General features: G+C 31.2%; 74 protein-coding genes and 1 pseudogene. 35 read left to right on the forward strand and 40 right to left on the reverse strand.

The window, feature by feature from the left end:
- The first annotated feature begins 153 nt into the window (after nucleotides 1–153).
- The gene (locus tag LCI24_RS15345) at nucleotides 154–1,209 is read left to right on the forward strand and encodes an AraC family transcriptional regulator (protein ID WP_274641164.1); all 1,056 of its coding nucleotides are present in this window, start codon (nucleotides 154–156) and stop codon (nucleotides 1,207–1,209) included.
- A 101-nt stretch (nucleotides 1,210–1,310) separates the two neighbouring features.
- Entirely contained in the window at nucleotides 1,311–2,564 is a 1,254-nt protein-coding gene (locus LCI24_RS15350) for a nuclear transport factor 2 family protein (protein WP_274641165.1), read from the forward strand.
- A 73-nt stretch (nucleotides 2,565–2,637) separates the two neighbouring features.
- Here the strand turns inward: LCI24_RS15350 and LCI24_RS15355 are convergent, their stop codons facing one another.
- The 6 genes from LCI24_RS15355 to tsaD form a co-directional block, all read right to left on the reverse strand.
- A complete protein-coding gene (locus LCI24_RS15355) occupies nucleotides 2,638–4,266 on the reverse strand; it encodes a pyruvate dehydrogenase complex dihydrolipoamide acetyltransferase (protein WP_274641166.1) in 1,629 nt (542 codons plus the stop codon).
- Between the two features lie 3 nt (nucleotides 4,267–4,269).
- Nucleotides 4,270–5,265 carry a pyruvate dehydrogenase (acetyl-transferring) E1 component subunit alpha gene (gene pdhA, locus LCI24_RS15360; RefSeq protein ID WP_099216561.1) on the reverse strand — a complete coding sequence of 332 codons (996 nt, stop codon included), beginning with the start codon at nucleotides 5,263–5,265 and terminating at the stop codon, nucleotides 4,270–4,272.
- Nucleotides 5,266–5,407: 142 nt separating this feature from the next.
- A complete protein-coding gene (locus LCI24_RS15365) occupies nucleotides 5,408–6,082 on the reverse strand; it encodes a hypothetical protein (RefSeq protein WP_274641167.1) in 675 nt (224 codons plus the stop codon).
- Between the two features lie 67 nt (nucleotides 6,083–6,149).
- A complete protein-coding gene (locus LCI24_RS15370; protein WP_274641168.1) occupies nucleotides 6,150–6,815 on the reverse strand; it encodes a M15 family metallopeptidase in 666 nt (221 codons plus the stop codon).
- Nucleotides 6,816–6,872: 57 nt separating this feature from the next.
- Nucleotides 6,873–8,678, reverse strand: a complete 1,806-nt coding sequence (locus tag LCI24_RS15375) for an LTA synthase family protein (RefSeq protein ID WP_274641169.1) — start codon at nucleotides 8,676–8,678, stop codon at nucleotides 6,873–6,875.
- A 66-nt stretch (nucleotides 8,679–8,744) separates the two neighbouring features.
- Nucleotides 8,745–9,773 carry a tRNA (adenosine(37)-N6)-threonylcarbamoyltransferase complex transferase subunit TsaD gene (gene tsaD / locus LCI24_RS15380; protein ID WP_274641170.1) on the reverse strand — a complete coding sequence of 343 codons (1,029 nt, stop codon included), beginning with the start codon at nucleotides 9,771–9,773 and terminating at the stop codon, nucleotides 8,745–8,747.
- A gap of 217 nt (nucleotides 9,774–9,990) precedes the next feature.
- On the opposite strand from tsaD, the gene LCI24_RS15385 reads away from it, so the two are divergent.
- The 5 genes from LCI24_RS15385 (at nucleotide 9,991) to LCI24_RS15405 (ending at nucleotide 19,008) form a co-directional block, all read left to right on the forward strand.
- Nucleotides 9,991–14,358: a translocation/assembly module TamB domain-containing protein gene (locus tag LCI24_RS15385; protein ID WP_274641171.1), complete on the forward strand. Its 4,368-nt coding sequence runs from the start codon at nucleotides 9,991–9,993 to the stop codon at nucleotides 14,356–14,358.
- A gap of 12 nt (nucleotides 14,359–14,370) precedes the next feature.
- Nucleotides 14,371–15,294, forward strand: coding sequence for a polyprenyl-phosphate transporter (locus LCI24_RS15390; protein ID WP_274641172.1), 924 nt, complete (start codon nucleotides 14,371–14,373; stop codon nucleotides 15,292–15,294).
- A gap of 33 nt (nucleotides 15,295–15,327) precedes the next feature.
- Nucleotides 15,328–16,335 (forward strand): DUF368 domain-containing protein, encoded by a 1,008-nt coding sequence (locus LCI24_RS15395; protein WP_274641173.1) that lies wholly within the window; start codon nucleotides 15,328–15,330, stop codon nucleotides 16,333–16,335.
- Nucleotides 16,316–17,077, forward strand: a complete 762-nt coding sequence (locus LCI24_RS15400) for a shikimate dehydrogenase family protein (RefSeq protein WP_274641174.1) — start codon at nucleotides 16,316–16,318, stop codon at nucleotides 17,075–17,077. Before LCI24_RS15395 ends, LCI24_RS15400 begins: the two co-directional genes overlap by 20 nt.
- 86 nt (nucleotides 17,078–17,163) lie before the next feature.
- A complete protein-coding gene (locus tag LCI24_RS15405) occupies nucleotides 17,164–19,008 on the forward strand; it encodes a DUF349 domain-containing protein (RefSeq protein WP_274641175.1) in 1,845 nt (614 codons plus the stop codon).
- A 54-nt stretch (nucleotides 19,009–19,062) separates the two neighbouring features.
- Here the strand turns inward: LCI24_RS15405 and LCI24_RS15410 are convergent, their stop codons facing one another.
- Nucleotides 19,063–19,470, reverse strand: a complete 408-nt coding sequence (locus LCI24_RS15410; RefSeq protein ID WP_274641176.1) for a hypothetical protein — start codon at nucleotides 19,468–19,470, stop codon at nucleotides 19,063–19,065.
- Nucleotides 19,471–19,490: 20 nt separating this feature from the next.
- A complete protein-coding gene (locus tag LCI24_RS15415; protein ID WP_274641177.1) occupies nucleotides 19,491–21,161 on the reverse strand; it encodes a M1 family metallopeptidase in 1,671 nt (556 codons plus the stop codon).
- Nucleotides 21,162–21,252: 91 nt separating this feature from the next.
- Here LCI24_RS15415 and LCI24_RS15420 point away from each other — a divergent pair, with 91 nt between their 5' ends.
- The 4 genes from LCI24_RS15420 (at nucleotide 21,253) to LCI24_RS15435 (ending at nucleotide 25,006) form a co-directional block, all read left to right on the forward strand.
- Nucleotides 21,253–22,053, forward strand: a complete 801-nt coding sequence (locus LCI24_RS15420; protein ID WP_274641178.1) for an SDR family oxidoreductase — start codon at nucleotides 21,253–21,255, stop codon at nucleotides 22,051–22,053.
- A 125-nt stretch (nucleotides 22,054–22,178) separates the two neighbouring features.
- Nucleotides 22,179–22,832 carry a fructose-6-phosphate aldolase gene (fsa, locus tag LCI24_RS15425; protein ID WP_274641179.1) on the forward strand — a complete coding sequence of 218 codons (654 nt, stop codon included), beginning with the start codon at nucleotides 22,179–22,181 and terminating at the stop codon, nucleotides 22,830–22,832.
- Between the two features lie 109 nt (nucleotides 22,833–22,941).
- The gene (menD, locus tag LCI24_RS15430) at nucleotides 22,942–24,594 is read left to right on the forward strand and encodes a 2-succinyl-5-enolpyruvyl-6-hydroxy-3-cyclohexene-1-carboxylic-acid synthase (RefSeq protein ID WP_274641180.1); all 1,653 of its coding nucleotides are present in this window, start codon (nucleotides 22,942–22,944) and stop codon (nucleotides 24,592–24,594) included.
- A 1-nt stretch (nucleotide 24,595) separates the two neighbouring features.
- The gene (locus tag LCI24_RS15435) at nucleotides 24,596–25,006 is read left to right on the forward strand and encodes a S1 RNA-binding domain-containing protein (protein WP_274641181.1); all 411 of its coding nucleotides are present in this window, start codon (nucleotides 24,596–24,598) and stop codon (nucleotides 25,004–25,006) included.
- A 1-nt stretch (nucleotide 25,007) separates the two neighbouring features.
- On the opposite strand, the gene LCI24_RS15440 is transcribed toward LCI24_RS15435, so the two are convergent.
- Nucleotides 25,008–26,246 carry an alpha/beta hydrolase-fold protein gene (locus tag LCI24_RS15440; protein WP_274641182.1) on the reverse strand — a complete coding sequence of 413 codons (1,239 nt, stop codon included), beginning with the start codon at nucleotides 26,244–26,246 and terminating at the stop codon, nucleotides 25,008–25,010.
- Between the two features lie 94 nt (nucleotides 26,247–26,340).
- On the opposite strand from LCI24_RS15440, the gene LCI24_RS15445 reads away from it, so the two are divergent.
- The 7 genes from LCI24_RS15445 (at nucleotide 26,341) to ftsY (ending at nucleotide 31,178) form a co-directional block, all read left to right on the forward strand.
- Nucleotides 26,341–27,180, forward strand: coding sequence for a 1,4-dihydroxy-2-naphthoyl-CoA synthase (locus tag LCI24_RS15445; protein ID WP_047790629.1), 840 nt, complete (start codon nucleotides 26,341–26,343; stop codon nucleotides 27,178–27,180).
- A gap of 100 nt (nucleotides 27,181–27,280) precedes the next feature.
- Nucleotides 27,281–27,889, forward strand: a complete 609-nt coding sequence (locus tag LCI24_RS15450; RefSeq protein ID WP_274641183.1) for a fumarylacetoacetate hydrolase family protein — start codon at nucleotides 27,281–27,283, stop codon at nucleotides 27,887–27,889.
- A gap of 41 nt (nucleotides 27,890–27,930) precedes the next feature.
- Nucleotides 27,931–29,175, forward strand: a complete 1,245-nt coding sequence (locus LCI24_RS15455) for a competence/damage-inducible protein A (protein WP_274641184.1) — start codon at nucleotides 27,931–27,933, stop codon at nucleotides 29,173–29,175.
- Between the two features lie 166 nt (nucleotides 29,176–29,341).
- On the forward strand, nucleotides 29,342–29,581 hold the full coding sequence (gene rpmB / locus LCI24_RS15460; RefSeq protein ID WP_047790661.1) for a 50S ribosomal protein L28: 240 nt from the start codon (nucleotides 29,342–29,344) through the stop codon (nucleotides 29,579–29,581).
- A gap of 27 nt (nucleotides 29,582–29,608) precedes the next feature.
- Nucleotides 29,609–29,791, forward strand: a complete 183-nt coding sequence (rpmG, locus tag LCI24_RS15465; protein ID WP_013070733.1) for a 50S ribosomal protein L33 — start codon at nucleotides 29,609–29,611, stop codon at nucleotides 29,789–29,791.
- Nucleotides 29,792–29,819: 28 nt separating this feature from the next.
- Entirely contained in the window at nucleotides 29,820–29,972 is a 153-nt protein-coding gene (locus LCI24_RS15470) for a DUF4295 domain-containing protein (protein ID WP_274641185.1), read from the forward strand.
- A 252-nt stretch (nucleotides 29,973–30,224) separates the two neighbouring features.
- Nucleotides 30,225–31,178 carry a signal recognition particle-docking protein FtsY gene (ftsY, locus tag LCI24_RS15475; RefSeq protein WP_274641186.1) on the forward strand — a complete coding sequence of 318 codons (954 nt, stop codon included), beginning with the start codon at nucleotides 30,225–30,227 and terminating at the stop codon, nucleotides 31,176–31,178.
- 67 nt (nucleotides 31,179–31,245) lie between these two features.
- Here the strand turns inward: ftsY and LCI24_RS15480 are convergent, their stop codons facing one another.
- On the reverse strand, nucleotides 31,246–31,845 hold the full coding sequence (locus tag LCI24_RS15480; RefSeq protein ID WP_274641187.1) for a nitroreductase family protein: 600 nt from the start codon (nucleotides 31,843–31,845) through the stop codon (nucleotides 31,246–31,248).
- 96 nt (nucleotides 31,846–31,941) lie between these two features.
- Between LCI24_RS15480 and LCI24_RS15485 the strand changes: the two genes are divergently transcribed.
- Nucleotides 31,942–32,298, forward strand: coding sequence for a winged helix-turn-helix transcriptional regulator (locus LCI24_RS15485; RefSeq protein WP_274641188.1), 357 nt, complete (start codon nucleotides 31,942–31,944; stop codon nucleotides 32,296–32,298).
- A 111-nt stretch (nucleotides 32,299–32,409) separates the two neighbouring features.
- Nucleotides 32,410–34,056, forward strand: coding sequence for an amidase family protein (locus tag LCI24_RS15490; RefSeq protein ID WP_274641189.1), 1,647 nt, complete (start codon nucleotides 32,410–32,412; stop codon nucleotides 34,054–34,056).
- Nucleotides 34,057–34,101: 45 nt separating this feature from the next.
- Here LCI24_RS15490 and LCI24_RS15495 read toward each other — a convergent pair whose 3' ends face one another.
- Together LCI24_RS15495 and LCI24_RS15500 are read right to left on the reverse strand one after the other, a co-directional pair.
- Nucleotides 34,102–35,205: an SMP-30/gluconolactonase/LRE family protein gene (locus LCI24_RS15495; RefSeq protein WP_274641190.1), complete on the reverse strand. Its 1,104-nt coding sequence runs from the start codon at nucleotides 35,203–35,205 to the stop codon at nucleotides 34,102–34,104.
- A gap of 66 nt (nucleotides 35,206–35,271) precedes the next feature.
- Nucleotides 35,272–35,847, reverse strand: coding sequence for a Crp/Fnr family transcriptional regulator (locus LCI24_RS15500; protein ID WP_274641191.1), 576 nt, complete (start codon nucleotides 35,845–35,847; stop codon nucleotides 35,272–35,274).
- A 128-nt stretch (nucleotides 35,848–35,975) separates the two neighbouring features.
- Here LCI24_RS15500 and rimO point away from each other — a divergent pair, with 128 nt between their 5' ends.
- Together rimO and LCI24_RS15510 are read left to right on the forward strand one after the other, a co-directional pair.
- The gene (gene rimO, locus LCI24_RS15505) at nucleotides 35,976–37,328 is read left to right on the forward strand and encodes a 30S ribosomal protein S12 methylthiotransferase RimO (protein WP_274641192.1); all 1,353 of its coding nucleotides are present in this window, start codon (nucleotides 35,976–35,978) and stop codon (nucleotides 37,326–37,328) included.
- Nucleotides 37,329–37,372: 44 nt separating this feature from the next.
- Nucleotides 37,373–38,131 (forward strand): Dph6-related ATP pyrophosphatase, encoded by a 759-nt coding sequence (locus LCI24_RS15510; RefSeq protein ID WP_274641193.1) that lies wholly within the window; start codon nucleotides 37,373–37,375, stop codon nucleotides 38,129–38,131.
- Here LCI24_RS15510 and LCI24_RS15515 read toward each other — a convergent pair.
- From LCI24_RS15515 to LCI24_RS15540, 6 genes are all read right to left on the reverse strand, one after another.
- Nucleotides 38,120–38,503, reverse strand: a complete 384-nt coding sequence (locus tag LCI24_RS15515; RefSeq protein ID WP_274641194.1) for a DUF6122 family protein — start codon at nucleotides 38,501–38,503, stop codon at nucleotides 38,120–38,122. The genes LCI24_RS15510 and LCI24_RS15515 overlap by 12 nt on opposite strands.
- An 11-nt stretch (nucleotides 38,504–38,514) precedes the next feature.
- Nucleotides 38,515–39,075, reverse strand: a complete 561-nt coding sequence (locus tag LCI24_RS15520; protein WP_274641195.1) for a PAS domain-containing protein — start codon at nucleotides 39,073–39,075, stop codon at nucleotides 38,515–38,517.
- A gap of 31 nt (nucleotides 39,076–39,106) precedes the next feature.
- A complete protein-coding gene (locus LCI24_RS15525; RefSeq protein ID WP_274641196.1) occupies nucleotides 39,107–39,871 on the reverse strand; it encodes a TIGR02757 family protein in 765 nt (254 codons plus the stop codon).
- Between the two features lies 1 nt (nucleotide 39,872).
- Complete coding sequence (locus LCI24_RS15530) at nucleotides 39,873–40,424, reverse strand: CPBP family intramembrane glutamic endopeptidase (RefSeq protein WP_274641197.1); 552 nt, start codon at nucleotides 40,422–40,424, stop codon at nucleotides 39,873–39,875.
- 45 nt (nucleotides 40,425–40,469) lie between these two features.
- Nucleotides 40,470–41,132, reverse strand: coding sequence for an ABC transporter ATP-binding protein (locus LCI24_RS15535; RefSeq protein WP_274641198.1), 663 nt, complete (start codon nucleotides 41,130–41,132; stop codon nucleotides 40,470–40,472).
- Nucleotides 41,133–41,221: 89 nt separating this feature from the next.
- Nucleotides 41,222–43,756: a DUF5916 domain-containing protein gene (locus tag LCI24_RS15540; RefSeq protein ID WP_274641199.1), complete on the reverse strand. Its 2,535-nt coding sequence runs from the start codon at nucleotides 43,754–43,756 to the stop codon at nucleotides 41,222–41,224.
- Between the two features lie 243 nt (nucleotides 43,757–43,999).
- On the opposite strand from LCI24_RS15540, the gene sucC reads away from it, so the two are divergent.
- Nucleotides 44,000–45,196 carry an ADP-forming succinate--CoA ligase subunit beta gene (gene sucC, locus LCI24_RS15545; RefSeq protein ID WP_099216529.1) on the forward strand — a complete coding sequence of 399 codons (1,197 nt, stop codon included), beginning with the start codon at nucleotides 44,000–44,002 and terminating at the stop codon, nucleotides 45,194–45,196.
- Nucleotides 45,197–45,409: 213 nt separating this feature from the next.
- On the opposite strand, the gene LCI24_RS15550 is transcribed toward sucC, so the two are convergent.
- The 15 genes from LCI24_RS15550 to LCI24_RS15620 all read right to left on the reverse strand — a co-directional run bounded on the left by LCI24_RS15550 (nucleotide 45,410) and on the right by LCI24_RS15620 (nucleotide 65,416).
- Nucleotides 45,410–46,054: a histidine kinase gene (locus LCI24_RS15550; protein ID WP_274641200.1), complete on the reverse strand. Its 645-nt coding sequence runs from the start codon at nucleotides 46,052–46,054 to the stop codon at nucleotides 45,410–45,412.
- A 208-nt stretch (nucleotides 46,055–46,262) separates the two neighbouring features.
- Complete coding sequence (gene uvrB / locus LCI24_RS15555) at nucleotides 46,263–48,251, reverse strand: excinuclease ABC subunit UvrB (protein ID WP_274641201.1); 1,989 nt, start codon at nucleotides 48,249–48,251, stop codon at nucleotides 46,263–46,265.
- A gap of 37 nt (nucleotides 48,252–48,288) precedes the next feature.
- Nucleotides 48,289–51,021, reverse strand: a complete 2,733-nt coding sequence (locus LCI24_RS15560) for a T9SS type B sorting domain-containing protein (protein ID WP_274641202.1) — start codon at nucleotides 51,019–51,021, stop codon at nucleotides 48,289–48,291.
- A gap of 58 nt (nucleotides 51,022–51,079) precedes the next feature.
- Entirely contained in the window at nucleotides 51,080–53,692 is a 2,613-nt protein-coding gene (locus LCI24_RS15565; protein ID WP_274641203.1) for a T9SS type B sorting domain-containing protein, read from the reverse strand.
- 10 nt (nucleotides 53,693–53,702) lie between these two features.
- Entirely contained in the window at nucleotides 53,703–56,552 is a 2,850-nt protein-coding gene (locus LCI24_RS15570; RefSeq protein WP_274641204.1) for a T9SS type B sorting domain-containing protein, read from the reverse strand.
- A 50-nt stretch (nucleotides 56,553–56,602) separates the two neighbouring features.
- Nucleotides 56,603–57,451, reverse strand: a complete 849-nt coding sequence (locus LCI24_RS15575) for an ABC transporter permease (RefSeq protein ID WP_274641205.1) — start codon at nucleotides 57,449–57,451, stop codon at nucleotides 56,603–56,605.
- 9 nt (nucleotides 57,452–57,460) lie between these two features.
- Nucleotides 57,461–58,357 carry an ABC transporter ATP-binding protein gene (locus LCI24_RS15580; RefSeq protein WP_274641206.1) on the reverse strand — a complete coding sequence of 299 codons (897 nt, stop codon included), beginning with the start codon at nucleotides 58,355–58,357 and terminating at the stop codon, nucleotides 57,461–57,463.
- Nucleotides 58,358–58,485: 128 nt separating this feature from the next.
- On the reverse strand, nucleotides 58,486–59,184 hold the full coding sequence (locus LCI24_RS15585; RefSeq protein ID WP_125068104.1) for a response regulator transcription factor: 699 nt from the start codon (nucleotides 59,182–59,184) through the stop codon (nucleotides 58,486–58,488).
- An 11-nt stretch (nucleotides 59,185–59,195) separates the two neighbouring features.
- Nucleotides 59,196–60,761: a sensor histidine kinase gene (locus LCI24_RS15590; RefSeq protein WP_274641207.1), complete on the reverse strand. Its 1,566-nt coding sequence runs from the start codon at nucleotides 60,759–60,761 to the stop codon at nucleotides 59,196–59,198.
- A 109-nt stretch (nucleotides 60,762–60,870) separates the two neighbouring features.
- On the reverse strand, nucleotides 60,871–61,461 hold the full coding sequence (coaE, locus tag LCI24_RS15595; protein WP_274641208.1) for a dephospho-CoA kinase: 591 nt from the start codon (nucleotides 61,459–61,461) through the stop codon (nucleotides 60,871–60,873).
- A gap of 1 nt (nucleotide 61,462) precedes the next feature.
- The gene (locus tag LCI24_RS15600; RefSeq protein ID WP_274641209.1) at nucleotides 61,463–62,392 is read right to left on the reverse strand and encodes a YbbR-like domain-containing protein; all 930 of its coding nucleotides are present in this window, start codon (nucleotides 62,390–62,392) and stop codon (nucleotides 61,463–61,465) included.
- 80 nt (nucleotides 62,393–62,472) lie between these two features.
- Entirely contained in the window at nucleotides 62,473–62,793 is a 321-nt protein-coding gene (yajC, locus tag LCI24_RS15605; protein ID WP_099216516.1) for a preprotein translocase subunit YajC, read from the reverse strand.
- Entirely contained in the window at nucleotides 62,793–63,260 is a 468-nt protein-coding gene (locus LCI24_RS15610) for a DUF1573 domain-containing protein (RefSeq protein ID WP_124590302.1), read from the reverse strand. The genes yajC and LCI24_RS15610 overlap by 1 nt, the downstream gene beginning before the upstream one ends.
- A gap of 39 nt (nucleotides 63,261–63,299) precedes the next feature.
- Nucleotides 63,300–64,238, reverse strand: coding sequence for a transcription antitermination factor NusB (gene nusB, locus LCI24_RS15615; protein WP_274641210.1), 939 nt, complete (start codon nucleotides 64,236–64,238; stop codon nucleotides 63,300–63,302).
- Between the two features lie 77 nt (nucleotides 64,239–64,315).
- The gene (locus tag LCI24_RS15620) at nucleotides 64,316–65,416 is read right to left on the reverse strand and encodes a Glu/Leu/Phe/Val family dehydrogenase (protein WP_274641211.1); all 1,101 of its coding nucleotides are present in this window, start codon (nucleotides 65,414–65,416) and stop codon (nucleotides 64,316–64,318) included.
- 154 nt (nucleotides 65,417–65,570) lie between these two features.
- On the opposite strand from LCI24_RS15620, the gene LCI24_RS15625 reads away from it, so the two are divergent.
- A complete protein-coding gene (locus LCI24_RS15625) occupies nucleotides 65,571–67,325 on the forward strand; it encodes an ABC transporter ATP-binding protein (RefSeq protein WP_274641212.1) in 1,755 nt (584 codons plus the stop codon).
- Nucleotides 67,326–67,407: 82 nt separating this feature from the next.
- A complete protein-coding gene (locus LCI24_RS15630) occupies nucleotides 67,408–67,770 on the forward strand; it encodes a PUR family DNA/RNA-binding protein (protein ID WP_274641213.1) in 363 nt (120 codons plus the stop codon).
- A 382-nt stretch (nucleotides 67,771–68,152) separates the two neighbouring features.
- On the opposite strand, the gene LCI24_RS15635 is transcribed toward LCI24_RS15630, so the two are convergent.
- Genes LCI24_RS15635 through LCI24_RS15645 form a run of 3 tightly spaced genes read right to left on the reverse strand, consistent with a single transcriptional unit; the run spans nucleotide 68,153 to nucleotide 70,456 of the window.
- Nucleotides 68,153–69,190 (reverse strand): isochorismate synthase, encoded by a 1,038-nt coding sequence (locus LCI24_RS15635; RefSeq protein WP_274641214.1) that lies wholly within the window; start codon nucleotides 69,188–69,190, stop codon nucleotides 68,153–68,155.
- Nucleotides 69,187–70,038 (reverse strand): alpha/beta fold hydrolase, encoded by an 852-nt coding sequence (locus tag LCI24_RS15640; protein ID WP_274641215.1) that lies wholly within the window; start codon nucleotides 70,036–70,038, stop codon nucleotides 69,187–69,189. The genes LCI24_RS15635 and LCI24_RS15640 overlap by 4 nt, the downstream gene beginning before the upstream one ends.
- Nucleotide 70,039: 1 nt before the next feature.
- Entirely contained in the window at nucleotides 70,040–70,456 is a 417-nt protein-coding gene (locus tag LCI24_RS15645) for a PaaI family thioesterase (protein WP_274641216.1), read from the reverse strand.
- Between the two features lie 58 nt (nucleotides 70,457–70,514).
- Between LCI24_RS15645 and LCI24_RS15650 the strand changes: the two genes are divergently transcribed.
- The 3 genes from LCI24_RS15650 to LCI24_RS15660 all read left to right on the forward strand — a co-directional run bounded on the left by LCI24_RS15650 (nucleotide 70,515) and on the right by LCI24_RS15660 (nucleotide 72,393).
- Complete coding sequence (locus LCI24_RS15650) at nucleotides 70,515–71,015, forward strand: IS1096 element passenger TnpR family protein (protein ID WP_274641217.1); 501 nt, start codon at nucleotides 70,515–70,517, stop codon at nucleotides 71,013–71,015.
- Nucleotides 71,016–71,018: 3 nt separating this feature from the next.
- On the forward strand, nucleotides 71,019–71,639 hold the full coding sequence (locus LCI24_RS15655; protein WP_274641218.1) for an L-threonylcarbamoyladenylate synthase: 621 nt from the start codon (nucleotides 71,019–71,021) through the stop codon (nucleotides 71,637–71,639).
- Nucleotides 71,640–71,724: 85 nt separating this feature from the next.
- Complete coding sequence (locus tag LCI24_RS15660) at nucleotides 71,725–72,393, forward strand: hypothetical protein (protein ID WP_274641219.1); 669 nt, start codon at nucleotides 71,725–71,727, stop codon at nucleotides 72,391–72,393.
- On the opposite strand, the gene LCI24_RS15665 is transcribed toward LCI24_RS15660, so the two are convergent.
- The 4 genes from LCI24_RS15665 to LCI24_RS15680 form a co-directional block, all read right to left on the reverse strand.
- On the reverse strand, nucleotides 72,385–73,383 hold the full coding sequence (locus tag LCI24_RS15665) for a glycosyltransferase family 2 protein (protein WP_274641220.1): 999 nt from the start codon (nucleotides 73,381–73,383) through the stop codon (nucleotides 72,385–72,387). The genes LCI24_RS15660 and LCI24_RS15665 overlap by 9 nt on opposite strands.
- A gap of 422 nt (nucleotides 73,384–73,805) precedes the next feature.
- Nucleotides 73,806–74,435, reverse strand: coding sequence for a hypothetical protein (locus LCI24_RS15670; protein WP_274641221.1), 630 nt, complete (start codon nucleotides 74,433–74,435; stop codon nucleotides 73,806–73,808).
- Between the two features lie 392 nt (nucleotides 74,436–74,827).
- On the reverse strand, nucleotides 74,828–75,376 hold the full coding sequence (locus tag LCI24_RS15675) for a nucleotidyltransferase family protein (protein ID WP_274641222.1): 549 nt from the start codon (nucleotides 75,374–75,376) through the stop codon (nucleotides 74,828–74,830).
- A 5-nt stretch (nucleotides 75,377–75,381) separates the two neighbouring features.
- Nucleotides 75,382–75,825: a type I restriction enzyme HsdR N-terminal domain-containing protein gene (locus LCI24_RS15680; protein ID WP_274641223.1), complete on the reverse strand. Its 444-nt coding sequence runs from the start codon at nucleotides 75,823–75,825 to the stop codon at nucleotides 75,382–75,384.
- Nucleotides 75,826–76,180: 355 nt separating this feature from the next.
- Here LCI24_RS15680 and holA point away from each other — a divergent pair, with 355 nt between their 5' ends.
- The 7 genes and pseudogenes from holA to LCI24_RS15715 all read left to right on the forward strand — a co-directional run.
- The gene (holA, locus tag LCI24_RS15685) at nucleotides 76,181–77,182 is read left to right on the forward strand and encodes a DNA polymerase III subunit delta (protein ID WP_099216503.1); all 1,002 of its coding nucleotides are present in this window, start codon (nucleotides 76,181–76,183) and stop codon (nucleotides 77,180–77,182) included.
- 374 nt (nucleotides 77,183–77,556) lie between these two features.
- On the forward strand, nucleotides 77,557–79,440 hold the full coding sequence (tssD, locus tag LCI24_RS15690) for a type VI secretion system tube protein TssD (RefSeq protein ID WP_274641224.1): 1,884 nt from the start codon (nucleotides 77,557–77,559) through the stop codon (nucleotides 79,438–79,440).
- Complete coding sequence (locus LCI24_RS15695; protein WP_274641225.1) at nucleotides 79,382–79,996, forward strand: hypothetical protein; 615 nt, start codon at nucleotides 79,382–79,384, stop codon at nucleotides 79,994–79,996. The genes tssD and LCI24_RS15695 overlap by 59 nt, the downstream gene beginning before the upstream one ends.
- Before the next feature lie 86 nt (nucleotides 79,997–80,082).
- A complete protein-coding gene (locus LCI24_RS15700; protein WP_274641226.1) occupies nucleotides 80,083–80,727 on the forward strand; it encodes a hypothetical protein in 645 nt (214 codons plus the stop codon).
- 138 nt (nucleotides 80,728–80,865) lie between these two features.
- The gene (locus LCI24_RS15705) at nucleotides 80,866–81,198 is read left to right on the forward strand and encodes a hypothetical protein (RefSeq protein ID WP_274641227.1); all 333 of its coding nucleotides are present in this window, start codon (nucleotides 80,866–80,868) and stop codon (nucleotides 81,196–81,198) included.
- 96 nt (nucleotides 81,199–81,294) lie between these two features.
- A complete protein-coding gene (locus LCI24_RS15710) occupies nucleotides 81,295–81,897 on the forward strand; it encodes a hypothetical protein (RefSeq protein ID WP_274641228.1) in 603 nt (200 codons plus the stop codon).
- Nucleotides 81,898–81,903: 6 nt separating this feature from the next.
- Nucleotides 81,904–82,089, forward strand: a pseudogene (locus LCI24_RS15715) (DNA polymerase III subunit delta); the annotation flags it as partial.
- Between the last annotated feature and the right edge of the window lie 26 nt (nucleotides 82,090–82,115).

Here is an 82,115-nt window from a genome sequence, read left to right on the forward strand (position 1 = left end):
ATGTTATAGAAACTATACTACCTAGTAAATAGTTCTTGGTTTTTGTTGTCTTAAAAAGGCTTATAATATGTTACTAGGTAATACTATTTTTACTGTAAATAAGATTTGTACATTGAAATTTGTTTTTTAATATTTACGTTTTATAAATACTAAATGAGTTTGGATAACGCAGTTTTATTTTTTATTTGTTCTTTAGGTGTTTTTAATGGGTTTTTAGTCAGTATTTATTTTTTACTGATTGATAAGTCCAAAAGAGTACCTAATTTTATATTTGGGTTGTTAGTTTTCTTTTTAACTGTTAGAATAGGTAAATCAGTTTACACAATATTTACTCGAAGGGAAGAAAGAAATTTGTTAATCATACAAATTGGCTTATCAGCGTGTTTTTTAATTGGTGTCTCTTTATTTTTTTATTTAAAAGCTTCTGTTACTAAAACGAAGAATATTCCATTAAAGTGGAAACTTCATTTTCTTTTATTATCTATAATAATAGTTATAGTTGGTGTTATAAAGCCTTATTCTACTGATGCTCTTTTTTGGAACACATATTTTGTAAAGTTTATTTATTTTGTCTGGGGTGTTTATATAGTATTATCAGCCTTTACTTTAAAAGATACTTTTAGAAAGTTGTTTTCCAATAATGTAAGTAGCACTACTTCAGAGATATGGCTATTAGCTGTTTATATGAGTAGCCTATTAATTTATTTAGCTTATATCGTTGGTTACTTCTATTTTTATTTTGTAGGAACTGTTACTTTCTCAATAGTTTTTTATGGTTTAGTATTACTTTTCCTTTCAAAGAAAAATCGGGAGTCAATTTTTAGAGATTTACCTGAAAAATATTCAGCAAAAAAGATTGAAAGTGACGAAGCCTCTTCATTAAAATTACAATTAGATACTTTAATGGGAGAGCAAGAGTTGTTTAAGAATTCCGGTGTGAAGTTACATGATATTTCAGCTAAAATAGGCATATCTTCTCATAAATTATCTCAATTTTTAAATGATAATTTAGGGAAAAGCTTTGCTATGTTTTTAAATGAATATAGAATTGAAGAAGCAAAGAAAATCATAAGTAAAAACCATAAAATAACATTAGAGAGTATAGGTTTTGAAGCTGGTTTTTCTTCAAAATCAAACTTTTATGCCACTTTTAAAAAAGTAGTTGGACAAACACCTGCTCAGTATCAAAAGCAGTTTTTGGAAGACTAAGTTAGTGCAGAATTATAATTTAGTACACCTAAATTATAACATATCATCGAAATAGAATATTGTTTTAAGAGGTTTGAAGTAAAATTTAAATCTTTTAAAAAATGAAAATTATATCTACGTTAATTTCAGCTTTCTTTTTTATTTCTAGTTTTTCACAAGATAAAGAAGATATTAAAGAAAAACTTCTTGTTAATATCTATGGAAGTAAACAACAAAAAGTAATTAATTATGACAAGAGTTTTGTGTCAGATGATAAGTTGCTTTATGAAAGTATAGATCGTCCAGAAGTAAATTTAACACTTTCAGATAAAGAGTTAATAGAGCAAACACTTAATAATTATATTGAAGGAAGTTCTTATAATAAACTTAATATTTTAAAAGAATCTTTTTCAAAAGATGCAACTCTTTATTTAACAGGAAAAAATGGTTTTAAACAATACAGTCCTGATGAGTATACAAACTTTTTTTCTCCTGATAAAAAAGGAAAATTTAATGGTAGAATAGGAGAAATAATATCTATCGATATCACTAAAGATATTGCCACTGCTAAAGTTGAAATTTTAATACCTAACCGTAAATGGAGATTTATTGATCTTTTTTTATTGAAGAAATTTACTAATCAATGGAAGATTATAAGTAAAACAGCCACAAGAGAGTCGTCAAATGAAACTGGAAATAAAATTTTATTTGTAGTTTCTAACACAGATTATTATTTAGGAACCGCTATTCCCACAGGTAATAGTTTTGATGAAATAATATTAGCTTATGAAATGTTTAAAGATGCTGGCTTTAACATAGATGTTATAAGCCCTAAAGGAGGAGCAATTCCTTTAAAATACTTGAATACGTCAGAAAACAAGAAGAAGGAATATTTATACGATAGTGATTTTATGTATGCTTTAAAAAACACAAAAAAGCCAACACACGTTCATTCGACAGATTATAAAGCGATTTATTATGTAGGAGGAGGAAGTGCTATGTTTAATGTACCTAAGAATAAAGAAATTCAAAAGATAGCAATAGATATTTATGAAAAGCAAAAAGGTGTTATAAGCGCTGTTTGTCATGGTACAGCAGGAATTGTTTATTTAAAGAAAAGTAATGGAGAATATTTAGTAAAAAATAAACGTGTAAATGGGTTTCCAGAAGATTATGAAAAGAAAGACAGAGCATACTTTAAAAGTTTCCCATTTTTAATTAGAAACACGATAGAAAAACATGGTGGGAAATTCTTTTATTCAAGTTCTCCTCTTGAAGCGCATGTAGAGGTTGATGGAAGATTAGTAACAGGACAAAATCCTGCGTCAGTTCCTAAATTGGTAAATGAAGTAATCAAAATTGTTAACTCAAAATAATGCTGATGTCTGATTCAGTAAATAAAAAAGCTCGCAAACTGCGAGCTTTTTTTATTTATGATTTGATTAAAAACTAAGCTAACATAGTAACTGGGTTTTCAATATAGGTTTTTAATGTTTGTAAAAACTGAGCACCAACAGCACCGTCAACAGTTCTGTGATCACATGCTAAAGTTAACTTCATAGTGTTTCCAACTACTATTTCTCCGTTTTTAACTACTGGTTTTTGTACAATTGCACCTACCGATAAAATTGCAGAATTAGGTTGATTGATAATTGAAGTAAAGCTTTCAATACCAAACATCCCTAAGTTAGAAACCGTAAATGTACTTCCTTGCATTTCAGCTGGAGTGATTTTTTTGTTTCTAGCTTTACCCGCTAAATCACGTACAGCAGCGCCAATTTGTGTTAAACTTAATGCATCAGTATGTTTTACAACAGGAACGACTAAACCTTCATCTACAGCTACAGCAACACCTACGTTAATATGACTATGGAATAAAGTATTATCATCGGTCCAGGTAGTGTTTACTTGTGGATGCTTTTTTAATGCCATTGCACATGCTTTTACTACCATATCGTTAAATGATATTTTAGTATCAGGAATTGCATTGATAGTTTTACGAGAAGCCATTGCATTGTCCATATCTACTTCAATATTTAAGTAGAAGTGAGGTGCAGAGAATTTAGAATTACCCAATGCCTTAGCAATAGCTTTACGCATTTGAGAGTTTTTAACTTCAGATGTGTTTTCTTCTCCAGCAATCGCAAAATTAGTTACTGCTGATGGAGCAGCACTACTAGTAGCTACTGGAGCTTCAACTTTAGCAGTTGGAGTATAGTTTTCAACATCTTTTTTGATGATACGACCATTTTCACCAGAACCTTTAATGTCTGCTAAATTGATTCCTTTGTCTTTAGCAATTTTTTTTGCTAAAGGAGATGCAAAAATTCGTCCACCTTTATTATTTGATACAGTCTCTACTGGGGTAGCAACTGTTTCTGTTTTGTTTTCTACTGCTTTAGGAGCTTCTTCTTGTTTTTCTGAAGTTTCTCCACTAGTTAAAGTACCAGCTTTGTGAGCTTCTACTAGGGAAGAAACATCAGTTCCAGCTTCACCAATAATAGCTAACAAACTATCTACAGGAGCACTTTCACCTTCTTGAACACCAATATGTAATAAGGTTCCTTCGTTAAAAGATTCGAATTCCATTGTAGCTTTATCGGTTTCAATTTCAGCTAAAATATCACCTTCCTCAACATTGTCACCTACTTTTTTTAACCAAGAAGCAACAGTACCTTCAGTCATAGTATCACTTAAACGAGGCATTGTTACTACTTTTACTCCTTCAGGTATAGCAGTGTTAGTAGATTCTGTTTTTGGCTCTTCAGTTTTAGGAGCTTCTGGTTCTGTTTTAGCAGGCTCAGAAGTATTTCCATTTAATAATGCAGAAAAATCTTCTCCTTCTTCACCAATAATAGCTAATAAGCTGTCAACAGGGGCTGTTTCACCTTCTTGAACACCAATATGTAATAAAGTTCCTTCGTGAAAAGACTCAAACTCCATTGTAGCTTTATCAGTTTCAATTTCAGCTAAAATATCTCCTTCTTCAACTTTATCTCCTACTTTTTTTAACCAAGAAGCTACCACTCCTTCTTCCATCGTATCGCTTAAGCGAGGCATGTTTATAATTGTAGCCATAGTTTACTTAGATTTTATAAATGGATAATCTTCTTGTTCGTATACCATATCATATAATTGATTTAGCTCTGGATATGGAGATTCTTCTGCGAATTTCTCACATTCTTTAACCATATCTTTTACTTCTTTATCAATTGTTTTGATTTCATCTTCTGTAGCATATTCCTTTTCTTTGATGACCTCTAAAACTTGAGTAATTGGATCTATTTTTTTGTACTCTTCAACCTCGTCTTTAGTACGATAGTGTTGAGCATCAGACATAGAATGACCTCTATATCGGTAAGTTTTCATTTCTAAGAAAGTAGGACCATCACCGCGACGAGCTCTTTGAATAGCTTCATCTACAGCTTCAGCAACTTTGATAGGATTCATACCATCAACTGGTCCACAAGGCATTTCATAGCCTAATCCTAACTTCCAAATATCAGTATGGTTTGCAGTTCTTTCAACAGAAGTTCCCATTGCGTATCCGTTGTTTTCAACAATAAACACTACTGGTAACTTCCAGTTCATTGCCATGTTAAAAGTTTCATGTAAAGAACCTTGACGTGCAGCTCCATCACCAAAATAACATAAAGTAACAGCATCGCTACCTTTGTATTTATCTCCAAAAGCGATACCAGCACCTAAAGGAATTTGTCCTCCTACAATTCCGTGACCACCATAGAAACGGTATTCTTTAGAAAAGATATGCATTGAACCTCCCATACCATGAGAAGTACCTGTAGCTTTACCATATAACTCTGCCATTACACGTTTTGGGTCTTCACCCATACCAATTGGTTGAACGTGATTACGATAAGCAGTAATCATTTTATCTTTAGTCAAATCCATTGCATGTAATGAACCTGCTAAAACAGCCTCTTGACCGTTATATAAGTGTAAAAAACCTCTAACTTTTTGTTGAATGTAAACTGCTGCTAGCTTGTCTTCAAACTTTCTCCAAAATAGCATATCTCTATACCAGTTGATATAGGTTTCTTTGGTGATTTTCTTCATTATATACTTTAGTTGTTTATTTAAATGTTTGTTTGTTTTACCTATAGTAAAACGTAGCTACAAAAATAAGTAGTTTTTAGTAATTTAAAAAAACTTATTACTAAAAGTTGAAGAAAGGTTTTAGACAAAAAAAAGGCGGTAATTACTGCTCCTTAGCTACAATAATTGTGGCTTTTGCACCTGTAGCCAAATTCCATTCATTAGATGAAATTAACATACCAGCGTCATTATATATTTTAAAAGCAGCTGTATTAGGACCTGAGGTTCCTTGATTTAAAGCAACAATCTTTATAGTATTTATTCCTTCATCTAAGGGAAGGTTAAAAGATTGATAACGTTGTTTTAGTGTAAGATTACTAACAACTGGAACATCATTTATATAGATAGTGACTTTGTCTCCATCTGGATATTGATAATCTCTACAAATAATATTAACACTTTTTGACTTAGTACTAAAACTTCCTAAATCTTGATCAATAACAGGGTATTGATACATACCATTAATTTGTTTGAAGGCTTTTAAGTATTGTTCTTCTGCAATTTTAGCTTTGGTTAAAATCCCTTTATTTTCTAAATCTTTTTGAGCTTGCTTTTTTTGAAGTTCTTTTTGTTGTTTTTGATGAGCGGTTTTAAACCCGTTATTATTATCAAAATCTAGCGTTTTAGGCTTTTTTACTTCTTTAGCAGGCGCAGTAATAACACCAAAAGAAGAATTTTCCTTTTTTTTACCACCAATTGTACCATCCATCTGTGCAAAAACATTGGATGTTACGCTACATAAAAAAACGATTACAAGTGTTGGTACTATTTTTATCATTGCAAATAAGTCAAAGCAAATATAATGCCGATTTTTAAGTGTTTTTAAAATTTAGAGTTAAAACTAATTATTTTACAGGAAAATCAAAAAAGGTTTTAGGAAATGGTTCTCCTCTTAAGGTAAAATGCCACCATTCTTTACTATAAGATCTAAAACCATATTTACGCATTACTTTTTGTAGTAATTGCCTGTTCTTTTTTTGTTGTTTAGTAAGATTATGATAAGTAATGTGAGAAGAAACTCCAAAAAAGTCATATGGACTCCCCATGTCTAGTTCTTTACCTGTTTCTAGATGTATAATTGTTAAATCGACAGTACTTCCTCTAGAATGTCCAGATTTTGAAGAAATATACCCTTTTTTAAATAAATGACGTTTATTAATCTCAGGATAGTATTGTTGCTTCATTAATGTATCGTTCATTACTCGAGCCCATTTTACAAAATGGTTTACTGCTGTTTGTGGACGATAAGCATCATAAACTTTTAAGCCTAATTTTTGACTTGCTAACTCATCTTGAACTTTTTTTAAAGCTTTAGCAGTAGGAGTGGTAGCTATAAGAGTATTTTCTTCATATCCATTAACTGGAACTCCCATAAAGTTGTTGTTATGACAGTATCTTAATTCGCCTTGAATGGTAGGAGATATATCTTTTATATATGAAAATCCTTTTGGTAATTTCTGAGATTGAACTGCTAGTGAGGTAAGTAAAAATAACGATAAAATCCATTTCATAGGGTAAAAGTAATGAAATGGATTTTAACAGTTTCTCTCTTAATGAAAGATTAACTTTTATTTATCTAAAAAATCTTGATAGGCTTCCTGACTGATAGCTCTTCCTAAAGAATCTAAAGGCTGATAATTGCCTTCTTGTATTACAGGTTTATTACTTACATAATCATAAACAAAAGTTCCGTTTTTAGATACAGTACCAAATCCTTTATTAAAGACATAATGTACATATTGATTTTCAGAAGTGTTAAAAATGTTTTTTCCAAACTTAAATTGTTCTGGTTTACCCCCCAACATGTCTGTTAAAGTATATGCTAAATCACTTTGAGCGCTAAAATTATCAATAGTAATTCCTGTTTTGTTAAGAGCTCCACCCAACCAAACCATTGGGATTTGAAATCTTTTAGGAGAATTAAAATATCCTTTATGTTTAGGTAATGGATGTCCGTGATCAGATAAAATAACAATTAATGTATTGTCCCACCAAGGTTGCTTTTTGGCTCCGTCAATAAACTTACCTATAGCTTTGTCTGTATAAGCTTGAGCACTTCTGTATAAATTTTCTACAGAATTTTTACCGAATTTATATTCTCCAGGAAATTCATAAGGTTCATGACTAGTTAATGTAAGAGCTACTTCAAAAAAAGGTTCTTTAAGGGTAGGTGAAGATAAATCTTTCATAAATCGATCTAAAAAGATATGATCATGTGCTCCCCATTTTGAGTTCCAGTTTTCTTTGTCAAACTCAGTTCCATCTACAATTTTATCAATTCTACCATTACGTAAATAAGTAATCATGTTTCCAAAATTACTATCACCACCATAATAGAAACTAGTATTGTATCCTAATTTTTTCATTTCCTTGGTAAGCATTGGTAGTTTTCTTGCTTTATATGGGATTTTCATGATGCTTTTTGTTGGCTGAGGGTAATAACCACTTAAAATAGCAGGAACCCCTTTGTCTGTTCTGTCCCCATTTCCATAGAAATTAGTAAACGAAATACCTTCTTTAGCTAGTTTATTTAGGTTTACAGTAACATCAGGCTCACCACCTAGAGCACCCACAGCTTTTGCTGAAAGGCTTTCCCAAATAAGGATAATAACATTAGGTTTTTTAGTATTTAAAATAGAGTCTGTACTTGCTGTTAAAAGTTGATTCTTAGTTTTATTGATGATGTCTTTAGTAATATTATTCTTATAGTGCACATAAGGATTTTTACCATCAGTTTTATGACTAATCGTATTAGCAAAGTTCCAGATGAAATTTACCGCAGCGTGATTAGCAAACATGTTTTTGGAGAAGTATACATTACTTTGGTTAATAGGAATATTGGCAAAACCACCTCGCATAGGGATTATTAAACTTCCTATTAGTAATAAAAACACCGGGGCTTCTAAAAAATGTTTCTTATTTAATTTATCTAGTGCTTTATTTAAAACTTTATTAAATAAGTAAATAGCAATCGCAGAAAGTAAAATCCAAGCAAATAAACCGCTAATCAATTGTAAAGTGCTTACTGAAGCGAGCATTGCTTTAGGAGTGTTAATGTAATTTAAGACAGTTACGTCTATTCGAACTCCCCAGAACTTATACAAAGAAATATCCGTTAACATAAACAAGTTAATTACTGAAAGAATAGGAAAAGTGTATCCTTTAATAATGTAACCGATAACTTTTTTAGGAATCCATATTGAGAGTAAAATAACTAAAAAAGGAATAGCAGCTAAGTAAGCCGCAAAAGAAAAGTCTAATTGAATACCATATACAAACGTTTTTAACGTAGTAAAAAAACTTAATTCAGAAGTTTTATCGAAGTAATACAATAAGAACAAAAAGCGAGCGAGTAAAAAATATACTACCCACAAAAAATAATATGTAATACTAAAAAGAAATCTGTTTTTAAAGTTAGTCATTGTAGTATATAAAGAGATTTATTCAGTAACTTTTAAACGAGCTTTAGCAGTTACAGAAATATCAGAATAATCATTGTTTAAATATTTTAAATATCCAGCTATAGCAATCATTGCAGCATTATCAGTAGTGTATTCAAACTTTGGAATGTAAGTTGTCCACCCCCAGTTTTTTTCTGCTAAAGTTAAACGTTTTCTTATTTCTGAATTGGCAGAAACACCACCAGCAATTGCTATATGTTTAATACCAGTTTGTTTTACAGTGTTTTTAAGCTTATCCATCAAAATTTCAATAATAGTATATTGAATGGAAGCACAGATGTCATTAAGATTTTCTTTAATAAAATTAGGATTCTCTTTTACGTTTTTTTGAATAAAATATAAGATTCCAGTTTTTAAGCCACTAAAACTAAACTCCAAATCACCAACCTTAGGTTTCGTAAATTTAAAAGCTTTGGGATTTCCTAATTGAGCATATTTATCAATTAGAGGTCCTCCTGGATAAGGCAAACCTAAAATTTTAGCAGATTTATCAAATGCTTCACCAACTGCATCATCAATTGTTTCACCTAAAACTTCCATTTCAAAATAATTAGTGATTTTTACAATTTGTGTGTGCCCACCACTAATAGTTAAGCAAACAAAAGGAAATGGAGGTATTTTACTTTCTTCTTCTTTAATAAAATGAGCTAAAATATGTGCTTGCATGTGGTTAACATCTATCAAAGGTATGTTTAGTCCTAACGCTAAAGACTTAGCAAAAGAAGTACCAACCAATAAAGAGCCCATTAACCCTGGACCACGAGTAAAAGCTATAGCATTTAAATCGTTTTTTGTTATGCCCGCCTGTTCAATAGCTTGTTGTACAACAGGAACAATGTTTTGTTGATGTGCCCTTGAAGCTAGTTCAGGAACCACACCGCCATATTTGGCATGAACTTCTTGGTTTGCCACAACATTGCTTAACACTTTACCATTACAAATTACCGAAGCGCTTGTGTCGTCACAAGAACTTTCAATACCTAAAATATAGATGTTTTCTGTACTCAAATCTTTCCGGATTTAGGTTACAAAAATATTGATATTACGTTAGATTTTCGTTAAAAATAACATTTCTTTAAAATAAGGCAGCATTTTTGCAGTTTGCTGATTACTTTTGTTAATAGGATTATAAATAAGGGAAGTTATTAAAAGATTAGGGAACATAATAGGTAGAATAATAAAGTACGCAGTACTTTTTCTGCTCTTGCTTTTTCTTTTACTATCGTTGCCTTTTGTACAAAGCCAACTTGCTAAACAAGCAACGAATTGGGTAAACAAAGAGTTTAATACCAATATTGTTGTAAAAAAAATTGATTTATCATGGTTAGGAAGTGTTCAGTTAAAAGAAATTGAGATTAGAGACCATCATAAAGACACCTTAATTTTTGTAAATAATCTAACTACTTCCTTACAGAATGCCAAACGAATATTAGAAAATAAAGTAGATTTAGGTGAAGCCTCTTTAAGTGGAGTTCATTTTTATATGAAGACCTATAAAGGAGAAAAGAATGATAACATGTCTATTTTTGTAGACAGTTTTGAAGATGGAAAGCCCAGAGACAGTTTAGCTGCACCATTTATTCTTAAAAGTGATAAAATTACTTTAGAAGATTTAACTTTTAAGTTAATGGATGAAAATAAGCAAGATCCACTTGAGTTTGCAGCATATAAAGCAGGAGCGGAATTAAACGATTTCTCGATTATAGGTCCTGATGTTTCTATGAAAATAAGAAATATGTTTTTCACAGGAAACAGAGGGATTAACGTGTCAAATTTATCGACAGACTTCACGTATACAAGATCCTACATGGATTTTAAAAATACAACGTTAGAAACAGATAATAAAACTAAACTCCAAGCTAAAGTTAAGTTTATTTATAACAGAAAAGATTTTGTAAACTTTAATGATAAGGTAAGAATAAAAGCTAAGTTCCAAGAAAGTGTAGTTTCAGTAAAAGATTTAAATAAGCTATACAATGAAATTGGTGGGCATGATTTTTTATATATAAGCGGAGATATTGATGGAGTTCTAAATAATTTTAGTGCCAATAATGTAAGAGTACATTCAAGGGGAGGTATGAGAATTATTGGAAATATGGGGTTTGTTAATGCCGTTAAAACCAGTAGAGGTTTTGTGTTTGATGCAGACTTAGATAACCTTACAGCAAATTACTTTCAATTAAGAAATGTACTACCTAACTTATTAGGTAGAACATTACCAACAGAATTTCAAAGACTTGGAAATTTTACTTTGAATGGGATAGTTAGAGTGACTCCACAACAAATGGATGCTACTGTATCAGTAAAATCAGAAATCGGAACTGCAATTTCAGATCTCCAATTAACAAATATTGATAATATAGATAAAGCAGAGTACACAGGAGAGGTAGAGTTTAAAGATTTTGACCTTGGTGTTTTTGCTAACGACCCTGTATTAGGAACCGTTTCGTTAAAAGCAGATGTTAATGGAAGTGGATTTAATGTTGATAATGTCAATACCATAATTATAGGGAGAATAAGTAGTCTGTTTTTTAATAAATATGAATATAAAAACTTACAAGTAAACGGACAGTTCCAAAATAAAAAGTTTGATGGTTTACTAAATGCAGACGATGATAACTTCAAATTAAAATTTGAAGGACTAGCAGATTTTTCATCAGAGATTAACAAATTTGATTTTATTGCTGATGTTGATAGAATTGATTTGAAGAAAACAAACTTATTTACTCGTGATAGCATTTCTGAGTTAAAAGGAAATATTAATTTAAACATTTCTGGAAACACATTTGATGATATTGTAGGGAAGGCAACCTTTAAAAATTTAGTATACAGAAATCAAAAACAGAGTTACCCTTTTAAGAGTTTTGAAGTAAATTCATCCGTAAAAGATAGTATTAAAAATATTGAAGTAAACTCGGAAGATATTGTAAAAGGATACGTAAAAGGAAAGTTTTCTTTTGAAGAGTTATTACCAATTACACAGAATGCTTTGGGTAGTGTGTATACAAACTATCGTCCGCATGAAGTAGCACCAAATCAGTTTTTAGATTTTGATTTCACAATTTATAATCAAATTATAGATGTTTTTTTACCCAACATTTCAATAGGAAAAAATACACGATTAAAAGGACGTATTAATTCAGATAAAAATTCATTAAAACTTACATTTGAGTCTCCTGAAATAAATGCATATAAAAATATAATTGAAGGAGTAGTACTGAGGTTAGATAATAAAAACCCTCTATATAATACTCACTTAACAGCTAATAAGGTTAATACAAAGTATTATAATATTGAAAAATTAAATCTGTTAAACCGTACTCAGAATGATACATTGTTTTTTAAATCTCTATTTAAGGGAGGAAAAGATTATGCAGAGAGCTTTAGCTTAGATTTCTTTTATACAATAAATGAATTTCAAAAATCTGTTGTGGGAATTCAAAAATCTAAATTACACTATAAAGGTTTTGATTGGTTAATAAACCCTAGTGATGACAGAAATAATAAAGTAACATTTGATTTACAAAAAGATGATTTTACAATTAGTCCGTTTGTTTTTAAATCAGGAGAACAAAGAATAGATTTTAAAGGAATTGTAAGAGACAGTACTTATAAAGACATACAAGCAAACTTTAATAAAGTAAAACTAGCTAGTTTTTTACCACCAGTAGATAGTTTAAAGTTAGATGGAAAACTAAACGGAAGACTAGAGTTTAAACAAGAAAATGAAATTGTAGCTCCAGAAGGAAACTTATATATAGAAGATTTTTACATAAACGATTATTCACAAGGAAATTTAACACTGAATGTTACGGGAGATAACTCTTACGAAAAATATAATGTCAATTTATCTTTAGAAAATGAAAATGCAAAGAATATATCCGCTACTGGAGGAATTGACTTTTCTACAGAGAGACCAGTTATTGACCTAGATATTTATCTGAAAGAGTATGATATTGCTGCTTTCAGTCCATTAGGAGAAGACGTTTTGTCTAAATTAAGAGGAAAAGTAACAGGAGACTTTACTGCAAAAGGGTATTTGAGAAATCCTGATTTTAAAGGAATCTTAAATTTTGAGAATGCAGGATTAGCTTTTCCGTATTTAAATGTGGATTTTGACTTAAAAGGAAATACAAGTGTTGTTTTAGATAAACAAGAATTTATTTTTCAAGACATAATTCTAGAAGATACAAAGTACTTAACACAAGGAGATTTATCAGGAAGTATTGTACATCAAAATTTTAAAGACTGGTTTTTGAATTTTGACATTAACACTCAAAACTTATTGATTCTGGATACACAAGAAACTGAAGAGTCTCAGTACTATGGAACAGGATTTTTAAATGGAGAAGCAAAAATCAGAGGACTTACAAGTTATTTAGATATTGAGGTTAATGGAAAAACAAACAAAGGAACTTTATTTGTAATTCCGCTAAGTGATGTTAAAACGATAGATAATTATAAGTTAATCCGATTTAAAACAGGAGAAGAAGAGGAGGGAACAAAAGGAAAGGTTATTGGAGATATTAAAGGTCTTGACTTAAGATTAAATTTAGCTGTAACTAAAGATGCAGTAGCTCAGGTGGTAATTGATAAAGTTTCGGGGAGTGAGTTAAAAGGAAGTGGAGAAGGAAACCTTAGAATTGATATTGATACACGAGGTAAGTTTAACATGTTTGGAGATTTTACCGTAGACAATGGTTTTTATAATTTTAAATATGCAGGAATAACAAAACCTTTTATTGTACAAAAAGGAGGAACTATTTCTTGGAACGGAGATCCATATGAAGCAGATTTAGATATTACCGCAGTATATAGAACTAAAGCAAACCCAGCACAGTTACTAGATAATATTAATTCAAATCGTAAAATTCCAATTGACCTATACACGAAAATTACAGGAGGGTTATTTAGTTCAAAACAAGAATTCGATATTAAAATACCAAATGCAAATTCAACAGTTAGTTCGGAGTTAGAGTTTATTTTGAATGAGAATGATTTAAATACCAAAATGCAACACTTCTCGTTCTTGTTAGCCTTTGGTACATTTTATAATCCAGATGCTATTGGTAGTAGTGCTAGTTCAGGAATTACAGGAACAGCCTCTGAAATTGCTTCAAGCATTTTAACAAACATGTTAAATAGTGATGGAAATAAATTTCAATTAGGAGTTGGGTATACACAAGGAGATAGAGGAAATGTAGACAACCTTAATTCAGACGATCAGGTAGATGTATCTGTATCAACGCAATTAAGTGATAGAGTATTGGTAAATGGAAAAGTAGGAGTACCGGTAGGAACTAACACACAAACCAGTGTTGTTGGAGAGGTAAAAGTAGAGGTACTTTTAAATGAAGAAGGTAATTTAAGGGGGACAGTATTTAACCGTCAAAATGAAGTACAGTATTCTACCGAAGAAGAAGGATATACACAAGGAATAGGTATTTCTTATCAGGTTAATTTTAATAACTTGCGCGATTTAGGAAAAAAATTAGGTTTAAATAAAAAAGAAAAGAAGAAAGAAGTTAAAAAAGATACGTTGAAACCAAAGAAAAAAGGACTGATAAACTTTAAATCGAAAGAAGAAAAATAACCAAACTATTTTATGAATAGAACAAATAAGGATTACCTTGTAATCACATTGAAAGGAATGGCTATGGGAGCTGCTGATGTAGTTCCAGGTGTCTCAGGAGGTACTATTGCATTCATTTCAGGAATTTATGAAGAGCTATTAGGTTCTATTAGTAATATTAATTTAAAGCTGCTTAAAACTTTAAAAAATGAAGGTCTTAAATCAGCTTGGAAACAAGTAAATGGTAATTTCTTAGCAGCTCTTTTTGTTGGAGTTTTTATTAGTATTGTTTCATTAGCAAAAATGATTTCCTGGTTATTAGTACATCATCCAATTTTAGTATGGTCTTTTTTCTTTGGATTAGTATTAGCAAGTGTTATTTATATAGCAAAACAAGTTACTCAATGGAATTTAGCTTCAGGAATTTTACTAATATTAGGAGCTATATTAGCTTATTATATCACAACTTTAAACCCGTTAGTCTCTGAACATTCCTCAATGTCGTTTATGTTTTTAGCAGGAGCGATAGCTATTTGTGCTATGATTTTACCAGGTATTTCAGGGTCTTTTATTTTGGTTTTATTAGGAGCTTATAAACCAGTTTTAGCGGCTGTAAATAACCGTGATTTTACAACTATTGCATTTGTTGGTTTAGGAGCAATAGTAGGTTTGTTAACGTTTTCAAGAGTTTTAAAATACTTGTTTGAAAACTATAAAAACCATACTCTAGTTGTGTTAACAGGATTTATAATAGGTTCACTAAATAAAATTTGGCCTTGGAAAAAAGTTTTGACATACAGAACCAATTCACATGGAGAACAAGTACCTTTTAATGAGTTATCTATTTCCCCATTTTCTTACGACGGAAACCCTCAATTAATGTATGCAACAGTGTTAGCTATAATTGGTTTTGGACTTATTTTATTACTAGAAAAATTAGCAGTAAAAAAGCACTAGAAAATAACTAACTTAGCGTTCTAATCAAACCGCATGTATAAAGAGCGCACGCTATCACAAAGAATAAACCTTTTTTTAAAAGGATTAATAATGGGAGGAGCTAATAAAGTACCAGGAGTTTCAGGTGGTATGGTGGCTTTTGTGATGGGGTTTTATGAAGAACTTATTTATACTTTTCAAAGAATTAACGGCAAAGCTTTTAAGCTGTTATTTAACGGGCGTTTTAAAAGTTTCGCTAGTTATACCAACTTACAATTTTTAGTATGGGTAATGGCTGGAAGTATGTTTAGCTACTTCAGTGTGTCCCTTGTTTTAGATTACTTCTTAAGAAATTATCAATTATATGTATGGTCATGGTTCTTCGGAATGATTATAGGCTCTATTTACTATATATCAAAAGATTTCGGAGACTGGAAACCTAAAACTATTTTAGGATTACTTATTGGAGCTTCAGTAGGAATCTCTATTAGTTTTATGACACCAGCTACAGAAAATGATAATCTGTGGTTTGTGTTTTTATGTGGAATTATAGGAGTTTCTGGAATGACATTACCAGGACTTTCAGGCTCATTTATCCTTATATTACTAGGGAACTATGTACTGTTGTTGGTAGATAGTGTAAACGTGTTAGGAAGTGTAATCACAAACCTATTGTCTGGAAACTTTGAAGTTTTAAACGATCAAGCAAAAGTTCGTTACTTAAAAATAATAGGTGTTTTTACAGCAGGGTCAGCCTTTGGACTTGTATCTATTTCACATGTTTTAGGTTATGTATTAAAAAGATGGCATCAAATTGTAACCGCAATTATTATAGGTTTTATCACTGGATCGCTTGGAGTTGTTTGGCCATGGAAAGAAACTATTTATAAAAAAGAAGAAGGTGTGTTTTTGCTTGATCAAAGCGGAAATAAAATTATAGAAAACTACCAGAGATTTATTCCCAATTTTAACAGTCAAGAAACATGGATTTCTATAGGATTCATTATTATTGGAATCGCATTAATACTAATTATTGATTTTTATGACCAAAAAAGAAAATAAGCATTTATATGCTTTAGTAGGAAAGAATATTTCGTACTCATTTTCTCGTGGATACTTTACCGAAAAGTTTGATAAACTAGATTTAAAAAATCATGAGTATATCAATTTTGATATTCAATCAATACATGAGCTTCCTCAAAAAATAAAAGAAAATAAAAAACAGCTAAAAGGAATGAATGTAACCATTCCATATAAACTAGATGTTTTTAATTTTTTAGATAGAATAGATAAAAAAGCTTTAAAAGTAGGTGCAGTAAACACTATTAAAATAACTAAAAAAGGAAGATTAAAAGGGTATAATACGGATGTATATGGGTTTAAAAAATCATTAAAACCATTATTAAAGAAACGACATAAAAAAGCCTTGATATTAGGAACAGGAGGAGCATCAAAAGCAGTAGCTTATGTACTTGAAGGTTTAGGGATAAAGTATAAATATGTTTCTAGAACCCCTGAAGGGAAAAAGCAAATTTCGTATCAAGATATTAATAAAGAACTTATAGAGTCGTACACCGTTATTGTAAATTGCACTCCTTTGGGTACACACCCAAAAGTGGAGAATTCTCCTGATATTCCATATGAGTTTTTATCAAGCAAACATTTATTGTATGATTTGATATATAACCCACCAGAAACCACTTTTTTAAGAAAAGGGAGAGAGCAAGGGGCAACTATTAAAAATGGATTAGAGATGTTACAGCTTCAAGCAGAAAAAGCTTGGAAAATATGGAACGATAGCTAAAATTTTAAAAACTAAAATAAAATTTGCTATTCTCTAAGAATCCTTATCTTTATAATCTAAATCAAAGGAACTTAAACATTGTAGATATGTTAGAAAATAACGAAGAGAAAGTAGAAAAACCAATTAAAGAAGAGCAAACGAAGGCAAATAACGATACTGAAAATGCTGTTAATGAGGTTGAAAATGAAGTAGCCAATGAGTCTGAAAAAGCAGATGAAAAGCATGAAATTCCAATGCTAGACTACGCTTCAATGGAGTTAGAGAAATTGGTTGATGAATTAAAAAAACTGCTAAAAAGCCACCCAATACAACAATTAAAATCAAACGTAGATGCTATCAAAACAGCATTTAACTCAAAGTTTGGAGCTTTATTAGCAAAGAAAAAAGAAGCATTTTTAGCAGATGGAGGAAATTCTATAGACTTCCAGTTTTCTAGCCCAGTAAAAACAGAATACAATAATTTATTAGGTGAGTATAAAGCGAAACGCGATGCTTACTATTCTCAGTTAGAAAAACAACTAAAAGAAAATTTAGAGAGAAGAAATAATTTAATTGAAGAGTTAAAGACTTTAATTAAAGATGCTGACCCTAAAACGATGTATAATGATTTTCAAGAAATTCAAAATCGTTGGAAGAGTGTAGGAGCAGTGCCAAAAACAAAGTACAACGATACTTGGAGAACATACCATCATCATGTAGAACGCTTTTACGATTTACTACACTTAAATAAAGATTTTAGAGAGTTAGACTTCAAACATAATTTAGAAGAAAAACTACGATTAATAGAAAGAGCAGAAGCTTTAAGTGATGTAGAAGATGTTAATGTGGCTTTTAAAGAGTTACAAGAGTTGCATCGTATGTGGAAAGAAGACATTGGACCTGTGTCAAGAGAACATAGAGAAGATGTTTGGGGTAGATTTAGTGAAGCTACTAAAAAAATTCATGATAGACGCCATCAACACTATAGAGAGCTGAAGTCTAAACATCAAGAAATGATTGATGCAAAACTGGCGGTTGCGGCAGAGATTAATGCATACGACACATCAAACAATAAAACACATAACGACTGGCAAAAAAGTATTGTAGAAATAGAAAAACTACGTAAAAAATACTTTGATATAGGAAAGTTACCTTACAGTAAAAGCGAAGCTGTTTGGCAAGAGTTTAAGGCAGCTACCAAAAAGTTTAATTCAGCAAAAAATGCTTTTTATAAGCATGAAAAAAGTGCTCAAAATGAGAACTTAAAAAGGAAAATGGAATTGGTAGAGCTTGCTGAAAGCTTAAAAGATAGTGAAGACTGGAGTGAAACTACCAATACAATGAAACGCATTCAATCTGATTGGAAAAAAATAGGGCATGTGCCAAGAAAGTTTTCTGATGATATTTGGAAGCGATTTAAGAATGCATGTAATCATTATTTCGATAGGTTACACGCACATAAAAATGAAGAAAATAAAGAGCAGTTAGCTGTAGTAGAAGCTAAAAAAGAATTTATAGAACAAATTAAAACTGCTGAAATATCTACAGAAGAAGATGTAGAAAAAACATTAGCAGATTGGAGGGCGCTAGGAGCTTTACCAAGAAATGCACGTTACTTGGACGAAAAATTCAATAAAGCAATGGATGCACATCTAGATAAATTAGATATGGGCAGAATTGATATTGAAATGATGAAGTTTAAAGGTGTTGTTGATACGTATTTATCGCAAGAAGACTATAGAAAGTTAGATAGCGAACAGTTCTTTATTAGAAAGAAAATAGATGAAACTGTACGCGAAATGCAACAGTTAGAAAACAATTTAAGTTTTATCTCAAACGCTACAGAAGATAATCCTTTAGTACAAAATGTTCGTAAGGGAATCCAAGAGTTTAAAGACCAATTAGACCTTTGGCAAGAAAAACTAGACTACTTAAAAAGATTAGATTACTAAGGTAATTCAGTAATAAAAAAACTCGAACTTTGAAAAGTTCGAGTTTTTTTATGTTTAATTTTTAGCAAGTTGTTTGGCTACTGTAAGTTCAAAATTTGATAGAATGATAATAATAAAGATTTCAACGATAATATAAGTCCATCCTAAGTTACTAATAGTTTTTCTGTGATAGAATGCTATTCCAATAGAAAGACAGCAGTATAGTAGGTTTACAATTGCAATTCCCTTTAAAAAAGATTTAAGATTATTGTGCTTTTTTCGGTAACAGTAAAAATCATAGATAGTAAACAACAAAGGAAAAACCGCTAGGAAATAGAGAGTAGAATGAGGTATTCCTATGATACTTTCAAACTTTACTAATATAATACCCAATAAAAAAGCAGATAAAACTGCTCCTAATCCATCAATTAAGAACAGCTTTTTAGGATTAAGTGTAAAACTTTTTAATAACCGTTTAATCATAAAAAAGAAAGAATGAAGTTTTAAACGGATTTAGAGTTTATGTAATAGTTCTTGTCAATTTTAATAGAACTTGCTTTGATAGTTTTTGTTTGCCAATTTTCTGTTGGAGTTAATAGTATAGATTTTCCGTTAACGTTTATTCTTAAAGGCATATCAAATCCTTCCACAACATTATTCCAACGATATTTTAATTCTTTGTTCTTGATTGTGTACTCAAATTCTGGAATTTTAACGGTACGCAGGTATTGGTCAAATACTTTGCTTAAATCAATTCCAGATTTCTCAATCATGTATTGTTCAATTTCTTGAGTTGTTACTGTTTTATGATAAAAATCAGCATTCAAACCACGTAAAATTTGACGCCATTTTTCATCATCGTTTACCAATTGACGAATGGTGTGTAACATATTAGCTCCTTTGTAATACATATCTCCAGAACCTTCATTATTAACATCGTAATGACCAATAATAGGTTTGTCATTTTGGATAGAACTTCGTGTTCCTATAACATATTCAGCAGACGCTTTTTTTCCGTAATAGTAATCTAAGAACAAGTTTTCAGAGTAAGCCGTAAAACTTTCATGAATCCACATATCAGCAATGTCTTTATCAGTTATGTTATTGGCAAACCATTCGTGACCTGCTTCATGAATAATAATAAAATCAAATTTTAATCCCCAACCAGTTCCAGATAAATCTCTACCTAAATATCCATTTTTATATTGATTTCCATAGGTTACTGAGCTTTGATGTTCCATTCCTAAATACGGAACTTCTACTAGCTTAAAACCGTCTTCATAAAAAGGATATTTACCAAACCAATGTTCAAATGCTTTCATCATTTTGGGAGCATCTTTAAACTGCTTTTTGGCTTTTTTAAGATTATCACGTAATACATAATAATTCATATCTAACTCTCCATCTTCACCTTGGTATTTCTCAGAAAAATGCACGTAATCTCCAATATTTACATTTACTCCGTAGTTGTTAATCGGATTATCAACAAACCAATGGTAGGTAGTCGTGTTGTCATTGTGTTGTTCAATATTACGTAAACGACCATTAGAAACATCCATTAAGTTTTTAGGTACACGAACACTAATCGCCATACTATCCACCTCGTCGTACATATGGTCTTTATTTGGCCACCAAACACTTGCGCCTAACCCTTGACATGAAGTAGCAACAAAATGATTTCCATTACTATCTTTTTTCCAAGAAAAACCACCATCCCAAGGAGCTCTAATTGCTTCTTTAGGGTTTCCTTCATAATACACATCAACAGAATTTATAGCTCCTTTTTTTTGAGGAGATTTCAACTGAATAAAATGAGCATTGCCTTCAGAAACAACTTTTAGCTCTTCGTTGTTTTGAATTGCTTTGGTAATTTTTAATGGAGGTTGTAAATCTATTTGTAAAACTTGATGAGGTTTTAAAACTTTATATTGTACTGTGTTTTTTCCTTTAATAAACTTTTTGTCAGGATTAACGGTTACATTAAGATGGTAATACGTTAAATCCCACCAAGATCTTTCAAGAGTGATAGATCCACGTAAAGAATCTTGACGCGTAAACGTTTCACTTTTTGAAAATAATGAGGTGCTTTTTTGAGCAGTTGAAGAAGAACATCCAGCAATTAAAATTGCTAAAGATGTCATAAAAACAGATAAAGAAAATGTTTTTTTATGCATAGTATTTGTTCTTGAAAGATAAAATGCTAAGATAAGTTTTAAAGTTTTTTTATTGAAGCTAACTTTAAGATATTTGCTTAAAATAAGAACAATGTCAAAAACAGTTTTCATTACAGGAGCTTCTTCAGGAATAGGGAAATCAATAGCTACCTATTTACACGACAGAGGCTTTAAAGTTTACGGAACAAGTAGAAATCCACAAAAAGTAACTACTCCATTTCAAATGGTAGCATTAGATGTAACCAATCAAGAGTCTATTAAGAAAGCTGTAGAAGAAGTAATCACTGCTGAAGGAAAGATTGATGTGTTGATAAATAATGCAGGAAAAGGAATTACTGGTCCAATTGAAGATACTCCGACAGAAGAAATGAAAGATAATTTTAATACAAACTTTTTTGGAGTAATTGATGTTGTTAAAGAAGTATTGCCTCACATGAGAAAGCAACAATCGGGTACGATTATTAATACAACATCAATCGCAGGGTACATGGGTTTACCTTTTAGAGGGATTTATTCTGCAAGTAAAGGAGCGTTAGAATTAGTAACAGAAGCGTTGAGTATGGAGGTAAAAAGCTTTGGAATTAAGGTTGTAAACGTAGCTCCAGGAGATTTTGCCACGAATATTGCTGCGGGAAGATACCATACACCTGTTTTTGAAAATTCTGCTTACAAAGAAAAATATGCTGAAAATTTAGCGTTGATGGATGCTCATGTTGATTCAGGAGCAGACCCAATACTTATGGCAGAAGCAATTTATAAAATCATTGAAAATAAGAGTCCTAAAATTCACTATAAAGTAGGAGGGTTTATGGAGAAATTTTCAATTGTATTAAAAAGAATCTTACCTGATAAAGTTTATGAAAAATTACTAATGAATCATTATAAATTGTAAATTCGCAGAAGATTAGTAATGAAAGAAAATTACGGCATAAAATATTGTTTTATACGTTGTTTTAAAGAGAGTTGTACTCTCATAAAATTTAAAAATTAGGACACAACTACATAATAAATATACAGATGAAATTTTTTATTGATACAGCTAACTTAGATCAAATTAGAGAAGCACAGGCTTTAGGTATTTTAGACGGAGTAACAACAAACCCGTCATTAATGGCTAAAGAAGGAATAACAGGAGAAGATAACATTATCAATCACTACAAAGCAATTTGCGAAATAGTAGAAGGAGATGTTTCTGCTGAGGTAATCTCTACTGATTTTGACGGTATGGTGAAGGAAGGTGAAGCGTTAGCTGCTTTAAATCCTCAAATCGTAGTAAAATTACCTATGATTAAAGATGGTATTAAAGCATGTAAATATTTTTCTGATAAAGGAATAAAAACCAATGTAACTTTAGTATTCTCTGCAGGTCAAGCATTATTGGCTGCAAAAGCAGGAGCAACGTATGTATCTCCGTTTATCGGTCGTTTAGACGATATTTCTACAGATGGTTTAAATCTAATAGCTGAAATTCGTCAGATTTTTGATAATTACGCATTTGAAACAGAGATTTTAGCAGCATCTGTACGTCATACTATGCACGTTATTGATTGTGCTAAGATTGGTGCTGATGTTATGACTGGACCTTTAAGTGCTATTGAAGGATTATTAAAACACCCTTTAACAGATATTGGTTTAGCTAAATTTTTAGCAGATTATAAAAAAGGAAACTAACCAACTTTAGTTGGAAAAAATACAATGTCATTTCGACAGAAGTGAAAAATCTACTTAATCAAAAAGGTTTTTCGTTTTTTCGAAATGACATTTTTTAACTTAAAAATAAATGTTCCCAAAAAAAGAACTCGCGCAATTAGTAGTTTCAGCATGTAATCAATTTAATATTGATACTGTTGTAATTTCTCCAGGCTCTCGTAATGCACCACTTACAGTTGGATTTTCAAATCATCCAGAAATAAAAACATTAAGTGTAGTAGATGAGCGTTGTGCAGCCTTTTTTGCAATGGGAATAGCACAACAAAAGCAGCAACCTGTAGCTATTGTGTGTTCTTCAGGGTCAGCTTTGTTGAATTATTATCCTGCGATAGCAGAAGCTTTTTATAGTAACATTCCATTAGTTGTAATTTCAGCAGACAGACCTAAACATTTAATTGATATTGGTGACGGACAAACTATTCGTCAAGAAAATGTGTTTGAAAACCATATTTTGTTTTCTGCTAATTTGATTGAAGAAGAAAGTCAGTTAAAAAATAATATCAGTTTATTAATTGAAGCATTGCAAACTTCAATCACTCAAAAAGGGCCAGTTCATATAAATGTTCCGTTTGATGAGCCTTTATACGAAACGGTAGAAGAACTAACACCTTTTGATTTTTCAAGTGTTATTGCTAGCAAAAAGAATCAGTTTGTTGATTTAAACAAATTAACTTCTATATGGAATACTTCAACTAAAAAAATGATTTTGGTAGGAAGTAGTTTTCCAGATGCTGAACTTCAAAAAATATTGAATGTGTATGCTGAAGATACTTCTGTTTTAGTGTTTACAGAAACAACATCAAATATATACCATTCAAAATTTATTAATAGTATTGATAAATTAATATCTAAGCTAACTGAAGACGAGTATAAAGAACTACAACCTGAAGTATTAGTTACTTTAGGAGGAATGGTAATATCAAAAAGAATAAAACAATTCTTACGAAAGTTACAACCAAAACATCATTGGCATGTTGATGAGTTAAAGGCAATGGATACCTATCATTGTTTGTCTGAGTTTATACAGATAAAACCAGTTACATTTTTAACAGAACTCTCTGAGGAAAAGAGAAATGTTGAAAGTAATTATCAAACAAGATGGCTGGAAGAGAAAAAACTTAGAGCTATTAAGCATGAAGAATATTTGAAAAATTGCGAATATTCGGATTTAAAATCTTTTGAAGTCATTTTAAATAATATTCCTGATAATTCACAAGTACAAATTAGTAACAGTTCTATAATCAGATACTCGCAATTGTTTGATGTGAACTCCACACTACAAGTATTTTGTAATAGAGGAACAAGTGGAATTGATGGGAGTACTAGTACAGCTGTAGGAGCTGCATTTGCTTCAAAAAATCAAACAGTATTTATTACAGGGGATCTAAGTTTCTTTTACGATAGCAATGCGTTATGGAATACAAATATTCCGAAGAATTTTAGAATTATTATTTTAAACAATGCAGGAGGCGGTATTTTTAGATATATCCCAGGACCGTTAACAACAAATGCGACTGAGTATTTTGAAACACCACATAATTTAACAGCAGAGTACTTGTCAAAAACGTATGGTTTTGAATATGTTCAAGTAAAAGATTTAAAGAGTTTGCAAACAAGTTTGACTTCGTTTTATTCAGAATCGAATCAACCAAAAATAATGGAGGTTTTTACTCCAAAAGAAATAAATGATGTAGTTTTAAAAAACTATTTTAAAAACTTATAAGATGGAATTAAAAGAAGGTGATAAGGTAGATTTAGTTATCGGAGTTCAAACCGCGTTAGGTTATACGGTTTTGATTAATGAAGCTTACGAAGGTTTGCTATATAATAATGAAGTTTTTAGTGATGTAGAAGAAGGAATGCGAACAGTAGGGTACATTAAAAAGATACGTGAGGATGAAAAGGTAGATGTATCATTACGCCCACAAGGATTTAAAAATGTAATTGATTCAGATGTAGAAAAAATACTTAAAAAGTTAGAAGAAAAAGGCTTTTTATTATTAACAGATAAAAGCTCTCCTGAATCAATTAAATTTCACTTACAAATGAGTAAAAAAGCATTCAAGAGAGCTATTGGCAGCTTGTATAAGAGTAAAAAAATAGAATTACAAGAAGACAGAATAGTGTTAAAATAACCTATTCTTGTCCTTCTTCCTCTTGTTCTTCAATAATTTCCTCGTCATTATTTTTAATTTCTTCTTTCTTCTTACTTCCCATTAAATCGTTTACACGCTTAATATTTTCGTAAAAAGCATTTGCATTAGGGTCAGAAGGATCCATTTTACCATAAGCAGCTTTATAGTAAAAATCAGCCTTTTCATAATCCTTTCCTAACTCGTAATACTTACCTATGTAAAAATCACCCATGTGAGAATCAGGATACTTTATCATTACAAAGTCACCTAAAACTCTAAGGTAATCACCATCTTGTCTGTCAATTACAATATCTTCAATAACAAAAATATCATCCAAACGAACATTTAAGTTAGAACCGTACAGATATTGAATGTCTAAATATTTTTTCTCAACGTACTTAATAGCATCTAAAGGAGCTAGATCTTTTACATTAGCTTCATATTCCTCTTTAGTAATCTTAGAATATAAACTAAACATTTGTGTAAAAGCTCTAGGAATAGTTTCTCCAATCATAGCTAAATAGCTAGGAGAAGAATCAAATTCATCAAAAGTGACATTAAAGTTTTTAGCTTCATAAGATGTTAACAAAGTTTTAATATCACTAAATCTATTATATTGCTTAGTATCAATATACTTTTTATTATTACTTGTATACAAGAAGTAAGTGTTATCTATAGAACCTAGTCTGTTAAGAGAGTATGATTCCATTATTGCAGGAGCAAACTGAGGAAAGTCAGGTGTTATACAGATATATGAGTTGAAAACTGGCCTTTCATCCTTTAAATAATGAGTGATAAAATTAGCAGCCTTTCCTTCACCAACAATTGTCATAAAAGGAGAAGTTCTAAAATTCCCTTCCATAAAAGGAATCAATTCATGTTTAATAAAATTAAAAAAATGTACACCAGTACTTGTTAAGGAATTATTAGATGGTATAATAGAAATATCTTTTCCATAAGTGTTTTTCATATCAATTCCTACCACAATTTGTCTAGGCGCTTTATCTACATTTGCATAAAGCTTAGCATTTCCTACATATAAATCAAAAAGGTACTCATCACCTAAAACAATAGCTAGAGGATAATTAGTGGTTTCATCTACATCATATCCTTTAGGAAGGTAGACTTTTATGTTTCTATCTTTTCCTAGCTCTTTTGAATTGACATTTTGAGTAACAACTTTTTGAGAGAAAAGACTAGTACTAATTAATAAGGTAAATAATAAATAAACTTGTTTCATATTAGGGGTAAATTATATCGTTCAAATATAGAAAAGAAAAATAAAGTTATTATGTTATTTTTGTACAACTAAATAACGACAATATTTTAAAATTATGATACAACCAGACTGGAAAGTTGCCAAAGAGTACGAAGATATTACCTATAAAAAGTCACACAACGTTGCAAGAATAGCATTTAACAGACCAAATGTACGTAATGCGTTTCGACCAAAAACTACTTCAGAGTTATTAGATGCATTTCATGACGCACATGAAGATACCAATATCGGAGTTGTATTATTATCAGCTGAAGGACCATCAACAAAAGATGGAGTTTGGAGTTTCTGTTCTGGAGGAGATCAAAATGCACGTGGACATCAAGGATATGTTGGAGATGATGGTTACCACCGTTTGAATATTTTAGAAGTACAACGTTTAATACGTTTTATGCCTAAAGCAGTAATCTGTGTAGTTCCAGGTTGGGCAGTAGGTGGAGGACATAGTTTGCATGTAACTTGTGATTTAACCTTAGCAAGTAAAGAACATGCTATTTTTAAACAAACTGATGCAGATGTAACTTCGTTTGATGCAGGATATGGTTCTGCTTATTTAGCTAAAATGGTGGGGCAAAAAAAAGCTCGTGAAATCTTTTTCTTAGGAAGAAATTACTCAGCACAAGAAGCTTATGAAATGGGAATGGTAAATGCAGTAATTCCTCATGACGAGTTAGAGCAAACAGCTTTTGATTGGGCACAAGAAATTTTAGCAAAATCACCAACTTCTATTAAAATGTTAAAGTTCGCAATGAATTTAACGGATGATGGAATGGTAGGACAACAAGTATTTGCAGGAGAAGTAACTCGTTTAGCATATATGACGGATGAAGCTAAAGAAGGACGTGATGCGTTTTTAGAAAAACGTAAGCCAAATTTCCCAAAAACTTGGATACCTTAAAAGCTTATCCTAACCCTCTCAAAGGGAAGGAATTAGTTTGAGTAAATTATAAAAATAAAAGAGTATGATTTTTCCCCTTTGGGGAAATTAAAAGGGGCTTATGAAAATAATTTGTATAGGGCGTAATTACGCAAAACATATAGAAGAATTAGCAAATGAAAGACCAGAAAACCCAGTCGTTTTCTTAAAGCCAGATTCGGCTATTCTTCCTAAGAAAATGCCATTTTTCATTCCACCATTTTCAAATGATATTCATTATGAGGTAGAAGTATTGGTAAAAATAAACAAAGTAGGAAAACATATTTCTCCAAAATTTGCACACAAGTATTACGACACTGTTGGATTAGGGATTGATTTTACAGCTCGTGATGTACAAGCGCAATGTAAAGAAAAAGGATTGCCTTGGGAAAAAGCAAAAGCTTTTGATGGTAGTGCTATAGTAGGAGAGTTTTTTCCAAAAGAAGACTTTGACTTAGAAAACTTATCTTTTCAATTACAGAAGAACGATGAGGTTGTGCAAGATGGAAATACATCTAGTATGTTGTGGAAAATTGATGAATTGATTAGTTATGTGTCGCAATATTTCACGTTGAAAAAAGGAGATATTATTTTTACAGGAACACCAGCAGGTGTTGGGAAGGTGGCTGAGAATGACATTTTAACAGGAATTATAGAAGGAAAGCAAGCTTTTCAAATTAAAGTAAAATAAAATATATCCCGCTTCGGCGGGATTCTTTTTTAGATATATAAATGAATGCAGAAATCATTACGATAGGAGATGAAATTCTTATCGGACAAATTGTAGATACCAATTCTCAATGGATTGGTCAAGAACTTAATAAAATTGGAATTTCGGTTTATCAAATCTCCTCAATTCAGGATGAAAAACAACACATATTAAATGCGTTAAAAGAAGCAGAAAGTAGAGCAGATATTGTGATAATAACTGGAGGATTGGGACCTACCAGAGACGATATCACAAAAAAAACAATTGCTGAATATTTTCAAGACGATAAGATTATTGAATATCCAGAGGTGATTGATAATATTAAATATTTATTCAAAAAAGTTAATCACCCATTCAACGAAATTCAAAAATACCAAGCACAGCTTCCATCAAAAGCAACCTTATTAATGAATCGTTTAGGAACGGCACCTGGAATGTGGTTTTACGAAAACGATACGGTTTTTGTGTCGCTTCCTGGAGTTCCTTATGAAATGAAAGGATTAATGAAGTATGATGTACTACCAAAGTTACAGTCTACTTTTAAATTGCCATTTATTTTACACCGAACCATTATGACAGTAGGTACAGGTGAAACAATTATTGCTGAAAGAATTTCTGATTGGGAAGATAATTTACCTGATTTTATAAAATTAGCATATTTACCATCTTACGGAAGTGTTCGTTTACGATTATCAGCTAAAGGAAACGATGAAGATTTATTAGCGAAAGAGATGGAGAAGCAGGTTGCTGCACTATATGAATTAATTTCTGAGATAATTGTAGGTGATGATAATGAAACTTCATTAGAAAAAGAGGTAGGGAAACTGTTAAAACAATATGGTAAAACCGTAGCTACTGCAGAGAGTTTAACAGGAGGAAAAATTGCGTCAACTATTGTTTCCGTTTCAGGGGCGTCATCCTATTTTATGGGCGGATTTGTTACGTATACAGCAGCGTTAAAACAACAACTACTTGGGGTTTCTAAAGAAACAATAGATAAGTTTACTGTGGTAAGTAAAGAGGTAGCAAAGGAAATGGCTAAAGGATGTTTAGAAAAATTACAAACAGATTTTGCTATAGCTGTAACAGGAAATGCAGGCCCAACAACCGATCATAACGATAAAAGTGTAGGCTTGGTGTATATTGGTATAGCAACGAAAAACGGAGTGGAAGTTCATGAGTTTAATTTTGGGCAACCGAGAGAAAAAGTTATTAATAGAACGGTAACCAAATCTTTAGAACTATTACAGGCTGCCATATTAAAATAAATTAGTATTTTTGCGCCCGTTACGCTTCCAAATAGGTTAGATGCTGAACCTAGTTTTGAAAAGATTAAAATTAATTAAAAATTTAATCGAGAATATTTTTGTGCAGTAAATTAAAATGCATAAATTTGCACCTCGTTTAGAAATAACACTAAAAACTGTCAAGAAGATGTCTAGAGTTTGTGAATTAACAGGAAAAAAAGCGATGGTAGGTAACAATGTATCTCACGCTTTAAATAGAACTAAAAGAAGATTTAACGCTAATTTAATGACTAAGCGTTTCTATATTCCAGAAGAAGATAAATGGGTAACTTTAAAAGTATCTGCTTCTGCATTAAAAAATATTAATAAAAAAGGAATCTCTGCGGTTATTAAAGAAGCTAGAGAAAAAGGTTTCTTAACTAAATAATTCCTTACTAGATAAAATTTTAGAGAGATGGCAAAAAAAGGAAACAGAGTTCAAGTAATTTTAGAGTGTACTGAGCATAAAGCTTCTGGTCAACCAGGAACTTCTCGTTATATTACAACAAAGAACAAAAAAAATACTCCTGATAGAATGGAATTAAAGAAATTTAATCCAATCTTAAAGAAGATGACAGTTCATAAAGAAATTAAATAATAAGCTACGGCGTAAACTTTAATATAAAATGGCAAAGAAATCAGTAGCATCGTTACAAACAGGTTCGAAAAGATTAACCAAAGCTATCAAAATGGTAAAGTCTCCTAAATCTGGAGCTTACACTTTTGTTGAAGCTATTATGGATCCAACACAAGTAAGCGACTTTTTAGCAAAAAAGTAATTCTTGTATACAGTTTAAAGAAAAGCTACTTTCATTAGAGAGTAGCTTTTTTATATTTACACGTTTGTATTAACAACACAAGTATAAGTTGGGCATTACCCCTAGCGGGTCGGGCTTTCGGCAGTCGCTTCCCGAAGTATCGGGAGAGCTTCAACAAATGCCTCAATCCCTAACGCAAGAGTAATGACAATTTGACCGTATTAATAAAACGGTATAGTTTTTAACCTATGTAAGCGATTATAAAATTTAAGAATGAGTTTTTTTAAGAAAATCTTCTCGAAAGAGAAAAAGGAAACCTTAGATAAGGGGTTAGAAAAAACCAAAACAAGTTTTTTCTCTAAATTATCAAAAGCAGTTGCAGGAAAAGCAAAGGTTGATGATGATGTATTAGATAATTTAGAAGAAGTATTGGTATCGTCAGATGTAGGTGTAGAAACTACCTTAAAAATTATTGATAGAATTGAAGAGCGTGTATCTAAAGATAAGTATTTAGGTACAGATGAGTTAAACCAAATCTTACGTGAAGAAATAGCAGGTTTGTTATCTGAAACAAATACTGGTGATGAAACCGATTTTACCATACCGGCTAATAAAAAACCATATGTTTTGATGGTTGTAGGAGTAAATGGAGTAGGAAAAACAACAACCATTGGTAAGCTAGCTTCACAGTTTAAAAAGAAAGGCTTAAAAGTGGTTTTAGGAGCAGCTGATACGTTTAGAGCAGCAGCAATAGACCAGTTACAAGTTTGGGCAGATAGAACAGACGTACCAATTGTACGTCAAGAAATGGGCTCAGACCCAGCCTCTGTAGCTTTTGATACTGTTCAGTCAGGAGTTAACCAAGATGCAGATGTAATCATTATTGATACAGCAGGACGTTTACATAACAAAGTAAACCTTATGAATGAGCTAACAAAAATAAAGCGTGTAATGCAAAAAGTAATACCAGATGCACCACACGATGTATTGTTAGTATTAGATGGTTCAACAGGGCAAAATGCTTTTGAACAAGCAAAACAATTTACTAAAGCAACCGAAGTTACTTCATTGGCAGTAACAAAATTAGACGGAACAGCAAAAGGAGGAGTGGTAATTGGTATTTCAGATCAATTCCAAATTCCAGTTAAATATATCGGAGTAGGAGAAGGTATTGATGATTTACAAGTGTTTAATAAACACGAATTTGTAGATTCTTTCTTTAAGTAATATTATTCCAGAAAAGACAGGAAACAATAATAGAAAAAAACTCCCAATTTGGGAGTTTTTTTATTTTTTAAATTGTCTCAATAACCTTATCAAGAGTTAATCTCGATTTAGGTTTTCTATCAGGTTGGTTAGAGTCTTCTTCATCTCTATAGCCTATAGCTACAGCAACAAGAGTGGAATAACCTTCGTTATTCAAAATTTTGTCATAATTTTCAGGTTCAATACCTTCCATTGGAGTAGCATCAATTCCCATTTCAGCACAAGCACTTAAAAAGACTCCTAAAGCTAAATAAACCTGCTTATCAAACCAAGCTTTAATCTCTTCTTCAGGTTTTGGTTTTATAAACTCTTTATAGTAGTTTACAGCTCCTTCTGGTAGTTCTTCCTCAATTTGTTTTTCAAATAATGCTACGTCATTAATTCTGTTAAACACCACAACAGTATCGCTTTCAAGAACCTTACTAGTGTTTAGCCAAGATACCTCTGAAAGTTGTTGCTTAGTATCAGCATCAGAAACAAAAATAAATTTCCAAGGTTGACTATTTATTGATGAAGGACTTAGTTGTAAAACCAGTTGCAACTCTTTAATTTTTTCTGATTCAATTTTTTTTGAAGCATTGTATTTTTTGGTAGTATAACGTTGTTGCATTGATGTTATAAAGCTCATATTCTATTTTTTTAATTAAACTATAAAAATTATAGTAGCAAAAGTAATTATAGTATTTTATCTTTGCAATAACGGTCAAAAAGGATAGTATAAGTTATGGAGGTACAAACATCTAAAACACTTAAATTTAAAGGAAAAGAGTTTCCTTGTTGCACAAGTCTTACCATGGGGATTATTGGAGGGAAATGGAAAACTGTCATTCTTTTTCATTTAATAAAAGGAACACTTCGTTATAGTGAATTAAGAAAAGAAATTCCAATGGTTACAGAACGAACGCTCAGCTTGCAGTTAAAATCGTTGGAAGAGGACGGAGTAATTAAAAGAAAGGTGTACACATCAAAACCTCCTTTAAAAGTAGAATATTCTTTAACTGATTTAGGAAAAACATTGATTCCAGTAGTGCAATCTATTGCAGATTGGGGAGATTTTGTAGTAAACAACTACTCCAAGTAAAAATTAGTAAACCGCAAGCTATTTGAATTCATATACGGGAAAGCTTCTTTTTAGGGTAAAAGTAACTTTTCGTTTTTTATAATTACATTTGATAATCAAATACTTGACTCCATGAAAAAAATACTACTATTACTATTAATTACTTTATTTATTAATTCATGCAAGCAAACATCCAGTAAATTGTACTTTAAAAAGTATGATGAATCTTCAGAAATAGAAGCACAGCAAGAGCATGAAAAGAAGAGAATGCAGTTTAAGCTGCTACAGTCTAATTTTTTAGATTTAAATAAAGAATTTAAACCTTTTGAAAAGGAGTTATCAAAATTTTCAGAAGAAGAATATCAACAACTAAAACCATTAATTTTAGAAAAAGATATTCCAACTATTCAAAAAAGCATAACAAATAAAAAACTCACCTACGAAAAACTAACATTATTCTATTTATATAGAATTCGAAAATATGAAAGTGATAGTACAAAGTATTTGAATGCAATAATATCATTAAATCCAAAAGTTTTAGAAGAAGCGAGAGCAAAAGATAAAGAGGCTAAAGAGGTTAATGAATATTCGCTTAGTGGAATTCCTATTCTAATAAAAGATAATATTGATGCAGAAGGAATGATAACTACAGCAGGAGCAGTAGCCTTACAAAACAATTTAACCGATAGCGATGCTTTTATTGTTAAAAAATTAAAAGAAGCAGGAGCGTTGATTTTAGGAAAAGTAAACTTAAGTGAATGGGCATATTTCTTTTGTGAAGATTGCCCGTTAGGTTATAGCGCTACAGGAGGGCAAACCTTAAATCCTTATGGAAGAAAAATTTTTGAAACAGGAGGCTCAAGCTCAGGAAGTGGAGTTTCAGTAGCAGCTAACTATGCAGTAGCTGCTGTAGGTACAGAAACCGCTGGGTCTATAACTTCACCATCAAGTCAGAACTCAGTGGTTGGATTAAAACCAACAATTGGTGTTTTAAGTCGATCAGGAATTGTTCCGATTTCAAGTACGTTAGATACACCAGGACCGATGACTAAAAGCATAGTAGATAATGCTATTTTATTTGAAGCAATGCTTGGGAAAGACAACGAAGATGCTGCTTCTTTAGAAATAGAAGATTTTAAACCTAAAGAATTGCTTAATGAAAGCTACACAATTAAAGGAAAAAGAATAGGAGTACTAAAACCTATATTAACAGATTCTATCTATAAAGCAAGTGTAGAAAAGTTACAAGAAGCTGGTGCAGAAATTATAGAGATAACTCCACCAGAAATTTCATTTGATGGATTTATTACGCTGCTAAATATAGATATGAAACATGATTTACCTAAATACCTATCTACTTATGCAAACAAAGAGCTAACAGTAAAAGGTATAGAAGATGTAGTTGCATACAACAAAAAAGATTTTATTAAAAGAGCTCCTTACGGACAACAGCTATTTGAAGGAATAGTAAAAGACACAACAACTTTAGCACAGTTAGAAGTCGTAAAAGATAGTTTGAATTTTAATGGTAAAAAGTTTTTACAAGATTTAAAAACGCAAAATTTAGATGCTATTCTATCTATTAATAATTATCATTCTGGTATTGCAGCAGTAGCGAAGTATCCGACATTAACAGTTCCTATGGGATATAAAAACTCAGGAGAACCTGTTAGTTTAACGTTTATAGGGAAGCCTTTTACTGAAAAAGAATTATTGCAGCTAGGATATACATTTGAACAACTAACGAAAGTAAGAAAGACTCCAGTTGATTATCATTAATTGACAATATATAAAATAAAAACTCCCAATTCGGGAGTTTTTATTTTAATCTTCTAATTTGTATTTTCCAATATGACCAGACACATCTCCGCCGAGATAAAGATATCCCTCATGCTCTTCAACAGAACTAGCTTCCGACACAACTTTACCAGTTGTGTCATAATAAGTTTTTAAAATCTCTCCATCAGCACTCAAATGCATAATCATTCCATAGCGAGCTACTTTAGGTTGTAAAAATAGAGGAAGACCATAAACTAACTTTTTTACAAGAGGTTTAGAATGTATTTCATCTAAAGAAGAATCTCTTTTAGTTGAAAAACCAAGCCAAAAGCTACCATCGACTCTTCTAGAGATTCCATTAGGAAAACCAGGTAGGTTGTCTAGAAAAACATCAGTTGTTCCTTTATTACTACCTTTTAACCAGTATCTAAGAATTCTATATTTAGCTAAATCTACCATTAAAACAAAGTCATCATTTTGAGAAACAGCAACTCCGTTTCCAAAATAAGTGCCATCTATGAGTGTTTTTACTTCTTTAGTTTTAGGATTGTAACTATAAAGACCTCCATCGGGTTTCGCTTCCATTAACAATTTCCAAATATGGGTTCTGCTAAAAGGAAGTTTTGAAGAAGTATTGGTAAAATAAATAATTCCATCTGAAGCAATGTCTACATCATTGGGAATAAGAAATTTATTTCCGTGTTCATCTTCGCTTGCTAAAGTTGTGATTTTTCCATTTTTGTCAACACTAATCAACCCTCTTTTTAAGTCGCAAGCAATTAGATTTTGATTGCTGTCAAAATGTAAACCAGCAACCCAAGATTCAGTATTACAAAACACAGAAACTTTTCCCGATGTGTCAATTTTTAAAATTCTACCATCTGAAAAATCTGTTTCAGAAATGTGTACCCCACAATATAAGTTTCCTTGTTTGTCTACGGCAATATCCTCAGGCCCATACCAACCGTCTAAATTGATGTGTTGGGTTGAGCTTAAAAGCTCATTTTCAAGAAGCGCGCCTACTAACTTAGGAGGTGTGGGAGGAGACCAAGCTTCTGGATTAATTGAACATGATTTAAAAGTAACACTGGTTATAAAAATGAGTAAGATTAATAGTGTAGCGTATCTTACTAATGATGCAATTTTCATTGTATTTATTTTTTGATTTATAAAAACAAAGAAAATGAGGGAAAACTATTTTTATCTTGACAAATGTTAGGAAATGACAACCTCTTTTCGAATTCTGCTTAGCGATTCAGCAGCTATACCAAGAAAACTAGCAATTTGATATTGAGGAGCTCTCAAAACAATTTTTTTATCGTAATTTATAATAAAATCTAGATACTTTTTCTTAGCCGATTTTGTTTGCATAGTTAGAGCTCTTTGTTGTGCGCAAAGGTGATTTCGCTCAGCTAAAACTCTACCAAATTTCTCGAAATTAGGAGATTCTTTATATAATTGAGTTAAACTATCAAAAGAAATTTTATAAACTACGCTATCTTCAATGGCCTCTAGAAACTCAAGAGAAGGAGTTTGGTATATAAAACTATCAAAAATTGTTATAAACTGTTTATCACAAGAAAAATAGGTTGTAAACTCTTTACCTTCTATATTTTTAAATGTTCTAAAAAAACCAGATTCAATAAAGTATAAATCCTTCGCTTTTCTCCCTTCTTTAATAACTAATGTTTTTGCTTTGTATTCTTTTCTTTCTAATCGATTATAAAATACTTGAAATTCATTTTCAGTAAGTCCAATTAAGTCATGTAGCAATCTTTTGAGTTCGTTCATTTTTTAATATAAAGTTCAATTAACAGCGAAGTTATCTAAAGTAAGGCTAAGAATCAAACTAATTTTTAAGGGTTTAAAGTTAAAGAAGTTCAATTAAAACGTATCTTTGCACACCGAATTTTTATAGTATGCGTACCAAAACAACAAAACAAAACAAAATTAACGTAGTTACTTTAGGTTGCTCAAAAAACGTTTACGATAGTGAAGTGTTAATGGGGCAGCTAAAAGCCAATGGTAAAGAAGTGGTTCATGAAGATGAAAATGACGATGGTAATATTGTAGTAATTAATACATGTGGTTTTATCGGTAAAGCCAAAGAAGAAAGTGTAGAAACTATTTTACACTACGCACAGAAGAAAGAAGAAGGTGAAGTAGATAAAGTGTTTGTTACCGGTTGTTTAAGTGAGCGTTACAAACCAGATTTAGAAGCTGAAATAACGAATGTAGATCAGTATTTTGGTACTCACGATTTACCAAACTTATTAAAAGTTTTAGAAGCTGATTATAAGCATGAGTTAATCGGTGAGCGTTTAACTACAACTCCAGAGCACTATGCCTATTTAAAAATTGCAGAAGGTTGCGATCGTCCGTGTTCGTTTTGTGCCATTCCGTTAATGCGTGGTAAACATAAATCTACTCCAATAGAAGATTTGGTTACCGAAGCTACAAAGTTGGCGGAAAAAGGTATCAAGGAAATCATGTTAATAGCACAAGATTTAACTTATTACGGATTAGATATCTATAAAAAGCGTGCTTTAGCAGATTTATTAAAAGAATTGGCAAAAGTTGATGGAATTGAATGGATTCGTTTACACTATGCCTTTCCAACTGGTTTTCCAATGGATGTGTTAGAAGTAATGAAGGATGAGCCAAAAGTTTGTAATTATTTAGACATTCCATTACAGCATATCAATACGGAGATTTTAAAATCGATGAAGCGTGGTACAACGCATGAAAAAACGACTTCATTGATTCACAAATTCCGAGAAGCAGTGCCAAATATGGCAATTCGTACAACGTTAATTGTTGGATATCCAGGAGAAACTGAAGAACAGTTTCAAGAATTGAAAGATTGGGTAGAAGAGATGCGTTTTGAGCGTTTAGGTGCTTTTGAATATTCGCATGAAGAAAATACTGGAGCGTATGTTTTAGAAGATGATGTTCCTGCTGATGTAAAGTTCAGACGTGTAAACGAAATTATGGAAGTACAGTCTCAAATTTCTTGGGAATTGAATCAAGAGAAAATAGGAAAGACGTTCAAATGTTTATTCGATAGAAAAGATGGAGAATACTATTACGGACGTACTGAGTTTGATTCTCCAGATGTAGATAATGATGTAATTGTGGATGCTCGCGAGCATTATATCAAATTAGGAGAATTTATAGATGTTGAAATTTTTGATGCTGGTGATTTTGATTTACACGGAAAACCAGTAGTAAAACAAGAAAGGCCAGTTCCTTTAAATCAAAAGAAGAAATAAAATCAAACCTGCTAAAAGCAGGTTTTTTTATGCATATTTGCTGTATGAAAAAAGCTTATTTTAACTGGAGTTCTGGAAAAGACTCTTCATTAGCATTATACAAAATATTACAGCAAAAAGAATACGATGTGCAAAAGTTGATAACGAATGTAAATCAAGACTATCAACGTGTTTCAATGCATGGTTTGCATGAAGATTTGTTAGATGCACAGGCTGAAAGTATTGGAATCCCTTTAGAAAAAATATATTTTCCCGCTGAAGTTACAATGGATTTGTACAATCAGAGAATGAAGGAGAAAACGGCTGAGTTAAAAGATGCAGGGCTTGTAAATGGTATTTTTGGAGATATTTTTTTAGAGGATTTAAGAGCTTATCGTGATTCGAAACTGCAAGAAGTAGGAATTACAGGTGTGTATCCGTTATGGAAACAAGATACAAAGGAATTGCTTCGCGAGTTTTTAGCTTTAGGTTTTAAAACGATTACTGTATGTGTCAATGCAAAATTGTTAGGAGAAGAGTTTGTAGGGAGAGTTATTGATGAAGACTTTATCAATGAGCTTCCTGAAGGAGTAGATGTTTGCGGAGAAAATGGTGAGTTTCATACCTTTTGTTATGACGGACCTATTTTTAAGAAACCAATAGAATTTGAAATAGGAGAGAAGGTGTTGAAATCGTATACTTTGCATAAAAGTGAAGATGACAATTGTTATCAAGATTCAAAGAAAACTAAGAAAACAGAGGAAAGCACCACTAAAAACTATGATAGAAGTTTTTGGTACTGTGATTTACTGTTAAAAAAGTAATTTGCTTATTGGTTCTAATAAATTTTTTGCTGGGGAATTTTCTAAGCAAGAGCTACAGGCGTTATACATAAATAAACAATCGATAAAATCGGTTAGCATGTGTAGTAGTAACCCTAAACCGATAATGTTATAAGGTCTTTTTAAAAAAAGTAAGATAATATAAATTCCAATAGTATAGTAAGAGTGGAGTATATGAAAACCAAAACTACATCTGTTAGGGTCAAATACAGGACTTGCTAATAAGTGATCTACATCTACCAACATGGTAGCAAGTAGTAATAGCGCAATTTTTTTCCAGTTATTTTTAAAAAATAGATAGGCTATAATTACAGGGAAACCAAAATGTAAAAAGTAGTGAATAAATGTTTGCATTTGCTTAAAGCTTAAACCACTTCTTTTTCTAAAGCTAAAAAATGTGTGATTTCCGAGTTGTTATTGTTATGTAGTGGAATTATGTATAGTTCACATTTATAGGTAGATTTATCTTTTCTGTAATTAATGATTACATCTTTAAATGGTTTTCCTTTTAAAAGTTTTGTTTGAATCCTTTTTCTAGTAGTTTCCTTTGTTTTTTCTCCTTGTAAAAAGCGTGGGGTTTTGTTTAATGCAAATTCTTTTTTGTAGCCCGTCATTTTGGTAAAACCATCACTTACCCAAATTATTTTCTTTTGTATATCGGTAAGAACTAACGATTCATAATCGTTTTCTTTTATAATAGATGTAATGTTATTTTTCCAGTTGAAGCTTTTTGAAAATGTTTTTATAAGTTTTAAGTCACTGTATAGTTCTTTTTCAATAAATAAGTCTTGAATTCCCCAACTTAAAAGATTTATACTTTTTTTAGATGAAGGATTAAGGTCATCAGCAATTTTAATGTATTCTTCTTTGTCTAAATTTGATACATAAATATCTAAAGACATCATTTTATCAAAACTATTTTTCATACCTACTAAATAACTACTTTTTTTAGTAAAACTAAAATTTTTCAAAAACCCCCAGACCAAATAAGGCAAAATCATATTTAACAGGGTCTTTTTTATCAAACTTTCTTAAAGTAACATCAAGTTCTTGAATGGCTTTCCAATCGTTTTGTTTTCTAGTAAGAATTTTTAATTTTCGAGCAATATTTCCTGTATGTACATCTAGCGGACAGTGTAAATGCGCTGGTGAGTGTGTTTTCCAAATACCTAAATCGACTCCAGTTGTATTATCACGAACCATCCAACGTAAAAACATGTTAATTCTTTTGGATGCAGAACCTTTTAAGGGGTCAGAAACATGTTTTAAAGTTCTTGATTGGTGTGGAATTTCAAAAAATACTTGTTTAAAGTTATGAATAGCATGCTGATAATTATCGGCATTATCTTTTGGTTGTAACACAGCTTCTAATCCACCATGATTTTGGTAGATGTTTTTTAACGATTGAACAAAGAGCTTAAAATCATCAGCATTAAACGTTCGGTGTACAAAACCGTCAAAATTAGCTAAATCTTCTTCAGAATGATTGAGAACAAAATCGTACGGAGAATTTCCCATTAAATCCATCATTTTATGGGAGTTGTTAATAATCATTTTACGGTTTCCCCAAGCAATAGTTGCAGCTAAAAAACCAGCGATTTCAATATCTTCTTTTACCAAAAATTGATGTGGAATTTGAATGGGGTCACTATCAATAAAATCTGGATTATTGTATTGTATTACTTTTTCGTCTAAAAATTCTTTGAGCTCCTTTTTGTTCATTTTATGCTAAATCTCCTGCAAAACTAAGCAAAACAAAGAAAGCATTATAACAAGCGTGTAATAAGATACTCCATTGTAAACCAAAACGAACCCTGATAAACCCTAAATAACCACCTAATATAGTTTGTGGAGCTACTAGTATTGGTGCTAATAAAAGTACGTTGATGGTAACATTAAAGTTAGTTAAATGTACCAAACCAAAAAGTAGCGCAAATACATAAAAGGCTACTTTAAAAGTTTTTTTACCATGAAATAAGGTGATTGGTGCTCTAAAAAATAACTCTTCAAATAAAGGAGCTAAAATGATTGTAAGAAAAGCAATAAACCATTTGGTATGCGCTTTTAGTAATTCTTCCATAGCATGTTCATTCATGTTTATCAAACCTAATTCTTGAACAAGAAGAAAAAGAGGTGATAATATTGCACCTGTAATAATGCTTATGAAAAGGAGGTGAAAGAATTTTTGAAACCGATATGAAATATCTTGGTTGGTATCTTCTTCTAAAACAGGATTTTTTAAATAAGTAACAAGTTCTTGAAAAGTTTCTTTCATGGGAGTGATTTATTAATTAGTAGTAAGAAACTTTAAATAGTTACATTATTCAACAATAATTCCGTCTTTCATTGTAAGCGTTCTATCAGCCATTTTTGCTAATTCTTTGTTATGTGTAACTAATACAAACGTTTGTCCAAACTCATCACGTAATTTAAAAAACAATTCATGTAAGTTTTTTGCTGAGGTAGAATCAAGGTTTCCTGAAGGTTCGTCAGCAAAAATAACAGAAGGTTCATTAATTAAAGCTCTGGCAACAGCAACACGTTGTTGCTCTCCTCCAGAAAGCTCGTTAGGTTTATGATTTTCTCTATGCGATAATTCTAAAAAGGCTAGTAATTCTTTGGCTCTTTTTTCGGTTTCAGTTTTTCCTTTTCCTCCTATAAATGCAGGAATACAAACGTTTTCTAAGGCTGTAAATTCTGGTAATAACTGATGAAATTGAAAAATGAATCCGATGTGTTTATTTCGGAACGCAGAAACTTTTGTGTCGTTTAAATCTTTGATAGAAACACCATCTACCAATAATTCGTAGCTCTGATCTTTTAATGGTTTATCTAAGGTTCCTAAAATTTGCAGTAAGGTTGTTTTTCCTGCTCCTGAAGGACCAACAATAGCTACAATTTCTCCTTTTTTTATATGAAGATCAACACCTTTTAATATTTCTACCTCTCCGTAATGTTTGTGGATGTTTTTAGCAACAATCATAGTATTATTTTCTAAGTAACGAAAGTATAAAAAAGAAATCAGATAAGCTTTAATGCTTATCTGATTTCAAACAATACATAAACGTGTATTTAAATTATGTTTTTAATGTTGTTGTAATCGATAAAATAAACTAATCGAACTGAAAATCTATGCTGCATACTTTGATCAAAAAGTTTTGAGATGTTGTTTTTAAAATCAATGTTTGCAGGAGCAAAATCATGATCTGGCCTTATAGAATTTCTGTAGAAAAAGATTAATTGGCTACCTAGAGCAAATTGCCATTGATAGTTTAGATCTAAGTTCCAACTATTAAAGTTTTTATCGTGCTCTCCTTGGTAATTATTCTTTGTAAGTTCTCCGTTATCTTCATTTAAACTAAAATACTTTCCTTGATATGGAACTTTACTCCAGTTATGTCTAAATGATAATGATACTGCAGATTTTGTACTAAAGGTATATTTTCCTGTTAAAGAATTGTCGTATGTAGCCCAATCTCGTTGACCAAAAATAATATGATCTTTTAATGGTGCTAAAGAAGGTTTTTCTTGCACATCGTCTTCACTAACTTTTGTAACATATCCTTGATCGTTATTCGTTTTTCCATATCTGAAACCATAAATTAAAGAAAATTTGTTGGTAAAACGGTATCTAGGTGAAAATCTAAAGCCATAGTCTTCTTTAGGGTTGTCATTATAAAAGGTATAATACCAATTATAATCTATTGCAAACTTTTTTCTATAATCGGTAGATCCCCAATGGTTCACATTCAGCCTTTCAGGTCTGTTAAAGTAGATGCCACTTGTTGTTCCTTCTCTTGGTTCAAAAAAGTCTTTTCGTTCAGTGCTATAATTTAAGTTTCCTCCAAAGCTGAATCGGTTTTTGGTATCAGCCCAAAAAGATAGGCCAGCATTGGTACCAACATAAGTTCCTGGGTTATGCAAAAAGTTAAAGTTATAGTATATGTTGGCTCCGTAATTATTAAATATTCCTTTAGGTTTTAACAAACGATAACCAACAAAACCGTAAATGGTTTGTTCATTATTACTAAAAAGAATCCCCATATCATTAGGGTTGTAGTCTTTGTTTTCAAAATTGTATCCAATTTCTCCACGCCAATTTCCAGATTGTTTACCTATACTGGTATCAAAAGCGTATCCTGTATTAGGGTTGTCTTCATCATCAGAAATATTACTCATTTTAAAGCTACCATCTATGTTATACTTACTTTCTTTGTCTTCAACATGCCAAATCAATCCAGTAACATTTGCATCTCTAAATCTTCCATCACGAGTTACATTGGTATTGATTAAGGTTATCGCAGAGTTTTGATTAAACTGCTGATCTAGTACCATAATATTGTAGTTAGAAAACGGGTTTACTGTAGTTTTATAGGTACTAACATTACTAATAGTGTCTAATCCGTTAATTGTTTGCTCAGTTCTTTCAACAGTAGCTTCTGTTTTTTCGGTAATAGCGTTAAAAAAACCTACACCTAAACCTCCTTTAGTTCTTCCAGATATTTTTATGGCGTTTAGCATTTGAACTTTATCAGGAACATTTATAACTTCATCGTTTACTTTTTTTCCATCAGTAAATTCTTCATCATCTCTTCGTTCACCAGAAAATTGATCTATTGGTCTTCCTCCAATTCTTCTTGAATAAAATAAGCGCCCCTTACTAAATAGTTCAGTTCCTTCAGTAAAAAACTGGCGTTGTTCTGTAAATTGTTGTTCAAAAGGACCAAGGTTTAAGGTAACATTATCAAAACCTACTTGGCTAAAATCTGGAATTAAAGTAGCATCTAAGGTAAAGTTTTCTGTAATTCCATATTTTACATCCATACCTACACTCCAATCAAAATCGGTATTACCATCTTTAGTGGTAGTAGTTGCCGATGCGTATGGATAAAAGTTTAATCGAGTAGGAGGTTTTATGTTGGTGAAGTTTTCATATAAACCATCATATTGTGTCCAGTTTCCTTGTTGGTTATCAATATGATTCCATGTAAATTGAGCATTTAAATTCAATGCTTTTCTGTGGAAGTTAATTCCCCATGATTGAACTGGAACATTGGCAAAACGTAAAGCTCTGTAAGGAACCTTCATTTCTACAACCCAAGAGTCTTCATTAATACTAAAATCGCTATCCCATACAGCACTCCAGTTAAAATCTTCATTTCCGTTTGATACTTTTGAGTCTGCTTGCGCACCAGAACTGGTTACAATAAATTCAAAAGGATTTTGTCCATCATCGTTAGGGTTAATGGTTATTAAAAAGAAATCACTGTTACCAATGTTGTCTCTGTTAGTAAACTCAGCAGGTATTTTAGATGGTTCTGGGTCGTACATTTTAGCGCTGATGTAAATAGCATTATCATCGTACACTAATTTTACTACTGTTTTATGGGTGTCAGGTTCTGCTTTTCCGTTATCAGGACGCATCATTACAAAGTCTTTTGCGGCAGGAACATTTTTCCAGGCAGCATCGTCTAATTTTCCGTCAATTTTTGGAGGTGAATCTACACGTATTACGTCTAGTTTTTTTCTATTTTGGTTAATTGTTTGGGCATTTGTAACTCCTATAAAGAAGAAACAGGTTGTAATAAATGCTAAAACTTTAAGCATAGTTGATTGAGATATAGTATTAGTTGTTGGGCTAAATTATTATGATTAGGATAAATAAATCACAAAATCATGTTAATTACGGTAAAGACCTGTTAAAAAAAAGAATGTGACACGTTGAAATGTTAAAAAAATGCAAAAATGAAAATTATAATAAAATTGATTTTAATCATAAATTAAAGTACAATTTATAAGGTATTATAAATTGAATTTGTATTTTTGTTCGACTTTAAAAATTCATATCTAATGAACTTACACGAATATCAAGGTAAAGAAATATTAAGCAGTTTTGGCGTTCGTATTCAACGTGGAATTGTTGCAAATACTCCAGAAGAAGCTGTTGAAGCAGCGAAGAAATTAACAGAAGAAACAGGTACTGGTTGGCATGTAATCAAAGCTCAAGTACACGCAGGTGGTCGTGGAAAAGGTGGTGGTGTTAAGTTAGCTAAAAACTTAGATGAGGTAAAAAGTATTGCTGATGACATTTTAGGAATGATGTTAGTAACTCCTCAAACTTCGGCAGAAGGTAAGTTAGTTAACCAAGTGTTAATTGCTGAGGATGTATATTATCCTGGTGATAGTGAGCCAGATGAATTTTATATGTCAGTTTTATTAAACCGTGCTACAGGTAGAAACATGATTATGTACTCTACTGAAGGAGGTATGGATATTGAAACTGTGGCAGAAGAAACTCCACACTTAATTTTTACAGAAGAAATTGATCCAGGAACAGGATTATTACCTTTCCAAGCTCGTAAAATTGCTTTTAACTTAGGTTTAAGCGGTGGGGCTTTAAAAGAAATGGTAAAGTTTGTTACTGCTTTATATACAGCATACATCAAGTCTGATTCTTCGATGTTTGAAATTAACCCAGTATTAAAAACATCTGATGATAAAATTATGGCAGTAGATGCTAAAGTATCGTTAGATGAGAATGCATTATACCGTCATAAAGATTATGCAGCAATGCGTGATTTACGTGAAGAAAACCCAATTGAGGTAGAAGCTAAAGCTGCAGGATTAAACTATGTAGATTTAGATGGTAACGTTGGATGTATGGTAAACGGAGCTGGTTTAGCAATGGGAACTATGGATTTAATTAAGCAAGCAGGTGGTGATCCAGCTAACTTCTTAGATGTTGGTGGTACTGCAGATGCACAACGTGTTGAAACAGCTTTCGGAATTATTTTAAAAGATCCTAATGTAAAAGCTATCTTAGTAAACATTTTTGGAGGAATCGTTCGTTGTGACCGTGTTGCTCAAGGTGTTGTAGATGCTTATAAAAATATGGGAGATAAAATTAATGTGCCTATTATTTGTCGTTTACAAGGAACAAACGCTAAAGAAGCAAAAGAATTAATTGACAACAGCGGAATGGAAATTATCTCAGCTACTGAGTTCCAAGAAGCTGCTGATAAAGTAGGAGAAGTTTTAAGCGCTTAAAACTTTTTTTAATTAATTCTTAGTAATATATTTAAAAAAACCTCACTGTTACAGTGAGGTTTTTTTGTTTCACTATTGGTTAGAGTATCCTTCGTTTTAATGATTGATATAGTTCGGTAACGAATTTAGTTTTTCTTTAAAAAAAAACAATTTCATTTCGCATTTGGGCAGCAACTAAAAAAGTTTAAAACTCTTGTAGCTTCTATTAATTGTTTAATTTGTTTTATTTACTATTTCATTAATAACTTGGTCTAATTCGTCTGTTGCTTCAAATAAATAGCTTAAACATTTATTTTTTTCTTCAGCAGACATCGATGCGTTATTTTGTATAGCATTTGAGATTCCTAGTATAGTAGCAATTGGTTTTCGTACTTCATGAGATTGTTTCCAAGCAATTTCTCGTAATCTGTTATTTTGAGATACTATTTTATTATAAGAGGGTTTTATAATCAATTGAAACTCTACAAAAATTATAATTATAGTTATAAGAGCTAATACGATTTCTATTATGACAATATTTGAAAGTTTTTGATCTGTTATTTCTGTTAAATCAACAACAATACTTTCCATTAAAGGTAAAAACTCATCGACATTTTTATTTATAAGTATTAATGAAGCATTGTTTAGATTTCCTTTTCTAATAATAGAATCGGTGTTGTTAATTATTTTAAGTCCAGTATTTAATTTTGAATATGTATCTCTATTAGTAATTTTTGAAGTTTTTAAGTCTTCACTTCCATTCATGATAGCTAATTGAGCAGTTTTCCAATTATTTAAAGTTGAAATTAACTGATCACGATTGTCATTTTGTAAGATAACATTTCGAAAAGAAAGTTGATTAATACGTTGGCTTAACATTCTTTGTTTACCACCGATATCTATTAAATGAGAGTCATTTTTTTTTATCAAAAAGAAAATATTGTATAATAGCTTGATTAATTAATATAGTTCCAAGCATTATTGCCATTAATGTAAAGTATCGTATTTTATTTTTCATAAATTACACCAAACAGTTTTTGGCTTTTTACAATGTTTTTGAATTATTATGATAATAAATACTTGTAAATTACAAATTTTCTTTCAAAACTTCAATCTCATCACGTAATTGTGCTGCAACTAAAAAGTCTAAAGCTTTGGCAGCTTCTTCCATTTGCTTACGTTTGGTACGAATACGTTTTTCTATTTCTTGCTTAGGTAGGTATTCCAACTCTTGTTCGGCAGCTTTTTGCGCCACATTATCATAATGATAGGAGGTAATTGCATTTTTAGAAAGCGTATTGTCTATCTTTTTATTGATCTGTGTTGGAGTAATTCCATGAGCAGTATTGTAATTAATTTGCTTTTCACGTCTGCGATTGGTCTCATCAATAGTGAGTTGCATGCTATTCGTAATTTTGTCCGCATACATAATTGCCTTACCATTTACGTTACGTGCAGCACGACCTACGGTTTGTGTTAACGAACGGTGTGAACGTAAAAAACCTTCTTTGTCAGCGTCTAAAATAGCAACTAAGGAAACTTCTGGTAAGTCTAATCCTTCACGAAGTAGATTTACTCCAATCAATACATCAAACAATCCTTTACGTAAATCTTGCATAATTTCTACGCGTTCTAAGGTGTCTACATCCGAATGTATATAACGGCAACGTACTTGAATTCTAGTTAAGTATTTAGCTAATTCTTCAGCCATACGTTTTGTTAAGGTAGTAACCAAAGTACGTTCGTCTTTTTCTACACGTACTTGAATTTCTTCAATTAAATCATCAATTTGATTTAAACTCGGACGGATTTCAATTTCAGGATCTAATAGTCCTGTTGGTCTAATAACTTGTTCTACAAATAAACCTTCGGTTTTTTGTAATTCATAATCTGCTGGTGTTGCAGAAACGTAGATTACTTGGTTTTGTAAAGTTTCGAACTCTTCAAACTTTAATGGACGGTTATCCATTGCAGCAGGTAAACGGAATCCGTATTCTACCAAGTTTTCTTTTCGACTTCTATCTCCGCCATACATCGCGTGAACTTGTGGTACGGTAACATGACTTTCATCAATCACCATCAAGTAGTCATCAGGAAAATAATCTAACAAACAGAAAGGACGGGTACCTGCTTCTCGTCCGTCTAAGTAACGAGAATAATTTTCAATTCCAGAACAATAGCCTAACTCACGAATCATCTCTAAGTCAAACTCAGTACGCTCTTGTAAACGTTTTGCTTCTAAATGTTTTCCAATTTCTTTAAAATAATCTACCTGTTTTACCATGTCCTCCTGAATTTGATGAATGGCGTTTTGTAGTATATCTGGAGAGGTTACAAAAAGGTTTGCAGGATAAATATTGAGTTTTTCTAATCGGGTAATAACTTCGTTAGTTTCAATATCGAAGGTTTCTATCTCTTCTATTTCATCTCCAAAGAAGTGAACTCTATATCCGTTATCTCCATAAGATGGATAAATTGTAACTACATCACCTTTTACTTTAAACGTTCCGCTTTTTACTTCAACTTCAGTACGTGCATATAAACTTGTTACTAAGCGATGTAAAAATTTGGTACGAGAAATTTGTTGATCAACTTCAATGGTGATGACATTTTTTTTGAACTCAGTCGGATTTCCAATACCATACAAACAAGATACCGAGGCTACTACTAACACATCTCGACGTCCTGAAAGTAGGGAAGAAGAGGTGCTAATTCGTAAACGTTCTATTTCATCATTTATGGATAAATCTTTCTCAATATACGTTCCTGTTACAGGAATATAAGCTTCCGGTTGGTAGTAATCATAATATGAAACGAAATACTCTACAGCATTGTTTGGGAAGAACTGCTTGAACTCAGAATACAATTGAGCAGCTAAGGTTTTGTTATGAGCCAATACTAATGTTGGACGGTTAACTTCAGCTACAACATTGGCAACTGAAAACGTTTTACCAGACCCTGTAACACCCAAAAGTGTTTGGTACTTTTCATCAGCTAAAATTCCGTTAGCTAATTGTTTAATTGCTTGAGGTTGATCACCTGTAGGTTTAAATTCTGAGTTTAATTCAAAGTTCATTCAACAAAAATACGGATAGTTATTTATGTGATGAATTTTAATTTCTTCTGAGTGTAAAATGCCCTTTTTTATCAATTACATTATCGTTAAGATCTTTTAGTTTGGCATGGAACCAGTAGTCGTTAGAAGGAAGTTTAATATTGTTATAAGTTCCATCCCAGCCAAATTCCGAGTTATTATCGTTTATGACGTATAGAATTTTACCAAAGCGATTAAATATTTTAATATCTATTTCTTTAAAGAAATTAGAGCTTACTCCATAAACTTTCCAATAATCGTTAAATCCATCAGCATTGGGAGTTAAAAACTTAGGATAGCCAATTATGCTAGCAGAGGTTTTAGTAGGGCTTTCGCACTTGTTAAGATCTCTTATGTAAATAGTGGCAATACCAGGTTGTACATTGTTAAAAGAGTGAGAAGTCCCACTTCCAACATAAGTAGTATCATCTAAAGAAAATTCATAACTACTATCACCATCAATACTAATATAAACACTGTTGTCGGTTTCGCTTTGAACATTTACTTCAACGTTTAAAACATTAGGAGGGGGAGGGTAGTTAACGGTAAAGTTTTTAGAGCTTGAACATTCTATGCCATTTACTGTTTTGTATACGGTTAAAGAAAATTCACCTTCTCTGGTTAAAGGGAAATTGTTACCGGTACTAATAATTGTATTACTGTTTTCATCTTTCCATTCAAAACGATCGCTAGATGAGTCAGCATTTAATATGATAGCGGGGTGATCTGAGGGACTAATACAAATAGTATAATTATCCTGTAAATTAATTTGAGGATGGTTAACAATTAAATCAATAGGAGATATACCAGAGCATCCGTTTTCATTTTCAATTTTTACCCAAATAGTAGTAGAAGGAGAATTAAATCTAATCGGCAGTTTATTAGTCGATTTTTGAGCATCATCAAAGGTTGCATAAAAAGCCAACTTATCAGCGCTAGATAGTGCTAATTCATTAATAATTTGATCCCTTTTTTTTCGTAAATCAAAATCACCATTATTAGCCTCACTACCTGAATCTTTGCAACTAACAATAGGAGAAATCGGAATAGAAGGCTTGAATAAAGCTTCAATTACAAAACTTTCAATATTAACACAGCTATTGCTATTTATTGCTTTAGTAAAAATAGTTTGTGGGTTACTTTCGTTATTGAAATTTTCAGGATTAGAAATTTCGTTAGTTTCATTTTCTGCGTCCTGTCTACTTCTATAGAATTTATAACTTAACGTATTGTCATTAGAAATTATTTCGCTTATATTATTTAGATTAAATAAACTTATTCCATCATTATCATTATCACATTGTATCAGTTTTTGATCATTTATTAATTTAGGAAGAGAGTAAACTATAATTTCCTTAAAAAAAGTTGTATTCCCAGAGTTTAAAATTACATTACAAGTAACTATATATTTACCTGGCTTAGTATACTTGTGTATAGGGGTTAATTTTGCTGAAGTAGTTCCATCTCCAAAATCCCAATCAGCGGAAAGAATAGTGTCATAAGCGTCTAAATTAAATTCAAAAATATCAGAAACACATTTATTATCTGAAATAATTCTATTTCTAAAATAAGACTGAATAAAATTAGGAAGACCGTAGTATGAGAAACCATTTTCTAAGTTTATAGCATCATGTCTATAATCACAAGCTTCTCCTTGTTTATCGGGTTGATTAATAATACCTAAAGTTTTTTTAGGGTATGTTTCAAAACCTATATAATACCCATTTTCATCAAAAAGATTTTTGTTCTCTACTTGTGCTATATAAATTTTTCCGTCTGATCCTAATTGAGCAGAAGCACTTGATCTATTAGGGGAGGTATTAAAAACGGAGACTCCAATATGATCTTCTCTAGGATCTTCTAGATCCATTTGCATAATAGTATAGTACCTGCCAGCATTACCGGAAAATAAAGAAGGGTAGTATAAGAATTTTGAATTAGGAGAAAAAGCTAAACCGTTGGAACTATATCCTTCAGTAAAATTTAGTTGTAAATTTAGATATTTAAATCTAGAAAGAGTCCCTGAAGTATTGTTGAAATTATATATGTAAATAAAAGTATTGGTTGATAAAGCAACTTTACTTCCATCCGGAGAAGCTTTCATTTCTCCAATGTTAAAAATAGGAGCTATTTCATTTAATCTACTTTTTACAGGAGAAATAATGCCTTTTTCGGTTACTTTAAAAGCAAAAAAGATATTATCAGGCCCTCCATATGAATCAGTTCCATAAGTAATAACCCAAATGTCTTTTCCATTTTTGTGGTGTACAGCAGTAATTCTTTGAGCTGTAGAGTTTTCTAACCGTAAATTTTTTCTTATTACTTTGCCTAAAGGGTAAGTATTGGATATTTCTATCTCAGAATAATAAATTCCAGGAAAAAATAAAGGTGTATCAGTCTTAGTTTTTCTAGTTGAAAAAATATAATAAATATTACTATTATTAGGTTTAGGAATTATTATAGTAGGCTGAACTAATTCTGGTTCTCCGGCCAAACCATCTCCATTTTCCATTATTTGGTGTTCTTTATTCCAAATGGTTTGCCCATTTGTATAAAAAAGTAGGTCTCCTTGACTATTTGAAATACTTGAAGATCCGGTTTTAGTAGTCATTTGACTATTGTTAGTAACATCAACAATTCCTGAATTAAAGGATATTCCCGCTTTATCTCCAAAAAACCAGTTATCAGTTTCTCTTTGAGAAAAACATGAAAAAGAATAAATAAATAAATAAATGAATATTAACTTGTTCATAGCTAGTTAATTTTAGTAAACAGCTAATTTACAAAAAAATATACTTAATTTTTTGTAATTATTTTCTCAATAAAGAAAAATGCCCTGTCTTTTTTCGGGTTCTACCATTTTTATCAATTAATTTAGCATTGTACCAATAATCGTTTGAAGGTAGAATAGTACCATTGTAAAGCCCATTCCATCCAGAGTTGTTTTTATTTGTAATTTCATTAATTAGTTTTCCAAAACGATTAAAAATTTGAACTTTAACAACATCATAATAATCGTTATCAATCCCTAAAACTTTCCAAGTATCGAAATGTCCGTCTCCGTTAGGAGTAAAGTGACGTTGAAAATATATGGTAGAAATTTTATCAGAAGTAACGACACCACAACCATTTCTATCTCTAATTGAAATGGTGTTTAGTCCTGGAGGAATATCCGTAAAAGTATATGAGAGGTTTTTAGTGCCTTTCACAAAATCACTAAGATCGATACTGTTTAAAGCATACTCATAGTCGCCTATTCCGTCTATTACAATATCAATTTTATTGTTAAGAGGGGTATCTTGATCATCGACAGATTGTATGTTAACAATTAATGCGTGATTCGATTCTTTTACAAAAAAGGTATTATACCCCATACAATCTTCAGAGATATTAGGGTGACTTCTATAAGCTTCAACTTTGTATTCTCCTTCAGTATTAGCGTTGTGAATTGCTGATGTTTCTCCAGAGAGTAAACTATCATTTAAATACCATTTGTAATTGTCTGCAGGGTTTCCAGTATAGGCATTTAAAGGAACTGTATGTGGTTGAGGGCTAGGTCTTGGGTTGTCGATACATAAAATGATATCGTTTAAATTGCCTTGAGGTATAGGAAGATTTTCAACATGTAGATTAAATTTTCCTACACTTTCACAAGCATTATTGGTTTTGGATATAATTCTTACAAATATTTCTGAATCATTAGTAAATAAATCGTCGTCGTATGGAGGTAGAATTTTATTTATTTGTAAAGAAGCGTCGCTAGCTGTTTTGTAAAATTCAATAGAATGTGTAGCGGTTGTTAAAGCTCCATTAGATTTAGTAATAATATCACTTCTTTTTGTATCAAAATCAAAAAAAGCATTTTGACTGCCTATACTTTGGATAGCATTAGGATTTGAGGCATTAATGTCTAATTCACATGAATACATATCATCAAGTGTACTTAAACCAGAAGCATTAACTGTTAAATCTAAGTTTCCTGAATTAAAGCATAGCGTTGTGTTATCTATGATTTTTACAAGTAATTTTTGATAGAAAGGGGTTATGTTAGTATAATTACTTGGAGATGTTATAGGTGAATTGTTGTTGAAGTCAGTTTGACTTTCAAAAAAAAGCACAGTTACATTTGTATTGTTATTTGATATTTCAGCTACTTTACTTTCCAAATTAAATGTCGTAATTCCGTCAGTAGGATTGCTATCAAAATCACATTGTTGATATGGCTGTATTGGAATAAAATCAGGAGTAGGATTTATCTCTAAATTAAAACTAGTAGAGGTATTTAGGCATCCGAAGTTGTTTTCTATTCTAATAAAAATTTCTTGAGAGTCTTTTTTAGTGTTAGTAAAAAAAGTGTTTTTGTTTATAGGGTTTAAATTATTTTGAGCCTCATTAAGGCTTAAATAGTAATTCACAGTATGTGTATTTGGATCTAAAGTTCCTAAAATTTCATTGTCTTTAGAAGATAGTAGAAAAGAACTGTATAAACCATCTGTGTTACTTCCACTATTGATATCGTCACAGACAATATAGTTAATAGGTTGAGTGATGTTTACATTATTATTTACGATAACATTAAAATCGGTTACAGAAAAACATTCAGAGCTTATGTTTGTTAATCGTATAAAAATTTTTTGAGGATTACTTGTGTTTTTAAAGGTATTTGGATTTGGAATAGGGTTTGTGTTAGTTTGAGCATCATTATTACTCAAATGATAGCTAATTTTAATATCTGTTTGACCATTTAATATTAGGTTGTCATTGGCAGTTAGGTCAAAACTTGTACTATTATCGAAAGTACCATCACTGTCACATTCTTGCAAATCGTACGATTGACCAATTGTCGGAGGATTGATTGTTGGAGGCTTGTTAAAAGTAGCAGTACCAGTCCAATCAATTTTAAAACTACTGCTGCCTATAGGTCTATCAATAACAAGAAAATAAGAATCATTATCATTAACGTTTAAAGAACTAACAAAACTATTACCTAGTGCACCTGGACCTTCAGAGACATCTGTTTCAGATGCTTTAATACCTGTTAGGTTATTTCCTTGGTTACTTGCTGCTGGGTTTGTAGTAGAACAGCGTATGGCTTGACCAATGTTTCCACAACTTACATTTGGGCCAAAGATAAAAAAGTCAAAATCGATGTTAATATCAGTATTATGACTGCCATCAGGATTAGTTGGAGTTAAGGTGAAGCCTAATGTTCCTCCTTGGTCAATTTTAATTTTAATCCATAAACTATTATTTTCCTGACTAGAACAGGTATTAGAACCTGAAAGTTCTTGAACACCTACCCCAGTAGCATTTAAGTTTTGAAAGCCACTATTACCACATACAACAATTGCATCAGAACAATCATTTTGAGTAAATACTGGTGCACAAGCAAATAATAAACTTAGTATGATTAACTTTTTCATAGCGTGTAATTTATTTTTTTAGTAAAGAGAAATGCCCTGTTTTTTTTCTCACTTTTCCATTAGAATCAATTAACTCAGCATTATACCAATAGTCGTTTGAAGGTAATGTAGTTCCATTATATACGCCATTCCATCCTGGATGATTTTTGTCTGTAATTTCACTAATTATTTTTCCAAAGCGATTAAAAATTTGAACTTTAACAACATCATAATAATCATTATTAACTCCTAAAACTTTCCAAGTATCAAAATGTCCATCCCCATTTGGAGTAAAATGACGTTGAAAATAGATAATTGAAATTTTGTTAGATGTAGTAACTCCACATCCATTTCTGTCTCTAATAGAAATTGAGTTTAGTCCAGGTGGAATATTAGCAAAAGTGTATGTAAGGTTTTCATCTCCTTTGACAAAATCACTGAGATTTGTACTATTTAAAGCGTATTCGTAGTCTCCTAACCCATCAACAGTAATTTCAATTTTATTACTGTCTGGATTATCTTGATCGTCTACTGATTTAATATTTACAATCAATGCTTGGTTAGATTCTTTAACAAAAAATGTATTATATCCCATAAAAGGGGAATTGATGTTTGGATGAGTTCTATAGGCTTCAACTTTATACTCTCCAGCTGAATTAGCATTAAGTACTGAAGAGTTTTGCTCAGAAATTAAGTTTCCGTTTAAGTACCACTTGTAGGTGTCATCTGAGTTTCCTGTATCCGCATTTAAAGGAATTGTATGGGGTTGCGGAGTTAATCTAGGGTTATCTACACATAGTATTTTTTTATCTAAACTTCCTTGTGGAACGGGAAGTTTTTTTACTAAAATTTTAAAGCTACCAACAGATTCACAAGATGCAGCTCCCTTATTTGAAATTCTAACATATATATCTGAATTATTGGTAAATAAATCATCTTCGTATGGGGGTAGAATTTGGTCTGTTTGTAAGGCAGCATCTTCTGCTGTTCTATAATATTGAAAATCATGAGTAACTTCAGATAACGAACCTCCAGAGTTATTGATTATTTGTTGAGTCTTCAAGGAAAAATCAAAAAAACCGTTGTTTGTACCAATACTAAATTTAGCATTAGAATTAGATGCGTTTTGATCTAATTCATGAATGTATTCATCACTATATCTAGTTAATCCAGTAGGGTTTACCTGTAAGTTAATTAAGTCAGTTTGATAACATTTTGTTGTATTATTAGTAACTCTAACTGTAATAGAGTGATTTATAGCCACTAAATTTGTGTAGTTATTTTTGTTAATAGGTGAAGAAAAATTAGTGTCAGATGTTTCAAAAAACTCAATTGTAACTTCGGAAAGGTTATTTACTAAAGCATTTTCTAGTACTTCAAGGTTAAAAGTTGTAAAACCATCAATAGGTGTACTATCAAAATCACATTGTATGTATGGTTGAATCGTATTAATTGTTGGTTTTGGTTCAAATGTTATTTGGACTTTACCAGTGAATGTTTTTTTACAATAGGAGTTTGATTCTATTTGTATTTCATATAAACCACTACCATAATTAGTATAATCAACTGTTAGAGCCCTAGTATTCGCTATTACTTTTCCATCTTTAAACCAAGTATACGTGTCGTTAGGGTTGTTCTTTTCTGGTACTATATTATACGTTTCCCCAATACAAAAAACTTGATTAGTATTGTTTAAGACTTCGTTAGAACTTAAGTCGATTAACTTTACAGGAGCAAAAAAAGATTGAATAAAAGGTGGTAACCCTTGTGAAGATATTGCTCCTCCTAAATCTACAGCATTTGAAGTAAATTGAATGTCAACAGCATTACCTTCTGGGTTTTCTATGGCTCCTAAATAGCGCCTATCTGGAATAGAAGCATAAATTTTTCCATTAGGAGCTAGTTGTAAAGCACCTCTGTAGCCTTGTTCTTGATGAACCTGGGTTTTGGTTTGTGCAATGTTAGCATCTAATAGATTATATTGAAAAATTCTGAAAGAGTTACTATTTTCATGATATAAAGAAGCGTACAGTTTTGTAGACTCTTGAGAGAACTCAACACCATAAGGAGAACCATCAGTTGGGCCATCTGTAAGAATTAGTCCGTTAGAAGATACTTTACCTGTAGCATTATCAAAATCGTATAAAACTAATCTTCCACTTCCGTCATTTGTAAAGTCAGCTAAAGCTATTTTTGTTCCATCAGGAGATACTTTTAAATACCCTCTTTTATCTCTTAAAAAATAAGATGAAGATGATGTGACAGGATTTGTAAAGTCTACTCCGTTTATATCAATTTTATAGGTATAAAAAGTGTCTTGTACGATAGATAAAATCCATATTTCTTTACAGTCCTTTCCTTGAACAGCTGTTACTTTTTCAGACCATTCTCTATCTCGTCCATTAGACAGGTTAATAGGTCCAGAAATAACTTCGCCTCCATTTCCTTTAGAAATGTCGATGGTGTAAAACTTAAATCCTGGGTTATCAGGGTATGGAAGGTTACCTATAAAATCTGTACCTACTGTAAAAATGTAGTAAATGTTTTTATTTTCTGGGTTTGGAACAATTAAACCAGATTGTGAACTTGATGGATTCCCTTCTAGATTATTAGCTAAACTACCGTTAGAGTAATGCATTAGTTCATGGTTTTTTGTCCAAACATTAATTCCGTCTGAATAAAACAATAGATTACCATTTTCATCTGAAATGGAAGAACAACCTTCATCGGTTCTTAATAAACCGTCATTTAAAGCTACCGGATTACCTGAGTTAAAGTCTAACCCTGCATTGTTCCCAAAATACCAAACATTTGCTTCTTTTTGACTATAAAGAGATATAGAGACAATAATAAAAAACGCTAGAAGTAGTTGTTTCTTCATTCAAATGAAATTATTTATACAAATAAAACAACTAAACTACATAAAACCCTCTATAAATCACGTTTTTTTAACAAAGCATATGATGAATAAATAAAAATAGCTGTCCAAATTAACACGATTGCTATGTTAAAGAGACTAACTGAATAATCCTTAGTAAAGTTTTCTCCTATTTGGTTAGCAACTGATTTTACTGCTCCTAACCGTGTAAATGGTTCTTTAATTAAATTAGCCATAGATTCTAGAGGAAAAAATTGCATGATTGAGTTTACAGCTTCATCAATACCAGTCTTTACATTTCTAAATGTCCAGTATAAATAACCTTTAATTAAACTTTCAATAATTAACCAAACAATCATAGCAGCTACAGCAAAGGCAGATCGTTTAATTAAGACTCCTAAAAATAACCCAAAAGAGAAAAAACCTAAAAGCTTAATGAAAAAAGCAAATAAATAATCTAGATCAGAAAAAATGATTGCAATTTCATTAAAGTCAGAATAGATAGCTCCAAGAATTAATGAGACAACAAAAACAAAAATGGTAGAAATAAGAGCAAAAGCTATAACTGTATAAAACTTTGAAAGGATAAACTCTTTTTTACTCAGGCCATCAATTAAATTTTGTTTTAAAGTTTTGTAACTATACTCGTTAGCCATCATAGAAACGATAACTAATAATAAGAAAAATTTAAAAATAGCTGCCATGTAGGTGTTAAAGTGCCATATATATGGGAAATTGAAAATTCCTTGTTCAGCTAAATGAAATTTTATGGGACCAATATCAAACTTTATTGCAGCAATCAAAGCAATAGAGGTTAATAAAGCGAAGTATATAATTGAAAGAACTTTACTAGCTCTGTTATATTTTAATTTATGAATTTCTATATTTAAAAGTCGTAACATGATGTAAGTTTATTGGTTGTTGGTTAGGTCTAAGAATTGTTGCTCTAAGCTAGGTTTACGTTTTACTAAATGAGAAAGAGAAACTCCTTTATTAAATAAAAACGTATTGATTTCTGAAGCAGATAATTCTGAGGCTAGACTAGCTATTAAAACGCCATTTTCTTCTTTAATACTTCCTATAGCTGAATGATTTTCTAAAAGTTGTTTAAGTGTTTCTTGATTGTCTGCTTGAAGTTCAAAAAAGCCATTAGAAGCAGTCATTTCATCAACTCTACCACTATATAACTTTATTCCGTTTCTTATTACTACTACATGAGAACATACTTTTTCAACCTCGTCGAGTAGGTGAGAGGCTAATAAAATTGTGGTTCCATTTTTAGCAATTTCTTTAATTATTTGACGAATTTCATGTATTCCTTGAGGATCTAGTCCATTTGTAGGCTCATCTAAAATTAAAATCTCAGGGTCATTTAGTAATGCAGAAGCAATAGCTAAACGTTGTTTCATTCCTAAAGAGTAAGTTTTAAACTTACTATTTCTACGCTCGTAAAGGTTGACAGTTTTTAGTTTTTCTTCAATTTTATCGTATGAAACTCCTTTAATTTTACAAATTAACTGTAAGTTTTGAACAGCGCTCATGTATGGGTAGAAGTTAGGACGTTCTATAATTGCTCCTACTTTTTTTAGGGCTTCATGGGTGGATAATTTTCCATTGAACCAGCTAAAGTTACCAGAGGTTTTATTTACTACATTTAAAATAATACCTAAAGTGGTAGACTTTCCGCTTCCGTTAGGTCCTAAAATTCCATAAACAGTTCCTTTTTGAATATCGAAAGAAAGATTATTTACGGCATGAACTTTTCCGTATTTTTTATCGAGGTTTTGAATTGATAAAATTGTTTCCAAGCTATTTTGGTTTTTGTTGATTATATGTATTTGACGATTAATATAAATTATTGTTACAATGTATAAAAAAGAAAAGACTTCTTTAATTAAAGAAGTCTTTTACTGTTATTAAAATGTATGTGTATGTCTTATTTGTTGTCTATTAACCTAAACCCTTCACCGTGAATGTTTAATATTTCAACATTTTCATCACTTTTTAAATATTTACGAAGTTTAGCAATGTAAACATCCATACTACGAGAGGTAAAATAATTATCATCTCTCCATATTTTTGTCAATGCTAATTCACGAGGCATTAAGTCGTTTTTATGAATAGCTAACATTCGTAAAAGCTTACTCTCTTTAGGTGAAAGTTTTTGAGCTTCACCTCCTTTGTATGTTAAATGACGTAATTTAGAGTTAAAGTCAAAAGCCCCAATTTTAAATTCAAACTCATCACTATCATTCGTTTTTTCAGTTTCTTTACGTTGTAAAATAGCTTTGATTTTATGTAATAAAACTTCTGAATCAAAAGGTTTGTTTAAATAATCATCAGCTCCTACTTGGTATCCTTTTAAAACATCTTCTTTTAGCGTTTTAGCAGTTAAGAAGATAATAGGAATTTCTTTGTTGGTTGCACGGATGTCTTCAGCTAAAGAAAAACCATCTTTACGAGGCATCATTACATCTAAAATACATAAATCATATTCTGCATTTTTAAACATAATTAAACCGTCTATTCCATCTTTAGCATGTGTAACATTGTAATCATTCAATGCTAAATAATCTTTCAGAACTGTTCCAAAATTAGGATCATCTTCTACTAATAATATTTTTTTACTCCCCATTTCTTAATAATTTATATTAATGGTAATTTAACTGTAAATGTGCTTCCTTTACCTTTTTCACTTTCAACATAAACGGTACCTTGGTGGCTGTCTATAATTTCTTTTACATAAGCTAAGCCTAATCCGTGACCTTTTACGTTGTGTATATTCCCTTTATGTTCTCTATAAAACTTATCGAACACATACTTTTGAGCGTTTCTGCTCATTCCTATTCCTTCATCTTTTATCTTAAAGATAAAGTATTTATTTGTGTTTTCAGTAAATACATCAATTTTTGGTGCATTTTCTGAATATTTTAATGCGTTTTCTAACATGTTAACCACAACATTTGTTAGGTGAAACTGATTTCCAAGAACTTCTGTAGAAATGGCTTCAAAATGTGTTGTAACACTCCCATTTTTGTCGTCGGTTAAAAGTTGAATATGTTCAATAGCCTCTTCAATTATGTCGTGCATATCTACAGCATCCTTACTAATTTCAATTTGGTTCTTTTCTAGTCTTGAAATTCTTAAAACATTTTCTACTTGTCCATGCATTCGTTTGTTTTCATCGCGAATCATTTGAACATATCGTTTAACCTTTTCTTCATCAGATATGATTCTTGGGTTTTTAATAGCATCTAATGCTAAGTTGATAGTAGCAATAGGTGTTTTAAACTCATGTGTCATATTGTTAATGAAGTCAGTTTTTATTTCAGAGATCTTTTTTTGACGAATAAGTTGATACAACGATGTTGAAAAAGCAGCAATGATAATTCCTATAAAAAATAAAGAAAGTATCAGTACTTTCATCATACCTGAAAGTAGATTCTTTTTCTCGTTGGGAAATTTAACATATAACTTATATTTACTATTTCCATTTTCATCTTCTAATAACGGATAGTTAATATCTTCTGGTTGTATGTTAAAGTATCCAGACTTTAACTGAGTTGCTAGTCCGTCTTCGTAAACAACATATTTAAAGTCTTGTGTAATATTCATCTTAGCAAACTCTTCTGTAAGTGTATTGCTTAATTCTTTATTACTTATCCTTTGGTTTATAGGAAACACTGCTTTACTTCGTCTAAAAGCATGTTCCATTACTTCGTCATTCCATGTACTATATATTCTGAAAGAAGAGTGGCGGCTTTCATCTAAAAAAGGCTTAAAATCTTTGCTTCCAGATTTTATTATTTGGGAAAAATAAATGTCTTCTTTTCCCGAGTAACGTTTTATAATGATGGAATCATTATCTACGAACTCATTGGGCATTTTTATACTCTCTTCTAAAATAGTACTACCAAAAGAAAACTTTTTATTACTTACAGTGTCTACTTGCTGAAAAAGAAAAGTTGTTATTTCAGCTTCAGTTCTAAGCTTATCGTTTTCAAAGTAGTCTTTATAATTTTGCTGAAACTCTAGGTACTCTCTCTCTTTTATATTTTCAGAGGTACGAGCTAAAGCAATTTTTACGTTGTTTTTAAATTGTTCTTTTTTATTTTTAATAGCATCATTTATCCAATACACTTGAATAGAGATAATTCCTATCAAAGAAATACTCATTAAAACAACAATGAGAATAAAAATTTTCTTACCCATTATTCAAAAATAAATTAATAAAATTTAGGCGTATAATCTTTTAACTTAGATTAACAAAGTTACTATAAAATTAAGATAATTTTAACAGAAAGGATTAACAAAGCGTAAATTAACGCATCTTTTTTGTTAAAGAATTGTGGATTTTTAAGACTTGTTCTTTTGAGTTTGTAAGTGTAAGGTTTTCAATTAAGTAGTTAGATTGAAGTGCTTTTTTAGTTTCACTCCATTGATTTTTTATTCTATTTTTTACATCTTTAATTGTTGAGTTATCTCTTTTCATAACTCTATCAATTCTTATATTTTCAGGAGCGGTAACTGTAATGATTTTATCGCAAAAAGAATCGCTTTCATTTTCAAAAAGAATCGCGTTTTCATATAGGATATATTCTTTATTGCTGTTTTTTTTTATAAAGTTTTGTAAATGCTCGTTAACAACCGGATGTACAATGTTGTTAAGGATAGTTAGCTTTTTTTTGTTATTAAAAACGATTGAAGCTAAGTAGGGTCTGTTCAACTCATTATTAATATACACTTGCTTGCCAAACTCGGCAATTAATTGATTTTTAATTTTCGGAGATGTAACCATTAGTTTTTTAGCTTCATCATCAGCAATATAAATGGCAATATTTTCAAACTCTGAAAACATTTTAACTATGGTAGACTTTCCACTACCTATACCACCTGTTAGACCTACTACCATACTATTCGTATATTAAAAAATCAATTTTATTAGGAACTATCCTTACCAATGTAACCATATCTGGAAGGTCTTTTATTTTAGGAGTAAGATAGTTGATGTCTTTGTTTTTAGACTGTAGGTAATCGCACTCAACTTTAAATAAATCAGGAGTTACTTCATTAAAGTTTTGTAATCCCACTTTATAAATAATTTTAACCTTTTTTGGAAAAACGTTAATCCCTTTAGGGGCATTTTTAACAAATACAGGAACCTCTATTTCTCCTTCTGTGAATTTATCAACATCAATGTTAATTTCAGCTGTAGAGTGACTTGACTTCAGCTGTACATTTTCAGGAAAAATAATAGGAGAGGAGATATTAGTACTCTTAGATAAGTTTTCCAAAGTTATACTTTCTAAGTTTAGAAAGTCGGTTTTAGCAACATAGGTTTCATCACCCGAAATTAAAACACTATCAGGAACAATAGTTACAGGTTTAGAAAGATCATAACCTAACTGAAAAGAAATATTTAAGTTAGACTTTAAAGGAACTTTTTTTGAACTAAGTGTGCCAATTTTTAAAGGAATTGTGTCTTCTTTAATTTCAATTAACTCAATGCTAGATTTTAGTTGTTCTTGGACTTCTGAAATTAGATTTTTAGATAAGAAGTAGTAATTAGTTCCAGTTTTTCTTGAAGCTTTATCAAGGTTTAGTTTAATAGGTTTGTGAGTAATGCTAGCAACCAATAAATTATACCCGCTACTTTTTAGCTTTAAAGAAAGATTGTTAATAGGTGTTTCTATTAATGTTTTTTGTTGTGGTAATTGCGTATATTCAACATCATATACTATGGTTGTATCATATTCTTTTGACAGATTAATAAGTAGCCAAAAAAATATTGAAGCAGTTAAAAAACCAAAGAAAGTTTTAGGTATGTTAAATTTTGTTCTCAAGAAATAATTTATTGACGCAATCTACATAAAAAACAAAAAAGTGAGCCCATGAGCTCACTTTTTTATAAAGTTGTATACTGTTATTTTTTAGTTTCAGTAATATATTTTTTACTCATTTCCATAGAAATGGCAGAACGTTCAAACTTTATTTTACCAGCTCCTGTTTCAATAGTAACAGTATTGTCGGTATCATTAATTTCAACAATTTTACCATGAATTCCGCTAGTTGTAACTACTTTAGCTCCTTTTTTAATTTCAGTTTGAAATTGTTTTTCCTTTTTCTGACGTCTCATTTGTGGACGAATAATTAAAAAGTAAAAAACGGCAATCATTGCCACAAAAGGAAGCATATTCATTAAACTTTCTTGTGAGCTAGCTTGTAAAAAAATGGTTGTAAACATTATGAGTTCTTCTTTTTAGGAGTTACCATTCCAGAAATCTTAATAACCTCTCTACCTTTTTCTGTATTGGTAGTTAAAGTGATAGATTTAGATTGCTTGTTAACTCTTCCGTTAGTATTAAAGCTAACTTTAATATCTCCCGTTTTACCTGGAGCAATAGCTTCTTTTGGCCATACAGGAACAGTACATCCACATGATGCTTGCGCATTCGTAATAATTAAATCGCTTTTACCAGTATTTGTTACTACGAAGGTAGTTTTAACAACCTCTCCTTCGTTAACAGTACCAAAGTCAAACTCTTCTTTGTCAAAAGAAATAACAGGCGAGCCTAAACCAATAGAGCTATCCCTTTTTTCTGCGTTTTCAACATTTTCTTTTTTAACTTTTGATGAAGCATTTCCCTGTCCGCAAGAAACTAACATTCCAGCTGAAACAACAAATGCTACTATTACTGCTATTTTCTTCATTTTAAAATATTTTTAGTTTGTTGTAAAAATACTAATTTATTATAATAAACCTCTACCAATTTTAACCATCTTGTTTGAACTTAGATAGTCTTTGGCTAATTTATCTAAAACACCATTAATAAAGTAACCACTTTTGTTTGTAGAATAGTCTTTAGCTAATTCAATATATTCATTAATGGTAACTCTGCTTGGAATAGAAGGGAAGTGTAAAAACTCTGTAATTGCCATCTTGATGATAATCATATCAATATCGGCAATTCTATCAGCTTCCCAGTTAGGAGTTTTCTCTTTAATGTCTTCTTCATATTTATGCTGATGTAACATTGTTTTTGTAAATAAATCAGAAACAAAAACCTTATCATCATTATCTTTATACAAACTTCCTAATATAAATGGCTTATTTGCTTTTTGTTTGTTTAAAGATTTAAGAATCCAAGTATTTACAAAAGGAATATCATCAACCCAAGAAATCATTTTGTCTTCAAAATAATCAGCTAATTTTTCATTTGGAGCTACTATTTCTCTGAAAAAATCAATAACAAAAGCTTTGTCTACATTATAAGAATCTTCAACAGTGTCCATGTACTTTTTGTAGATGTCACTTTTCTGCAATTCATCTAATAAGATTTTTATGTATTCATCATCAAGATCCCAATAATTTAGCTTATTAAGCTCAACATACCCTTCTAAACTTACACTTTCGTTAAGCGAGTTTAAAAGTTTATTATCTATAAATTTTGTATTAGGGTTGAGTTCTTCTTTGGTAGCTAGTATTTTCTTTTTAGAAAGCTCTATTCTCTTACGAGCTAATTTTTGCACTTCAACTAATAATTGAAGGTTTAAAACGTACAAATCGTACATTTTTTGAATGCTATGTTTTAAGAATTTTTCTTCCTTAACTAAATCATCGCTATGCGATTGTTGCATCGCATAAACCGATTGCATTACTTTAACACGAATATGTCTTCTGTTAATCATTCTAAAGAACTTTAAAAAAAAGAGCGATAGAAACTATTTCTAACGCTCTGCAAAAGTAAAACTTTTTTATTTTTTATCTAGCTATTTTGCTCTTTTTTGCGAGCATCAATTCTTGCTTGTGCAATATTGAAAGCAGCTTGATGTGTAGTTATATTCTCTTTTTCTGATAAATTGAAAATATCTAATGTAGTATTGTAAATGTTTTCAGTTCTTTTTAAGCTTTCTGCTTTATCGTAACCAACAACCTCTGCATATACATTAATAATTCCACCAGCGTTAATTAAGAAATCAGGAGCATAAGCAATTCCTTTTTCTTTTAACATTGTACCGTGTTTTAACTCATTAGCTAATTGGTTGTTAGCTGCACCAGCAATAACTTTAGCTTTTAGTTGAGCAATACTTTCATCATTAATAGTAGCACCTAAAGCACAAGGAGCGTAAATATCAACATCTAATCCAAAAATGTCATTACCTAACACCACGTTAGCACCATATTTTTTACTTAACTCTTCTAAACGAGCTTCGTTAATATCATTTAAAATAACTTGCGCTCCTTCATCAGTAATATGCTTTACTAAAGTTTCACCAACATGACCAACACCTTGAACTAATACTTTTTTACCGTCTAAGTTCTCAGTTCCAAACTTGTATTTAGCAGCAGCCTTCATTCCCATATAAACACCATAAGCAGTTACAGGAGAAGGATTTCCAGAACCTCCAATACTTTCAGAAACACCTGTTACATGTGGAGTAACTTCACGGATAATATCCATGTCACGAGTTTCCATTCCAACATCTTCAGCAGTAATATATTTTCCGCTTAAAGAATTAACAAACTCACCAAATTTACGCATTAAAGCGTCGTTTTTTTGAGTTTTAGCATCACCAATAATAACTGCTTTACCACCACCAAGGTTTAATCCAGTAATAGCAGACTTGTAAGTCATACCACGAGACAAACGTAAAACATCGTTTAAAGCTTCCCATTCACTTTTATATTGCCACATTCTAGTACCTCCTAAGGCAGGTCCTAAAGTTGTGTTATGGATACCGATAATTGCTTTTAAACCTGTATCTTCGTCGTTGCAAAAAACGATTTGCTCGTGATTGTCAAAAGATAACTGACCAAACACTGGGTCATTCTTAAGATCTTTAGTATCAATGATTTCTGATGTCATTTGTTTTGTTTTTTAATTTGAGATGATTTGGACAATCTCAAAAATTCGAGGGCAAAAATAAGAAATCGTTAAAACATAAGCAAAAAAAGTGGTCTCAATTAAGGTATCTTTAACAAGACCCTTTATAAAGTTTAATTTTTATAATAGAATAGAATTGAAAGCATTACAATACTTAAATAAGTACTTTGTTAAATACAAATGGAGGTTATTATTAGGAATTTTAATTACGATATTATCAAAAATACTAACACTAAAAATTCCTGATTTTGTTGGAGACTCATTAAATGTTGTAGAAGATTATCAGTTAGGAAAAATAGCTGAAATGTCTGAAGTAAAAAGTATACTTTTTAAGAACATTTTACTTATAATAGGAGTAACCTTACTAGGTGGTTTTTTTACTTTTTTAATGCGTCAAACTATTATTGTAATGTCTCGATTAATTGAGTTTGATTTAAAAAATGAGATTTACCAACAATACCAACGACTATCACTTAATTTTTACAAACAAAATAGAACGGGAGACTTAATGAACCGTATTAGTGAAGATGTGTCTAAGGTTCGTATGTATTTTGGGCCAGCTATTATGTATTCATTAAATATGTTAGTTTCATTTGCTGTTGGTTTTACCCAAATGTATGCAATATCACCAAAACTTACTTTGTATACAATGATACCTTTTCCAGTATTATCGGTATCAGTTTTTGTATTAAGTAGGCAAATAAATAAACGGAGTACAGTAGTTCAACAGTACCTCTCAAAATTAACTACTTTTAATCAAGAGTTTTTCTCTGGAATTAATGTGGTAAAATCGTATGCAATAGAAAGTGCTGTAATTAAAAATTTTGATACGCTGGCTGATGCTAGTAAAGACAAAAATATTAACTTATATAAGGTACAGGCATTATTTTTTCCACTAATGATTTTATTAATAGGAATTAGTAACATTATTGTTCTATATGTTGGTGGTACATTATATATCAATGGAGAAATTCAAGTAGGAGCCATTGGTGCTTTTGTTATGTATGTAAATATTTTAACATGGCCAGTAGCAGTAGTTGGTTGGGTAACTTCAATGGTACAGCAAGCAGAAGCTTCTCAAGAAAGAATAAATGAATTTTTAGAACAAGTTCCTGAAATTAAAAATACAAATCAAGAAGAAACTGTAATAGAAGGAGAAATAGAGTTTAAGCATGTTTCGTTAACTTATGAAGACACAAATATTACAGCTTTAAAAGATGTGAGTTTTAAAGTAGAAAAAGGAGAAACATTAGCGATATTAGGAAAAACAGGAAGTGGAAAGTCGTCTATTATTAATTTAGTTTCACGTTTGTATGATACTACAGAAGGAATTGTGTTAATGGATGGAAAAGATATTAAAACCTGTAATTTATATGATATAAGAAACCAAATAGGCTTTGTACCGCAAGAACCATTTTTGTTTTCAGATACTATTGAAAACAATATCAAATTTGGTAAAGAAGATGCTACTGAAGAAGAAATTATTGAAGCGGCTAAAAATGCTGTTATACACGATAATATTATCGATTTTAAACAAGGCTATAAAACTATTTTAGGAGAACGTGGTGTTACGCTTTCTGGAGGACAGAAGCAACGAACTTCTATTGCAAGAGCAATTATAAAAGACCCTAAGATTTTAATTTTTGATGATTGTTTATCAGCAGTAGATACTGAGACAGAAGAAAGAATTTTATCAAATTTAGAACGTGTTTCTAGTGATAAAACAACGATAATAATAAGTCATAGAGTATCGTCAGCAAAAAATGCAGATAAAATAATTGTATTAGATAACGGAAAGATAATTCAGCAAGGTATTCATAATCAATTAGTAAAACAAGAAGGTTATTATAAAGAGTTGTATGAGCAGCAGCTTTTAGAAAAAGAAATATAGCATTTCGTATTGTCAAGTCAAATATTTTGTTAGATTTGTTGAGAAAATTTAAGTAAACAACTATTATTTTAAGTAGCGAATTATGAGCGAGAGAGTAGAACAAGAGGAAATCTTTTCACAGGTTTTAAGAGCAGGAAGAAGAACATATTTTTTTGATGTTAGATCTACAAAGGCAGATGATTATTATTTAACAGTAACAGAGAGTAAGAAGTTTACTCACGATGATGGTTCTTTTCATTATCAAAAGCATAAAATTTATTTATACAAAGAAGATTTTAACGACTTTAAAGAAATGTTGAATAAAGCAACAGACTTTATTGTAAACGAAAAAGGATCTGAGGTAATCAGTGAACGCCATCAAAAAGACTATAAAAAGGAAGAGAACGTAGCAACAGAAGCAACTTCAACAGAAAGTTTTACTGACGTTTCTTTCGACGATATTTAAACAGAAGAAACTGTTTTGCATAGCTCTAAACACAAATTGTAGAATTTGTGTTTAGATACTAGATTGTGCAGAAAAAAATCAATTCAAATTCAATTTACACTAGAAAAACCGCCAGTTGTTGCACAGCAATTGGTGGTTTTTTATTTTTCACATTAGTGATTTTATTTTGTTTGGTAGTTTTGATGCGAATTCAACCAGCTGCTTATAAGTTAAAGTTCTACCTACTCTACTATTAAGTTTATCTTCACGCTGGTTAACCCTAAGTAATTTTTGTTTCATAGGAAAGCGAGTTTTGAGTTCTCCTAAATATAATAAAAAAAACTGAATATCAGTAGGTTATATTTTGTTTAAGTTGAAGTATTTTATCAGGAAGTTATTTTTCTTATAGAACTTTTTTCATGGTAGTTGTTTTCGCAACCGTTTCTTGCCATTCTTTTGCAGGATTGCTGTCGCGTGTAATTCCACCACCAACATAAATATTTACAGTTTTATTAGAAACCTCCATACAACGAAGGTTAACAAACAAATTACTTTCTTTGTCATTAATGTTTAATTCTCCTAAAAAACCAGTGTAAAAGTTTCTATGGTAGTTTTCATTATCTAAAATAAACTGTTTTGATGCCTCTAATGGCAATCCGCAAACAGCAGGAGTAGGGTGCAATCTTTTAATTAAAGAAGCAGTATTAGTTTTTAATTTACCGTTAAGTATAGTTCTTAAATGAAGTAACTTCCCAGCTTTAATAGTTTCAACAGCAGATGTAGTAATTTCTGAAGAAATATTTAATAATCTGTCGGTGATATAATCAGTAACAAACTGTTGTTCTTCTAGCTCTTTAGGTTGCCAAATAACATTAGTTGTGTCATTGTAAACTTGTGTTCCGGCCAAAGCCATAGTAGTAAAACTCTTATCTTTAATACTTACTAAGGTTTCAGGAGTAGCACCTAACCACATCCCAACCTTAGGGTGATACCATACATATACAAAAGCAGTAGGATAGCTGTTTAAGAGTTTTTGAAAAGTTTCAATAAGGTTAAAGTCAGATAACACAACTTTTTCCTTTCTAGATAGCACCACTTTTTTAAATTCCTGGTTTTTAATAGCAGCTATTCCTTTTTCAACTAGTTGAATGTGATTTTCTTCGGAAGCAGTATCAGGACTGTGATTTGTATTGTTAGCTAGAATATTATCAATAATAACCTCTTCTTCAGTGTAAGTAGATTGGTTTTTAGGAATCAAAACAGCTTTTTCCTTACTATCAAACGGAGCAAAAATAAACCCACTTTCACTATAGTTTTCTGAAGTAATTAAATCATCATTTTGTTGAAACCATCCTTTTACTTTAGAAGTATTAGGTTTTCTATAAGTAACAAAAGGTAATTTTTTGTCTAAAGTCTCTTTTATGTTAAAAAAAATACTCAATCTAGTTGTTGTATTAAATGTTCTTTAATTGCGTCAAATTTACTCCAAATAAATCCATGACCAGCATTAGGTATACTAATTAACTCAAACTGATTTTTTGGAAATTGTTCTTTTAAAAATAATGAGTTTTCAAAAGGTACAATCCAATCATTAGTTCCATGAATACTCACTATGGTGTTTGGTGTAGATTTCCAATTGTTTTCAAAAAGTTGTAAATCTTGTTTATGAGATAACTTTTCTCTGCTAGCTTCTTGCCAAATAGGAGGAACCAACCATCGAGTAAACTTCCACTTATATAAATTTAAAGACCATGGCATAGGTTCTATTTCGCTATACACTGCTGGAGCCAACAAAATCACTTTTTGAATCTTTTGTTGTATAGCCAAAGCAATAGGACCGCCGTAAGAGTAGCCTACTAGTATTGTTTTGTTGGGGTTGTAATCTTGTAAAATACTTCTTAACATATCACGTTCAAAAGCAATGCTTTCTTGAACTGGTTTTTTGTCTTGATAATTATAACCAATCCTGTCGTATGAAATCATATTTGCTTTACTAAGCAATACACTATCTTTCATATATTTTACGAAATCAGTAGAAGAACCTATGGTTCCATGAACAAAAACGAGTGTAGGTAAAGTTGTGTCTTTTACGATGGAAAGTTTTCTATATTCAAATCCTTTAAAGTTTTCATAGGTGAGTATAGGAATGTGAGAACTATCCGAAAACTTTTCAAGTACTTTTGTATCAGATTTTGGAGCAGAAAAATTCCAGAATAAGTAGTACAAAATAAGGAAAAGTACAAAGAGAGCAATTCCAACAAATTTCAAGATTTTTTTTAGCAATTTCATGCTATTGTTTATCTAAAACAATATTGGTAATCTTACAAAGTGAAATCAAATTATCATCTTCATCAACAATTCTCACTTCCCATAAATGTGTAGTTCTGCCTTTATGAATAGCTTTAGCAGTAGCAAAAACATGTCCTTCTCGTTTACTTTTTACATGATTGATGCTAAGCTCAATTCCTTTTACAATTTTAGAAGAATCTCTTAAGAAAAAAGCAGAAGCACAACTACCTACCGATTCAGCTAGGGCTGCTGTTGCTCCACCATGTAATAATCCATAAGGTTGATGTACTTTAGGAGTTACAGGCATTTTAGCAGTAATAAAATCATCTCCAACATCAACAAACTCTATTTCTAAAGTTTCCATTAATGTATTTTTGTTGTAACTGTTTAAGGTTGTAAGAGATGCTTGCTTATTCATGGTAACTAAAAATTATCACCCAAAAATACGTATTTTTGTACTGACAAAAAATGATAGAATGTATAAAGTACGCGTAATTTTAGATACGAAAGAAGATGTAATAAGAACCCTATTGGTAAATGAAAAAGCTTCGTTAGAAAACCTACACTTTGATATTGCAAAAGCGTTTGGTTTTAATGGACAAGAAATGGCATCTTTTTACCGTACCGATGAAGATTGGAACCAAGGCGAAGAAATTCCACTATTTAATATGTCAGAAGCAGGAGATGGAATTTCAATGGCAACATGTATTTTAGAAAAAACCTTACCAAATCAACACGATAAGTTAATTTATGTGTATGATTTTTTACAAATGTGGACGTTTTATGTAGAGTTGATAGAACAATCAAACGAAGTAGTAACTGAAACAAAAATGATTTTATCTGTTGGAGAAATTCCAGAAGAAGCCCCAGAAAAAGAATTTAAAGCAGATGACCTTTCAAAAAATATAGATGATGAAATTGATGATGAATTTAATAACTTTGAAAGCCTTGATGATTTTGACTTTGATAATTACTAAACTATGGCGCAATTTATAAAATTGTATAACGATAACCCCAATCCAAAAGAGATTGAAAAAATTGTAAAAGTTTTACAAAATGGTGGGTTGATTATCTATCCAACCGATACTGTTTATGGTTTAGGTTGTGATATAACCAATACTAAAGCACTAGAAAAAGTAGCGAGAATAAAAAAAGTAAAGCCAGAAAAAGCCAATTTCTCATTTGTTTGCAACGATTTAAGTCATTTATCCGATTACGTAAAACAAATAGATACTGCAACTTATAAAATTTTAAAAAGAGCCTTACCAGGTCCATATACTTTTGTGTTACCAGGTAGTAATTCACTGCCAAAAGCGTATAAAAAGCGTAAAACGGTAGGTATTCGTGTGCCAGATAATAATATAGCAAGAGCCATTGTAGAAGCTTTAGGAAACCCGATTGTATCTACATCTATTCATGATGAAGATGAAGTATTAGAATACACAACTGATCCTGAATTAATCTTCGAAAAATGGCAAAATATAGTTGATGTTGTAGTTGATGGAGGATACGGAGATAACCATGCATCTACAGTAATTGATTTAACAACCGACGAGCCAGAAGTACTTCGTGAAGGAAAAGGAAGTTTAGATATTTTGTAATTAATAAACTTAGTTTAAATCTTAAAAAATCACTTTTCAATTAAAAGCACAATTCCTATCTTAGTACAGAATAGAAAAAGGATATATGTTTTTACTGGATAGATTTCCCAACGACAGCGGACCAATATATCAAGAAACTATAGCAGGCAGATTGCCTGTTGAACCTTTCAATACCTTTAGTAACTTAATATTTATTGTACTACTGATTTACTTCGGAAGAAGAATTTATCAAAACCCTAAACAATACCCATTTTTTCTGTTTGCCATTCCAGTAATATTTATCAGTTGGATAGGAGGTACCATGTTTCACGGAACACGAAGTCATGAGTTTTGGTTGTTGTTAGATTGGGTTCCTATTATGATTGTATGTTTAGGAGCTATTATTTATTTCATAGGAAAAATTAAAAAGAAATGGTGGCAACGATTAGCAATAATTGTAGCTATACTTTTAGTATCCGTTTTACCAAGATTTTTACCAATACCTTCTGGATATAGAACATCGTTTGGATATGCAGTAACAGCATTTGCAGTAATAACTCCGTTAATTTGGTATGCTTACAAAACACATTGGAAAAACGTAAAGTATATAATGTATGGAGGAATAGTGTTTGGAATAGCGTTGCTATTTAGAACATTGGATAATAAAGTAGAGTTACTACCTATGGGAACGCACTGGTTATGGCATACTTTCGGCGGAATTGCAGTTTTCTTTCTGCTATATTATATCTATAAAGATGAACAAGAATTAGCGTAGTTCAATAAATTTTTTCCTTCCTTTAGCATAATATTGCCAAACTACAGACTTGTGCTCGTAGTAGTTTGATTTTTTAGGAGATTCTTTTCTCTTTTTTATGAATTTAGGAAGATGCATATAAAAACTAAAATGAGCTTTTAAAATAGCAAACAAATGATTTGGTTTTCCTTCCAATAAAAATTTAAGGCTAGCCAATCCGTCTAAGATCAAACGAGAAAAAATGATTGGAAATAATTTTTTAGAAGGTAAGTTTTTAACCAAGTTGAGTAAACTATTCCTAAAATTTAAAAACGTTTTTCTAGGGTTCAAGCTATCCAATGTAGCACCACCTACATGATATACAGTTGAAGCCCCAACGTATTTTATGGTATGTCCGTTATTTTTAGCACGCCAGCATAAATCAATTTCTTCTTGATGTGCAAAAAAGTCTTCATCAAAACCGTTGAGTTGATGAAAAACTTCTGAACGGATAAAAAAACAAGCTCCCGATGCCCAAAAAATTTCGGTAGTGTCGTTAAACTGTCCGTTGTCAATTTCCAAGTCGCTAAACAAACGACCACGACAATACGGATATCCAAAAGCATCAATAAAGCCACCACCAGCACCAGCATATTCAAACTTCGATTTATCTTTAAAATCTAAAATCTTTGGTTGAATAATCGCTGTGTTAGCTTCTTTCTTAAAAGTGTCAATAACAGGAGTTAACCAGTTGTCGGTAACTTCAATATCAGAGTTTACTAAGCAATATACATCGGCATTAATATGTTGTAATGCATCGTTGTAACCTTTTGCGTACCCACCATTTTCAGCATTCTCTACAATTCTCACAGTAGGGAAATGTTGTTTGATAAATTTAATAGAATCATCTGTAGAAGCATTGTCCGCGACATATACTTCCGCTTCTTCAGAACTAAAATTCACGACAGAAGGTAAAAACTGCTCAAGCAATTTTTTCCCATTCCAGTTTAATATGACGATAGCTGTTTTCAAGACGGCAAATTTACAGTTTAAAAATGAAATCCATGTTAAAAAGGAACAAGTCATTCTGTGTTTCGTCATTCCGAACGAGGTACGAGGAGGAATCCCATAAGAAGAGTAATTTTTATGTTTAAGATTTCTCCTTCCGTTACACTCCAGTTCGAAATGACAATCGTGTTTCGTCATTGCGAGCAATAGTGAAGCAATCTTTTTATCGAGAGTAAGATAGCCATGTAATTACCATTCCTTGCTATGACGTTTCGCATTTCCATCATTCCGACTGTATGTGAGAAACCCCTTTTAAAGGAGTAACTCTTATGTTTAAGATTTCTCAGTCGTTACCTCTTTCGAAATGACGTACAGTTTTGTCATTCCGAACGACAAAGGAGGAGGAATCTCATGAGGCGAGTAACTCTCTTTAAACAGCATAACTTCTATTCTAATTCTACAGGTATATACGTTACGTTCTCTAAACTAAAATTAAAAGGCTCAGAACCTCCTCCAGTCATTACAATATCAGCGCTTTGAACCTCAAATAAATTTATTTCCGTGTTTATTTTTGAAATAATAGCAGAATTAAGAATTTCTCCTTCTTCAATTCCAGAAGCAACACCTATATAAAGTTTAGGATTGAATTTAAAAACAGCTTTTTGACCTGGTGCAAGATTAGTTTTTATAGCTAATAGCTTACCATCCTTATAACAATTAGCATCAATAGCGCTTCGTGTTAGGTTGTTTCGTACTTCTACTTCATCTATGTTAGATGCGAAGTGTTGGGATGGTTGTAATGTGTGTCCAGATGCTCTCTCAACCATTTCAAAAGCACTTCCATCATAAGCGGCTAATTTGGGTGTGTAGTTTCCGTAAGAATCAGCAGCAGCAACTTGAAAGTTAGTAGAATAATTAATAGGGAGGCTTTCCCCGTGACTTGGATTTTTAATCACTTTCCATGCAGTATGACGTTCATCAAAATTGCTCGCAACATTCTTTTGAAAAATTACAACATCACTATTATTCGCATCATTTGATTTGTTTACAAAGTTTAATTTAATAGAGTTACTCATAAAGTCAATTTTTAAAGTTTGGTATAAAGTTGTTTTGTTATGTGAATTTAAGGATTTGATAGTAAAAAAGATAAACAAATGTTATAAGTGCATAATTTTTTGTGTTTAAATATATGTTGAGAGTCATTAAAGAAATTAGCGTCATTGAGAGTATAAGAGAGGGATTTATAAGGAGAGTAACTTCCAAGCTTAAGATTTCTCAGTCGTAACCTCCTTCGAGATGACGTTATAGCGATTGTCATTGCGAGAGGAACGAAGCAATCTGTTTGTAGAGAATGAGATAGTTACGTTGTTGTCACTCCTCGTTATGACGTTTCACATTTCCATCATCCCGACCGTAGGGGAGAAAGCGTAAGGTTCAGCGAAGCTAAATTTAATGAGGAGTGTACCTCTTACCTTTCAATAATCAACTTATTCCAAGTATCTTTCCAGCCTTTGTTTGTAACCCTATTACGATACGTTATCAAATCAAAATTAGGAGTAGGTTTAACCACAAGGTTAAATAAATCGTCTAGGCCATGCGGAGCAATAAACTCTATTTGATTATTTGTATTTAACTGAACAGCAATGGCAGTAGCTGTTTCGGGCCAATAAGAAATGGCTTCGTAACAATTTTTATAAGGTGAATGACCGTTTCGAAGATGCATCCTTGCTTGATTTTTTACCGACCAATTCACAGTGGGATTAATAGTTTTGAGCTGTTCTTCAAGAGCTAATTCACGAGTCTTAGTAATGTCGTTTTTATCAAAATAAATAACATCAATATCGTTTAAAGAAGTTCTTTTATTGTTGTGTTTGTAATCCCAAATTTTGTTTCTAACAAAACCAGCACCAATCCAACAATCGGGGAGGTGTAGGCTACGAACAGCTTCAAGAATACTAATCACCCAAGTATCGCTCTTAATAATAGTTACCAGCTCAGTAGTAAAATCTGTTTTCATAAAGCTTATTTGTACTCAGGAATATCTCTTAAAAACACATAGGTTTCCTTCTCTTTATCGAGCATACAAAAAAAGTGTTGTAGTCCGTTGGTAACGATGAGGTAATCGGCATCGAGTTTTAAGTTATAACGTGCAATTTGATCAAACGTATCTTGCGTTATTTTTATATGCGGAGCCTTACATTCTACAATAATATTCGGATGTCCGTCCGAAGCAAAAATCACAATATCGGTACGCTTTTTAAGGTTGTTGATAACCAATTGTTTTTCAATAGCAATAAGCGAAACAGGATAGTTTTTTTCTTGAATTAACCACTGAACAAAATGCTGACGTACCCATTCTTCAGGAGTTAATACCATATATTTTTTTCTCAAATTATCAAAAATAAGCGTCTTATTTTCGTTACTTTTGAGCTTGAATGTATAGCTAGGAAGGTTGAGCTTTTGCATAACCCAAAAGTAAGAAAATTATAAGTTATTTCTAACGGAGAAGAAGGAGAAGCCGTCATTTTGACCAGAGGGATAAATCTCATTCAGTGGATTTACTCCCATGTTTAAGATTTCTCAGTCGTTACCACTCCTCGCTATGACATTATAGTAATTGTCATTGCGAATGACGAAGGAGGAGGAATCTCAAGAGGTGTGTTACTCTTATTGTCAAGATTTAGCTTCGCTGAACCTTACGGTTTCTCGTCGCTCATAAAATCGCTCCGTCGAAATGACTAAGAGTGTCATTAAGGAATGAATACTTAGCTACAACATTTTAAATAACAACAACACCAAGAAGAAGGTAGAAGAAAGACACATGAACGAAATTAAATCTATCATATCCGATATAAAAGGAGGCAACATCAAACCCATTTATTTTTTAATGGGAGAAGAACCGTATTACATCGATAAAATCTCAGATTATATTGAAGATAATGTGTTAGATGAATCTGAAAAAGGATTCAATCAAGTAGTTATGTACGGTCGTGATGTATCGATAGAGGAAATTGTGTCGTCGGCAAAACGTTTTCCGATGATGGCAGAAAAGCAGGTGATTATTGTTAAAGAAGCCCAAGATTTAAGCCGTTCGATTGATAAAATAGAGTCATATGCTGCCAATCCGCAACCGAGTACCGTATTGGTGTTTAACTACAAATACAAAAAGCTCGATAAACGTAAAAAGGCGTACAAAGCCATAGCAAAAAGCGGACTCATTTATGAAAGTAAAAAACTGTATGATAACCAAGTAGCCGATTGGATACGTCAGGTGTTGGGCGGAAAAAAGTTTAATATTGAACCGAAAGCTGCACAAATGTTGGTGGAGTTTTTAGGAACCGACCTGAGTAAGATTAGCAATGAATTAGATAAACTAACCTCAGTATTGCCTGCGGAAACCATTATTACCGATAAGCATATTGAAGAAAATATCGGGATTTCTAAAGACTTTAACAATTTTGAGTTGCGTAAAGCTGTAGGACAGCGAGACGTGGTGAAAGCGAACAGAATCATCAATTATTTTGCACAGAACCCAAAGAACAATCCGTTGGTAATGACTATTTCCTTACTAAATAGCTTTTTTACACAGTTATTAATGTACCACGGATTAAAAGACAAATCGAAAGCTTCGGTTGCTAAAAACTTAGGAGTAAACCCTTATTTTGTGGACGACTACGTAAACGCTGCCCGTAATTACCCGATGCGAAAAGTATCGCAAATTATTGCTTTACTACGTGATGCTGATGTAAAAAGCAAAGGAGTAGGAGCCAACCAAACCCATGCCGATATTTTAAAAGAATTACTGTTTAAGATTTTGCATTAATTGTATTGTGTACAAACCTTATCATTAAAGAAGTAAAGAACTACGAGTAAAAATGTCGTAAAACGATATTTTTACAAACAAAATTCTAATAATGAGGCAATCAAATTAAGTTACCTACTCTCTTTTTTTCATAATTAAACGTATCAAATAGACAACTACTCGAATAAAGAGATAAAAAAATACGTACTACTTTGTCGCTTTTTAAGTACATAAAATTGTATGTATAAGTACAAGTTGCGTACAAACAAAGTTGGTTGTTCTTAAAAGACAGTGTTTTACGGTAAAAAGCTTAAAAATCAATACACTAATTGTATGATTTTGGAGATATTTTATATCTTTAACTCAAAAAATTGTACCACCCCTAAAAAAAATCTATGAACATAAAAGCAAAGCTTTTTGTATGTGGTGAGGAACGAGAATTGCTTACTACTAACTTAAATTACAACAGACTTACTGATTGGAACGGTAAACCTACTTCTGCCTTAATGGGAGGAACTATCTCAGTAACTTTTGAATCACAAATGTATGACGACTCTTTTGCAGAGTGGATTAAAGCCGATAGAACCGAAAACCCAAAAGTTGAATATCCCGCTAATTTATACTTATTAAGAGATGGTAAAATAGTCTTTTACAAAGATGAGTTTGATGGAGTAGAGCTATTCCAATACAACTTTCAAGATGGTGTACTTGTAAATTATTACGAAGCTTTTGACAACCAAAAAGGTATGTATGTTACGTTAACCATATCGCCTGCGATGCAAGACTATCGTTTTTTTAATAATAGTACAGACTGGAGAAGAAAAAGTCCTACTCGTTATATAAAACACTGGCAAGAAAGTTTTATACCCCCTATAAAAGAAACTCCTTATAAAGCGAAAGAAACCAATAAATCAGAAAAAAATCCTCAAATAATTAGTGGATGGTGGACTAAAAATAAAAATGACAGATTAAACCTAAAAAAAGCAAAATTAGGAGACACAGTTTATTTTCACATAGAAACTAAGGATATTAATGACGGTGAAGAGATAGACTGTAAGCTGTATGATTTAGATAAGTTTTTATGGGACTATTTATATCCTGATGACGATAAATTCAACAAAAAAGAAGTTCATAAAAAAGCTATCGTAAAAAATAATAAGGCGACTATTGAGCTTTTTCTTAACCAAAAATGGGAACAAAACCTTGTAGAAGATAGAGCTTACGATATTGAACTTTATTGGAGAGTTACTTATAAAAAGATAACTAAAAATTTACCTAATAGAGAAAGTATTTACCTTAATGTAGCTTTTACCGATCGAACACTGTTTTTTAAACCTTCTATTGCAGGGGGTAAATTACCACAACTTATAGCTAATGATGGAAGCCCTTTATTTTTAGCAGAACTTAAAGAAGCTACAATAGATGAAGTTGAGGACGTTGCTAAATCAAAAATTAAAAAGAAAGTTAAAAAGAAAGCTGAAAAACTTGTAAGTAGTGCTGTAGCAGGTTATAATAATGCTATTGAAAGTAAAGTAACTACCATTGCATTGGCGAAATTAGCCAAAGGTAATATGGTAGACACAAATGGTAAAATACATACTAAGTCTAGAAAAATTTACCAATACACCGAAGAAGTATTTAACAAAGAGGTAATTGTAAAAAGAGGTAGACGTTTTAATAATGGTATTGTAAAATCAGCAGCTAACCAAGCACATTATTTTGCAACTAATGGTACTAATGTAGAAATACTAAATACATTACGTATAAGACCACTAATGAGTGCAGAAGACGCATCTGAAGCATTTAGTAAAATATTTAGTTTGGTTGATTTCTCTATGATGAGCTTAGAAGAAATAACGGATACACCTTTAAACGTACCTGATTTTTTGTTAAAACGTTTTTTACCCAAAACTCCCATAGTAGGTATTAGTTTATGGCTTGAGTTTTTAGGATATGTAGCATTAGTTGAACATGAAAAGCAAGAAGCTATGGTTGACCAAATAATGCAGGAAAAACTTGAAAGAGCAAAAACAAAAGGATTAGATGCTTTAAGAACATTTCTACATGTTTATGAAACAGAGTATAATTTAATAGCTGTTTCAAATAAAACTTTATCAGCATTGTTATTAGGAAAATTTAGAACCTTAAAAAAATTAAACGATTATGAAAGTGAACAAAAGTTTAGTACAAAAAATGTACAAATATTGTATAAAGCTGTTTATGGAGAAGAAAAAGGAAGATTTGATTACGTTATCGAGTCTATATTTATTGATAAATAGAGGGAAATATGTCTTTGTTACTTTAATATTTATTGCTTGTTCAAGTAATAAAAAAGTTTCAAGTTTTAAACCTTCAAGTCCAGTTATTGTGATGATGAGTAAACCCCATAAAAAAGTTTATAGAATAGACATTCCTTTTGGTATTAAAATAAAAAACAGTTCACCTTCAAAACTATCTTTTGTTACCATTAATTATAATTATTTCCTTAATAAAAAGGGTATTGGAGAAGATTTATTTATCTATAATGATGCTGAAGAATTAGTTGAAATAGAAAACAATCAAATAATGAGTATATCACCTTTTTTAACTAATAAATATATAATCTATTCACGATATCAAATAGACTCATCTGAGGTCACTCAAAAAGAGTTAAAACCTTACATATTAAAAATGTTGAAAAACAACTTAGATACCTTCCGTATAAAATCAGTTTTAGAGTTTAAGAAAAAACATGCAGCATTATTTGAAAAGTTAACAAAAGGAGATAGTATTTCAATTCAGTTTTTAGATAATGGAAAGTTAGGAGAGTATGTTACTGTTCCTGCAAAATGGTAACAGAGTTTTTTAAGCTTTAACAACGAGGATAAAAAAAGTAAACTATCTACAAAAAGAATTAAAGTCCCTATTAAATTAACTAATTAATGAAGTTAACTATTTACTTGTTTATAATCTTAACAACATTTACTTGTGCCAACCCTAAAAAAGATCTTGTAGTAAAACAATCTCAATCAGTTAATTTTCCTGTAATTTTTGGAACTTACAAGTCAGAAATAGAAGAGGTAGCTTATATTAAGTTACCTAATCAAATTGAATTAAAAAACACATCTTATGTCAACTTAAACCTAAGTAGAATAACCTATGAATCAAACTATAAATCTTCTTATAGCCGCCCTCAAATGTATTTATATTCGGTAGAAGGAGGCTCTCTAAAGTCTGCTGGAAATTATAATAGAAAAATAATATTTGGTAAGAAAAGTCTTAATTACACCTATTATGTCAATTACATTATAGATACAAGTACTGTTACTCAACAATTATTAAGACCATTACTAGATAAAAAGAAAAACAAAGATACTATACATATAAGTATTGTTGATTTCAAGAAAAACAATCAAGAACTATTTAAAATGCTAACTAGTAATGACACTATTTTTACTAGATTTTTTCTAAGACATGGCAGCAGAGAAGAAAAAATGACAGTTGTCGATCCTAGTACAGGAGAACCTCAAACCATTACATCAATAGAAAGTAAGCACGAACGTATTAAAATACCTGTAAAGTGGTAATCAAGTATTATGAAAAAAAATAGCGCGAATATAATTTCATCTATCATAGCCAGTATTTATTCCACAATACTAATAATTAATATTATTAATTGCTCTAAAGCTCTTCAAAGTAAAAAAAATATAAGTTCAGATAATGAAATGGCAATTTTTACACCTTTGTTAGTTCTTCTTTTTGTTTCTTTTATGGTGCTATCTTTTTCTAAATGGAAAAAGGTAGTGGTTTATGTTGGTTTGGTAGGTGTTTTAAGTATGATACTTATGAGGTTATTTTATTACTTTGATCGTAATTATACTTACAATCATGAATTTAGCTATACTATATTTAATTTTTTCGGTTGGTATAATCACAATTCAGAGTATGATAAATACGACCACTTATATTTAGGGATGGAAGTCGTTATATATCCTGTTATTTTAGTTTTTTCTTACCTGTTATTCATAGTGCTCTTAAAAAGTTTATTAACAGAGTAAGTAATCGTTTTTCTATATATGAGTTTTAAAATCAATAATAACTTAATTTACATGAAAAGGTTGTAAAAATTAAAACATCAAAGACACCCATTAATAATGCAGTTTAGCTTAGTAACATTTATAAGAAAAATAGTTGAAGGTATTTACCTTACATCTTCACATAAGAGTCCCGATAACTATAATAATGCTACCAGATATAACAATAGGTCAAACAAGTTGCTCTTTAAAGATTACTTACATATAAAAGTATCTACAGAAGATGTTAGAATTGAAGGATTCTATTACGACGAAACTATATCTATTGATGTATATGGAAAAGAATGTAGAGAAAATCCAGACGATTACTTTGATGAAAAGAGTAGTTTTTTAGACGAATTATTTATAAGGTCGCCTGAATATTATAAAAACAAACACGACAGGTTTGAAACTCGTAAAAGGTTTAGGTCGCAAATAACAATTTCTTTAAAAGACAGAAATATAAAACTGCAAACATCAGTTTTTATGAATGAAGTTGAAGCCAGAATGAAGCTTTACGAACAAAACGTTATTAATATATATTATAAAAAATGGGAAATAGAAGATATGTATTTAAGTAGAGCTGGAGAAAATATTCTTAAAAAAGATTTTGAAGAATACTTTGTAGACTTAAAGTTTTTAAACCAAAGAAAAGTTGATTTTAGAAGATTAAAAGTTTTATAAAGCCCTAAAAACTTAGGAGTAAACCCATATTCTGTGGACGACTACGTAAACGCTGCCCGTAACTATCCAATGCGAAAAGTATCACAAATTATAGCCTTATTACGTGATGCTGATGTAAAAAGTAAAGGAGTAGGAGCCAACCAAACCCATGCCGATATTTTAAAAGAATTACTGTTTAAGATTTTGCATTAACGTTTAGTGCATGGTGTGCTATGCAT

The sequence above is a fragment of the Tenacibaculum larymnensis genome (genome assembly GCF_028829235.1).
GTDB lineage: Bacteria > Bacteroidota > Bacteroidia > Flavobacteriales > Flavobacteriaceae > Polaribacter > Polaribacter larymnensis.

What these genes read in the sequence shown, in the direction of transcription:
- LCI24_RS15680 (WP_274641223.1), bottom strand. Translation starts at nt 75,825, where the DNA reads ATGCAAAAGCTCAACCTTCCTAGCTATACATTCAAGCTCAAAAGTAAC.
- holA (WP_099216503.1), top strand. Translation starts at nt 76,181, where the DNA reads ATGAACGAAATTAAATCTATCATATCCGATATAAAAGGAGGCAACATC.
- LCI24_RS15670 (WP_274641221.1), bottom strand. Translation starts at nt 74,435, where the DNA reads ATGAGTAACTCTATTAAATTAAACTTTGTAAACAAATCAAATGATGCG.
- LCI24_RS15640 (WP_274641215.1), bottom strand. Translation starts at nt 70,038, where the DNA reads ATGAAATTGCTAAAAAAAATCTTGAAATTTGTTGGAATTGCTCTCTTT.
- LCI24_RS15660 (WP_274641219.1), top strand. Translation starts at nt 71,725, where the DNA reads ATGTTTTTACTGGATAGATTTCCCAACGACAGCGGACCAATATATCAA.
- LCI24_RS15705 (WP_274641227.1), top strand. Translation starts at nt 80,866, where the DNA reads ATGGCAATTTTTACACCTTTGTTAGTTCTTCTTTTTGTTTCTTTTATG.
- fsa (WP_274641179.1), top strand. Translation starts at nt 22,179, where the DNA reads ATGAAATTTTTTATTGATACAGCTAACTTAGATCAAATTAGAGAAGCA.
- LCI24_RS15445 (WP_047790629.1), top strand. Translation starts at nt 26,341, where the DNA reads ATGATACAACCAGACTGGAAAGTTGCCAAAGAGTACGAAGATATTACC.
- LCI24_RS15585 (WP_125068104.1), bottom strand. Translation starts at nt 59,184, where the DNA reads ATGGGGAGTAAAAAAATATTATTAGTAGAAGATGATCCTAATTTTGGA.
- nusB (WP_274641210.1), bottom strand. Translation starts at nt 64,238, where the DNA reads ATGATTAACAGAAGACATATTCGTGTTAAAGTAATGCAATCGGTTTAT.
- tssD (WP_274641224.1), top strand. Translation starts at nt 77,557, where the DNA reads ATGAACATAAAAGCAAAGCTTTTTGTATGTGGTGAGGAACGAGAATTG.
- LCI24_RS15355 (WP_274641166.1), bottom strand. Translation starts at nt 4,266, where the DNA reads ATGGCTACAATTATAAACATGCCTCGCTTAAGCGATACGATGGAAGAA.
- LCI24_RS15550 (WP_274641200.1), bottom strand. Translation starts at nt 46,054, where the DNA reads ATGTTAAGCCAACGTATTAATCAACTTTCTTTTCGAAATGTTATCTTA.
- LCI24_RS15370 (WP_274641168.1), bottom strand. Translation starts at nt 6,815, where the DNA reads ATGAAATGGATTTTATCGTTATTTTTACTTACCTCACTAGCAGTTCAA.
- LCI24_RS15655 (WP_274641218.1), top strand. Translation starts at nt 71,019, where the DNA reads ATGGCGCAATTTATAAAATTGTATAACGATAACCCCAATCCAAAAGAG.
- rpmB (WP_047790661.1), top strand. Translation starts at nt 29,342, where the DNA reads ATGTCTAGAGTTTGTGAATTAACAGGAAAAAAAGCGATGGTAGGTAAC.
- LCI24_RS15395 (WP_274641173.1), top strand. Translation starts at nt 15,328, where the DNA reads ATGTATAAAGAGCGCACGCTATCACAAAGAATAAACCTTTTTTTAAAA.
- LCI24_RS15510 (WP_274641193.1), top strand. Translation starts at nt 37,373, where the DNA reads ATGAAAAAAGCTTATTTTAACTGGAGTTCTGGAAAAGACTCTTCATTA.
- LCI24_RS15410 (WP_274641176.1), bottom strand. Translation starts at nt 19,470, where the DNA reads ATGATTAAACGGTTATTAAAAAGTTTTACACTTAATCCTAAAAAGCTG.
- LCI24_RS15420 (WP_274641178.1), top strand. Translation starts at nt 21,253, where the DNA reads ATGTCAAAAACAGTTTTCATTACAGGAGCTTCTTCAGGAATAGGGAAA.
- LCI24_RS15515 (WP_274641194.1), bottom strand. Translation starts at nt 38,503, where the DNA reads ATGCAAACATTTATTCACTACTTTTTACATTTTGGTTTCCCTGTAATT.
- LCI24_RS15485 (WP_274641188.1), top strand. Translation starts at nt 31,942, where the DNA reads ATGGAGGTACAAACATCTAAAACACTTAAATTTAAAGGAAAAGAGTTT.
- LCI24_RS15470 (WP_274641185.1), top strand. Translation starts at nt 29,820, where the DNA reads ATGGCAAAGAAATCAGTAGCATCGTTACAAACAGGTTCGAAAAGATTA.
- LCI24_RS15405 (WP_274641175.1), top strand. Translation starts at nt 17,164, where the DNA reads ATGTTAGAAAATAACGAAGAGAAAGTAGAAAAACCAATTAAAGAAGAG.
- uvrB (WP_274641201.1), bottom strand. Translation starts at nt 48,251, where the DNA reads ATGAACTTTGAATTAAACTCAGAATTTAAACCTACAGGTGATCAACCT.
- pdhA (WP_099216561.1), bottom strand. Translation starts at nt 5,265, where the DNA reads ATGAAGAAAATCACCAAAGAAACCTATATCAACTGGTATAGAGATATG.
- LCI24_RS15345 (WP_274641164.1), top strand. Translation starts at nt 154, where the DNA reads ATGAGTTTGGATAACGCAGTTTTATTTTTTATTTGTTCTTTAGGTGTT.
- ftsY (WP_274641186.1), top strand. Translation starts at nt 30,225, where the DNA reads ATGAGTTTTTTTAAGAAAATCTTCTCGAAAGAGAAAAAGGAAACCTTA.
- LCI24_RS15645 (WP_274641216.1), bottom strand. Translation starts at nt 70,456, where the DNA reads ATGAATAAGCAAGCATCTCTTACAACCTTAAACAGTTACAACAAAAAT.
- LCI24_RS15365 (WP_274641167.1), bottom strand. Translation starts at nt 6,082, where the DNA reads ATGATAAAAATAGTACCAACACTTGTAATCGTTTTTTTATGTAGCGTA.
- LCI24_RS15500 (WP_274641191.1), bottom strand. Translation starts at nt 35,847, where the DNA reads ATGAACGAACTCAAAAGATTGCTACATGACTTAATTGGACTTACTGAA.
- LCI24_RS15695 (WP_274641225.1), top strand. Translation starts at nt 79,382, where the DNA reads ATGGAGAAGAAAAAGGAAGATTTGATTACGTTATCGAGTCTATATTTA.
- LCI24_RS15435 (WP_274641181.1), top strand. Translation starts at nt 24,596, where the DNA reads ATGGAATTAAAAGAAGGTGATAAGGTAGATTTAGTTATCGGAGTTCAA.
- sucC (WP_099216529.1), top strand. Translation starts at nt 44,000, where the DNA reads ATGAACTTACACGAATATCAAGGTAAAGAAATATTAAGCAGTTTTGGC.
- LCI24_RS15525 (WP_274641196.1), bottom strand. Translation starts at nt 39,871, where the DNA reads ATGAACAAAAAGGAGCTCAAAGAATTTTTAGACGAAAAAGTAATACAA.
- LCI24_RS15415 (WP_274641177.1), bottom strand. Translation starts at nt 21,161, where the DNA reads ATGCATAAAAAAACATTTTCTTTATCTGTTTTTATGACATCTTTAGCA.
- LCI24_RS15560 (WP_274641202.1), bottom strand. Translation starts at nt 51,021, where the DNA reads ATGAACAAGTTAATATTCATTTATTTATTTATTTATTCTTTTTCATGT.
- LCI24_RS15440 (WP_274641182.1), bottom strand. Translation starts at nt 26,246, where the DNA reads ATGAAACAAGTTTATTTATTATTTACCTTATTAATTAGTACTAGTCTT.
- LCI24_RS15650 (WP_274641217.1), top strand. Translation starts at nt 70,515, where the DNA reads ATGTATAAAGTACGCGTAATTTTAGATACGAAAGAAGATGTAATAAGA.
- LCI24_RS15350 (WP_274641165.1), top strand. Translation starts at nt 1,311, where the DNA reads ATGAAAATTATATCTACGTTAATTTCAGCTTTCTTTTTTATTTCTAGT.
- yajC (WP_099216516.1), bottom strand. Translation starts at nt 62,793, where the DNA reads ATGTTTACAACCATTTTTTTACAAGCTAGCTCACAAGAAAGTTTAATG.
- LCI24_RS15535 (WP_274641198.1), bottom strand. Translation starts at nt 41,132, where the DNA reads ATGATTGTTGCTAAAAACATCCACAAACATTACGGAGAGGTAGAAATA.
- LCI24_RS15480 (WP_274641187.1), bottom strand. Translation starts at nt 31,845, where the DNA reads ATGAGCTTTATAACATCAATGCAACAACGTTATACTACCAAAAAATAC.
- rimO (WP_274641192.1), top strand. Translation starts at nt 35,976, where the DNA reads ATGCGTACCAAAACAACAAAACAAAACAAAATTAACGTAGTTACTTTA.
- rpmG (WP_013070733.1), top strand. Translation starts at nt 29,609, where the DNA reads ATGGCAAAAAAAGGAAACAGAGTTCAAGTAATTTTAGAGTGTACTGAG.
- LCI24_RS15620 (WP_274641211.1), bottom strand. Translation starts at nt 65,416, where the DNA reads ATGACATCAGAAATCATTGATACTAAAGATCTTAAGAATGACCCAGTG.
- LCI24_RS15495 (WP_274641190.1), bottom strand. Translation starts at nt 35,205, where the DNA reads ATGAAAATTGCATCATTAGTAAGATACGCTACACTATTAATCTTACTC.
- LCI24_RS15630 (WP_274641213.1), top strand. Translation starts at nt 67,408, where the DNA reads ATGAGCGAGAGAGTAGAACAAGAGGAAATCTTTTCACAGGTTTTAAGA.
- LCI24_RS15390 (WP_274641172.1), top strand. Translation starts at nt 14,371, where the DNA reads ATGAATAGAACAAATAAGGATTACCTTGTAATCACATTGAAAGGAATG.
- LCI24_RS15490 (WP_274641189.1), top strand. Translation starts at nt 32,410, where the DNA reads ATGAAAAAAATACTACTATTACTATTAATTACTTTATTTATTAATTCA.
- LCI24_RS15520 (WP_274641195.1), bottom strand. Translation starts at nt 39,075, where the DNA reads ATGAAAAATAGTTTTGATAAAATGATGTCTTTAGATATTTATGTATCA.
- LCI24_RS15565 (WP_274641203.1), bottom strand. Translation starts at nt 53,692, where the DNA reads ATGAAAAAGTTAATCATACTAAGTTTATTATTTGCTTGTGCACCAGTA.
- coaE (WP_274641208.1), bottom strand. Translation starts at nt 61,461, where the DNA reads ATGGTAGTAGGTCTAACAGGTGGTATAGGTAGTGGAAAGTCTACCATA.
- LCI24_RS15575 (WP_274641205.1), bottom strand. Translation starts at nt 57,451, where the DNA reads ATGTTACGACTTTTAAATATAGAAATTCATAAATTAAAATATAACAGA.
- LCI24_RS15590 (WP_274641207.1), bottom strand. Translation starts at nt 60,761, where the DNA reads ATGGGTAAGAAAATTTTTATTCTCATTGTTGTTTTAATGAGTATTTCT.
- LCI24_RS15710 (WP_274641228.1), top strand. Translation starts at nt 81,295, where the DNA reads ATGCAGTTTAGCTTAGTAACATTTATAAGAAAAATAGTTGAAGGTATT.
- LCI24_RS15700 (WP_274641226.1), top strand. Translation starts at nt 80,083, where the DNA reads ATGAAGTTAACTATTTACTTGTTTATAATCTTAACAACATTTACTTGT.
- LCI24_RS15450 (WP_274641183.1), top strand. Translation starts at nt 27,281, where the DNA reads ATGAAAATAATTTGTATAGGGCGTAATTACGCAAAACATATAGAAGAA.
- LCI24_RS15675 (WP_274641222.1), bottom strand. Translation starts at nt 75,376, where the DNA reads ATGAAAACAGATTTTACTACTGAGCTGGTAACTATTATTAAGAGCGAT.
- LCI24_RS15400 (WP_274641174.1), top strand. Translation starts at nt 16,316, where the DNA reads ATGACCAAAAAAGAAAATAAGCATTTATATGCTTTAGTAGGAAAGAAT.
- menD (WP_274641180.1), top strand. Translation starts at nt 22,942, where the DNA reads ATGTTCCCAAAAAAAGAACTCGCGCAATTAGTAGTTTCAGCATGTAAT.
- LCI24_RS15530 (WP_274641197.1), bottom strand. Translation starts at nt 40,424, where the DNA reads ATGAAAGAAACTTTTCAAGAACTTGTTACTTATTTAAAAAATCCTGTT.
- LCI24_RS15540 (WP_274641199.1), bottom strand. Translation starts at nt 43,756, where the DNA reads ATGCTTAAAGTTTTAGCATTTATTACAACCTGTTTCTTCTTTATAGGA.
- LCI24_RS15570 (WP_274641204.1), bottom strand. Translation starts at nt 56,552, where the DNA reads ATGAAGAAACAACTACTTCTAGCGTTTTTTATTATTGTCTCTATATCT.
- LCI24_RS15610 (WP_124590302.1), bottom strand. Translation starts at nt 63,260, where the DNA reads ATGAAGAAAATAGCAGTAATAGTAGCATTTGTTGTTTCAGCTGGAATG.
- LCI24_RS15455 (WP_274641184.1), top strand. Translation starts at nt 27,931, where the DNA reads ATGAATGCAGAAATCATTACGATAGGAGATGAAATTCTTATCGGACAA.